The sequence below is a fragment of the Pseudomonas sp. LPB4.O genome (genome assembly GCF_038383825.1).
Classification (GTDB): domain Bacteria; phylum Pseudomonadota; class Gammaproteobacteria; order Pseudomonadales; family Pseudomonadaceae; genus Aquipseudomonas; species Aquipseudomonas putida.
Window position 1 is genome coordinate 3197012 of the sequence record NZ_CP151298.1, and the last position, 115343, is coordinate 3312354.

General features: G+C 62.8%; 97 protein-coding genes, 4 pseudogenes and 1 riboswitch (2 of these 102 running past the window's edge). Of the genes and pseudogenes, 57 read left to right on the forward strand and 44 right to left on the reverse strand.

All coding sequences use genetic code 11. The features are described 5' to 3' along the window. On the reverse strand, positions 1-65 hold the start of the coding sequence (locus MRBLPB4O_RS14345) for a DUF4440 domain-containing protein (RefSeq protein WP_341795613.1). The gene continues 313 nt to the left of window position 1, outside the view; the window shows 65 of its 378 coding nt (coding positions 1-65); it begins with the start codon at positions 63-65; its stop codon lies off the left edge, out of view. Further along, positions 37-1428, reverse strand: a complete 1392-nt coding sequence (locus tag MRBLPB4O_RS14350; RefSeq protein ID WP_341795614.1) for an MFS transporter — start codon at positions 1426-1428, stop codon at positions 37-39. Before MRBLPB4O_RS14350 ends, MRBLPB4O_RS14345 begins: the two co-directional genes overlap by 29 nt. 93 nt (positions 1429-1521) lie before the next feature. Between MRBLPB4O_RS14350 and MRBLPB4O_RS14355 the strand changes: the two genes are divergently transcribed. Further along, a complete protein-coding gene (locus tag MRBLPB4O_RS14355; protein WP_341795615.1) occupies positions 1522-2427 on the forward strand; it encodes a LysR substrate-binding domain-containing protein in 906 nt (301 codons plus the stop codon). An 8-nt stretch (positions 2428-2435) separates the two neighbouring features. Here the strand turns inward: MRBLPB4O_RS14355 and MRBLPB4O_RS14360 are convergent, their stop codons facing one another. The 3 genes from MRBLPB4O_RS14360 to MRBLPB4O_RS14370 form a co-directional block, all read right to left on the reverse strand. After that, positions 2436-3071, reverse strand: a complete 636-nt coding sequence (locus MRBLPB4O_RS14360) for a dTMP kinase (RefSeq protein ID WP_341795616.1) — start codon at positions 3069-3071, stop codon at positions 2436-2438. A gap of 76 nt (positions 3072-3147) precedes the next feature. Continuing rightward, entirely contained in the window at positions 3148-4251 is a 1104-nt protein-coding gene (locus MRBLPB4O_RS14365; protein WP_341795617.1) for a P1 family peptidase, read from the reverse strand. 12 nt (positions 4252-4263) lie between these two features. Next, positions 4264-5628, reverse strand: coding sequence for an APC family permease (locus MRBLPB4O_RS14370; protein WP_341795618.1), 1365 nt, complete (start codon positions 5626-5628; stop codon positions 4264-4266). A gap of 194 nt (positions 5629-5822) precedes the next feature. On the opposite strand from MRBLPB4O_RS14370, the gene MRBLPB4O_RS14375 reads away from it, so the two are divergent. Together MRBLPB4O_RS14375 and MRBLPB4O_RS14380 are read left to right on the forward strand one after the other, a co-directional pair. After that, positions 5823-6614: a helix-turn-helix transcriptional regulator gene (locus MRBLPB4O_RS14375; protein ID WP_341795620.1), complete on the forward strand. Its 792-nt coding sequence runs from the start codon at positions 5823-5825 to the stop codon at positions 6612-6614. Between the two features lie 100 nt (positions 6615-6714). After that, entirely contained in the window at positions 6715-9255 is a 2541-nt protein-coding gene (locus MRBLPB4O_RS14380) for an HWE histidine kinase domain-containing protein (RefSeq protein WP_341795621.1), read from the forward strand. A 65-nt stretch (positions 9256-9320) separates the two neighbouring features. Here MRBLPB4O_RS14380 and MRBLPB4O_RS14385 read toward each other — a convergent pair whose 3' ends face one another. Then, entirely contained in the window at positions 9321-10964 is a 1644-nt protein-coding gene (locus MRBLPB4O_RS14385) for an acetolactate synthase large subunit (RefSeq protein WP_132845798.1), read from the reverse strand. A 169-nt stretch (positions 10965-11133) separates the two neighbouring features. Between MRBLPB4O_RS14385 and MRBLPB4O_RS14390 the strand changes: the two genes are divergently transcribed. Then, positions 11134-12015 carry a LysR family transcriptional regulator gene (locus MRBLPB4O_RS14390; protein WP_019473596.1) on the forward strand — a complete coding sequence of 294 codons (882 nt, stop codon included), beginning with the start codon at positions 11134-11136 and terminating at the stop codon, positions 12013-12015. Between the two features lie 138 nt (positions 12016-12153). Here the strand turns inward: MRBLPB4O_RS14390 and MRBLPB4O_RS14395 are convergent, their stop codons facing one another. Further along, positions 12154-12804 carry an alpha/beta family hydrolase gene (locus MRBLPB4O_RS14395; protein ID WP_341795622.1) on the reverse strand — a complete coding sequence of 217 codons (651 nt, stop codon included), beginning with the start codon at positions 12802-12804 and terminating at the stop codon, positions 12154-12156. Between the two features lie 37 nt (positions 12805-12841). Further along, complete coding sequence (locus tag MRBLPB4O_RS14400) at positions 12842-13966, reverse strand: MFS transporter (RefSeq protein WP_243055441.1); 1125 nt, start codon at positions 13964-13966, stop codon at positions 12842-12844. Positions 13967-14325: 359 nt separating this feature from the next. Here MRBLPB4O_RS14400 and MRBLPB4O_RS14405 point away from each other — a divergent pair, with 359 nt between their 5' ends. From MRBLPB4O_RS14405 to MRBLPB4O_RS14415, 3 genes are all read left to right on the forward strand, one after another. Further along, on the forward strand, positions 14326-15510 hold the full coding sequence (locus MRBLPB4O_RS14405; RefSeq protein WP_341795623.1) for an MFS transporter: 1185 nt from the start codon (positions 14326-14328) through the stop codon (positions 15508-15510). A gap of 116 nt (positions 15511-15626) precedes the next feature. After that, complete coding sequence (locus MRBLPB4O_RS14410) at positions 15627-16478, forward strand: LysR family transcriptional regulator (RefSeq protein WP_341795624.1); 852 nt, start codon at positions 15627-15629, stop codon at positions 16476-16478. 96 nt (positions 16479-16574) lie between these two features. Beyond that, positions 16575-17570 (forward strand): aldo/keto reductase, encoded by a 996-nt coding sequence (locus MRBLPB4O_RS14415; protein ID WP_341795625.1) that lies wholly within the window; start codon positions 16575-16577, stop codon positions 17568-17570. On the opposite strand, the gene MRBLPB4O_RS14420 is transcribed toward MRBLPB4O_RS14415, so the two are convergent. Together MRBLPB4O_RS14420 and MRBLPB4O_RS14425 are read right to left on the reverse strand one after the other, a co-directional pair. Then, entirely contained in the window at positions 17563-18828 is a 1266-nt protein-coding gene (locus tag MRBLPB4O_RS14420; RefSeq protein ID WP_341795626.1) for a HAMP domain-containing sensor histidine kinase, read from the reverse strand. The two genes, MRBLPB4O_RS14415 and MRBLPB4O_RS14420, sit on opposite strands and share 8 nt — an antisense overlap. Further along, positions 18825-19517 carry a response regulator transcription factor gene (locus MRBLPB4O_RS14425; RefSeq protein WP_132845811.1) on the reverse strand — a complete coding sequence of 231 codons (693 nt, stop codon included), beginning with the start codon at positions 19515-19517 and terminating at the stop codon, positions 18825-18827. Before MRBLPB4O_RS14425 ends, MRBLPB4O_RS14420 begins: the two co-directional genes overlap by 4 nt. Positions 19518-19713: 196 nt before the next feature. On the opposite strand from MRBLPB4O_RS14425, the gene bamA reads away from it, so the two are divergent. From bamA to MRBLPB4O_RS14440, 3 genes are all read left to right on the forward strand, one after another. Further along, entirely contained in the window at positions 19714-22077 is a 2364-nt protein-coding gene (gene bamA / locus MRBLPB4O_RS14430; RefSeq protein WP_341795627.1) for an outer membrane protein assembly factor BamA, read from the forward strand. A gap of 251 nt (positions 22078-22328) precedes the next feature. Then, entirely contained in the window at positions 22329-22712 is a 384-nt protein-coding gene (locus tag MRBLPB4O_RS14435) for a hypothetical protein (RefSeq protein ID WP_341795628.1), read from the forward strand. A 14-nt stretch (positions 22713-22726) separates the two neighbouring features. Next, positions 22727-23692 carry an endonuclease gene (locus MRBLPB4O_RS14440; protein WP_341795629.1) on the forward strand — a complete coding sequence of 322 codons (966 nt, stop codon included), beginning with the start codon at positions 22727-22729 and terminating at the stop codon, positions 23690-23692. A 39-nt stretch (positions 23693-23731) separates the two neighbouring features. Here MRBLPB4O_RS14440 and MRBLPB4O_RS14445 read toward each other — a convergent pair whose 3' ends face one another. The 10 genes from MRBLPB4O_RS14445 to MRBLPB4O_RS14490 form a co-directional block, all read right to left on the reverse strand. Beyond that, positions 23732-24706 carry a D-glycerate dehydrogenase gene (locus MRBLPB4O_RS14445; protein WP_341795630.1) on the reverse strand — a complete coding sequence of 325 codons (975 nt, stop codon included), beginning with the start codon at positions 24704-24706 and terminating at the stop codon, positions 23732-23734. A gap of 10 nt (positions 24707-24716) precedes the next feature. Beyond that, the gene (locus MRBLPB4O_RS14450; protein ID WP_341795631.1) at positions 24717-25997 is read right to left on the reverse strand and encodes an MFS transporter; all 1281 of its coding nucleotides are present in this window, start codon (positions 25995-25997) and stop codon (positions 24717-24719) included. A 59-nt stretch (positions 25998-26056) separates the two neighbouring features. After that, positions 26057-27007, reverse strand: coding sequence for a sugar kinase (locus MRBLPB4O_RS14455; protein ID WP_341795632.1), 951 nt, complete (start codon positions 27005-27007; stop codon positions 26057-26059). Beyond that, on the reverse strand, positions 27000-27779 hold the full coding sequence (locus MRBLPB4O_RS14460) for an AP endonuclease (RefSeq protein ID WP_341795633.1): 780 nt from the start codon (positions 27777-27779) through the stop codon (positions 27000-27002). Before MRBLPB4O_RS14460 ends, MRBLPB4O_RS14455 begins: the two co-directional genes overlap by 8 nt. A 66-nt stretch (positions 27780-27845) precedes the next feature. Next, complete coding sequence (ptxS, locus tag MRBLPB4O_RS14465) at positions 27846-28865, reverse strand: transcriptional regulator PtxS (RefSeq protein WP_341795634.1); 1020 nt, start codon at positions 28863-28865, stop codon at positions 27846-27848. A gap of 264 nt (positions 28866-29129) precedes the next feature. Further along, the gene (locus MRBLPB4O_RS14470) at positions 29130-30377 is read right to left on the reverse strand and encodes a cytochrome c (protein ID WP_341795635.1); all 1248 of its coding nucleotides are present in this window, start codon (positions 30375-30377) and stop codon (positions 29130-29132) included. A gap of 12 nt (positions 30378-30389) precedes the next feature. Next, entirely contained in the window at positions 30390-32174 is a 1785-nt protein-coding gene (locus MRBLPB4O_RS14475) for a GMC family oxidoreductase (RefSeq protein ID WP_341795636.1), read from the reverse strand. A 3-nt stretch (positions 32175-32177) separates the two neighbouring features. Further along, positions 32178-32924, reverse strand: a complete 747-nt coding sequence (locus tag MRBLPB4O_RS14480; protein WP_341795637.1) for a gluconate 2-dehydrogenase subunit 3 family protein — start codon at positions 32922-32924, stop codon at positions 32178-32180. A 356-nt stretch (positions 32925-33280) separates the two neighbouring features. Next, positions 33281-33403, reverse strand: a complete 123-nt coding sequence (locus tag MRBLPB4O_RS14485; RefSeq protein WP_341795638.1) for a DUF1737 domain-containing protein — start codon at positions 33401-33403, stop codon at positions 33281-33283. A 3-nt stretch (positions 33404-33406) separates the two neighbouring features. Continuing rightward, entirely contained in the window at positions 33407-34267 is an 861-nt protein-coding gene (locus MRBLPB4O_RS14490) for a LysR family transcriptional regulator (protein WP_341795639.1), read from the reverse strand. Positions 34268-34358: 91 nt separating this feature from the next. On the opposite strand from MRBLPB4O_RS14490, the gene MRBLPB4O_RS14495 reads away from it, so the two are divergent. The 5 genes and pseudogenes from MRBLPB4O_RS14495 to MRBLPB4O_RS14515 all read left to right on the forward strand — a co-directional run bounded on the left by MRBLPB4O_RS14495 (position 34359) and on the right by MRBLPB4O_RS14515 (position 38835). After that, positions 34359-34772, forward strand: coding sequence for a VOC family protein (locus MRBLPB4O_RS14495; RefSeq protein ID WP_341795640.1), 414 nt, complete (start codon positions 34359-34361; stop codon positions 34770-34772). A gap of 32 nt (positions 34773-34804) precedes the next feature. After that, entirely contained in the window at positions 34805-36094 is a 1290-nt protein-coding gene (locus MRBLPB4O_RS14500) for a cation:dicarboxylase symporter family transporter (protein ID WP_341795641.1), read from the forward strand. A 393-nt stretch (positions 36095-36487) separates the two neighbouring features. After that, positions 36488-36721: pseudogene (locus MRBLPB4O_RS14505) on the forward strand (DotU family type IV/VI secretion system protein); the annotation flags it as partial. Beyond that, positions 36710-37693: pseudogene (locus MRBLPB4O_RS14510) on the forward strand (hypothetical protein); the annotation flags it as partial. The pseudogenes MRBLPB4O_RS14505 and MRBLPB4O_RS14510, both read left to right, overlap by 12 nt. After that, entirely contained in the window at positions 37693-38835 is a 1143-nt protein-coding gene (locus MRBLPB4O_RS14515) for a DUF6708 domain-containing protein (protein WP_341795642.1), read from the forward strand. The pseudogene MRBLPB4O_RS14510 and the gene MRBLPB4O_RS14515, both read left to right, overlap by 1 nt. A gap of 12 nt (positions 38836-38847) precedes the next feature. On the opposite strand, the gene MRBLPB4O_RS14520 is transcribed toward MRBLPB4O_RS14515, so the two are convergent. The 6 genes from MRBLPB4O_RS14520 to MRBLPB4O_RS14545 all read right to left on the reverse strand — a co-directional run bounded on the left by MRBLPB4O_RS14520 (position 38848) and on the right by MRBLPB4O_RS14545 (position 45246). After that, the gene (locus MRBLPB4O_RS14520; RefSeq protein ID WP_341795643.1) at positions 38848-40128 is read right to left on the reverse strand and encodes an OprD family porin; all 1281 of its coding nucleotides are present in this window, start codon (positions 40126-40128) and stop codon (positions 38848-38850) included. A gap of 43 nt (positions 40129-40171) precedes the next feature. Further along, on the reverse strand, positions 40172-41488 hold the full coding sequence (locus tag MRBLPB4O_RS14525) for an MFS transporter (RefSeq protein WP_341795644.1): 1317 nt from the start codon (positions 41486-41488) through the stop codon (positions 40172-40174). A gap of 66 nt (positions 41489-41554) precedes the next feature. Continuing rightward, entirely contained in the window at positions 41555-42079 is a 525-nt protein-coding gene (locus MRBLPB4O_RS14530; protein WP_341795645.1) for a gamma carbonic anhydrase family protein, read from the reverse strand. 12 nt (positions 42080-42091) lie between these two features. Then, the gene (locus MRBLPB4O_RS14535; RefSeq protein WP_341795646.1) at positions 42092-43282 is read right to left on the reverse strand and encodes a CaiB/BaiF CoA-transferase family protein; all 1191 of its coding nucleotides are present in this window, start codon (positions 43280-43282) and stop codon (positions 42092-42094) included. A 24-nt stretch (positions 43283-43306) separates the two neighbouring features. Next, positions 43307-44236, reverse strand: a complete 930-nt coding sequence (locus tag MRBLPB4O_RS14540; protein WP_341795647.1) for a hydroxymethylglutaryl-CoA lyase — start codon at positions 44234-44236, stop codon at positions 43307-43309. A 98-nt stretch (positions 44237-44334) separates the two neighbouring features. Next, positions 44335-45246 carry a LysR family transcriptional regulator gene (locus MRBLPB4O_RS14545; protein WP_341795648.1) on the reverse strand — a complete coding sequence of 304 codons (912 nt, stop codon included), beginning with the start codon at positions 45244-45246 and terminating at the stop codon, positions 44335-44337. 267 nt (positions 45247-45513) lie between these two features. On the opposite strand from MRBLPB4O_RS14545, the gene MRBLPB4O_RS14550 reads away from it, so the two are divergent. The 7 genes from MRBLPB4O_RS14550 (at position 45514) to MRBLPB4O_RS14580 (ending at position 53110) form a co-directional block, all read left to right on the forward strand. Then, positions 45514-46842: a hypothetical protein gene (locus MRBLPB4O_RS14550; RefSeq protein WP_341795649.1), complete on the forward strand. Its 1329-nt coding sequence runs from the start codon at positions 45514-45516 to the stop codon at positions 46840-46842. A gap of 32 nt (positions 46843-46874) precedes the next feature. Next, positions 46875-49106, forward strand: coding sequence for an Ig-like domain-containing protein (locus MRBLPB4O_RS14555; RefSeq protein ID WP_341795650.1), 2232 nt, complete (start codon positions 46875-46877; stop codon positions 49104-49106). 15 nt (positions 49107-49121) lie between these two features. After that, complete coding sequence (locus MRBLPB4O_RS14560; RefSeq protein WP_338747337.1) at positions 49122-49595, forward strand: curlin; 474 nt, start codon at positions 49122-49124, stop codon at positions 49593-49595. A 16-nt stretch (positions 49596-49611) separates the two neighbouring features. Continuing rightward, positions 49612-51057: a curlin gene (locus MRBLPB4O_RS14565; protein WP_341795651.1), complete on the forward strand. Its 1446-nt coding sequence runs from the start codon at positions 49612-49614 to the stop codon at positions 51055-51057. A 250-nt stretch (positions 51058-51307) separates the two neighbouring features. Next, positions 51308-51955, forward strand: coding sequence for a DNA oxidative demethylase AlkB (alkB, locus tag MRBLPB4O_RS14570; protein ID WP_341795652.1), 648 nt, complete (start codon positions 51308-51310; stop codon positions 51953-51955). Between the two features lie 166 nt (positions 51956-52121). Beyond that, positions 52122-52409 carry a hypothetical protein gene (locus MRBLPB4O_RS14575; protein WP_028612962.1) on the forward strand — a complete coding sequence of 96 codons (288 nt, stop codon included), beginning with the start codon at positions 52122-52124 and terminating at the stop codon, positions 52407-52409. A gap of 86 nt (positions 52410-52495) precedes the next feature. Further along, positions 52496-53110, forward strand: coding sequence for a Yip1 family protein (locus tag MRBLPB4O_RS14580; RefSeq protein WP_016499858.1), 615 nt, complete (start codon positions 52496-52498; stop codon positions 53108-53110). Between the two features lie 20 nt (positions 53111-53130). Here MRBLPB4O_RS14580 and MRBLPB4O_RS14585 read toward each other — a convergent pair whose 3' ends face one another. The 5 genes and pseudogenes from MRBLPB4O_RS14585 to MRBLPB4O_RS14605 form a co-directional block, all read right to left on the reverse strand. Beyond that, entirely contained in the window at positions 53131-53391 is a 261-nt protein-coding gene (locus MRBLPB4O_RS14585; RefSeq protein ID WP_041167745.1) for a DUF1652 domain-containing protein, read from the reverse strand. Positions 53392-53577: 186 nt separating this feature from the next. Then, positions 53578-53733, reverse strand: a pseudogene (locus MRBLPB4O_RS14590) (DNA-3-methyladenine glycosylase 2 family protein); the annotation flags it as partial. A gap of 153 nt (positions 53734-53886) precedes the next feature. Beyond that, positions 53887-54774: a pirin family protein gene (locus MRBLPB4O_RS14595; protein WP_341795653.1), complete on the reverse strand. Its 888-nt coding sequence runs from the start codon at positions 54772-54774 to the stop codon at positions 53887-53889. Between the two features lie 96 nt (positions 54775-54870). After that, the gene (locus MRBLPB4O_RS14600; RefSeq protein WP_341795654.1) at positions 54871-55743 is read right to left on the reverse strand and encodes an alpha/beta hydrolase; all 873 of its coding nucleotides are present in this window, start codon (positions 55741-55743) and stop codon (positions 54871-54873) included. A gap of 21 nt (positions 55744-55764) precedes the next feature. Beyond that, positions 55765-56394, reverse strand: a complete 630-nt coding sequence (locus tag MRBLPB4O_RS14605) for a LysE family translocator (RefSeq protein WP_341795655.1) — start codon at positions 56392-56394, stop codon at positions 55765-55767. A 124-nt stretch (positions 56395-56518) separates the two neighbouring features. On the opposite strand from MRBLPB4O_RS14605, the gene MRBLPB4O_RS14610 reads away from it, so the two are divergent. Next, positions 56519-56998, forward strand: coding sequence for a GNAT family N-acetyltransferase (locus MRBLPB4O_RS14610; RefSeq protein ID WP_016486745.1), 480 nt, complete (start codon positions 56519-56521; stop codon positions 56996-56998). A 165-nt stretch (positions 56999-57163) separates the two neighbouring features. Here MRBLPB4O_RS14610 and MRBLPB4O_RS14615 read toward each other — a convergent pair whose 3' ends face one another. From MRBLPB4O_RS14615 to MRBLPB4O_RS14630, 4 genes are all read right to left on the reverse strand, one after another. After that, complete coding sequence (locus tag MRBLPB4O_RS14615; RefSeq protein WP_341795656.1) at positions 57164-58093, reverse strand: aliphatic sulfonate ABC transporter substrate-binding protein; 930 nt, start codon at positions 58091-58093, stop codon at positions 57164-57166. A 3-nt stretch (positions 58094-58096) separates the two neighbouring features. Continuing rightward, positions 58097-59140, reverse strand: a complete 1044-nt coding sequence (mgrA, locus tag MRBLPB4O_RS14620) for an L-glyceraldehyde 3-phosphate reductase (protein ID WP_341795657.1) — start codon at positions 59138-59140, stop codon at positions 58097-58099. Next, a complete protein-coding gene (locus tag MRBLPB4O_RS14625; protein WP_341795658.1) occupies positions 59137-60471 on the reverse strand; it encodes an LLM class flavin-dependent oxidoreductase in 1335 nt (444 codons plus the stop codon). The genes mgrA and MRBLPB4O_RS14625 overlap by 4 nt, the downstream gene beginning before the upstream one ends. Before the next feature lie 162 nt (positions 60472-60633). Then, complete coding sequence (locus MRBLPB4O_RS14630; RefSeq protein WP_341795659.1) at positions 60634-62850, reverse strand: TonB-dependent receptor; 2217 nt, start codon at positions 62848-62850, stop codon at positions 60634-60636. Positions 62851-63110: 260 nt separating this feature from the next. Here MRBLPB4O_RS14630 and MRBLPB4O_RS14635 point away from each other — a divergent pair, with 260 nt between their 5' ends. The 20 genes from MRBLPB4O_RS14635 (at position 63111) to MRBLPB4O_RS14730 (ending at position 86944) form a co-directional block, all read left to right on the forward strand. Continuing rightward, positions 63111-64157 carry a LacI family DNA-binding transcriptional regulator gene (locus MRBLPB4O_RS14635; protein ID WP_341795660.1) on the forward strand — a complete coding sequence of 349 codons (1047 nt, stop codon included), beginning with the start codon at positions 63111-63113 and terminating at the stop codon, positions 64155-64157. A gap of 84 nt (positions 64158-64241) precedes the next feature. Beyond that, positions 64242-65132, forward strand: coding sequence for a LysR family transcriptional regulator (locus tag MRBLPB4O_RS14640; protein ID WP_049275362.1), 891 nt, complete (start codon positions 64242-64244; stop codon positions 65130-65132). 264 nt (positions 65133-65396) lie between these two features. Further along, the gene (locus MRBLPB4O_RS14645) at positions 65397-66533 is read left to right on the forward strand and encodes an acyl-CoA dehydrogenase family protein (RefSeq protein ID WP_341795661.1); all 1137 of its coding nucleotides are present in this window, start codon (positions 65397-65399) and stop codon (positions 66531-66533) included. Further along, a complete protein-coding gene (locus MRBLPB4O_RS14650; protein ID WP_341795662.1) occupies positions 66530-67474 on the forward strand; it encodes a D-isomer specific 2-hydroxyacid dehydrogenase family protein in 945 nt (314 codons plus the stop codon). Before MRBLPB4O_RS14645 ends, MRBLPB4O_RS14650 begins: the two co-directional genes overlap by 4 nt. Positions 67475-67497: 23 nt before the next feature. Further along, positions 67498-68292, forward strand: a complete 795-nt coding sequence (locus tag MRBLPB4O_RS14655) for a class II aldolase/adducin family protein (protein WP_063424780.1) — start codon at positions 67498-67500, stop codon at positions 68290-68292. Positions 68293-68444: 152 nt separating this feature from the next. After that, positions 68445-70073, forward strand: a complete 1629-nt coding sequence (locus MRBLPB4O_RS14660) for an ABC transporter substrate-binding protein (RefSeq protein ID WP_341795663.1) — start codon at positions 68445-68447, stop codon at positions 70071-70073. Next, positions 70070-71020: an ABC transporter permease gene (locus tag MRBLPB4O_RS14665; RefSeq protein WP_341795664.1), complete on the forward strand. Its 951-nt coding sequence runs from the start codon at positions 70070-70072 to the stop codon at positions 71018-71020. Before MRBLPB4O_RS14660 ends, MRBLPB4O_RS14665 begins: the two co-directional genes overlap by 4 nt. Positions 71021-71022: 2 nt before the next feature. Further along, positions 71023-71913, forward strand: a complete 891-nt coding sequence (locus tag MRBLPB4O_RS14670) for an ABC transporter permease (protein WP_341795665.1) — start codon at positions 71023-71025, stop codon at positions 71911-71913. Beyond that, positions 71910-73532: an ABC transporter ATP-binding protein gene (locus MRBLPB4O_RS14675; RefSeq protein ID WP_341795666.1), complete on the forward strand. Its 1623-nt coding sequence runs from the start codon at positions 71910-71912 to the stop codon at positions 73530-73532. Before MRBLPB4O_RS14670 ends, MRBLPB4O_RS14675 begins: the two co-directional genes overlap by 4 nt. 88 nt (positions 73533-73620) lie before the next feature. Beyond that, positions 73621-74553 (forward strand): RHS repeat-associated core domain-containing protein, encoded by a 933-nt coding sequence (locus MRBLPB4O_RS14680; RefSeq protein ID WP_341795667.1) that lies wholly within the window; start codon positions 73621-73623, stop codon positions 74551-74553. Positions 74554-74885: 332 nt separating this feature from the next. After that, complete coding sequence (locus MRBLPB4O_RS14685; protein ID WP_341795668.1) at positions 74886-76220, forward strand: LLM class flavin-dependent oxidoreductase; 1335 nt, start codon at positions 74886-74888, stop codon at positions 76218-76220. 27 nt (positions 76221-76247) lie between these two features. Further along, positions 76248-77348 carry an LLM class flavin-dependent oxidoreductase gene (locus MRBLPB4O_RS14690; protein ID WP_341795669.1) on the forward strand — a complete coding sequence of 367 codons (1101 nt, stop codon included), beginning with the start codon at positions 76248-76250 and terminating at the stop codon, positions 77346-77348. Positions 77349-77495: 147 nt separating this feature from the next. Continuing rightward, entirely contained in the window at positions 77496-79970 is a 2475-nt protein-coding gene (locus MRBLPB4O_RS14695) for a TonB-dependent receptor (protein ID WP_341795670.1), read from the forward strand. Between the two features lie 167 nt (positions 79971-80137). Continuing rightward, positions 80138-80362, forward strand: a riboswitch (cobalamin riboswitch). A 93-nt stretch (positions 80363-80455) separates the two neighbouring features. Then, positions 80456-80644 carry a CbtB domain-containing protein gene (locus MRBLPB4O_RS14700; protein ID WP_016499882.1) on the forward strand — a complete coding sequence of 63 codons (189 nt, stop codon included), beginning with the start codon at positions 80456-80458 and terminating at the stop codon, positions 80642-80644. 9 nt (positions 80645-80653) lie between these two features. Continuing rightward, positions 80654-81340 (forward strand): CbtA family protein, encoded by a 687-nt coding sequence (locus MRBLPB4O_RS14705; protein ID WP_341795671.1) that lies wholly within the window; start codon positions 80654-80656, stop codon positions 81338-81340. Then, entirely contained in the window at positions 81340-81729 is a 390-nt protein-coding gene (locus tag MRBLPB4O_RS14710) for a cobalamin biosynthesis protein (protein WP_341795672.1), read from the forward strand. The genes MRBLPB4O_RS14705 and MRBLPB4O_RS14710 overlap by 1 nt, the downstream gene beginning before the upstream one ends. A gap of 33 nt (positions 81730-81762) precedes the next feature. Then, positions 81763-82515, forward strand: a complete 753-nt coding sequence (gene cobM / locus MRBLPB4O_RS14715) for a precorrin-4 C(11)-methyltransferase (protein WP_341795673.1) — start codon at positions 81763-81765, stop codon at positions 82513-82515. A gap of 66 nt (positions 82516-82581) precedes the next feature. Beyond that, positions 82582-82824, forward strand: coding sequence for a DUF1272 domain-containing protein (locus MRBLPB4O_RS14720; RefSeq protein ID WP_341795674.1), 243 nt, complete (start codon positions 82582-82584; stop codon positions 82822-82824). A 222-nt stretch (positions 82825-83046) separates the two neighbouring features. Beyond that, entirely contained in the window at positions 83047-83661 is a 615-nt protein-coding gene (locus tag MRBLPB4O_RS14725; protein WP_016499887.1) for a response regulator transcription factor, read from the forward strand. A 13-nt stretch (positions 83662-83674) separates the two neighbouring features. Beyond that, complete coding sequence (locus tag MRBLPB4O_RS14730; RefSeq protein WP_341795675.1) at positions 83675-86944, forward strand: transporter substrate-binding domain-containing protein; 3270 nt, start codon at positions 83675-83677, stop codon at positions 86942-86944. Here the strand turns inward: MRBLPB4O_RS14730 and MRBLPB4O_RS14735 are convergent. After that, on the reverse strand, positions 86919-88238 hold the full coding sequence (locus tag MRBLPB4O_RS14735) for a PAS domain-containing methyl-accepting chemotaxis protein (protein ID WP_341795676.1): 1320 nt from the start codon (positions 88236-88238) through the stop codon (positions 86919-86921). The genes MRBLPB4O_RS14730 and MRBLPB4O_RS14735 overlap by 26 nt on opposite strands. A gap of 129 nt (positions 88239-88367) precedes the next feature. Beyond that, positions 88368-89387: a LacI family DNA-binding transcriptional regulator gene (locus tag MRBLPB4O_RS14740; protein ID WP_049274495.1), complete on the reverse strand. Its 1020-nt coding sequence runs from the start codon at positions 89385-89387 to the stop codon at positions 88368-88370. A gap of 207 nt (positions 89388-89594) precedes the next feature. Between MRBLPB4O_RS14740 and MRBLPB4O_RS14745 the strand changes: the two genes are divergently transcribed. The 3 genes from MRBLPB4O_RS14745 to MRBLPB4O_RS14755 all read left to right on the forward strand — a co-directional run bounded on the left by MRBLPB4O_RS14745 (position 89595) and on the right by MRBLPB4O_RS14755 (position 91985). Continuing rightward, entirely contained in the window at positions 89595-90134 is a 540-nt protein-coding gene (locus MRBLPB4O_RS14745) for a gluconokinase (protein ID WP_016499891.1), read from the forward strand. A gap of 111 nt (positions 90135-90245) precedes the next feature. Next, the gene (locus tag MRBLPB4O_RS14750) at positions 90246-91598 is read left to right on the forward strand and encodes a GntP family permease (protein ID WP_016499892.1); all 1353 of its coding nucleotides are present in this window, start codon (positions 90246-90248) and stop codon (positions 91596-91598) included. Positions 91599-91682: 84 nt separating this feature from the next. After that, complete coding sequence (locus tag MRBLPB4O_RS14755) at positions 91683-91985, forward strand: hypothetical protein (RefSeq protein WP_341795677.1); 303 nt, start codon at positions 91683-91685, stop codon at positions 91983-91985. A 94-nt stretch (positions 91986-92079) separates the two neighbouring features. Here the strand turns inward: MRBLPB4O_RS14755 and MRBLPB4O_RS14760 are convergent, their stop codons facing one another. The 4 genes from MRBLPB4O_RS14760 to MRBLPB4O_RS14775 form a co-directional block, all read right to left on the reverse strand. Further along, a complete protein-coding gene (locus MRBLPB4O_RS14760; protein WP_341795678.1) occupies positions 92080-93507 on the reverse strand; it encodes a sigma-54 dependent transcriptional regulator in 1428 nt (475 codons plus the stop codon). Then, the gene (locus tag MRBLPB4O_RS14765) at positions 93476-94969 is read right to left on the reverse strand and encodes a HAMP domain-containing sensor histidine kinase (RefSeq protein ID WP_341795679.1); all 1494 of its coding nucleotides are present in this window, start codon (positions 94967-94969) and stop codon (positions 93476-93478) included. The genes MRBLPB4O_RS14760 and MRBLPB4O_RS14765 overlap by 32 nt, the downstream gene beginning before the upstream one ends. A 298-nt stretch (positions 94970-95267) precedes the next feature. Then, complete coding sequence (locus MRBLPB4O_RS14770) at positions 95268-96728, reverse strand: HAMP domain-containing sensor histidine kinase (RefSeq protein ID WP_341795680.1); 1461 nt, start codon at positions 96726-96728, stop codon at positions 95268-95270. A 119-nt stretch (positions 96729-96847) separates the two neighbouring features. Then, positions 96848-97441, reverse strand: a complete 594-nt coding sequence (locus tag MRBLPB4O_RS14775; RefSeq protein WP_341795681.1) for a lytic transglycosylase domain-containing protein — start codon at positions 97439-97441, stop codon at positions 96848-96850. 185 nt (positions 97442-97626) lie between these two features. Here MRBLPB4O_RS14775 and gspG point away from each other — a divergent pair, with 185 nt between their 5' ends. Beyond that, positions 97627-98052, forward strand: coding sequence for a type II secretion system major pseudopilin GspG (gene gspG / locus MRBLPB4O_RS14780; RefSeq protein WP_341795682.1), 426 nt, complete (start codon positions 97627-97629; stop codon positions 98050-98052). 11 nt (positions 98053-98063) lie between these two features. Continuing rightward, positions 98064-99254: a type II secretion system F family protein gene (locus tag MRBLPB4O_RS14785; protein ID WP_016499899.1), complete on the forward strand. Its 1191-nt coding sequence runs from the start codon at positions 98064-98066 to the stop codon at positions 99252-99254. Here MRBLPB4O_RS14785 and MRBLPB4O_RS14790 read toward each other — a convergent pair. Continuing rightward, positions 99248-100555, reverse strand: a complete 1308-nt coding sequence (locus tag MRBLPB4O_RS14790; protein WP_341795683.1) for an LLM class flavin-dependent oxidoreductase — start codon at positions 100553-100555, stop codon at positions 99248-99250. The two genes, MRBLPB4O_RS14785 and MRBLPB4O_RS14790, sit on opposite strands and share 7 nt — an antisense overlap. Positions 100556-100692: 137 nt before the next feature. Beyond that, a complete protein-coding gene (locus MRBLPB4O_RS14795; RefSeq protein ID WP_341795684.1) occupies positions 100693-101628 on the reverse strand; it encodes an ABC transporter substrate-binding protein in 936 nt (311 codons plus the stop codon). Between the two features lie 301 nt (positions 101629-101929). On the opposite strand from MRBLPB4O_RS14795, the gene MRBLPB4O_RS14800 reads away from it, so the two are divergent. From MRBLPB4O_RS14800 to MRBLPB4O_RS14825, 6 genes and pseudogenes are all read left to right on the forward strand, one after another. Beyond that, entirely contained in the window at positions 101930-102538 is a 609-nt protein-coding gene (locus MRBLPB4O_RS14800) for a cysteine dioxygenase (protein ID WP_341795685.1), read from the forward strand. After that, on the forward strand, positions 102535-104121 hold the full coding sequence (locus MRBLPB4O_RS14805) for a rhodanese-related sulfurtransferase (protein WP_341795686.1): 1587 nt from the start codon (positions 102535-102537) through the stop codon (positions 104119-104121). Before MRBLPB4O_RS14800 ends, MRBLPB4O_RS14805 begins: the two co-directional genes overlap by 4 nt. Before the next feature lie 158 nt (positions 104122-104279). After that, positions 104280-105521, forward strand: coding sequence for an efflux RND transporter periplasmic adaptor subunit (locus MRBLPB4O_RS14810; protein WP_016499907.1), 1242 nt, complete (start codon positions 104280-104282; stop codon positions 105519-105521). A 12-nt stretch (positions 105522-105533) separates the two neighbouring features. Further along, positions 105534-108713 carry an efflux RND transporter permease subunit gene (locus MRBLPB4O_RS14815; protein WP_341795687.1) on the forward strand — a complete coding sequence of 1060 codons (3180 nt, stop codon included), beginning with the start codon at positions 105534-105536 and terminating at the stop codon, positions 108711-108713. Continuing rightward, a complete protein-coding gene (locus MRBLPB4O_RS14820; RefSeq protein ID WP_341795688.1) occupies positions 108710-110125 on the forward strand; it encodes a TolC family protein in 1416 nt (471 codons plus the stop codon). Before MRBLPB4O_RS14815 ends, MRBLPB4O_RS14820 begins: the two co-directional genes overlap by 4 nt. A 240-nt stretch (positions 110126-110365) precedes the next feature. Next, positions 110366-110798 (forward strand): annotated as a pseudogene (locus MRBLPB4O_RS14825) (integrase); the annotation flags it as partial. A gap of 102 nt (positions 110799-110900) precedes the next feature. On the opposite strand, the gene MRBLPB4O_RS14830 reads toward MRBLPB4O_RS14825, so the two are convergent. Then, positions 110901-112073: a multidrug effflux MFS transporter gene (locus tag MRBLPB4O_RS14830; RefSeq protein WP_341795689.1), complete on the reverse strand. Its 1173-nt coding sequence runs from the start codon at positions 112071-112073 to the stop codon at positions 110901-110903. A 145-nt stretch (positions 112074-112218) separates the two neighbouring features. On the opposite strand from MRBLPB4O_RS14830, the gene MRBLPB4O_RS14835 reads away from it, so the two are divergent. The 3 genes from MRBLPB4O_RS14835 to MRBLPB4O_RS14845 form a co-directional block, all read left to right on the forward strand. Then, positions 112219-113088: a LysR family transcriptional regulator gene (locus tag MRBLPB4O_RS14835; protein ID WP_341795690.1), complete on the forward strand. Its 870-nt coding sequence runs from the start codon at positions 112219-112221 to the stop codon at positions 113086-113088. 317 nt (positions 113089-113405) lie between these two features. Further along, positions 113406-114461: a HEAT repeat domain-containing protein gene (locus MRBLPB4O_RS14840; RefSeq protein ID WP_049276408.1), complete on the forward strand. Its 1056-nt coding sequence runs from the start codon at positions 113406-113408 to the stop codon at positions 114459-114461. A 79-nt stretch (positions 114462-114540) separates the two neighbouring features. Further along, on the forward strand, positions 114541-115343 hold the beginning of the coding sequence (locus MRBLPB4O_RS14845) for a response regulator (protein ID WP_341795691.1). It continues 811 nt past the right edge of the window; 803 of the gene's 1614 nt are visible here — the first part of the coding sequence; its start codon is at positions 114541-114543; the stop codon falls past the right edge of the window.

The following is a 115343-nucleotide window of genomic DNA, read 5'->3' on the forward strand; positions in this document are numbered from 1 at the left end:
CCCCTGGCGAAGCGCGCCTCGATCAATACGTGCAGATCAATGACTTCTTTCAGATACCGATTCATGGCGTTCCTTTCGGTTGACAAGTGAGCGTATCCGCAGACAGAACAGGACTGCCAGGCAGGTTGCCTGCACCCCTCCTGCCAGCATGAATGTGGCTTGATAGGCTTGCCGGGCCTCGAAGAGCATGGTCAGCAAGCTGAAAACCAGGCTGACGGCTGTCACGCCAAGGCAGAAGCTCAACTGCCGGTTCAGGGCCCACAGGGTACTGGCCTGGCCAAGTTCCGATGATGCCAATGCTGAGAAGGCAGCGCTTTGCGCGACGCTGGTGCATAAGCTCCCCCCGACACCGAGCAGCGCGTAGGCAATCATCAGTGAAGACGTGCTGGAAGCCAGCGCCAGCAGTGCATAACCCGGTATCTGCAGCGCCAGCCCCAGCAGCAGTAACGGGGTGGGCCCGAATGATCTGTAACACCAGGTGGTGCAAGCGATCGCCAGCGCTGCCCCCACGGTCCATGGCAACATCAGGCTGCCGGCTGCGCTTGCGGTCCATCCAAGGTCGGCCTGAAGGTAAAGCATGGCCAACAGGTTTACCCCGATGAACAGGCCCGGCACAGCCAGGTACAACATCATCGATCCGGCGAAAACGGGCTCGCGCATTACCGAAAAGTCCAACAGGGGTGCAGCGATACGCCGTGAGTGACGCAGGTAGCTGCCGAGCAAGATTGCAGCCAGTGCGGCCCAGGCCATAGCCATGCCACCCTGGCCACCACCCGCATCAGTCATACCCAGCAAGCCGCTGGCCACCCCTCCCCCAGCCAGTAGCAAGCCTTTGCCATCAAAGGGTTCATTGCGCGTGGCTGACGGCGGGCGTGGTAACCAGCAAGCACCCAGGATCAAAGCCAGCAGTGCCATGGGAAGACTGGCGAGCAGCACCCACTGCCAAGGCATCCGTTGCGACAACCAACCGCCTGCCAGGGGTGATACGGCTGGCGCTAGCAAGCCTATGGCCATAATCGCCATGGTCACCCTCGGCCGCTCATGCGCTGAATACAGGCGGTAGACGAGTGCCTGGCCCAGAGGAATGAACAGCCCGGCTGCAAAACCCTGCAGGCCGCGTAAAGGTAACAGCGTTGCCATCTGGCCCGACCAGGCGATCAGCAGTGTGGCGCCTGAGAAAAACACCAGTGAGCCGAGCAGTACTGAGCGCTCGCCCATGCGCTGCCCCAGCCATCGGCTGGGCAACATCCCCAGCATCAGCCCGAGTAGATAGGCCGTACTCACCCAAGCGAGCGTGGCGACATCAGCGTGCAGGGCTTCACCTATCTTCGGTGAAACCACGGCGGTGATGAAGGTATTGATCAGGTCTACGAAGAAACCCAGCAAGTAGAACAGCGTGATACGACGACGCAGGTTGAGTAAGGCCACGGTGAACTCCAGTCAGCGAGCGTGACTGTACCCCTGCACCGACAGCGACATAAGTGCTGTAATAGCGCCCACACTGTTAACTGATTTTTGACAATGATGCTCGACCTCAATCGCGTTGCCAGCTTTGTCGCCGTTGCAGATAGCGGCAGCTTTACCAAGGCTGCGCAGTTGCTGGGCCAGTCCAAGGCGCGGATCAGCTTCAATGTACGGCGTCTGGAAGCTGAACTGGGCGCCAGCCTGCTGGCCCGTAACACCCGCCGCACCGTGCTGACCGATTGCGGTGAACGGTTTCTGGTTGAAGCGCGTCAGCTGCTTGACCAGATGGAGCGCGCAACAGCCAGCGTGCAACAGTCATCCACGGGGCTTGGCGGGCGGTTACGCATCACCAGTACCTCCGCCTTTGCACAGCGTGCAGTGCTGCCGGTGCTGGCAGACATGGCAGAGGCTCATCCCGATCTGTCGATCGAGCACGTAGCGTCATCGCACCTCTGTGACCTGGTTGCTGAACGCTTCGACGTCGCAATACGGCTAGGCGAGTTGGCGGACTCCGATTACAAGGCCGCCAGGATTGGCGACTATGCCTTGCAGCTGGTCGCCAGCCCGGCGTATCTGCTACGGCACCCGGTTGGCTCGACAGAGGCGCTGGTCAACGTGCACTGGCTGGCTCATACGCACCTGAGCGATGCGCCCTGGCGCTTCTTCAACTCACAGTCCATGACCGAAAGCTGCCAGTTCGTGCGCCCGTCCCGCTTTCAGGCAGATAGCGCAGAGGCGTTGCTGGACATGGCCTTGCGCGGGCTCGGGGTTGCGCTTCTGCCAAGCTGGTTGGTAGACGACGCCATCGCGAAGGCTAAGCTCAGCGCCGTCCTTGACCCACAACACTTTGCACGGCAACCCATTCATGCGTTGTACCGCAACAGCATGTATGTACCTGCTGCAACACGCGTTTTCATTGACAAGCTGGCAGCCCGATGGGCCCTCGAGGACACCGGGCTGTAACAGCCATATCACGTTGCTGGCACAGCTCGCATGCGTGCAAGCACGCCCTGAATCTCCCCAACCACCTGCCGGGTTGCCTCGTCGATCGTCCCTTCATTGCGGCACAGCACCCAGCCGTGCGCTGCAACGGCACGCTCGAACGCCTCGGTACAGGCCACCTGTTCATCCAGGTTGTGGATCACCGTACTGCCCAGCCCACGCGTACGCGCCGCGGCCCGTGCCCATGAGGTTTCAGGAGCTGTGACAACCCCGACATGCAAATCGGGCACTTGCACCTTTCGTTCGAGGTTCAGGCGCAAGATCTGGTCAAACGGCACCGTGCGGCGAAACGCAGCATCGGAGGGGTACCAGCGATCAATCAGGATGATGCTGTCAGCTGGCTGCCTGGGCAGCACATGCCGGGAAATCCAGGCGCGGCTCTCGGCAAAGCGCTCGCACACCTTGAACTCCAGTTCCCGGCATGGGCTTCTGGCAAGCTGGTTGACCAGGGCCATGGTCTCGCCCCGGCAAGGGTCGTTCTTTCTTTCACAAAGGCGGATCACCTTGTTCCCGTCAAGCCGCAAGGCTTGAGTGACGGCCTCCAGCAGCGTGGTCTTGCCGGTACCCTTGGGCCCATCAATGGAAACAAACAGCGGGCGGTTCATCGTTCAATACCAGTTGGCTCAGGCGCGGGATGAGACCATTGATCGTGGCTCGTCTTCAAGCGATTCTCTTTCTACGTCAACCCTGAGCCTTCCAACCCACTTGTTCAAGGGCCGCCAGCAACCGCTTACCGTCCAGGCCCGGCACCTCTCGCCCATCCTCTGCCTGCATGGTCCTGCCTGCCAGGATCGCGTTGACAATAGCCTCTTCCACCGCCTCGGCCGCTGCCGCGAACAGCGGCGATATATGGTCATTGTTGACCATCGCCACTTGCGCTGTCCTCGGCAGATCGCGGCGATTGTAGTCGGCAGGCGCCAGCCCGGTATTCCCCGTCGAGAATGCCAGGAAGATATCGCCGCTGGAGTCATCGGTGCCGCCACCCGTGCGGGCAATACCCAGCGCAGCACGTTGGGCCAGCCGTTGGCACTGATGCGGCAGCAACGGTGCATCAGTGGCCAGTACCACCACGATCGAGCCCATTCCAGGAGTGTCCTGCTGATCAAATGGCGAGGGCAAATCGAGCAACACCCGCCCTACGGGATAGCCATCCACCCGCAGCTCGCGACGCTGGCCATGGTTGGCCTGGACAAAAGCACCCACCGTCCAGCTACCCTGCTCTGCCGGCAATACCCGCGACGCAGTACCAATCCCGCCCTTGAATTCATGGCAGATCATGCCGGTACCACCGCCTACCGCACCTTCGGTAACAGGCCCGCCACGGGCCGCCCCCAGCGCTTGCTGAACCAGGTCCGCATTCACATGCTGCCCCCAGATGTCGTTCAGCACGCCGTCGTAGGTCTCCATCACCACCGGCATGCACCAGTAGGTCGACGCGTCCGCCAGGGTCGCATGCTCATGGGCGATGAGTGCATCGCGCACAACGCCGACGCTGTGCGTGTTGGTGGTGGCAATGGCTGTCGTCAACAGGCCCGCCTCACGAATCCACTCCAGGCCTGTGGCGTCGCCATTGCCATTGAGCACGTGGCAGCCGGCAAAGCACGGTTGATGGCGCGCCGGGCCTTCGCGGGGCTCGATGACACTGACACCGGTGCGTACAGGCTTGCCGTTATGGTGCTTGTCCAGGGTGGCGTGGCCAACCCGTACACCCGGCACATCGGTAATAGCGTTGTGGGGGCCAGGCCGACCAAGGCCCAGCGTGATACCGAAATCGCGTGCTCGCATCTTGTCTCTCGCTCAAAGTTTCTGGAAGGCCGGGCTCAACTTGCCATACGTGCCGTACAGCAACACAGAGGTAAGCAGAATGCCAAGAATGATGAAAATGTCCCGGGCTGAAGCCGTACTCAACAGGGTCGTCAACAGGTACCCGGCCCCGGTCACCGCAACCAAGGCCGGCAGTGGCCACAGTGGCATCCGGTAAGGGTGCTCACGGTCGCGGCGCAGCACGCGGCTGAACAGCGCGCACAGCCCGACTACCAGGTACACGCACAGGATCAGCAGCACGGTGAAGGACGTGAGCTCCGACAGGTTGGAACTGAACGTCAAGGCAGCGGAAGGCACGGCGAGGAACAGCGTGGCCAGCCATGGCGACTCCCACTTGGGGTGAATGCGGGTGAAGGCGCGGTTCAGGGTCGGCATCCACAACGCATCCCGCCCGCTGCTGTAGATCACCCGCCCACTCTGGATGACCAGGGCAATGATGGCATTGAACACCGAAAGGAAAATCCCGGCGCTGACCAGGCGCGACAGCGTTTCGTTGCCATGGGCCGTCAGCAGGTAACCGATGGGGTCCGGGCTGGCCAGCATTGCCTCAAGCGAGGGTGCACCCACCAGCAGCGCAACCAGCGGGATCACTTCGATGGCCAGCACCAGCACCAGTGACCACAAAACTGCCTTGGCAATACCAAGCCCGCCACATTTCATGTCTTCGGCCAGCAACACGGCGCCGCCATAACCGTTGAAAGAGAACAGCGCAGTGCCCACCGCACCAATCACCAGCGCCCAGGGCGCCGCGTGCAGTATCCCGTTATCGAGTACCAGCGGGCTGACAAGGCTGCTGACCGGTTGCTGGGCGTGGCCAAAGCCCAACACCACGATCACCATCAGTGCCGCCACCTCAAGAAACAGGCAAATGCCGGTGACCCACGCGTTGAGCTTGATGTTGAGGATGCCAAGCAAATAGCCCAGTGCCACGATCACCAAGGCCACCGTCTGCCCGTCAAGCTGGGTGCCGAGCGCTGCATTCAGGTAAGTGGCTGCCCCCGTGGCCAAGACCGGTGGAATGAACACCAGCATCGCGAGCACGGTAAGGAAAGTGGCGTAACCGGCCATCCCGCCAAATACCCGCTTGGCAAACACGTATTCACCCCCTGCCGCACTGTGCGCGCGGCCCAGTTCGGCATAGCAAAGCGCAAACATCAGCGCCAGCACACCACCGAGCACGAAGGCCCAAATCACACCTGTACCTGCCTGGGCGATAGCAAAGGGCGCGATGACGAAGACGGAGCTTGCGGGTGTGACCGAAGACACGGTGATGGCGACTACATCTGCGACGCTCAGCGTCGGTTTGAGTTCTGGGGTGGGTGCACTACAGGACGTCATTTGTTCATCCTCACGTTGTTGTTAGTGTCAGAGGCAGAACCAGTAAGCGAAACGTGGCGAGCTCGACGGCCCGCTTGATAGTTAGGAAATCTATGCGGCGGCGCCCGGCAGGACAATTCCCACTAAGGGGTACCCCCGGTTGACAGCTGAGGCAAAGCGGGTGCCAATGCGCTACTTCTTTCAAGGACGCTGTCGTGGAAATTCTCTTTCATGAGGTTGCCGGCCACACCGCGCTGGCCAGAACGATCGAGCAGATTGGCAGCCCGCGCTTCTGGCGTCAGCTGATCCTGGTGCTGAGGCATTGGGTGCCGTTCGACAACGCGCTGGCGATGCACTTCCCTCCCCAAGGCGCCCCACAAGTGCTGGAGGAATACGATGCAGCGCCAGCGCCCGCAGCGGGTGAGCTGTACCTCGACGGGTTGTATCTGCTCGACCCCTTCTACCAGGCCGCCCGCGAAGGCTTGGCCAGTGGTTGCTACCACCTGGAAGAAGTGGCGCCAGACCATTTCTGGCAAACGGATTATTACCAGAACTACTTTCAGGACCATGTGCTGGTCGACGAAGTCCAGTTCCTGTTGCAGCTGCCCGATGGGGTATTGTCGCTGTCACTGGGCATGCGCCGCGCTTTCGACGCAACAGAGCTGGGCAAGCTCAACCTGATCAGTGCCTGGGTGCTGGCGCTGCTTGGGCAGCACTGGGCGCGTAGTGGCGTGCCGGTGCCCGTGCAGGCACCGGTTGGCGATGCGTTGGCCAGGTTTGCCCAAGGCCTGTTGTCCGAGCGGGAGCTGGAAATCGCCCGCCTTATCCTGCGCGGCTACTCGTCGAAAGCGATGGCGCAACGGCTGGGGATCTCGCCAGAAACCATAAAGGTGCACCGGCGCCACCTGTACGCGAAGCTGAACATCTCGTCTCACCCCGAATTGTTTTCGATGTTCATACGGGAGCTGGGGTTCGCAGATGAACGGGGAGAGATCCCATCAGCTTGAAAAGGCAACCACCCGGCGATGCCCAAGGCGGACAATGCCTGCTAGGCTGACGATGGCGGCCGTCCTGGCAGCCTACTCTTTACCCTTAGGCACGGGCCAAATGACCTTCGACCCACAAGTAAACCTGACCAACTGCGACCGCGAACCCATCCAGATCCCTGGCAGCATCCAGCCCCACGGCTGCCTGCTGGCCTGTGATGCATCCGCGACAGTGGTCCTGCGCCATTCGGTCAACGCTCCGCATATGCTGGGCCTGGCGGGCGATATCAACGGCCAGAAGCTGCACGCGGTGCTAGGGGACGAGGTAGCCCATGCCCTGCGCAACGCGCTGGCCCGTACCCGCGAAGCCTCGCGTCCTGTACTCAGCTTCAGCGTGATGCTGCCCAACGGCCAGGCGTTCGATATCGCCGCCCACCTGTTCAAAGGTACGGCCATCCTGGAGTTCGAACCGGCCGGCGCCAGCATCGCCGAGCCCATCGAGCTGGCCCGTACCCTGATTGCGCAGCTGCGCGAAATCGACCAGACCGGCAAATTGTTCCGCGACGCTGCCCGCTTTGTCCGGGCCGTACTGGGCTACGACCGGGTGATGATCTACCAGCTCGGCGCAGACGGTGCCGGCAAGGTGGTCGCCGAAGCCAAACGTGGCGACCTTGAAAGCTTCATGGGCCAGTACTTCCCCGCCTCCGACATCCCGCAGCAGGCCCGAGCGCTTTACCTGCGCAACCCGATCCGGGTGATTTCCGACGCCCAGTTCAAAACGGTCGCCATCGAGCCGGTCCTTGACCCGTCAGGCGAACCGCTCGACCTGTCCTACGCGCACCTGCGCAGCGTGTCGCCGGTCCATTGCGAGTACCTGTGCAACATGGGCGTGGGCGCCTCCATGTCGATATCGGTCATCGTCAACGGCGAGCTATGGGGGTTGATCGCCTGCCACCACTACGCACCGCGTACTCTGGCCATGGGGCAGCGGGTGGCCGCCGAAATGTTCGGCGAGTTCTTCGCGTTGCATATCGAGACCCTGCGCAGCCGGCAAAAACTCGAAGCCGCCGTACGGGTTCACAAAGCACTGGACACCATCGTGCGCAATGCCAACCAGTCAGCGGACATCGATGGGTTCTTCCACTCACGCCTGCCGCGGCTGATGTCGCTGATCCCCTGCGATGGCATCGGCATGTCGTTGCAAGGCCGCTGGGCATCGGCCGGGCTGGCAGTGCCCAAAGCTGCCGTGCCCGACCTGTTGCGCCTGGCGGATATGGTTACCGATGGCCGTACCTGGGCGTCCAACCGCCTGTCGATGGTGCTTCCCTCTGCCAAGGCGTACTTCAGCGACGTATCCGGCGTGCTGATCATCCCGATGTCGCAGCAGCCGAGGGATTACCTGATCTTCTTTCGCAAGGAGGTCATCGAGACGCTCGACTGGGCCGGGGACCCGAACAAAACTTACGACAGCGGCGCGCTGGGCGATCGCCTGACGCCGCGCAAAAGCTTCGCCATCTGGAAAGAAACCGTTCACCAGCAGTCGCTGCCCTGGACCGAACAGGACCGCCAATTTGGCGATGCCATCCGCACCGCCATCGTCGAAGTGGTGCTGCACAACAGCGAGCTGCTGGCCAGCGAGCGCTCGAAGGCTGAAGTGCGCCAGCGCATCCTTAACGAGGAGCTCAATCACAGGGTCAAGAACATCCTGTCACTGATTGGTGCGCTGGTTGCCCACCCGACTTCCGAGAGCCAGACCCTCCAGGACTATGTGGCCACCCTCAAAGGACGTATCCAGGCATTGTCACTGGCCCACGACCAAGTGGTGCGTGGTGATGGTGGCGGCCGCCTGGCAATGCTGCTGGAGGCCGAGCTTTCACCCTATCGCACGGCTGCCGGGGTGATCGAGCTGCAAGGCCCGAACGTCATCCTCGACGCGCGCGCCTACTCGGTGATGGCCCTGGTGCTGCACGAGCTGGCCACCAATGCGGCCAAGTATGGTGCACTGTCGCGGGCCGGCGGCAAGCTTGCGGTGAGCTGGGCGATCGACGCCGCCAGCGCCTGCGTCATCAGCTGGCGTGAAAGTGGCGGGCCAACGGTACGCCCGCCCAGCCGCACTGGCTTTGGCTCGGTACTGATCGACCGCAGTATCCCGTTCGACCTGGGCGGCACCAGCACGGTGGAATATTACCCCAAAGGCCTGCAAGGCGTTTTCAGGATCCCTGACAAGCACCTGACCGTCGCTGACACCTTCGAGCCAGCCATCCCGGCCTCGGTCCTGGCCCGCGTAGGCGATACCTTTGCAACACGGGCGGGCTTGTGCGTGCTGATCCTCGAAGACCAGTTGGTGATTGCAGTCGGCTTGGAGCAGATTCTCAACGATGCTCAAATCAAAGACGTGATCACCGCCAATTCCGAAGCCGAGGCAATGCAATTGCTCGCCCGCCGCACACCGGACGTTGCGATACTGGATGTCAACCTGGGCACCGGCACATCCATTTCCGTGGCCGATGAACTGGTGCGCCGTCAGGTTCCATTCCTGTTTGCCACAGGCTACGGCGATGGCATCAGCATTCCCGAGCACTTGAAGGGCGTCCCCGTAGCGCGCAAGCCTTACGACGCCAACAGCATCCTGGCCAGCCTGCGGGGCCTGCTGGATCGCTGAAAGGCGATACCAGGCCGCTCCTCAGGGAAAGGCGCCAGCCTTGCGCTGGCGCCGTACCTCAGGGCTTACACCGCCAGCGCGCGCTCACGCAGCTCGCTGTTGAGGATGCGGTCGTTCTCGCTGTAATCGACCGGGCAGTCGATAACATGCACGCCTGGGGTCTTGATGCAGTGTTCCAGCAGCGGCAGCAGGCCTTCGGCGCTTTCCACACGGTGACCATTGGCACCGTAGGCTTCGGCGTATTTGACGAAGTCCGGGTTGCCGTAGTCCAGGCCGAAATCGGTGAAGCCCATGTTGGCCTGCTTCCAGCGGATCATGCCGTAGCCATCGTCACGCAGGATCACCACGGTGATGTGCATGCCCAGGCGTACTGCGGTTTCCAGCTCCTGGCTGTTCATCATGAAGCCGCCGTCGCCGCACACCGAGATCACCGGGCGGTCCGGGTGCACCAGGTGCGCCGCCATGGCCGATGGCAGGCCGGCGCCCATGGTGGCCAGGGCGTTGTCCAGCAGCACGGTGTTCGGCTTGTGCGCCTTGTAGTTACGGGCGAACCAGATCTTATAGATGCCGTTGTCCAAGGCAACGATGCCTTCGGACGGCAGAACGCGACGGATGTCGGCAACCATGCGCTGCGGGTAGACCGGGAAGCGGTTGTCGTCAGCGCCTTCGGCGATCTGGGCTTCGTTGGCTTCACGAATCGCCATCAGGCGGGTGAAGTCCCAGTGCGAGGTGTCGTTCAGCGCTTCGCTGATCTGCCACACGGCGTTGGCGATGTCGCCGATCACTTCAACCTGCGGGAAGTAAACAGCATCGACTTCGGCAGAGCGGAAGTTGATGTGAATGACTTCGGTGCCACCACGGACCATGAAGAACGGCGGCTTCTCGATCACGTCGTGGCCGATGTTGATGATCAGGTCGGCGGCTTCGACGGCGCGGTGCACGAAGTCACCCGACGACAGCGCAGCGTTACCCAGGAAGCGCGGGTGGCGCTCATCGACCACACCTTTACCCATCTGGGTGGTGATGAACGGGATGCCGGTCTTGTCGATCAGCTGCTTGAGGACCTTGGCGGTCATCTTGCGGTTGGCGCCAGCGCCGATCACCAGGATCGGGTTGCGCGCGTTCTGCAATTTCTCGACGGCAGCTTCGATGGCGACGTGCTCGGCCAGCGGGCGGCGGTGCAGGCTGCGCGGGATCGGCAGTGCGTCGGTCTGCTCGGCGGCGATGTCTTCCGGCAGTTCCAGGTGTACCGCACCCGGCTTTTCTTCTTCAGCCAGGCGGAAGGCTTCGCGCATGCGGGCCGGGATGTTGTCGGCCGAGGCGAACTGGTGGGTGTACTTGGTGATGGGGTCCATCATGCCGCACACGTCAATGATCTGGAAGCGGCCCTGCTTGGACTTCTTGATCGGCTTCTGCCCGGTGATCATCATCATCGGCATGCCGCCCAGGTAGGCGTAGGCGCTGGCGGTAACCAGGTTGGTGGCGCCAGGGCCGAGGGTGGACAGGCTGACGCCAGTCTTGCCGGTCAGTCGGCCGTAGGTGGCAGCCATGAAACCTGCAGACTGCTCGTGACGGGTCAGTACCAGCTTGATCTTCGACTTGCGCAGGGATTCGAGCAGGTCGAGGTTTTCCTCACCAGGAATGCCGAACACATACTCGACACCTTCGTTTTCCAGACATTGCACAACGACATCGGCGGCCTTGGCCATTTGGGGTACTACCTCAAAATCTTTGTGGGATTGCAGCATTATTACGCTGCGTGACTGAGATATTGCAGGATGTCTCAGTGGCGCGCATCGTAGGCCCTCTGGTTAATAATAATAAATATATTGTTATGATGCTTAGCATCACAGTTCGTTATGAATGGTAGAACACCTAATGAACCTCAAGGCATTGCGCTGCTGCGTCGAGATCGTGCGCCAAGGCAGCTTCACCAAGGCTGCCCAGCATTTGCACATCGCCCAGCCTGCGCTGAGCATGGCCGTAACCCGTCTGGAAGAAGAACTGGGCGTGACCCTGTTCAACCGCACCACGCGCAAAGTCATCCTTACCGCCGAGGGCGAACAGTTCCTGCCACGCATTGCGTCGGCGCTGCGCGAGATGGATGTTGCCCGACAAGAGCTGCGCGACATGGCCGACCTGAAACGCGGTGAAGTGCGCCTGGGCATCCCGCCCATGTTCGGCCTGCACTATGTACCGGGATTGATGAACGCCTTCCGCCAGCTGTATCCAGGCATTGCCATGACCGTGTTCGAAGGCAGTGCCGAGGACATTGGCCATCGCCTGGAACAACGGGAAATCGACCTGGCCCTGCTGGAGTCCAGGCGAGTGCCGCCCGACAAGGAATCGATCCTGCTGGGCAGTGACGAGATGCTGGCGTGCATGCACCCTGACCACCCTTATGCCGGCAAAGCCTTTCTCACGGCGCAAGACCTGCGCAATACCGACATGGTCGTGTTCGACCGCACGTTCGTTCAACGTCACCTTCTGGACGCGTTCTTCGCCGAGCATGGCATTACTTACCAGGTGGCGTTGCAGAGCAACTTCGTCTCGCTGGTGGTGCAGGCCGCGCTGGACAACATGGGCGTGGCGACCCTGCTGCGCTCGGTCCAGCAGCGCACGCCGGGCATCGTCGGGGTGCCGTTCCGGCCCGCGCAGCAGATGAGCTTCAGATTGTGCTGGCGCTCCGGGGAATACCTGTCGCTGGCCAGCAAGCGGTTCATCGACTTTGCTGCGCAGACGCATTACCTGGAGCGGTGAGGCTAGCCTGTTCCGGCCCTTTCGCGGCTAAAGCCGCTCCCACAGGTACGGCGCATGCCTTGAAGCCAGTGCGATCAATTTGGGAGCGGCTCCAGCCGCGAACACCTGCAACGCCGGTGCCAGACCACCGCAGCCGTTCTAGGGTATTGCGGTTTTCAACGCCAGATGGGCGATCACCTGCTCAGCCGCCCGCCCCAGGCAGCCCTTGAAAAAGTGGTTGGCACCTGCATAAACCGACACCGCCCGTTGCCCCGGGCCTGCCCATTGCAACAGGTTGGCCAGCGGCGCCATTTCATCCTGTTCGCCATGCAGCAGCAGGCAATCCGCAGGCACCGGCAATGGCTCGTAATAGCGCCCGCCCGGTACATCACCCACCGGCAGCCCCAGCAACGCCACTGCCTGCAACTGCCCTTCAAGCGCACAGGCCACACGGGCGAACACATAGGCACCAAAAGAAAACCCTACCAAGGCTATTGGCAGCTCCGGCAACTCCCGGCTGAAGTGACGGATGACCGCGATGCAGTCTTGCGCTTCGCCGATGCCCTCGTCGTGCGCGCCTTGTGTCTGCCCTACCCCACGAAAACTCGGCCGCACCACCTGCCAACCGGCTGCGCACAGCTGACGCGCCAGGGTCAGCGGCACAATATGGCGCGGGCTCCCGCCCAGCAGCGGTTGTGGGTGACTGACCAGCACCACCCCCTTTGGCGGCCCGGCCGGGTGGTCGATCAGCAGTTCGATCTGGCCGGCCGGTCCATCGATAAGCAACTGGTTACGTAATGCATCTGACATCTTTATCGTCCTTGCTAGCCAAATGAGTAGCGCCTGATCACGCCGTTTGCCGCGGCAGGCCATGCATCACCAGCAACACCAGCACGACACTGGTCAATGCCAGCGCCGACAGCGTTGCCAGTACCCCCGTCGCGCCGAAGTGCTGGAACAGGTAGCCACCCACCAAAGGCGTCAGTGCCTGGCCAACCAACGAGGGGCGCGACATCTTGCCCATCAGCGCAACATACTGGGCTGGCGGCATCAGGGCCAGCGGCAGCAGCCCCCTGACAATGGCGCGCAGGCCATTGCCACAGCCATACAGCAGCAGGCCCAGCGCGGTCACGCCGGGCGCCACGGCCACCAGCGTCAGGCCGACGGCGACCAGCACCGATGACACCAGTGCAGTCCAGATCGGGTGGCGCTTGCCGGCGATGATCTGCAGCACCCGCGATGCCACCTGGCTCGGCCCGAGCAAGGCACTCAGGCCAATGGCAGCCGCCAGCGAATGCCCCTGGCCCTGCAGTACTGCGACCAGCTGCACCGAAACGGCAGTCATGATGATCGCGCCAATGGCAAAGATTGCAGTCAGCAGCCAATAGAGGCGGCGGTCCACAGGCAGATTGCTCGTCGCCGTCACGCCCTGGGCCTTGTGTGCGGGCTGGCCTGCCGGCAACACCCAGAGGTACAACGGCGCCACGGCAACGATCAGCACCAGCGCATAAGCCGTACACGCCGTGCGCCAGCCCAGTTGCTCGATGGCCAGGGCCACCACCGGCCAGGTGATGGTGGTGGCAAACCCCGAAATCAGGGTGATACCGGTAATCGCCCGCCCTGCCCGTTCCGCATACAAGGCACCGAGGGTGGCGAACAGCGCTTCATACAGCCCCATTGCCATCCCCGCGCCAATGATCACCCAGGCCAGCAGGAACACCAGCAGGCTGTGGCAGTTGGCAACCACCAGCAAGCCCAGCCCTACTACCACACCGCTGGCGGCCAGTTGCGAGCGCCCGCCATAACGCGCCACCAGGCGGCTGGACAGCGGCGCCAGCAGCGCCGAAACCATCAGGCCCAGCGACAGCGCCCCATACACCCAGCCGCTGTCCCAGCCAGTCTCGCGCAGGATTGGCTTGCCCATCACCGCCAGCAGGAAGAACGAACCACCCCACACCAGGATTTGCAGCAGGCCCAGCCAGAAAATACCCAAAGGCCCGGGAAAACGTACGCCAGCATTCACTAAAGCAACCTTATCGACCAAGCGGGCCGGATGTCGGCGCACGCAGGCGGCAGTCTAAAAGAGCAGGCGTACGGCTTGCCATAACATCCCGGCATTTCAGTTATGCGCTCGCTGTTGTGTGCCGGAAATCCAAGCAGAGTACTTTTGTACTCCACCCGGTAGCCCAGTGATGAAACCGTCGAGCGGCCATTCAAGACCGCACGCAGAAAGGGCCAAAAGCCCCAGCCGGTCAGCTTCCTCGACGTTATCGGCAAATATTGACTATGATCCCGCCTTGAACGTTTCAGCATGTTTCAAAAGGGATACAGATGTCAGTCCAGGAAATACCCCCTCTCCCCAGTAAAAGCACCGTCGCGAAGATGGAAGCCGCCATGGCGCTGGGCAGCTTTGCCATCGGCACCGGCGAATTCGCCATCATGGGCCTGATGCCCGACATCGCCAGCAACCTGCAATTGAGTGAGCCCCAGGTGGGCCATGCCATCAGTGCCTACGCACTGGGGGTGATGGTTGGCGCCCCGACGCTAGCGATTCTGGGCGCCCGGCTGCTGCGCAAGCACATGCTATTGCTGCTGATGGCCTTGTACGCCGTTGGCAACCTGGCGACTGCCTTCGCCCCCTCATTCAGCAGCCTGGTTGCCTTCCGCTTCATCAGCGGCCTGCCACACGGCGCGTACTTCGGCATTGCCGCAGTGGTGGCATCGAGCATGGTGGCCAAAGACCAGCGCGCGGGTGCGGTTGCCCGGGTGATGATGGGCCTGACCTTGGCCATGTTGCTCGGTAACCCGGTGGCAACCTACCTGGGCCAGTTTTTCGGCTGGCGTTCGGCGTTCGTGCTGGTTGGCGCCATCGCGCTGTGCACCATCGCCCTGGTGTGGCGCTTTGTGCCGCAGCGCCACGACGAAGTGCGCAGCGACCCACGCAAGGAATTGCAAGCCTTCACGCTGCCGCAGGTGTGGATGGCGCTGGCCATCGCCTCGATCGGCTTCGCCGGCATGTTCACGGTGTTCAGCTACCTGGCGCCGACCATGCTGCAAGTGACCCAGGTATCGCCACAGTGGATTCCGTTCGGCCTGGCGGCGTTCGGGGTGGGCGGCATCGTCGGCAACATTGCCGGCGGTAAACTGTTCGACCGCCTGCAGTTCCGCGCCGTGGGGCTGGTGCTGGTGTGGTCGATCGCAGTGCTGCTGTTCTTCACCTTCGCCGCCCAGGCGCTGTGGAGCCTGCTGTTGGGTATCGGCCTGGTGGGTACCATGATTGCCCTGGCCGCGCCGCTACAGATCCGCCTGATGGACATTGCCCATGAAGCGCCGAGCCTGGCTGCAGCGTCCAACCATGCCGCATTCAACCTGGCGAATGCTCTGGGGCCATGGTTGGGTGGCATGGCGATTACTGCGGGCATGGGCTGGACCAGTACTGGCTATATCGGCGCCGCGACTGCGCTGGTTGGCCTGGGCATCTATCTGATGGCGCGACGGATGAAAGGCGGCCACTGAGGCCAGCCATGTGGGGCTGCAGCGCAGCCCCAAAATCTCCAACCCGCCGCAATCCACAGTGCCCCCCAGAAAACGCTACCCTACCCCCTTCCGCACAAGCCACTGCCGAGCCCTTCATGTTCGATTGGGAAGACCTGCGTCATTTCTCTGCCTTCACCTCGGCCGGTTCGCTGTCCGCCGCCGCCAAGGCACTGGGCGTCGACCACGCCACCGTGGCCCGGCGCATCGCTTCGCTCGAAGCCTCGCTCAAGCTCAAGCTGGTCGACCGGCGTCCCCGCGCCTATGTGCTCACCGACGAAGGCCGACGCGTTGCCGAACTTGCCGAGCAAATGACCCTGTCCTCCTTCGCCCTTGAACATTTCGCCAGCGCCGGCCAACAGGCGGTAGAAGGCGAAGTGGTGCTGTCGGCACCACCGGCACTGCTCGGCAGCATCGTCGCCCGGCGCCTGGGCGAGCTGTACCAGCGCTACCCACAGTTGCGCCTGAAGCTGGTGGGCAGCAAATCAAAGGCATCCTTGGCCCGCCGCGAAGCCGACATCAGCATCGCCCTGGCCAGGCCCACAGAACCGACCCTGGTTGCCAGCCTTCTGGGCCACCTGGCCTACCGGCTGTACGCCTCGCCCGGCTACCTGGCCAGCGCGGCGGCCCGGCGCTACATCGGTTACGACGAGTCGCAGGCCAGTTCCCCTCAACAGCAATGGCTGAACCGGCAAGCCGGCCAGCAGCCCTTTGCGCTGCACAGCAATGACCTGCGCATCCAGGCTCAAGCCTGTGCCGGCGGCATCGGAATCGCCTGCCTGCCCGCGTTCATGGCGCAGGAGCACGGCCTGAAGGAAGCCGGCAGCGCCGAGCAGACCATGAGCATCGAAATCTGGCTCGCAGTGCATGAGGACGTGCGCGCCACCCCACGGATCAAGGCAGTTACCGACTTCCTCCAGCAACAAGTGCGGCCACTGCTGCGCTTGTGAATTTTTGCGGACTGGACCTGCATCAATATGGAATTTTCGCGCAAGGCTGCCCGCGTTAGGCTAACTCCATCACTAACGCCCTTGAAGGAGACGACGATGCAATACGTAAAGCTGGGTAACACCGGGCTGGACATCTCCAGGTTGTGCCTGGGCTGCATGACCTTCGGCGAACCCGACGCCGGCACTCATCCCTGGACCTTGGGCGAAGACGCCAGCCGCCCCATCATTCGCCATGCCGTCGAGCAAGGCATCAACTTCTTCGACACCGCCAACAGCTATTCGGCCGGCACTTCGGAAATCATCCTCGGCAAACTGCTTAAGGAGTTCACCCGTCGCGAAGAAACCGTGATCGCCACCAAGGTGTTCTTCCCGGCCAACATGTGGGAAGGCGCCAGCCGGCCCAATGAACAAGGCCTGTCGCGCAAGGCGATCATGGCCAACATCGACGCCAGCCTTACCCGCCTGGGCACCGACTACGTCGACCTTTACCAGATCCACCGCTGGGACTACCACACCCCCATCGAGGAGACCATGGAAGCCCTGCACGACGTGGTCAGGGCCGGCAAGGCGCGTTACATCGGTGCATCGTCGATGTACGCCTGGCAGTTCGCCAAGGCACAGCAGGTGGCGGCCAGTAACGGTTGGAGCCGTTTCGTGTCGATGCAGAACTACCTCAACCTGATCTACCGCGAAGAAGAACGCGAAATGATCCCGCTGTGCCTGGACCAGGGGGTCGGCCTGATGCCCTGGAGCCCGATGGCCCGCGGGCGCCTGACACGGCCGCACGGGCAGCAGACCGCACGCACGCGCAGCGATGTATCCGGCCAGTCGTTCTATGAAAAGACCGAGGTGGAAGACGGCCGGGTGATCGACGTGGTCGAGCAGATCGCCGGCGAACGGGGCGTGCCGATGGCCCAGGTTGCGCTGGCCTGGGTACTGGGTAAGGCCGGCGTCAGCGCCCCTATCGTCGGCGCCTCGAAGCCCGCCCACCTGGACGATGCACTGGGCGCGTTGTCACTGCAGCTGAGCGAGGCCGAGGTGGCGCGCTTGCAGGCCCCTTACGTCCCCCATGCGGTAACCGGCTTCAAGTAGGGCGGGCTTGCGGCAGCTCGATGCGCACCCGCAGCCCGCCGCTGGTTGCGGCCAGCGCGGTGATGCAGCCGCCATGCAGGGCGATGGCCCGCTGGGCAATCGCCAGGCCCAGGCCAAAGCCATCGTCGCTGCTGTCGGTACCTCGGTCGAACGGCTCGAAGATGCGCTTCAGCCGCGCCGGGTCTACGCCCGGACCGTGGTCGCTGACACTGACCTGGAACCATTGCCCGCCCGGTGCCAGCGCAGCCTGCACCAACACTTCTGTGCCGGCGGCGGTGTAGCGCACGGCGTTGCGGATGATGTTCTCGAACGCCCGGTACAGCAACTCTTCATGCCCATGGATAAGAAACGCGCCTTGGGCTTGCAGGGACACCTGACACTGCTTCATGCCTGCCTCGAAACGGGCGTCTTCAACGATCTGCGCCAGCACGTCTACCACATCCACACTGGCAAAGTCGCTGTCGCCCTGCCGAGCCTGGGCGCGGGCCAAGGTCAGTAGCTGCTCGATCAGGTCGTCCATGCGCCGTGACTCGCGCTCCACCCGCTCCAGCATGTCATGTCGGTCGGGTTGCTGACGCATCAGGCCGATGGCGGCATGCATGCGGGTCAGCGGTGAACGCAGTTCGTGGGAAATATCGTGCAGCAGGTTCTGCTGCGCCTGCACCAGGGCCTTTAGCTGGCCGGCCATGCGGTCGCAGTCCTCGGCCAGTTCAACAATCTCGTCGCGCCGCTTGCCCAGCCTGGGCTTCACGCGCACATCGAACCTACCCTGGGCCACCTGGGCCATGGCTTCGCGCAGCCAGGCCAACGGGCGAGTCAGGTAAAGGCTGCACAGGAAGGCAAACAGCGCACTCATCAGCGTGCCGGTGAACAGCGGGCCCATGCCCCGCGGGCGCGGCGGTTCGCCAAGCACCGTGGCCACCGACGCACGCAGCACCAGCGGGCGACCCTCGCGGTCGCTCAACGCCTGCTCGAAACGCGACACCGACACCGCCCTGCCCGCCAGCAGCTGGCCTTTACTGTCATAAAGGCCCACTTGCACATCCGGCGGCTGCGGTGACACCTCCAGCAGTTGCCGGCCTGCCTGCTCACCGTAACGCTGCAGTAGCTGCAGTTCGGTGGCCAGCAGCGAACGCAGCGCCGGGGTATCGCCGCGCCAGTCATTGAGCATGAAGGCACCCGCACCCACCAGGAAAGTCAGGCAGTTGGCCAGCCAGAACGCCAGGAACAGCTTCCAGAACAGGCGCCGGCGCATCATTCGACTATCAGCATGTAGCCCATGCCACGCACGCTCTGGATCCAGCTGCTGCCGTCGGCACGCGGGCCGAGCTTTTGCCGGATGCTGCTGACGTGCACGTCGATACGCCGGTCATAACGGGTCAACGGCCGACCCAAGGCATTGAGTGACAGGTCCTGCTTGCTGACCAGCTGGCCAGCCTGGCGGGCCAACGCTTCGAGCAGGCTGAACTCCGAGCCGGTCAGCTCCAGCGTGGCTTCGCCCCAGTGCGCTTCACGGCGGCCCGGCCACATTTTCAATGCGCCCGTGCGCACGTGTTCGGGCGCACTGCCCTCGCCCGTCGGGTGCGGCTGCACCCGGCGCAATATCGCCCGCAGGCGTGCCACCAGTTCACCCGGGGAACTGGGCTTGGGTACGTAGTCATCGGCGCCCAGCTCAAGGCCGGCAATACGGTCGATATTGTCGCCACGCGCGGTCAGCAGCAGCACCGGCACCTGGCTGCGCGCACGCACGCGCCGCAGCACTTCGATGCCAGAGATACCCGGCAGCATCACGTCCAGCACCACCACCTGGAAGTGACCGGACAACGCCTGGGTCTCGCCTTCTTCACCGGTAGCCACCGCCGTGGCCTGGAAGCCTTCGCGCGCCAGGTACAAAGAAAGCATTTCAGTCAGTTCGCGGTCGTCGTCGACCAGCAGCACAGGGATCATCGGGGCCAGATATCGCAATTGCAGGGGCTGTAATGATCGCCCCGGCGGCCGGGGCTGTCACCGCCGGCCGGTCGGACTTTACACATCTTTACCCTCGGCTAACCGCGCCGTACACAGCCCGCCCGTATCCTCATCGCCCGCTGCTAGCGGGTTGCCCGCGCTTGCCCCCTTCGAATCCGCTTGTCTGGAACCCCCGATGAACTACCCGCGCCTGTTGCTCTCCATCCTGTTGCTGAAAGCCACGCTGGCCCAGGCCTCCCCCTTCAGGATCGCCGACATCCGCGTCAACGGCCTGCAGCGGGTTTCCGCTGGCAGTGTCTTCGGTGCCTTGCCGCTGAACGTCGGCGATCAGGCCGATGACCGCCGCCTGGTGGACTCGACCCGTTCCCTGTTCAAGACCGGGTTCTTCCAGGACATCCAGCTGAACCGCGATGGCAATGTGCTGATCATCAACGTGGTCGAGCGCCCGTCGGTGTCGAGCATCGAGATCGAAGGCAACAAAGCGATCAGCACCGAAGACCTGATGAAGGGCTTGAAACAATCGGGCCTGGCCGAAGGCGAGATCTTCCAGCGTGCCACCCTTGAAGGTGTGCGTAACGAGCTGCAGCGCCAGTATGTGGCCCAGGGCCGCTATTCGGCCGAGGTCGACGCCGAAGTCGTGCCGCAGCCGCGCAACCGCGTGGCGCTGAAGATCAAGATCAACGAAGGCACCGTCGCTGCCATCCAGCACATCAACATCGTTGGCAACAACGTGTTCGATGATGACACCCTGGGCCAGCTGTTCGAGCTGAAGACCACCAACTGGCTGTCGTTCTTCAAGAACGACGACAAGTACGCCCGCGAAAAACTGTCCGGTGACCTGGAGCGGCTGCGTTCCTACTACCTCGACCGCGGCTACATCAACATGGACATCGCCTCCACCCAGGTGTCCATCACGCCAGACAAGAAACACGTCTACATCACCGTCAACATCAACGAAGGCGAGAAGTACACCGTTCGCGACGTGAAGCTGTCCGGTGACCTGAAAGTGCCGGAAGACCAGGTCAAGTCGCTGCTGCTGGTGCAGCCGGGCCAGGTGTTCTCGCGCAAGGTGATGACCACCACCTCCGAGCTGATCACCCGTCGTCTGGGCAACGAAGGCTACACCTTCGCCAACGTCAACGGCGTGCCACAGCCGAACGACCAGGACCACACGGTCGACATCATGTTCGTGGTCGATCCGGGCAAGCGTGCCTACGTCAACCGCATCAACTACCGCGGCAACACCAAGACCGAAGACGAAGTGCTGCGTCGCGAAATGCGCCAGATGGAAGGCGGCTGGGCTTCGACCTACCTGATCGATCAGTCCAAGACCCGTCTGGAGCGCCTGGGCTTCTTCAAGGAAATCAACGTCGAGACTCCGCCGGTGCCAGGCACTGACGACCAGGTCGACGTCAACTACAGCGTCGAAGAGCAAGCCTCCGGCTCGATCACCGCCAGCGTCGGTTTCGCCCAGAGCGCCGGCCTGATCCTCGGTGGTTCGATCAGCCAGAGCAACTTCCTCGGTACCGGTAACAAGGTGTCCATCGGCCTGACTCGCAGCGAATACCAGACCAAGTACAACTTCGGCTTCGTCGACCCCTACTTCACCGCCGACGGTGTCAGCCTGGGCTACAACCTGTTCTACAACACCACCGACTACAGCGACTACTACGACGATGGCGTTTCGTACTATGCGATCAACAGCTACGGCGCCGGGGTCAGCTTTGGCTACCCGATCAACGAAACCTCGCGCCTGACCTACGGCCTGACCCTGCAGCATGACGACATTTCGCCGGGTACCTATAGCGCCGACGAGATCTACGACTTCATCTCCCGTGAGGGCAAGAGTTTCAACAACCTGAAGGCGTCGATCGGTTGGTCGGAATCCACCCTCAACAAAGGCGTGTTGGCCACCCGTGGCCACTCGCAAAGCCTCACGCTGATGGCCACAACCCCTGGCAGCGACCTGTCGTTCTACAAACTGGACTACAACGGCCAGGCCTTCCTGCCGGTGACCAACAACACCTCGCTGCGCCTGCACACCGAGCTGGGCTATGGCAATGGCTACGGGTCCACCGACGGCTTGCCGTTCTATGAAAGCTACACCGCAGGGGGCCAGGGTTCGGTGCGCGGGTTCAAGGACGGCACCCTCGGCCCGCGCAATACCCCGGCCACCGGCACCTACGCCAGCGCCGGTCAGGCTTACTATTCCGACCGCGACACCGACGTGCTGGGGGGCAACATCCTGATTACCGGCGGCGCCGAATACATCTTCCCGTTGCCGTTCGTGAAGGACCAGAGCCAGCTGCGCAGCTCTCTGTTCGTCGACGCCGGCAACGTTTATGCCGACACCTGCTACCTCTCGACCACCCAGGGCTGCGGCAGCATCGACCTGGCGCAGATGGCCGTGTCGCTGGGGGTTGGTGTGACCTGGTACAGCCCGATGGGGCCACTGAGCTTCAGCCTGGCGGCGCCATTGAAAAAGCCGGACAACGCCGAGACGCAGATCTTCCAGTTCTCGCTGGGGCAGACGTTCTGATACACCAGCCATGCACGGCCCCTGTAGGAGCGGCCTTGTGCCGCGATGGGCTGCGCAGCAGCCCCATAAGTTGTTGCCATGACACTGAAATCCCGGGGCTGCTGCGCAGCCCATCGCGGCACAAGGCCGCTCCTACAGGGACCGCGTAGGGCCTGTTTGAGTATTACCCGCTTTTACCCCCGCTTAACCCAAGTTGACAGTCACCTTGCCTAAGCTGGGCAACACCCGAACCCGCCCAGCAGGACACCCTCATGCCTCCGTTCACACCCTGTTTCCCCACATCACTGCGCCACGATGAAGTACCGGTCGCACTGCTCGACCTGGTCCAGCAACGCCTGGCCGGCCTGCTGGGCCCACGCTTTACCGTGGTGCTGGGCGGCAGTGGCAATGGCGCCGGGGTCAGTCATTACCACTTGGCAATACAGCACAACCAGAGCGGCGTTTCACTTGAGGACTCTGGCGACGTCGGTGCCGGTTTCATCGAGCGGCTGCTGCGCATGGGCGCTCAGGTAAGGGATATGCTCGACTCAGCCACGTTCAACCGCATGGCCGGCGACGACCCGGGCCGACCGCTGGTATGGCTCAGCGAGCTGGCCAGCGACGGGGAAAGCATTACAATGCGCGCCCCAATCTGAAATATGTTTTTCCCATGAAATCACTGCTTTACGCCGTAACCTTAGTGTTTTCCTTCACCCTCCCTGCCTTGGCCAACCCGCCAGCGACGTTCACCGAGGCCAAGGTGGTGGCCAAGCAGAAGGTGTACCTGGACCAGGCCAGCAGTGCCATGGGCGACCTGTACTGCGGTTGCAAGTGGACCTGGGTGGGTAAGTCGGGTGGGCGCATCGATGCCGCATCGTGCGGCTACCAGACCCGCAAGCAACAGAACCGCGCCGAGCGCACCGAGTGGGAACACATCGTGCCCGCCTACACCTTCGGCAACCAGCGCCAGTGCTGGAAGAACGGCGGCCGCGAGCACTGCGTGGACAACGACCCGGTGTTCCGCGCCATGGAAGCCGACCTGTTCAACCTCTACCCGGCCGTGGGCGAGGTCAACGGCGACCGCAGCAACTTCAACTACGGCATGGTCGCGGGCAATGCCGGCGAGTATGGCCAGTGCACCACCAAGGTCGACTTCGTCCAGCGCGCCGCCGAACCGCGCGATGAAGTCAAAGGCCTGGTGGCCCGTACCACGTTCTACATGTTCGACCGTTACCAACTGAGCATGTCGCGCCAGCAGCAACAGCTGCTGATGGCCTGGGACAAACAGCACCCGGTGTCGGCCTGGGAGAAAGAGCGCGACCGGCGCATTGCCGCGATCATGGGGCACGCCAACCCGTTCGTGAGCGGGGAACGCAAGTGGACGGCTGACTACAAGCCAGTTGGCAGTGGCGTGGCGCAAGCGGTGCCGGTGAAAGCCAGCAAGGCAGAGGCCAAGCCGAGCCTGGCCACTGTCCAGTCAGTCGGGGCCGTGCTTGGCAACCGCAACAGCCACGTTTATCACCTGTCTGCTGGCTGCCCGGGCTATAACCAGGTTGCCGCCAAGAACCAGGTTACCTTCGCTAACGAGGGTGAGGCGCAGGCAGCGGGCTATCGCAAGGCAGGTAACTGCCGATAGACCTGTATTGTACGGGGGCTGCTGTGCAGCCCCTTGTTCTCAGGTCCTGCACTCCTCATTCACCAAATTCGCCGGCCGCTCGCCGGCCAGCGCGCTGAGCAGGTTGTCTACCGCGCAACGCGCCATGGCCTGGCGGGTTTCCTCGGTCGCGGAGCCGATATGCGGTGTCGCTACCACGTTATCGAGCTGCAACAGCGGCGAGTCTACTGATAGCGGCTCCTGCACAAACACATCCAGCCCCGCACCGCGTATGCGCCTGGCCCGCAACGCTTCGACTAGCGCCTGCTCATCCACCACGCGCCCGCGTGAGATGTTCACCAGGATCGCCTCAGGCTTCATCAACGCCAGCTCCCGTGCGCCGATCAGGCCTTCGGTGCTGGCGCTCAGCGGCACCGTCAGGCAAACGAAATCCGCCTGCTGCAACAACTCATCCAGGCTGCACTGGCGTGCCGCATGGCGCGCCTCCACCTCGGGCTTGGCGCGCTGGCTGTGGTACAGCACACGCATGCCAAAGCCAGCTGCCGCGCGCCGGGCCAAGGCTTCGCCGATGCGGCCCATGCCAACGATGCCCAAGGTCTTGCCATGCACGTCACAGCCAAAATGCGCCGGCCCCAGGTTGGCCTGCCAATGGCCGTCACGCACCCAGTTCGCCAGCTCCACCACCCGCCTGGCTGTAGCCAGAATCAAAGCAAAGCCGGTGTCGGCAGTGGTTTCGGTGAGCACGTCAGGTGTGTTGGTCAGCATCACCCCACGCCGGCTGAGTTCGGCAACATCGTAGTTGTCCACGCCCACCGAAACGCTGGACACCACTTCCAGCTGTGGCGCCAGGTCCAGCAGGCTGGCATCCAGGCGCAGGCTGGCCCCCAGCAACCCGTGAGCACCCGGCAACGCATCGCGCAGGCGGGCCAGGCCATCGGGCTGGGAGGTATCCACCCAGGTCACCTCGACGCGCTCTTGCAGGCGTGCCATCAAGTCGTCGGACAGGCGTTTGTACAGCACGATTCGCTTCTTCATTGCAGTTTTCCTATGAGTTCATGGCCAGCCGCGAGCTACCGCGCTTCGTCTGGGATGTATTGAGTGCGGCGGTAAGTGCCACTGCGGTCAGCAGCGCGCCGCACATAAACAGGTAAGAGGCCCCTGGCCCGCCCGTAGCGCCATTCAGGTAACCCACCAGCCACGAGCCGCCGAACGAGCCCAGCGCGCCCATGCTGTTGATCAGCGCCATGGCCCCGCCTGCGACGTTGGCCGGCAGGATCTCGGGCACGATCGCGAAGAACGGGCCATAGGGTGCGTACATGCAGGCACCGGCAACCACCAGCAACGCGTACGACAGCCAGAAATGCTCGCTGCCCAACGCGTACGAGCCATAGAACGCCACGGCGGCAATCAACAGTGGTGGCCAGACGAAGCGCTTGCGCTTTTGCAGGCGGTCGGACGCCCAGGACACACCGACCATCGCCAGCACCGCCGCCAGGTACGGCACCGAGGCCAGCCAGCCGGCCTGCACGATATCCACATTCGCGGCCTCCTTGAGAATCGACGGCAGCCACAGCACGAAGCCATACACGCCAATGCTCCAGCAGAAGTACTGCAGCGCCAGGATGATCACCTGCGGCGAGCGGAACGCCTCGCGGTAGTTCTTCACGGGCTTGATACCCTGTTGCTCGGCGGCCAGTGCCTGCGCCAGGGCCGCCTTCTCCTGATCGCTCAGCCACTTCACCTGGGCCGGGCGATCATCCACCAGGCGCCACCAGAAGAACGCCCAGATCACGGCAGGCAGGCCTTCGATGATAAACATCCAGCGCCAGTCGTAATGCTTGATCAGGTACCCCGAAACCACCGACATCCACAGGATGGTCACCGGGTTGCCGAGCATCAGGAAGGTATTGGCACGCGAGCGCTCGGCACGGGTGAACCAGTGGCACAGGTACACCAGCATGGCCGGCATGACGGCGGCCTCTACCACCCCGAGCAGAAAGCGGATACCTATCAGCATGTAGACGTTGCTGACCATGCCGGTGAGCGTGGCAAGGCCGCCCCACAGGATCAGGCAGACGAAGATCAGCTTCTTCACGCTGCGCTTTTCGGCGTAGATGGCGCCGGGCACCTGGAAGAAGAAATAACCGAGAAAGAACAGCGCACCCAACAGCGAAGACAGCACCGGGGTGATGTGCAGGTCTTCGGCCATGCCGGAGGCGGCGGCGAAGCCGTAATTGGCGCGGTCCAGGTACGCCAGGCTGTAAGTGACGAACACAATCGGGATGACGTACCACCAGCGGCGAGGTGCCAGGCTTTGGCTTTGCATGGTTTGGTTCTCCTGAGCTTGTTTTTTTTGTTGCAACAGGTGATTCGGGGTTGGCTGGCTCACGCGCTTCTGCGCAGGTAGTAGGCCTCCAGCTCGTGGCGCAACGGCAGCCCTTCCATGTCGCCGCGCGACTGCACGGCGCGGCTGCCGCACCAGTTGCCACGCGCCACTGCTGCGGGCACGGCGCGGCCCTCCAGCAACGCGCTGAGCACGCCGACGGCGAAGGCATCACCCGCACCGACGGTGTCCACCACTCGGCTGACCGGCACGGGTGCTACCTGCCCTTCGCCCTTGGCGCTGCGGAAGTAGGCGCCGGCATCGCCCAGCTTGATCACCACCAGTTCCACCCCTTGGTCGAGGTAGAACGCGGCGATGTCCGCCGGGGTATGCTGGCCGGTCAGCAACCGCCCCTCTTCCAGGCCCGGTAGCACCCAGTCGGCCTTGGCCGCCAGGGCATTGGTTTCGCGCACCATGCTGTTTTGATCCGGCCACAGCGAGGGGCGCAGGTTGGGGTCGAACGATATGCTGCGCCCGGCTACGCGCATGGCGTCCACCAGCGCGTGGGACAGCGCACGGCAGCTGTCGGACAGCGCCAGCGGGATGCCGGTGGCGTGCAGGTGGCGAGCCTGAAGGCAGGCAGGGCTCAGCAGTGCGGGCGACAGCCTGCTGGCTGCCGAACCGCGGCGAAAGTACTCCACTGCCGGGTCGCTGCCATCATCGCAACGTGCCTTGAGCTGAAAACCCGTCGGGTAACTGGCATCCACCTCGACACCGGAACAGTCAAGGCCTTCGCGGCGCAAGCTGTCGAGCACGAAACGGCCGAGCGAGTCGTCGCCTACCCGGCTCAGCCAGCGCACCTTGAAGCCCAGGCGTGCCAAGCCGATGGCCACGTTGCTGTCGGCGCCGGCTATGCGTTTGCCGAACTGACCGACACTGGCCAGGTCACCTGTTTGCTCGGCGACGAACATGGCCATGGTCTCGCCGAAGCACAGCACGTCATGCTCATGCATGGGCCACCTCCACCCTCGCGCCCAATGCAGACAGGCTGCGTACCTGGGCACGGGTAAGCGCCAGCAAGTCTTCGCCAACCAGGGGGTACTCGACGGCGCGCATCACGCCGGGGGCGAACTCGGTCATCAGCGCTGTCCACGCCTGCAGGTCCGCCGCTTGGGGCGGTATGGCAACCAGGCGACCATCGGCCCGGCGCTGCACAGCCTTGCAATGCACATAGCGCACCCAACGGCCCAGTTGCCGTGCGGCTTGCCGCGCAGGCTCGCCTTGCCACTGCCAGTTGCCGATGTCGAAGGTCATGCCCAGACGCAGCCCAAGCGTGTCGGCACGCTGGAAGAACTGCAGCAGCGGTTCGATCCTGCCACCGTGTGCGGTTTGATCGTTTTCCACCAGCAGCAGCGGCCCCTGCGCAGGCAGCAGCGCTGCCAGGGCGGTTACATCGCAGTGCGCATCGAAGTGCCCCAGGGAAACCTTCAGCGCTACAGCGCCAAGCGCCCGGGCAGTTTCCAGCTTGCGGACCAGTAGCGGGTCAGGCACGCCTTGCGCGGTCCACAGTTCAAGAGGTGTCGAGTACAGGCACTCCAGGCGCAGTGCGGCGATGACCGCACCGAGTGCAGCCGCGTCCGGTGCACTGGCGAACAACTCTTCGCGCAATTCCACTCGGCTGACGCCAGCGGCCGCCAGCATGTCCAGGAACTGCTCCTGGCCACGCTGCCGCACAAAGTCGGCACCGTAGCTTGAGAGGCTGATGGAAACGGGGTTCGGGTGCATTGTTTTTATCCTTATGAAACCGGTTTCATTTTAAGTCGGCAGCAGCAGGCGCGGGCCTGCCGTTGCTTACTGGGGTTGGGTTGAACTGCGGATGATGAGGTTGGCCTTGAAGTCGATGCGCCGGGCTGCCCCGTTGTCGCCGCGCAGGCGACCGAGCAGGCTTTCGAATGCCGCCACACCGATACGCTCGGTGGGTTGGGCCAGCGCAGTGATGCCTTTGCCGACCAAGGGGTACCAGTCGAGGTCGTCGAGGGCGATCAGCCCGACATCGGCGAACAGATTGCACCCGGCCTCGTGCAGGGCCCGGGTCACCGCCAAGGTGGCAACGCCGTTGAAGGTGAAGATGGCTTGCGGGCCATGGCCGCGGCTGGCAAGAAACGTAGCCAGTTGGCCCTGCAGCCCGGCGCTGATTTCCAGTACCTGCTGGCGCATGCCGGGCCGGCGGCTGACCGACGCGCCGAATGCCTGCACCCGCTCCAGCCGTGAGCTGGTGCCATCGAGGGGTTCGCCGACCGCCAGGATGTCGCGGTAGCCCTGGGCCTGCAGGTGGTCGAGGGCCTGCTCGACGGCGTCGGCATTGTCCAGGCCTACCAGGTCGACATTCAGCTCGGGCAATTGGCGGTCGACCAGCACCATGGGGATGTCACGCTGCAGGTTAAGCAGTTCGCCGGGGTGATGCCCGAGCGTGTTCACGATCAACCCTTCGACGTTGTAACTCTGCAGGGCCACCAGGTGGTGACGCTCCTGCTCGTCGTCGCGGTTGGTGTTGCACACCACAAGGCTGTAACCGTGCTGACGGCAGGCGGTTTCCACACCATGCATCACGGCCACTGAATAGGGGTTGAGAATATCGGCCACCAGCATGCCGATCAGTCGCGTCTGGCCGCGCTTGAGGCCGCGGGCCATCTGGTTGGGGCGGTAGCCGAGGCGTTCGATGACCTGTTCCAGACGCTTGGCCGTGGCTTCGGCCAGCAATTGGCGATCGCCCCCGATGTAACGGGAGACGGTGGCCTTGGAAACACCAGCGACACGCGCTACTTCGCTGATGGTGACCCGTTCGCGGGCATGGGCAGGCGCGTCGGTCATGGGCGGTCCTTATGATTATTGTGATAGCGATGAAACCGGTTTCAATACAGCAAAACTGCGGCAGTTCGTCAACCTGCCGTTGGTCGGCAATGTTGAAACAAAGATGATATTCAAGATTAGATAAGCAAATTAAATAATTGATGCAAATACAATTTCACCCAAAAACAATGTGGGAGCGGTTCACCCGCGAATGCGTCGGTAGATTCGACATCGCATTCGCGGGTAGGCCCGCTCCCGCAGTGGATCAGGGTGCAGCTGGAGAGGTCAGCGAAGCGACTTCACATCACCCGCCGTAACGGCGCTGCCCTGGTTACCCCAGCTGCTTCTGATGAAGTTCACCACCTCGGCAACCTCCTGGTCACTCAGGCGCCAGCCGAATGCCGGCATGGTGAAGTTCGAGGGCGCGGTGTGCGTCGCCGGCACCGTACCCCCCGCCAGCACCACGTGAATCAGCGATGTGGCATCTGCGGTCTGTACCACCGGGTTGCCAGCCAACGCGGGGAACACGCGGGTGTAGCCTTGGCCATCGGTCCGGTGGCAGGCCGCGCAGTTGTCGATGTACACCGCCGCCCCGGGTTTGCTGTCGTCGCCCTTCCACAGCGCATCCGCGACCTGCTTGTCGTAGACGTGCGGCTGGTCATTCGGATTGCTTGGCGGAAGGGTCTTCAGGTAACGGGCGATTGCGCTAAGGTCGGCGTCACTCATGTGCTGCATGCTGTGTTCGACCACATCGCTCATGCCGCCGAACACCGCGCTGCGATCGCTACGCCCGGTCTTCAAAAACTGAACCAGCTGCGCTTCGGTCCAGCTGCCCAGGCCGTCCTTGTGATCGCCACGCAGGTTTTTCGCAATCCAGCCTTCCAGCGGTGCGCTGCCGGCCAGGAACTGCTCGCCATCTGCAGGGCTCAGCGCCTTTTCCTGCATGGTCAGCGCACGCGGTGTATGGCAGGCGCCACAATGCCCAAGGCCTTCGACCAGGTAAGCACCACGGTTCACCACCGGGTCGGCTGCAGCCGATGCCTGCCAGGGCTTGGCCTCGGGCGCAAACAGACCACGCCAGATTGCCAGCGGCCAACGCATGCTCAGCGGCCAGGGAATGTCAGTGGCCTGGTTCGCCTGCTCGACCGGCTCCACACCCTTCATGAAGTAGGCGTACAGCGCCTGCATGTCCTGCTCGCTGACCCGCGCATACGACGGGTATGGCATGGCCGGGTACAAGGTGCTGCCATCCTTGCCAATGCCCTTGCGTACCGCCTGGTCGAAGTCTTCGAAGCTGTAATTGCCGATGCCGCTGGCCGCCGGGGTGATGTTGGTGGAGTACACCGTGCCGATTGGCGTTTCCATCGGCAGGCCGCCGGCAAAGGCCTTGCCGCCCTTGGCGGTATGGCAGGCCACACAATCACCGGCGCGGGCCAGGTACTCGCCATGGCGCACCTGCAGATCGTCATTCGCCACGGCCTGTACGGCCGTAGTGGCACCGAGCAGCAGGGTTGCGATCAACATTGTCTTCATGCTCATCGCTCCTCAGGCCTGGACCAGCGGGCCGGGGTTTTTCAGGTACTGCTCGCGGATCGCGCGTGCCGACCAATAGGTCAGCGCGGCCACCAGCCCGGTCGGGTTGTAACCCAAGCCCTGCGGGAACGCCGAAGCCCCCGGCACGAACACGTTATGCACGTCCCAGCTTTGCAGGTAGCGGTTCAGTGCACTGGTCTTGGGGTCGGTGCCCATGATCGCACCGCCGTTCAGGTGGGTAGTCTGGTAGCTGGCGGTGTTGAAGTGGTCCTTGACCTGCTTGCCCAGCACGGCAATGGCCTTGGGGTTCATCGCCTGAGCGATCTTGCTCAGCTTGTCGACCATGAACTGGTTCATCTTGATGTCGTTTTCCTGCCAGTCGAAGGTCATGCGCAACAGCGGCTGGCCGTAGGCGTCGCGGTAGGTGGGGTCCAGGTCCAGGTAATTGGCACGGTAGGACTGGTGGGCGCCATGGGCGTCCATCGACACCTGGTGGGTGTAGTAGTCGGCCGTGGCTTTCTTCCAGGCACTGCCCCAGGCCGGCGTACCCGGCGGGTTGGAGGTGCCGGCAATCGGCCGGCTACCGGCCTGGTTCACCCACATCGGCGAGCCCCCGACAAAGCCGTGGGGGCCATGGTCGAAGTTGTCGGCATTGAAATCATCGATGGCAATGCCGTTGCCACCTGCGCCGATGAAGTTGTTGGTGTAGGTGTTTTTGTCGAAGAACGCCTTGACCGTGCCCATGTTCTGGTAGGCGAAGTTACGCCCGACCACACCTTCGTTCTTGACTGGGTCATAGGGCTTGCCGATGCCGGAAAGCAGCATCAGGCGCACGTTGTTGAACTGGAACGCCGCCAGGATCACCAGCTCCGCCGGCTGCTCCACCTCGCGCCCCTGCGCATCGATGTAGGTCACGCCAGTGGCCTTGCGCTTGCTGTCGTCCAGGTTTACCCGCAGCACATGGGCATTGGGCCGCAACTCGAAGTTAGGCACCTGGCGCAGCGCCGGCAGAATGTTCACGTTGGGCGAGGCCTTGGAGTACATGTAGCACACGTAGCCGCTGCAGAAACCACAGAAGTTGCACGGCCCCATCTGCGCCCCGTACGGGTTGGTGTAAGGCCCGGAGGTGTTTGCCGATGGGAGGTTGTAGGGTTTGTAGCCCAGGCTGGTGGCGGCTTTTTCGAACAGCCTGGCCGACACCACGTTCTTCTGCGCGGGCAGCGGGAACGGGTTGGAACGGTCCGGCGCGTAGGGGTTGCCGCCCTTCCCTTCACCGACCACCTGGCCGTTGACGGTCCACGCCTGGCCAGAGGTGCCAAAGACCTTTTCGGCAAAGTCGAAATACGGTTCCAGTTCTTCGTAACTGACGCCAAAGTCCTGGATGGTCATGTCTTCGGGAATGAACTTACGCCCGTAGCGCTCTTCGTAGTGGCTGCGCAGGCGCAACTCCACCGGGTCGACCCGAAAGTGCACACCCGACCAGTGCAGGCCCGCACCGCCCACGCCCTTGCCCGGCAGGAACGCACCGAGCTGGCGATTGGGCAGTGCCACGTCATTCACGCTGTGGCGAATAGTGACGGTTTCTTTCGACACATCCACGAACAGCTTCTTGCGCACGCTGTAGGTCAGCTCATCGATCACTTGCGGGTAGCTGCCTTCCGGGTAGGTATCCTGCATCGGCCCCCGCTCCAGGGCCACCACGTGCAGCCCGGCCTCGGTCAGCTCCTTGGCCATGATCGCGCCAGCCCAACCGAAGCCGACGATGACCGCATCCACTTTGTTCAACACAGTCGCCATGCCTCAGGCCCTCTCGCCGCGGATCGATACAGCCGGGAACGGGTAAGGCTCGTTACGCTCGACCCAGTCCATGAAGTCGGCGCGGGCACCGGGGAAGCCAATCTGGGTCCAGCCGACCATGCCTTTGTTGCCGCCATGAATCGGGTCGCAGAAGAACCCCTCACGGGTGTTCTGCACCAACAGGCTGAAGAACACCTTCGCCGGGACGGCGTCGAACACCAGTTCTCCTGCTTCGACCTTGCTGAGAATACGGTCTCGGGTAGCGCTATCTTGCGCGGCAAAAACTTGCCCGCCGTTGGCTTTGCACCAGCCGTCCACGGCCGCGATGCCCAGGCGATAGATTTGTTGCGGGCTGAGCTGCAACTGGTAGCCAAGCTCGGGCGCGGCGTCGGCGTTGAACGGGCCTTGCATGTACCACTGCGCGCCAGTCGCGTAGGGGGTGTTCATCTGACGGTCGATGAACTCGGCGGCGCCGGCTTCGAGTGCGCCGGGGCCAAGCTCATCGGCCGGGATGATGCGCGATACCGCAGCTTGTACAAACGCCCACTCTTCGGCGCTGAAGAACGTCGGTTGATAGTTGCCCGCAGGCGGCGTGGCCGGCACGTTCGGTTGCTGATGCGGTTGCGGGGCCGCAAGCAGCTGGCTGGCGCCCACGCCAAGCCCTGTGCTGGCCACGGTAACCACGGGGATCAGGGTCAAGGTCTTGCGCAGAAAGTCCCTGCGCGGGTTGTCTGGGGCATGCTCAGGCATTGCGAATCCTCATCGGCTGTGCGGCGGCCTTGATAAGCGCCATCTGATTTTCTGTGGGAGGTGATCTTGATAGGCCATCAAGAAGACAGCCGAATAATCTAGCGCGTTCAGAAATGTTTTGAAACCGGTTTCATGCTTGACAATAACCCGCTGAGCCGCCCCGACACTGCCGGTCGGTCAAGGCCTTTTCCATCTGTCTCACTCTCTGCGGATATGCCGCTACCTACAGTGTCGTCGCGCGCGCCTCTCACAGGCGCTACTGGACCGAAACAAACGTAGGAGCAAGCGCAGCTCGCTATGCGCCGCGCGGGCGGCGCTCGATCCCGCAGGCACCGCAGACCCAAGGCTAACCTCTATCAGGCTGAAATCGCCTGTGCCCCCGGCCAGATGACAGCCTGGGCGACGATTACATTCTTGCCATTGAACGTGAGCGCAGGCCCACCATGGAGCTGATACCCTTGCTCCAAGGCATCACTCACTCCCTAAACGGCGGTGAGAAGCTCCCGAAGGCGCTGAAGGGCTGGCAAGTTACGATTTGACTCACTATAAGCCAATACGATGTTCCGGCTGTAACGGGAATCCTGACTTACGGGAATATAGTGAGAACTGAACGACCCTATCGTGAGCCACTGAGGTACCAGTGACACCCCCTGCCCACAGGACACCAGCAAATCAATGGCTTCCAGTGAATCGATATCGCAAGCCACCCTTACATCAATGTCACGATCATCAAGGTAACGTTGAGCCAATGACCCGCCCCATGAGTTGACGTCGTAGCGTATGAAGGCCTGAGATTGCAGGGCGGATAAAACTGCTTCTGCGGTGACCGGCGTACCGCTTAGCAGCCCAAGCGGCTCGGAGCGGAGCAAATATAGCCTTAAAGACTTAGGTAGTTTGAACGGTGGCTCAACGAGAATGGCCGCGTCCAGATCGCCACCGACAAGTTTATCGTACAGGAGCCTTGAATCGCCTGGGGTAATCTTCAGCTTCACGTCAGGTGCGCATACCGAAAACTGTTCGATGGCTGACGGTATGATCCCCGTTAACGCGGTGGATATAGCGCCAAGACTAAGGTCCCCTCGCAAGCCATCAAGTTGCAAATCGAATTTCAATTCATTGGCTTGTAGTATGATGTCACGAATTTTTTGTATCACTGCAATCAGCCTCTGGTTGGGCCTTATCGAATGGGCATCTCGATTGAAAAGCTCGCACTCCAGTTCTTTTTCGAGGCTTTGAATTCGCAAGCTGATGGCCGTCGATGACACACTCGACTTTTTTGCAGCACTCGCGATTGACCCGTGGTCAATGACAGATATAACTGCCTCAAGCGTTCTGATGTCCATACCGATTCCTTATGCTCAGACCAAGCATTGGTGGGTGTACATGAATCGCGCGTTCTGAAAAGCTTTCCTCCCCCTGCTGAGGAGAGTCGCCATGTTTAATCCTTTCCATATCGCCTACCATGTTACCAGCCTTGAAGAATCCCGAAAATTCTATAAAGAATACTTGGGATGTATCGAGGGGCGAAGTACTGACACCTGGGTAGATTTTGACTTTTTCGGGCATCAGATCTCCCTTCATCTTGGTGAACCATTCAAGACTACCCGTACAGGCAAAGTGGGCCAGCACATGGTGCTGATGCCCCATATTGGGGTGGTGCTGCCGCTTGATCGCTGGCTAGCGCTTGCTCAGCGGTTAGAGGCCAAAGGCATCGTGTTTGAGATCCCCCCAGTCGTTCGGTTCAGAGGGGAGCCCGGGGAGCAATGTACGATGTTCTTCCTGGATCCGAGTGGCAATCCAATTGAAGTCAAAGGCTTTAGGAATCTCCCCGCCGTCTTCGCTTCTTGATACATCTAAATAATAACAAGAGACTCAACACCATGACTGCGAAAAAAAAGATCAGCTTGATCACCCAGATTGCAATCGGCTTGTTTTCAGGAGTTATTGTCGGGCTACTGCTCAACTACTTTCCCGATCAAAAAGGCTGGTTGGTAGCGCAGGTCCTTCAGCCGGCGGGCGATGCCTTCATCAAGCTGATGAAAATGATCATCGTCCCGCTGGTTTTCTCCTGTATGGTAGTGGGGATTGCGGGATCTGGGGGCCGTTCTCTCGGGCGAGTGGGCACAAAGGCCTTGGTCTACTTTTTTTCGGTTACCGGCCTGGCAATTGTTTTCGGATTATTAGTGGGTAATATTTTCCAGCCTGGCATTGGTGCTGATTTTTCCAGCGCAGCTACCACCACAGTGCAAGCCCCTATGCAGGGTGCTTCACAGGGGTTAGGCAATGTGCTCCTGGGGATTATCCCTGATAACATCATCGCGGCGATGGCTGAAGCCAAGCTACTTTCCGTACTGTTTTTTGCGATAATTTTTGGGGTTGCGCTTTCTAATCTGGAACCGCAAAAGCGACTTCCCTTGGTAGGTGCATTACAAGCCGTTGCCGACACCATGTTCAAAGTAACGCACATGGTGATGGCGTATTCTCCGATCGGTATTTTTGCCCTGATTGCAGTAACAGTATCCAGCTTTGGTATTCACGCCCTGCTGCCGCTGGCGAAGCTGATCGGCGTGACATACCTGGCGGTTATAGTCTTTGCTATCGTGGTGCTCGGCTTCATTGCAAAGCTGGTCGGCGAAAATATTTTTGAAATCATCAAGGCTTTCAAGGATGAATTATTGCTGGCATTCAGTAGCGCCAGCTCCGCGACGGTCATGCCTCAACTGATGGCCAAGAGCGAAGTGAGAGGCGTGCCACGCAACATCACCACGCTTGTCATACCGCTGGGATATTCGTTCAACCTTGATGGTGCCTCTTTGTTTGCAGGGTTAGGGACACTCTTTATTGCCCAGGTTTACAATATTGAGCTCGCCCTGGCAGACCAGATCATGCTTGTTTTCATCATGGTCCTAACCTCCAAGGGCGCGGCGGGCGTACCGGGGTTCATGTTCGTCATCCTCACTGCCACGCTCACCGCCGCCGGGTTGCCGTTAGAGGGTGTTGCCTTGATCGCGGGCGTGTACAGGCTAATGGATATGCCGGTTACTGCACTGAATGTGCTAGGCAACGCGCTGGCCCCCTTGGTAGTGGCAAAATGGGAAAGTCGATCCCAGAACCGTGATGAATCTGTGAAAGGTGATGCTGAAACTAGAGCACTCCCTCAAGAACAGTGATTCGATCAGTATCGCTGCGTTTTGCGAAGCACGAGGAAGTGCAGTAGTCAGTCGATCAAGTTCACAGGTGGTTCTTCATATATACGCGTTGCGTTGGCACCTGAAAACAGCCTTGCACTACTGGCCGCTGCTGTGCCGTGGCCCTCGTAGCAGAGGCACCAGCAGCCACCAGAAACAACCGCAACATATACCAAAGCACCGACCCGTTGCCTGCGAATAATATTTTAAAAATAATCTGTAGCGAAACTTCCTACAGCTCTTTAGGAAGTTTCAATCTCCCATAGAAATTGATTCCTCGTTAGTCTTCAGGCTTTCGCAAATTGCTTGCGCCCGATCACATGGGGAGTCCGCGGCCATTGCGTGAGTTGCCCTGCTAATTGACGAGGATTAAGGATGTCCAGACTGTCCGATGGCACTGACAAACCGGTGCCGGTCAAGAAAAAGCCAGTCCTGCTTGAGGATATCGAGGAAACCCAACAGTTCCGTACAGGCGCTGATCCTCAACTCGCAACGGATCTATCCGGTTACCCCGCCGACCCGGAGTTCCAGCTGCGTGGCGGCTTCGAAAACCTGATGCTCGACGCGGCAAGCCCGCTGTTCGGACTGGTCATTCGGCGACAGGTACTGAGAACCGGGGCACCGAGCAGCGCAGACCGAGCGATGCACCACGGTCTACGCCTGGCGTTGTTTGCTTCGGTACATGAAACGGCTGTCGAAATACGCGTGAGTGAAGCTGCACGAAGTGGGCAGCCAATCAATCCGCAACGCAGCGGTGGCCAGATTGCACGGTACCTGGATCAGGCCTGGGCCGAAGGGCTAATGCAGGCTGATAACAAGCAAAGCGACTTCTATAAAGTTCGTGCTGCCGGCCTGATATGCCTCATCGAAGGCATGCTGATGGCTTTCAAGGCTCGCGAGCTGCGTGACAGTGACACACGTATCAAGACTGAACTCTTGGCTGCCGCAATGACCACGGCTGCGGCGGGCTTCGAGATTGGGGCAAGTTATGTGGACCAAGTGGTGACACGATACGGCGCTAACAGTGTGACCGGGAGAGGTGCAGCGGCCACCTTAGGAAGGTTAAAGCTCTGGGGGGCTGGATTGGCTGGCGTTGGAGGTTCGCTGCTGGCGTGGTGGGATTTCACAGATTGGCTTGAACATTTCAACGACAGTCACGCTGGACACACCAAACAGACTCAAAAAAAATCCAGGCTTTTGGCCACTACGTACCTTGTAAGAGGAATGGCGACAATAACCCTATCGCTGGCCGAAATAGGAACGGCCATTGCTGTTGCAAAACCTTTCTTCGACTACCTTTCTCAAAATGCCAAGACCAAGCTGGCCAGGACGCTATCCACGTCCTTTGGAGCACTTGCAACAAAGCTCGGAACGCAGGCCGCTCGGTTATTACTTGCCCGCCTTATTCTTGGCGCTTTCTGGATTGGCCTAGTCCTGACAGTGATAATTTACATATTTGAAGACGACGCTTTGGAGAAGTGGTGCAAACGCAGCAGCTTCCGCCTTGCAAAAAACTCAAAACCGTTTGAAGAACAAGAAGAACTGAAGACCCTGCACTCCGCATTCAGCGAGGTATTGTGATGTATCTGATCGAATGGGGTTTCTGGCAAATGGCTACTGAATCCGAAGCTGCGCGAAAAGCCTATGAAGCAGAGCTGACACCGAAAGAAAAACGTCAGGATTTGTATGAGGACGAGCTGGCTGAAGAAATGCACTTTCAACCTGTGAGTGAAAACCCGCGCACAAGAGGCCCTGTATTCGCTTTTAACGACATCTTCTTAGATATTCGCTGTGGTGGTTCAGAAGAAAAGCGCGGGCTGATTACGCTCGCAACGCTCGGCGCTATCGCCCCGGCCATTGCTGTTGGACTAATCACCACCACTGGATTTTTATGGATGGACATCACCGACCCTGAGGGTCGCTCCATAATCACGATTCTTACAACACTTATAATGCTCTCAGTCAGCTCGACCTTAGTGTATCTTTATTCAAAGTATGGAATTCACTTAACCCGACTAGAAATGCTGACTAGCCGTCACTTGCTCATTCGTTTCAATCGTGTAACCCAACAAGTTCACCTACATCGACCGAAATACTGCGGCGGCATCGTCACTTTCCCGTGGAAAACAACCGGAAGCACAGCCATCGACCCAGAAGATGACCCACTCAGCGTGGGCATGCGACTAGGGCTAGTCTGGCACCCCAGCCGCACCGGCCTCCCCCACATGGAAATGGCCCTACTCGGCAAACAAGGCCAAGGCGGCAGCGAACTCCGTGACGAGTGGGAGTTCATCCGCCGCTACATGGAAGAAGGCCCACACGCCGTCCCCCGCCCCCGCCTGAGCACACAACTACCATCACCCATCCAGGCCTTCAGCGCCCAGTTCGAGGGGCTTGGGCGTTTCTTCCGCAAAAGCAGCTGGTTGTTCAAAGTTATCCTGCTGTTCGTCTGGCCCGCTTTCGTCATTGTTGGCACCGGCCACTGGCTCAGCCTGCTGCTGTGCTGGCGACCGCGCTGGCCGAAAGTAATCCGCGAGGCCGGCTTGCCCGGCAAGCCCGTACCACCCGTGACCACCCTCAGCGACTACCCACCCGCAATCCAGGAGCGCCTGCTCGCCAATGCCTACCGCTGGCAGCTCAAACCCGGCAAACGGCCTGAGAAAAAACCACGAAAACCGCGCAGATCCAGGTCGAAAGAGGAACCGGCTGCACCCACAGAATGATTGTGTCTGCATTCAGAATTCGACCGTGTACCCCACGATCACGCGGTTCTCATCCGCTGCATCGGCAAAATTCGAGCGCATGCTCGCATTGCGCCAACGCAGCGACACATTCCGGAGCGCCCCCGACTGCACCACATAGGTGATGTCCGTGGTCCGCTCCCACTCCCGCCCTTCTCCGTCGCCAGCCGCCAGCGCCCTGCCCTTGGCGCTGGCGATGCGCTGCGGGTCCACATGGTCGCCCTTCACATAGCGCACATTGAACGTGAGCCCTGGGATACCCAGCGCAGCGAAGTTGTAGTCGTATCGCAGCATCCACGCCCGTTCATTGGCCAGGGCAAAGGTGCTGACCTGCTGTTCGCTGAACAGGTAGGTATCGGTGCCACCCACGTAGGCATATGCCGTATCGCCGCGCAATTTCTGGTAGCCACCGCTGAACGTATGGCCCTGAACGCTGTACCCGAAGTTGGTACTGAGGGTCTGGTTGTCGACTTCACCCAGCAAAGCCCGGCCCTGCTCGCGTGCGTTGAACCAGCGCCACTCGGTAAACACATCCCCGGGCCCTAGGCGCGTCTTGAACTTGAACCCGGCAAAATCACGCCGGAACAGGTCTTCGAGCGTGCTGGTGTGAAGGCTGAGGGTCAGGTTGTTCAGCGGCTGGTAGTCGACACCGCCGTAGTAAAGCCGGTCACTGGTTACCGTCGCCGAGTAGGCCCCTTGCTGCGCCATGGCGGTCAGGTCCTCATAGTTGGTGGAGTCGCGCAACGTGGTGGCATCCACCTGCAGCAGGGTGAACGTAAACCGGTCCAGGTCCTTGCTCACCAGTTGCGCACCGTTGAACCACTGGGGGAACAAGCGGCTGTTGTTGGACGCCAGCAAGGGCAGTTGCGGGCTCAGGCCGCCGAGTTTCAACTCGCTCTGCGCCAGCCTGGCCTTGAAGGTGGCCACCGCCTTGGCATAGTCGTCCGCGGCGCGTTTGTCGCTGCCACGTGGCAACAGGCCGGTGCCGCTACGGTCGGGTGAGGAATCCAGCTTGAGCCCCAGCATGCCGGCTGCATCCAGGCCAAAGCCGACCAGACCGTCGGTGTAGCCAGACTGCAGGCGCAGCATGAAGCCCTGGCCCCATTCACCGCGCCGCGATTGCGTGGCGCTGTCACCGTGAAAGTCGCGGTCGAAATAGAAATTGCGCAGTTCCATGCTGCCGCTGGCGTCATCGATGAAGCCGGCCTGCGCGTTTTGACAGGCGCAGCAAAGCGCCCCGAGCATCAGCGATGCTCGCCGGGAAAGATTGATCATGGGTGTGCCTGGTTCTTGTTGTTGTTTGAAGACTCAGCGCCAATCAGCTTCGGGGGTTGCGCACGTAGCGCATCACCACCAGGCAGGCGATCAGGATCAGCGGGGCGATGGACAGCATGCCCATGGAGTCGCTGCCGGTGAGGTCATTGATCTTGCCCACCATCACCGGTGCGACGATGCCGCTTAGCTGCCCGACCGAGTTGATCGCCGCAGTACCGGTGGCAATTGCCAGGCCCGAGAAGGTCGACTGTGGAATGGTCCAGAAGATCGGGATGGCGATGAACGTACCTGCGGTGGCCAGCACCAGCGCGGCCATCATCGCCAGCGACGAGTCGGAATACAGGCACGCCAGCAGGTAGCCCACAGCTGCCGCCAGCAGGCAGTACACCAGGTAGCGCTTGCGCTCGCCGGTACGGTCGGAGCGACGGGTCAGCAGCACCATGCCGATGCAGGCCACCGCGTACGGCAATGCCGACAGCACACCCACCCAGAGCATGTCCTGCACACCTGATGACTTGATCAGGTGCGGCATCCAGAAGTTAAGGCCATAGGACGCGGTTTTGATCACGTAGTAGATGAACGCCATGATCGCCACTTCACGGGTCAGCAACACCCGCCAGATCGAGCCGAGAACCGGCTTTTCGGCGCGTTTGTCCTGGGCCAGGTTTTCCGCCAGCAGGTCCTTCTCCTCACGGCTCAGCCATTTTGCCGCTTCGATGTCCCGGTCCAGCTTCCACAGCACTAGCAGGCCCAGCACCACGCAGGGCAAACCGGACATCAGGAACAGCCAGTGCCAACCGGCAAGGCCTAGCACACCATCCATGGTCCCCAACAAGACACCTGCTGCCGGGCCACCCACCGCACCGGCCAGCGGCACGGCCAGAAACCACAGGCCATTCATCTTCGCCAGGTGCTTGCGCGGGAACCAGCATGCGAGGTAGAAAAGAATCGCCGGGCCGAAGCCGGCCTCCATCACCCCGATCAGAAAGCGCAGGAAATACAGGGTGTACTGGGTATAGGCAAATACCAGCGTCGCCGTCGCCAGGCCCCACGACACCATGATCCGGCAGATCCAGGCCGGTGCCCCGTAGCGCTTCAGGCCCAGACTGCTAGGTACTTCGAACAGTACATATCCCACGAAGAACATGCTCGCGGCCAGGCCGTAGGCGGCGTCGCTGAGGCCCAGTTCCTGCTGCATCTGGGCTTTTGCGAAACTGATGTTGATGCGGTCGAAGTACGAAAACAGGAAGCAGATGATGGCCAGCGGCATAATGCGCCAGGCCACGCGGCGGTACAGCAGCAGTTCATTGATGTGGCTGTCGTTGCGCTCACGCGCCAGTTCGCCGGTCATGGCAACCATGGTGGATCTCCATTCTTGTAATTATTGGAGAGCAGCGACGCCTTCATGGGCGTCGCCAGCGGGTTTTCAGCGGATACGGATCAGTTTTTCCTTGAAGCTCTGGCCTTTTGCGACGTACTCGACGGCGTTGCGCTGCATGCTGGCGATGGCTTCGGCCGTCAGTTCGCGCACCAGCTTGGCAGGCGCACCCAGGATCAGCGAGTTATCGGGGAACACCTTGCCTTCGGTGACGATGGCGCCAGCCCCGACCAGGCAGTTGTTGCCGATGACCGCGCCGTTGAGCACCACCGCCTGGATGCCGATCAGCGCACCATCACCGATGGTGCAGCCGTGCAGCATGGCCTGGTGGCCGATGGTGACGCCCTGCCCCACCGTCAACGCAAAGCCGGGGTCGGCATGCAGCACTGCGCCTTCCTGCACATTGCTGCGCTGGCCGATGCGGATCGGTTCGTTGTCGCCCCTTAGCACGGCCTGCGGCCATACGCTGACGCCTTGTTCGAGGGTTACGTCGCCGATCACGGTGGCATCCTCTGCCACGTACGCTTCCGGGTGCAGGTTGGGGGCCAAGGTGTCGTATTGGTAAATCGCCATCTCAAACCCTCCTCAAGCTGCGTCGTCGGTTTTCAGCACGCCGGCCGCGCACAGCTCGGCAATGTGCGCATCGCTGTAACCCAGTTCACGCATCACCTGGCGGGTGTGCTCGCCAATCCGTGCTATCGCACGGCGCGGCTGTAGGCGCTGCCCGTCCAGTGACAGCGGCAGCAACGGCATGGGTGTGTGGCTGCCGTCTTCAAGTTGCAGGTCGGCCATACCGCCGCTCTGCTGCAGGTGGGGGTCGTCGAACAACTCTTCCGGGCGGCGGATCGGCGCAAACGGGATGCCGTTGGCCTCCAGCTGCAGCGCCAGTTGCCCCGCATCCAGTGGCGCGAACACCTCGGCCAGGTGCGCCAGCAGCCGTGGCCGTTGCAACACACGGTCGTTGTTGCTGGCCAGTGTCGGGTCATCGAGCAAGGCGGTCTGCCCCAGCACCTGGCACAGCGCATGCCACTGCCCTTCGCCGGTGGCGGCGACAAACATCTGCTCGCCACCGGCGAAGGTGAACACGTCATAGATCGCCCAGGCACTGATGCGGTTTGGCATCGGCGCTGCAGCCTCGCCGGTGACTACGTACTGCTGCATGTGCTGGGCGGCCAGCAACACGCAGTTCTCGTACAGGGCACTTTGCACCTCGCGGCCGCTGCCGGTGGTGTGACGGTCGTTGAGCGCCGCCAGTACGCCGATGGCGCCGAACATGCCGCCCATGATGTCGTTCACCGAGCTGCCCGCACGCAACGGGCGGCCCACCGGCCCGGTCATGTAGGCCAGGCCGGCCATCATCTGCACCACCTCGTCCAGCGCCAGGCGGTTGTCATAGGGGCCGCTGAGAAAGCCTTTGTGCGAGGCATAGATCAGCCGCGGGTTGCGCTGGCGCAGCGCGGCGTAGCCCAGGCCCAGCTTGTGCATCCGACCAGGTTTGAAGTTTTCGATAAACACGTCGGCAGTGTCGATCAGTTGCAGCACGGCCTCGCGGCCCTCGGCCGATTCGACATCCACCGCGATGCATTGCTTGTTACGGTTGAAGGTGCGGAAGAAGCCCGCCCCCGCGCCCAGCAGCCGGCGCGTGCCGTCGCCGCGCACAGGTTCGATCTTGATCACTTCGGCGCCAAGGTCGCCGAGGATCATCCCGCAGGTCGGGCCCATCACCATGTGGGAAATTTCGACGACACGGATGCCGTCCAAGGGAAGTCTGGACATCGTGGTATTCCTCGTTCAGGCAGGTCAGGCGTGGCCGGCAGCGTCGGCGAAGTTCAGCGGTAAACCGGCGCGGGCGATGCAGCCGTAAAGAGGCTCGCCCGGCAGCGCCTCGCTCAGCACCTGGCGCGACTCGATCAGGGCAGGCAGGTTGATACCGGTGGCGTAGCCCATGCTCTGCAGCATGAACACCAAGTCTTCGGTGACGGTATTGCCCGACGCGCCCGGGGCGAACGGGCAGCCCCCCAGGCCAGCCAGGGAGGCGTCCAGCTCGCGAATACCCTGCTGTACAGCGACCAGGCTGTTGGCCAGGGCGAGGCCACGGGTGTCATGGAAGTGCGCGGCCTTGAGGCGGTCACCGGCAATCGCCCGCACCGCCTGGAGCACCGTTGCCACCTGGCCCGGGTTGGCGTAGCCAGTGGTGTCACCCAGCGAGACAAGGTCGCAACCGGCTTCGATCACCTGGCGGGTCAGTGCGCAAAGGTCGGCCAGCGGCACCTCACCCTGGCGCGTGCAGCCAAAAGCGACCGACATGCCGGCAATGACCTGCACCTCATGCAGGCCCATTTCAGTACGCACTTGGCACATGCGCCCCAGTTCCTCGACCATTTCCATGGGCGTGCGGCGCACGTTGGCCAGGCTGTGCGCCATGCTGACCGATACCGGGGCGACGATGCGATGGGCGCCAGACTCAAGTGCGTCCCTGGCGCCGCGCAGGTTCGGGGCCAACACGGTTACCTGCAGGCCCGGGTATGTGAGGGCGTGGGCCACCACCTCGCGGGCATCGGCCATTTGCGGCAGCAAGCGTGGCGGTACGAACGAAGCAACCTCCATGTGGCGCACGCCAGCGGCGTAGGCGGCGTCGATCCAGCGGCGTTTGGCGGCGGTTGGCAGGGTTGTCTGCAGGCTCTGCAGGCCATCGCGCATGCCGACTTCGTTGATTGTTATTGTTGTCATCACGATCTCTCTGTCTGAAGCGTTGCGCCAGACTAAGAGCTGGATGACGGGCAGAAAAGACGTGTTTCACGGGCTGATCCATCGTCAGCCACGATGGATCAGCCGGCGACCTGCCAGGCCGGTGCACGCAGCAACAGGTGGTCCAGCAGGCGCCGTGCGGACAGCGACAGCGTGTGCCGGTCGCGCATGCAGATGACGAACTCGCCAAGCGCCCAGTCGTCCGTCAGCGGGATGACCCGCAGGTCGAACAATGCCGCATAGCGGGCCACGGCCTCTTGCGGGAACACCGCCAGGCCAAGCCCGAATTGCACCAGGCGGTATGCCGCGTCAAACGACGACACGTACGAACGAAAACGCAATTCTTTGCCGGCCTGTTCGGCGCTTTTACGCATGAAGGCGTTCAAGGTGGCGAAGGCCGACAGGCCCAGGTGGTCGTAACCCAGGGTTTCCTCGAAAGCAATCTGGCTGCGGCCGGCCAACGGGTGATCAGCAGCAACGACAACGGCCAGGTGATCCTGCCGGTACGCTACGAACTCCAGGTCACCCACCGCCATGGATTTGCGGCAGATGCCGAGGTCTGCATTGCCCTCGGCCACACCACGAACGACATCGGTGCTGAAGCGCTCCTCGATATCGGCCTGAATCAGTGGATTCTCCAGCATGAACGCCGTCAGTTCCTCGGGCAGGAACTCCATGATCGACGACACATTGGCCAGCACCCGCACATGGCCGCGCGCGCCTTCGGCGTATTCGCTCAGCTCGCTGTCCAGGCGTTCCATGGCACGGGTCATTTCCCGGGCATGGCGCAGCAGGGCCAGGCCCGCTGGGGTGGGCTCCACGCCACGCTTGCTGCGCTTGAGCAAGGCGGTGCCAAAGCGCGCCTCGATGTCTGAAATACGTTTGCTGACAGCGGAGGGCGCCATGAACGCGCGCTCGCCAGCGCGGGCGATGGTGCCTTCTTCGCAGACGACGATGAACAGGTTCAGGGAAAGGTGGTCGAGGGGTTGCATCGCTTGGCTCGGCAGGGAAATGGGACCGCCGATGCAATGTAGCAAAACCGCATTTGCTTCGAAAACCGGGTTTAAATTACCTGCCCCCAATCCCCAACCTTGGGGGAACGCAGCCCACTGCCAGCTGCTCGCAAAATGCTCCGCTGAAAGGCTCGCTCCCTTGCCGCACAAGGGCTGCAACGTTATTTCCAGATTGTGGCACAGCTCTTGCCGATCTCCTCCCAGACGCCCCAAGTCCATGGGCCCGTTTGCAGGAGGAATTGACTCATGCACCGACCGATACCCCACCCGCTGGCAGTGGCGATTTTCGCCGGCATGCTCCAGCTCCCGGCGCAGGCTGCCTTGAATGCTGTCGATCCGGGCGCCTACGTGCCCGCCAACGGCGGCTTCCCCGCCTGGTACCAGGACAGTCACGGTCGTACCCTCGACCTGTGCCTGACCAAGGCGGTCAGCTCCAGGGTTGCCGGCGCACCCGGCGCACCGTCTTACATGTGCACGCTGCTGCCCACGCCCGGCGTGTTCGACGATACCCAACCCATCGTCTTCCCCACCAACTTCCCTGACGAAGCGTTCTGGTTCACCGCCGACGCTGCCATCGTCGACGTCGCGCGTGGCATCGACCTCAGCTACGGCACCGCGATCGAAGCGGCATTCGCCGCCGAAGAACCGGTCGAGGGTGACCAGGTCAGCTTCGCCCGGGTACGTATCCGGGTCGATGTCCCCACCGCTGGCACCTACGTGGTCACCCACCCCTATGGCGTGGAAGTGTTCGATGTCCCCGCCGCAGGGCGTAGGGCGATCAACATGACCCGCGACATCGGCATTGCCGGGGCAGGCGATTTCACCGGTGCGCTGAAAGGCGATGTCGGGCCGTTCCTGCGCAGTGTCAACGGCCCTTATACCGAAGGCAACGAACGCTTCGTCGGCGACCCGAACCTTGAAGAGCGAGTAACCGGCAGCCCGTTCAACACCAATTTCGTGCGCATCGAAGGCCCTGGCGGCATCGACCTGCGCACCGAACTGTTCGCGATCTCGGGCAAGCTTTCCGAAGTGGCCCTGCCAACCCCGCTGATGCCTCAGCGCAGCACCTACTCACGCCACACCGAGAACGGCGACCTGCGTGCCCAGCAAGACATCTTCGTGATGGCCCCACCGCCACCGGCCAGCGTCACCCTGACCAGCCAGACGCCCAACCTGAGCCTGACCGAGGCCAACGCCACTGGCGCCTGGTACGCCCAGTCGGCCCTCAACCCGGCGGCCGGTACCATCGTGACCCTGACCGCCGACAACAGCGTGGCCATCCCGACCAGCAGCCTGACCACCCGCAACGTGCCGCTGACTGACCTGGTCACCATCACCCAGGCCCAGTACCGCCTGTCCACCGGCGAGCTGACCCTGGTGGCCAGCACCAGCGACGAAACCACCCCGCCAGTGCTCACCGCCCATACCGGCAACGGCACGTTGATCGGCAACCTGGGCGGCACCGGCGCCGTGAAGACGTTGAGCATGTCCTTCTCGCCCATCCCGCCGGCCAAGGTGCAGGTCACCAGTGCCAATGGCGGTAGCGACACCGAAGACGTGGTGCTGGTGCCATGAACAGACAAAGGCTCAGCCTTCAAGGAGGCCGCATGAACACTTGGTCGCGCCGTGCGCTGTTCGCCGCCGGTTTTTCCCTCACCGTTACCAGCGCCGCCTTTGCCGCGTTGTCTGATGTCGACCCGGGGCCCTACACCTTCGCCACGGGCGGCTACCCGATGTGGTACAAGGACAGCCTCAACCAGTCCCTGGAACTGTGCCAGTCACGTGCCACCAGCACCCGCGCGCCAGGCGCACCAGGGGCGCCGGCCTACATGTGCACCTTGCTGCCCGAGCCCGGTATCTATGACGACGCCCTGCCGCTGGTATTTCCAGATAACTGGCCACCAGAGATGTTCTGGTTCCTGGCCGAAACCTCGATACCACAAGTGGGCAACAGCGGTTATGAGCTGGAGGTCTACGTTGCGGGTATAGAGGCAGCCTTCGCTGCTGAAAACCCGGTAGACGGTGATCAGCAAAGTTTCGCCCGCATCCGTATCCGCGCTTCGGTTCCACGCACCGGTACCTACACCATCACGCATCCTTACGGGGTGGAAACGGTCAACGTGACCACGGCAGGTCGCCGGGCGATCAACATTACCCGGGACATAGGCATTGGCGCTCCGGGCAACTTCCAGGGGGCGCTGGCGGGTGCGATCGGCCCTTGGCTGAAGGGGGTTGGCGGGCCTTATACCGAGGTCAATCCTGACACTGGCTCCACCGAAACCTACATCGGTGACCCCAACATCACCGAAGCGGTAACCGGTAGCCCGTTCAATACCAACTTCGTACGCATTGATGGGCCCGCCGGCATCATCCAGACCAACGCATTCACAGTCTCTGGCAAGGTGCTGGACCAACGTGCGCAGACCCCGGTAACCCTGGAGCGCGCCACCTACTCACGCAATGCCACCGGCACCCGTACGGAAGTATTCGCCAAGGCGCCCATAGAGGCCAGCTTGTGCATGCGCAATGGCCTGGCATTGGTCGGCACCCCGCCTTCACCGTGCCAGTTCACACTCACCGCCGACAACAACGGGCTGTTCTTCCATCAACAGTTCGGCCAGGACGCACCACCTGCAATCGTGGTGGTGACCGCCAGCAACAATATTGGCGGCACCCAGCCAACCGCACTGTCGAGCAAGCTGACCGACGTGGTCAAGGTCAGCACCGCGCGCTACGACTGGGCCAACAAGCGCCTGCTGATCGAGGCCAGGTCCAGTGACGAAGTTGCTATCCCCGACATGCTCGCCCAGGGCTACGGCCGCCTGTCGAAATCCGGCACGCTGCAAAGCATCACAGTCAACGACGTGGCACAACCGCCAGCTACCGTCACGGTCAAGTCTGCCCATGGTGGTACTGACGTGGAACCCGTGATCGTGGTCGGCAACGCACCCGTCGAGGCGGCCAACCAGCCACCGCTGGCCCAGGCAGATGTCGGCAGCACCAGCGTTGGTGTGCCGATCACCCTCAACCTGCTGCAAAACGACAGCGACCCGGACGGCAATGTGCCGCTGACCCTCAGTGACCTCACCCAGCCGGGTACCGGCCTGGGCGGTGTGGTGCTCAACGGTACCACCTCGGTCACTTACACCCCGCCAGTCGGCGCTACGCAACCATTGGTGGCCACCTTCAGCTACCGGGCGGTGGATGCCAAGGGCCTGAAATCGGAACCGGCCACGGTCACCATCAATGTGGCGCCTAACCGGCCACCGGTCGCCAACCCGGAAACCGTCGCCACCCTGGGTGTGCCATTGACCATCAACGTGCTGGCCAACGACACCGATCCGGAAGGCAATGTGCCGCTGGCTGTTGCTGCCGTCACCCAACCGGCTGCCGGCCGCGGCACGGTCAGCACCGACGGCGCCACCGTGACCTATACCCCACCGGCCACGGTTACGGCGGCCTTCACCACCACCTTCACCTACCAGGCACGTGACTCGCTGGGGGCGTTGTCCACCCCGGGTACGGTCACCGTCAACGTGTCGCCACGGCCCGCCGCCGAAACTTTCGCGGTCACGGCAGCCACCGTCACGGCGCGCTCCAACAACCGTTACAACTGGGACATCAGCGGTACTTCGTCGGTAACCACGGGCAACGTTGTCACCGTCCGGGTCACCACCACCACCGGGGTGCAGACGTTGGGCACGGCCACGGTGCCAGTGACTGGGCGCTGGCGGCTGGCAGTGAGCAACAGCACCACGATCATCCCGACCGCCGCGCCGACGGCAACCATCACCACCAGCCCGGGTACCACCCGCACCGTCAATGTGGTTGTGCAGTAAAGGCGGGGAAACGCCATGAAACGCTTGTATCCACTGCTGTTCAGCCTGGCCCTGGCGGGCCAGGCCAGCTGGGCCGACGACCTGATGGACAATGCCGACCTCGCGCCCGGCAACGACCTCGGTGAACCGGTGATCATCCGCCTGCTGCCGGTCGGTGCCGGCCAGGCTGCGGTGATCGAGCAGCAGGGGTCAGGCAACCGCGCCGCGCTCGACCAGAACGGTCAGGCCCTGCTGGGCCGTATCGTCCAGTCTGGCGGTGCGCAGGAAGCTTACATCTTGCAGGAAGGCAGTGACCTGATGGCCAGCATCAGCCAACAGGGAAATGGCAACAGCGCGTCGATCCGCCAGAGCGGCAGCAGCAACAGCGCAGCCATCGAGCAGATCGGCAACGACAACAGCGCCAGCATCGTGCAGTCCGGCTCGGGCCTCAACAGCTCCGTGACCCAGACCGGCAATGGCCAGCATGTTCAGATCACCCAATATCGATAGACCTGGAGGCACCACCATGTACAAGCTCGCCCCTTTAAGTGCCGCTATCGTCCTGGCCCTCGTAGGTCAGGCCATGGCTGCTGACAGCACCTCGTCCCAGACCCAGGACGGCAAGGAAAACATCGCCGAAGTCTCGCAGACCCAAGCATCCTTCGCCTCGGCCACCCAGAACCAGACGGGCAAGGGCCACAACCATATGGCGGTGCAGACCGAGAGCACCAGCGATATCCAGCAGAGCGCCACCGGCCAGTACAACGCCGGCTACGCCGAGCAACTGTTCGAGAACGGCAGCAAGATCACCCAGCGTGCCGGGGGCAGCTACAACGATGCCTTCGCCAGCCAGTCGGTAGGGCTGAACAACGAATCGCTACAAACCCAGCAAGGTGTCGGCAACAAATCCACCGTGTGGCAGGACACCCAGGAAGGCAGCAAAGCCACCACCTGGCAATCCGGCCAGCGCAACGAAGCCTTCATTGAGCAGACCTTCGGTGGCACCAACAACCGCAGTACCGTCAACCAGACCGGCCAGGACAACTACGCCGCCGCCGAGCACTTGAACCACGTCGATGGCGACATCCAGGTGTACCAGGATGGCCACGACAACTGGGCCTACGGCGACCAGCGCGAAGGCACCGGTGGCACCATTGGCATTGGCCAGTACGGTGGCGGCAACTCGGTGGAAGTGTGGCAGGACACCCAGGTCGGTAGCCAGGCCTCCGTGGTGCAGACCGGCCAGACTAACGAAGGCTATATCGACCAGAGCTTCGGTGCCGCCAACAAGGTCAGCCTGTCGCAGCAAGGCAATGCCAACGCCAGCTGGTCGGACCAGTTCGAGACCAACAACGCCACCGCCACCATCACCCAGACCGGCAACAACAACCTGTTTTTCACCTATCAGAATGGTGAAAACCTCAACCTGACCATCAACACCAAGGGCAATGGCAACAGCATCACCGCCAGCAACTGGAAAGGCGCCAAGATGGGCGGCCAGTTCGGTACCAACCAGAACGCCACCATCAACCAGAACGGCAATGGCAACGGCGTCAACCTGACCCAGAAAGGCGCTGACCAAGTGGCCACGCTAAACCAGACCGGTAAAGGCAACCAGATGTCGACCAAGCAGGACGACGTCAACAACGAGCTGTATTTCGAGCAGAACGGCACCGACAACATCCTGATCGCCGACCAGCGCGGTACCGACAACTATGCCTACGGCAACAGCCAGGGCACCGGTAACTCCATCACCCTGGACCAGTCCGGCTACAGCAACCAGAGCTATACCAACCAGCTGTACGGTAGCGGCAACGAAGCCACCATCAAACAGACTGACAGCATCAACGTCGCCTACGTGACCCAGGGAGGCCAGGGCAACAAGGCGTTCGTCGACCAGAGCGGTATCGCCCAAACCGCCACCATCACCCAGCTGGGCAGCGCGAACCTGGCCACTGTGACCCAGAAGTAAACCTCTCCCCCCTTGAATCGCGGCACTCCTCTCCCTGGTGCCGCGGTTCCTTTTTCGCTCACACCCTATGCAACTTCTCATACTGCCGGGTATATGCATTCCCAGTAGGAGCAGCCTTGTGCTGCGAAAGGGCCTGCAGCACCGGCACATCTTTGGGAGGCATACCGGCCTCTTCGCAGCACAAGGCTGCTCCTACAGGGATTGCAATTGCAGGGATACAATATCCAATCCCTCGAACATGTGCGGTGCCATGATCCAGTCCGACCTAGACCTGTTCGGCCACCAGCCGCAGCGCCTGGCCAGCCACACCCTACTGCTGCCCGGTTTCGCCCTGGCAGAAACCGAGGCCCTGCTCGATGCCCTGCGCCCGGTGCTGCGTGCAGCACCCTTTCGGCACATGCACACGCCGGGTGGCCTGCGCATGGCTGTAGGCCTGACCAACTGCGGTACGCTGGGTTGGGTGAGTGACGAACACGGTTACCGCTACAGCCCCAGCGATCCGCTCAGCGGCAAGCCCTGGCCCGCGCTGCCCCCGGTGCTGCTCGCCCTCGCCACCCGCGCTGCGGCCCTGGCCGGCTTCGAGGGTTTCGTGCCGGATGCCTGCCTGGTCAACCATTACCTGCCAGGCACACGCCTAAGCCTGCACCAGGACCGCGACGAGCAAGACTTCGGCCAGCCGATCGTGTCGGTATCGCTGGGCCTCCCGGCGGTGTTCCTGTTCGGCGGCCTGCAGCGCGCCGACAAGGCCCGTCGCATCCCGCTGAGCCACGGCGATGTGTTGGTCTGGGGTGGTGAGGACCGCTTGCGCTTTCATGGCGTGCTGCCTATAAAACCTGGCGTGCATCCGCGCATGGGCGAGCGGCGGATCAACCTGACCTTGCGCAAGGCCGGCCCCTGAACAGGCCTGCCTTCTGCCACCCGGCGCGAACAAGATGAATGCACATGAAACACGTTGAACATCTTGGCCAGGCAAGCTTCAAACATTAAGCCGCCTTCTTTTGCCTGGAGCCTGCCATGCCGAACCCGCCCTGCCCTTCAAGCCGTTGCGATGGAGCCACGTACCGATGAAGATGCCTGGCCGCGCACCCAATGCCTCGCTGCAGCTCGATTACGTACGCGACACCCTGTTCGGCCCGGTGGCGCAAAGCGTGGAATGCCAGTGCCAGCTCGCCGCCCTCAACCTGCAGGGCAGACCGGGGCTGCGCCTGCACATCTGCCCGCCACTGCCTGACAAGGTCGACCGTGCTCATAGCGTGGCCTTTGTCTGGGATGGGCGCAGTTACCACGGCGTAGTCCGCGACAAGGGCAAGTGCGGCGATGGCGGCCTGAACCTGCTACTGGAACTGCAATAAGCCGATCAACGGCGGCCAAACCGGCTGAACCGGCCCGGCGCGGCGTATCTCCATAGCAAAAGGGCCCGTGCCTGCCGGAGAACGCCATGAACAGTCCATTACTCAAGCTCTTCACCCACCCCGCCGACGCCTGGCTGGATATCCGCCGGGCCGAAGAGGACCACCCACAGCAATACCTGCCGCGCCTGCTGGCCCTGGCATTGATACCCGCTGTGTGCCTGTTTGTCGGTACTACCACCTTCGGCTGGAGCCTCGCAGCCGAGGAGCGGGTACGCCTGAGCATGGGCAGCGCCGCGCAACTGGCAGGGCTGCTGTATGCCACTACCGTCGTGGGCGTGATGCTGATGGGGGTGATGATACGTTGGATGTCGCGAGGGTTCGATGCGCAGCCCAGCCTCAACCAATGCATTGGTTTTGCCGCCTACTGTGCCACGCCGTGGTTCTTTGCCGGCGTGGTCGGGCTGGTGCCGATCCGCTGGCTGGCCTTCGCCGCACTACTCGCCGCCTCGGCTTATGCCAGCGTATTGCTGTATGGCGGGTTGCAGACATTCCTGCGGTTGAAGAAGGAACAGGCGATGCTGTTTGCGACATGCGTCTGGGGTGTGGGGCTTCTACTCTTGGTGACCATGCTGGTGGCAATGATCCTGTTCTGGTTCAACGGCCTGATGCCGGAATACGTACGCCCGGCCAGCCTGGGCTGACCGGGGCACGACGGGCGCACTCAGGCAATCGACCTGATTCGCGCCGGGCGGCTGTCACGCAGCGCGTGCAGCTGCCCCACCAGGTGGACCAGATCACGGCAGCTGTTAAGGCTTTGCAGCGGGACCCCGTTCAGGGTCACGCCCTCGTCCAGACTCTGACCCTGACCCAGGCGGATGGTCAGGTTGGCGCCATCCAGGCAGCTGACTTCACAGCGATCAGGCAAGCAGGCCTGCTCGATCATCTGCCGCATTTCCAGCATCGAAACTCCTATCAACGACATGGTACGACCCTCTCTGTGCGATGGCCTGTTGTGAGTGAGTACGCCTTTATCGGGCGGGGCGCCAATTGATATTGCGCATGCCCGGGCAGGCGTCCATGCGCGGGGGCAATGATCATGCGGGGAATCCTCTAGCACCTTAGTGGAAGATTGCAGGCATGGGCCGAGTGTTCGGATGCATTGGCCGACTTAACGACGAGCGGTCCCTGCCGACCCCAGCGATGCCCACAGGTGCTGCGCCGCGTAGGCCCGCCACGGTCGCCAGGCCAGCGCCCGTTCGGCCAGTTTCGCGTCATCGCCCTCAAGCAGGCGCAATGCCTTGATCAACGCCACATCGCCCAACGGCCACAAGGTGTGTTGGCCGGGGGTGGGCAATGATCGGCGGACGGCGTGCTGGAGTGTGGGCTTGGGCATGGGCTGATCATGCCAAAACCCGGGGGGCTAATCCATGCTCAAGAAAGCCGGGGGCGCTTCGCACCCCAGCTTTTCAGCCAAGACTCAGTGCTGAGCACCTTCGCGCTCATCCTGCATCTGCCCGAACCGCCCGGCATGGAAATCGTCGAACGACTCGGCAATCTCCGCCTGGCTGTTCATCACGAAAGGGCCATAGCCGACAATCGGCTCATCGATCGGCTCGCCACTGAGCAGCAGCACACTGGCACCTTCCAACGCCTCGACGGTGACATCCTCACCCTGACGGTCCAGCAGGACCAGGCTGGACGGGCCCGCTTCACGCTCGCCGTTGATTCGCACGTTACCGCGCAGCACCACCAGCGCAGCGTTTCGACCGGCAGCAACTGGCAGCTGCAAGGACGCGCCGGCATTCAGCCGCAGGTCCCACACATCCATGGCGGTAAAGGTCCGGGCAGGCCCCTGGTGCCCACGGTAGTCACCGGCAATCACCCGCAAGCTACCGGCGTCTCCATCCAGCGCCACCACCGGGATATCGCTGCTCAGCAGCGTCTGATAACCGGCGGCTGCACGCTTGTCACGCGCTGGCAAATTGACCCACAGCTGGACCATTTCCAGCGTACCGCCACTGCGGGCAAAGGACGGGGAATGAAACTCTTCATGGATGATGCCGTTGGCGGCGGTCATCCACTGCACATCACCTGGCCCGATCAGGCCGCCAGCGCCCGTGGAGTCACGGTGCTCCAGCTCACCCTGGTAGACGATGGTCACGGTCTCGAAACCGCGGTGCGGGTGCTGTCCAACGCCGCGCCGCGCAGTGGTCGGGGTGAAGTCATGGGGGCCAGCGTAGTCCAGCAGCAGGAACGGGCTGATCCGGCTGGCCAGGTTGTCGTAAGTGAACAGGCTGCGAACGGGAAAGCCATCACCTACCCAATGGGCGTGTGGGCTGCGGTGGATACCCAGAATGTTTTTCATGAGAAGGCTCCTCTCTTGGCTGGGATAACCTTATCAATGATACCAATCAGGCGGTAGACGGGTTATTCGGCATGCATCGTTCCACCTATGGAACAGTCAACCCTGCAAGAAAGCGAGCACCTGCTCGGCCGCCATGGCCGGGTCCTCCTGCATGAAGCAGTGCCCACCGGCAACTTGCCGGGCGGTTACATGCCGGTTGAGCCCCGCCAGGCGGTTCACCGAATGTGGCACGAAGGGATAAGTCTGTTCGCCATACAGAATCCGTGTCGGCGTGCTGATCGCTGCAAGGCGCGCCCACATGCGTTTGGGGAATGAACTGAAGATTTCCACTTCCCGGCTGGGCCGGCACTTGAGCACCACTGCATCGCCACAATCGCCGATGGCGTGTTCGACATAAGCCTGCAGCGCCGCATCGGTCCAGCCCTTGAAGATGCCCCGCCCTTGCAGCGAGGCCAGCGCTGCCTCGCGATCAGGCCAATGGCTGCGGCGGCTGGCGGCCTTGCGCGCCAGAGCATGACGCCGGTGCAGGCCAACCAGTGCTGCCGCGCCCATCACACCCAGCATGCGACGGCTGAACAACACGGGGTCAAGCAACACCGCACGCTCGAACAGCGCAGGTTCAGCGGCCAGGATCAGGCCCGTAAGCACGCCGCCAAAGCTGTGTCCCACGGCAAACCGCGGCACATCGCCGTACTCGCCACGCCCGGCCTGAAAGGCTTCCACTGCCAGCTCGGCAGTGCGGTTCCACCCCCGAAACACGCCACCATGGTCAGTGTCGCCATGCCCCTGGACGTCGCAAAGCCACAGGTCGAAATGTTCGCCCAGGCGCATCAGCAGCGGTTGGTAGGCCAGGCAACAGAAGCCATTGCCGTGCAAAAAATGCAGCAACGGCTTGCCACTGGCCGGGGTTCGCCAACCCCGCAGGGTAAAACCTTCGGCGCATTCATGGGACCAGGGGATCAACTGCATCGGCTTGCTGTACTCGCGGGGCTAGGAAAACGCCGATTCTACAAACAGCAGCGGGTAGAGGGAAATCACCAGCAACAAGGCCATCAGGACATTGAACAGCATCAGCCAGCGCGGGTTTTGCAATATGTTGCGCAGGGCGCTGCCAAACATGACCCACACACCGACGCTGGGCAGGTTGACCAGGGCGAACAAGGCGGCGATCACGATCACGTTGGTCACATAGCCTTGCGCCGGTGTGTAGGTGGTAATCGCACCCACCGCCATCACCCAGGCCTTGGGGTTGACCCACTGGAACGCCGCCGCACCCCAGAAACCAAGGGGTTTACGGACGCTGGACGAGGCCGTGCCAACCGGCCCGGCAGTGGCGATCTTCCAGGCCAGATACAGCAGGTAGGCGGCCCCGGTGTAGCGCAGTACCGTGTACAGCAGTGGCCAGGCCTTGAATACCTCACCCAGGCCCAGGCCGACGGCCAGCACCATGACCATGAAACCGACACTGATGCCCAGGGCGTGAGGGATGGAGCGACGCACGCCGAAGTTCACCCCCGAGGCCAGCAGCATGGTGTTGTTGGGGCCGGGGGTGATGGAGGATACGAAGGCAAACAGCACGAAAGCGGTCAGCAGGTCGGCAGAGGCAAGCATGGCGGGCATTCCACTTTCGTTATAGGTGCTGTCACACTAACGGAGTCGCCCACTCCAGCGACCGATACAGTTATATTAAATTATTCAGATACACATCACTGTACCGCTAACCCGGACCAAGGAAGCCGTCACCATGAGCCTCACCATTCGCCCTGCCGTTCGCACCGATGCCGAGCAGATCCTGGCCTTCATCACCGAACTGGCCGAGTACGAGCGCGCCCGCCACGAGGTGGTCGCCACCCTTGCCGACATCGAGCACAGCCTGTTCGACGAGGGGAGCACGGTGCGTAGCCTGATGTGCGAACGCGATGGCCGGGCAGTCGGTTTTGCCGTGTATTTCTACAGCTACTCGACCTGGCTTGGGCGCAACGGTATTTACCTGGAAGACCTGTACGTCACGCCTGAACAGCGTGGCGACGGTGCTGGCCGGCAACTGCTGCGACATATTGCCCGTGAGGCAGTGGCGAACAATTGCGGGCGCCTGGAATGGAGCGTGCTGGACTGGAACGAGCCGGCGATCGGCTTCTATCAGAAGCTGGGGGCCGAGGCGCAGGATGAGTGGGTGCGCTACCGGCTGGATGGCGAGAAGCTGGCGGCATTCGCCCGCGGGTGACCGCCGGGTTTACGCGATCATTTGTAGGAGCGGCCTTGTGCCGCGAACGGGCTGCGAAGCGGCCCCAGGTTTCTGCGCATATGCACACATTGCCGGGGCTGCTATGCAGCCCGATCGCGGCACAAGGCCGATAGTACAGGGACCGATGTGAGCCCGAAGGTAAAGTTACTGCCGCCGCCACACTGCCCCGGCAATATCGACCCGCTTGGGCACTACCTTGTTGTCGAAGAACAGCTGCGCCGTACGCTGCTGCGCCGCCACGATCTCATCACTTACCGGCAGCACCGGTGACGCCGGCCGGTGGCTGAAACTGCGCTTTACCACTTCTTCTGGCAAGCCCATGAACTGTGCCAGCAAGCGGATGCTCCCAGCCTGGTCGCTGCGGGTAAGTGCCTCGGCCCGGCTGATTTCTTCCAGCAATTGCCCGACAAAGGCGCCATGGGCTTCGACATAGGTGCGTGAACCCAGCATGAATGGCCCGATCAGCCCCAGCCCTTGGCCGTCGGCCAGCAGCCGCGCCTTGCCCTCCAGGTCGATAGCCGAGTAGAACGGGTCCCAGATTGCCCAGGCGTCCACGCTGCCCCGCTCGAAAGCCGCCCGGGCATCGGCAGGTGCCAGGTACACCGGCTGAACATCGCCAATGCTCAGCCCGGCCTTGGCCAGGGCACGCAACAGCAGGTTGTGCGCGCTGGAGCCCTTCTGCAGGGCAATGCGCTTGCCCTTGAGTTCACCCACAGCGCTGATCGGGCTGTCTTTCGGCACCAGGATCACTTCAGCCTGGGGCTTGGCCGGCTCGGCACCGATGTACAACAGGTCGGCGCCGGCGGCCTGGGCAAAGATCGGCGGAATGTCACCGGTCGAGCCGATATCGAGGCTGCCGATGTTCAACGCTTCAAGCATCTGCGGGCCGGCGGGGAACTCGATCCATTGCACGCGCGTATTGGTAAAACGTTGCTCCAGCAGCTGATGCTGCTTGGCCAGGACCAGGCTGATCGAGCCCTTCTGGTAGCCAATACGCAAGGTAGCCGGGTCTGCGGCCTGGGCCGCGCTGGCCAGGGCCAGCAACACCAGCATGGCAAGGCGTAGCATGCGCATGGGTCACTCCTTCCAGTCGGTCGAGGGTTTTTCCCACAGGTTGATCCCCCCTTCCACGGCGTACTGGTCGATGGCGGCCAGCTCTTCGGCGGTAAAGGCCAGGTTGTCGAGCGCGGCCACATTCTCGGTGATCTGCTCGGGCCGGCTGGCGCCGATCAGGGCAGAGCTCACCCGTGGGTCGCGCAGGGTCCAGGCCAGCGCCAGTTGGGCCAGGCTCTGGCCACGCTGACGGGCAATCTCATTCAAGGCGCGTGCGCGGGCGATGTTGGCTTGCGACAAATGCTGGGGTAGCAGCGAGCAGCCACCTGCACGGTTCACACGGGCATCAGCCGGGATGCCATTGAGGTATTTATCGCTGAGCAGGCCCTGGGCCAGCGCAGTGAACACGATCACCCCGGCACCCAAGGCATCGGTGGTGTCGAGCAGGTCCCGTTCGATCCAACGGTTGAACAGGTTGTACGACGGCTGGTGGATCAGCAGCGGCACCTTCAATGCTTGCAGCAACGCCGCGATTTCTGCGGTCTTGCCGGCTGAATAGGACGAGATGCCGATGTACAGCGCCTTGCCCTGGCGCACGATGTCGGCCAGTGCGATGGCCGTTTCTTCCAGTGGGGTGTCGGCATCGAAACGGTGCGAATAGAAGATGTCGACGTAATCCAGACCCAGGCGCGCCAGGCTCTGGTCCAGGCTGGCGATGAGGTACTTGCGCGAGCTGCCGCCCTGCCCGTAAGGTCCCGGCCACATGTCCCAGCCGGCCTTGCTGGAAATGATCAGCTCGTCGCGGTAGCTGCGCAGGTCCTCGCGCAGCAGTCGGCCGAAGTTGGTCTCGGCACTGCCATAGGGCGGGCCGTAGTTGTTGGCCAGGTCAAAATGGTTGATACCGGCATCGAACGCCGTGTGCAGCAAGGCGCGCTGGGTGGTGATGGGCGTGGCATCGCCAAAGTTGTGCCACAGGCCCAGGGACAGGGCCGGCAGCACCAGGCCGCTGCGACCGACGCGACGGTAAGGCATGCGCGCATAGCGCTCGGGGTTGGCGGTGTAGCTCATGGTTGGCCTCGTTCGGCAAAGTATGGGTTGGCTGGGCGTTGCAGGCCCAGATGCTCGCGCAGGGTGTGGCCCTGGTACTGACGGCGGAACAGGCCGCGACGCTGCAGCTCGGGCACCACGTGCACAGCGAAGTCTTCCAGGCCCAGGGGCAGGTGCGGCACCAGCACGTTGAAGCCATCGGCGGCGCCGCCTTCGAACCAGGCTTGCAGCTCATCGGCGATCTGCGTCGGGGTACCCACCAGGCTGTAGTGCCCTCGCCCACCGGCGATGCGCCGCCCCAGCTGGGCCAGGGTCAGCTGTTCAGTGCCGGCCAGCTCGGTCAGCAGTTGCTGGCGGCTGCGCTGGCCATCCTCGGTGGGCGGCAACTCTGGCAGCGGGCCGTCCAGCGGGTAGCCGGAAAGGTCGAAGTTGCCGAGCATGCGCCCGAGCAAGCCAACGCCGACACGCGGGTCGACCAGCGCCTGAAACTGTTCGTACTTGTCCTCGGCCTGCGCCTGGCTTTGCCCCACCACCACGAACACGCCGGGCATGATCTTCAGCGAATCCTCATCTCGCCCGTGGCGGGCCAGGCGACCCTTGAGGTCGGTGTAAAAAGCCTGTGCGCGGGCCAGACTCGGCTGGGCGGTGAACACCACCTCGGCACTTTGTGCGGCCAGCTCGCGGCCGGTTTCGGACGAGCCGGCCTGCACCAGCACCGGTCGCCCCTGTGGCGAGCGCGCAACATTGAGCGGACCTTTGACGCGAAAGTGCTCGCCCACATGGTCGAGGGCACGCACGGCCTGCGGGTGGTGGAACAGGCCACTGGCCTTGTCGCGCAAGAACGCGTCATCGGCCCAGCTGTCCCAAAGCCCTTGCACCACCTGCTGGAATTCACGGGCGCGGGCGTAACGCTCGGCATGCGGGATATGCGCCTGGCGGCCAAAGTTGCCGGCCTCAGCGGCAGCGTCGGAGGTGACCAGGTTCCAGCCGGCACGGCCTGCGGACAGGTGATCCAGCGAGGCGAACTTGCGTGCCACATGGTAAGGCTCGTTGTAGCTGGTGGTGGCGGTGGCGATCAGGCCGATGCGGTCGGTGACTGCACTCAGCGCCGACAACAGGGTCAGTGGTTCGTAGTACACCGAGCGGGCACTGTGGCTGGCCAGGGGGTCGTTGGGGGCGGCGACGCTGTCGGCGACGAACAAGGCATCGAAGCACGCGGCTTCGGCGATTTGTGCGGTGCGCTTGTAGGTGGCGAAATCCAGCGGGTCGGCCGGTACCTCCGGGTGGCGCCAGGCGGCCACGTGGTGACCGGTCGCCATGAGGAAGGCGCCCAGATTCATTTGGCGGGGCATTGAGATCTCCTTTAAAACCAGGTCGCTTTTTGTAGGAGCGGCCTTGTGTCGCGATCGGGCCGCAAAGCGGCCCCGGCGATTTAAGTGGCGAAGCTGAAATCTGGGGCCGCTGTGCGGCCCGATCGCGACACAAGGCCGCTCCTACAGGGATCGTGCGCAGGCTTAGAAATCCTTGCGCAGTTGTACGCCGAAGTAGCGCCCGTCATCCCGCGGTACTGAGCGGTAGATGTAGTCGCCGCCACTGGCCAGCATCTGCGCATACGATTTGTCGCCCAGGTTCTTGCCCAACAGGGCTACGCGCCAGCCGTCGTTGTAGTCGGCCAGGGCAATGCTGGCGTTCCAGATGCCATAGGCGCCCTGCACGGTGTCCGGATTCTGGTCGAGGCTGAACTGCACGGCGTCCTGCCAGCTGTAGTCGCTACTCAGTTCCACATCCAGGCCGTTGTCCAGCGGGATCACGTAATCGGCGCGCAGGTAGGTCTTCCAGTCCGGCGTGAACGGCAGGCGGCCGCCATCGATGTTGCAGTTGGCCGCCGCACCCGCCGGGCAGTTGAAGTGATCGACACGGGCCTTGGTGTAGGCCACGGCCGTCGACAGCTTCAGCCGCGAGGTGGCCTGGAAGCTGGCATCCAGCTCCACACCCTGGGTCTTGACCTTGCCGGCATTCACCAGGCGGGTTACCACCTGGTTGGCCACGGTGTCGAAGAAGTTGGCCTGGTAGTTGTCGTAGTCGGTGTGGAACACAGCCAGGTTGGCGGTCAGGCGATTGTCCAGCGCCGTGCTTTTCAAGCCGATTTCGTAGGCATCCGAAGTTTCGGGCTTGAGTGCCCCGGTGTCGCGCGGCTGCATGTTGAAGAATACGTTGTAGGCCGGCCCTTTATAGCCGCGCGAATAGGTGACGTAGCCCGTCAGGTTGTCGTTGAAGTCGTATTGCAAGCCGGTCCGCCCGCTCCAGCCGTCCTCGTCCACCGAGCCGGAACTCGCAGTCGAGGGCTGGATACCGGTCACTGCGGTGGCCGAGGTGGAGACCCGGCGGTGGTCGTACTCAAGGTCGTCGTGGGTCCAGCGCAGGCCGAAAATGGCGCGCAAGTCATCGGTGAAGTTGAAGGTGTTCTCACCGAACAGCGCGACACTGTCGTTGGTGGTGGAATAGTCGGCGCGGCCAGTGTTGGCCACGCCGCCATTGACCGACAGGCGCTGGTAGGTCTCGCTGGACGTGCCATGCATGTAGAAGGCGCCCAGCACGTATTCGTTGAACTGCCCTTTGGGCGACGTCAGGCGAAACTCCTGGCTGTACTGGTCATAGTCCACCGTGCCCTTGTCATGGGACGCCGTCACCGGCAGCAAGGCGCGGCGGTCGCCGTCCTGGTACTGGGTATTGTCCCAACCCCGCCAGGCGCTGATCGATGTCAGGGTGTAGTCGCCCAGCTGCCAGTCCAGCTGGGCCGAGAGCCCTTGGTTCTCGTCTTCGACGTGGGTTTTGAAGTCGCTGTTGATGTCGCGGTTGTGGGCGCTTGGCGTCACCGGGCGCAACTGGCTGGCGAATGCGGCGCTGGCGCTGGTGATCACGCCGCTGGGCAAGGTGTCCTCGCCCTTCATGTAGTCGGCAATCAGGGTCAGGCGCACGTCTTCGTTGGGCTCGAACTCCAGCTTGCCGCGGGCGCCTTTGCGTTCGTAACCATTGACATCGTGGCCATTGGCAACGTTTTCGACATTGCCATCGTAGTCGCCCCACAAGGTGCTCAACGACCCCTTGAACTGCTCGCTCAGGCGCCCGCCAATACCAAAGCGCAGGCGGTTCTCGTCGCCACCGCCAAAGTGCGAATAGTCCACATAGCCCTGGGTCTGCTCGGGGATGGCCTTGCTGACCACGTTGAGTACACCCGCCGAGGCGTTCTTGCCAAACAGGGTGCCCTGCGGCCCGCGCAGTACCTCGATGCGTTCAAGGTCGAGCAGGTCGAGGGTGGACTGGCCCGGGCGGCCGAACACCACGCCGTCGACCACCGTCGCCACGGTTGGCTCGACGCCGGGCGAGGTCGAAATGGTGCCCACGCCGCGGATGAACAACGAAGTGTCCTTGTTCGAGGCGCCGGCGCGGTAATTGAGGGTAGGCACCTGCTGGACGATGCTGGCAACGTTGTTGCGGTTGTCTCGCTCCAACTGTTCGCCATCGATCACCGACACTGCCACCGGCACTTCCTGCAGCGTGGCTTCGCGGCGCGTGGCGGTCACGGTCACGGCGCCCAATGCAGTGGCCTGCGGAGCCGCTGCTTCGGCCGGCTCGGCTGCCTGGGCAGCTTGGCCAAAAGCGGCCAGCAGGATGGCTGCGGCCAGCGGCCGACGTTGCGTAGCGGGGAATGGTGTACGGCTTTTCTGCATGGTGCTCACTGCCTCGGGAAACCAGACCAGGCCCCTTCAGGCGGGGCCGACACGGAGTTGCTGTGGTTGTCTGGTCTCGCTCGTGCGAGTGGCAGGCGCTTGCCAACAGCTGCGCTTGTTAGCGCTAACATCCGCAAGTATCAGAGGGCTTCGCTTAGCACGTCAAATACTTAAAAGTCAGATTGATATGCAATAAAGCTATTTGCCAAGCGCCTTCCCGTTAGCGCTACCATCGCGCCATTTCCCCAGGAGGCAGCCCGGTGAGCCAGGCCAAGGATCCCCCCCGCAAGCGCCGCGGCGCAGGCCGTGTCACCCTTGCCGAGGTGGCTCGGGCCGCTGAGGTTTCGGCCATCAGCGTGTCGCGCTACTTCAACCAGCCAGATCAGGTGTCGACACCTTTGCGCGAGCGTATCGAAGCTGCCGTGCAGGCATTGGGCTATGTGCCTAACCTGGTGGCCGGGGGGCTGGCGTCGGCCCGGGGGCGCATCGTCGGCATGGTGATCCCTAATATCTCCGGGCCGATCTTCGCCCAGACTATCCAGGCGTTCAGCGATACCCTCAGCCGCCATGGCTACCAGTTGTTGCTGGCGTCCAGTTACTTCAGCGAAGCGCAGGAAGAAAGCGCGGTGCGGGCGTTTCTCGGCTGGTCGCCGGCAGCGTTGGTGGTGACCAGCCATTTCCACAGCCCGGCCACAGAAAAGATGCTGGCCAACGCAGACGTGCCAGTCGTGGAAATATGGGACTACCGCCCTGAGCGGTCGCCCTTGCAAGTGGGTTTCCTTCATCACCAGGTGGGCGTACAGGCCTGCCGCTATCTGCTGGACAAGGGCCACCGGCGCATCGCTTTCGTACAGAACAGCGCGGCCGGCGACCTGAGTGCGCTGGAGCGGCGCGATGGCTATATCGAGGCGTTGCGGGTAGCCGGGCTGGAGCCTTGGGTATTCGTGCCCTCGGCCGACTGCGCGCCGTTCGAGGCGGGCAAGCAGGCCATGGAAGCGTTGATCCGCCGCACCCCACGGCCCGAGGCGATCATCTTCGCCAATGACAACCTGGCGGCCGGTGCTCTGCTGGCCGGGCAACGCGCCGGTTTGCGCCTGCCGGAAGACATGGCCATCGTCGGCTTTGGCGACTATCCCTTCGCCAACATGCTGCTGCCCAGCCTCACCACCCTGCGCCCGCCCTCGCGGGAAATAGGCGAAGTGGCGGCGTTGCGGGTGTTGCAGCACCTGGGTGTGGTGGCGCGTGAGGGGGAAGTGCAGCGGCTGAACCTGTTGGCGTGTGAGTTGATTGCCCGCGAAAGCGCGTGAGGTGCACAGGTGCTGTGACAATCCGGCCATTGAGGATTATTCTCCTCTGGTATGTCCCACCGCCCCAATATGTGAGCGCCGAATATGAAAATCGATGACATGGACGCCTTCGTGGCGGTCATCCGTTGCCAGTCGACCAACCTGGCCGCCGAGGCCCTGCAACTGACCCAGCCGGCCATCACCCGCCGCGTGCAGAACTTCGAGGAAGACCTGGGCGCCACCCTGCTCGACCGCAATACCAAGCCGCTGAAACCGACGCCCATGGGCCTGCGGGTGTACGAGCAGTGCAAGGCGATCTTGCGTGAGATCGACTCGCTGCGCGAGCTGGTGGCGAACGACGGGGCCCCGTCCGGCACCCTGCGCCTGGGCGTGCCGCAAACCCTTGGCGATGTGGTGCTGCTCGATGCGTTGGCACAGATTCGTGAAACCTACCCCGACCTGCGCACCCAGGTCACCAGTGGCTGGGGCAGCAGCCTGATCGCACGCATGGAAAACGGCGAGCTGGATGCCGCCGCGGCACTGTTCCCGCCCGGCAAGATCTTCCCCGAGGGCATCGCCAGCCAGTCGATCGCCCGCATGCCGCTGCGGGTGGTAGCGGCCAAGGGCAGTACCGGCAAGCGCAGCCTAAAGCTCAAGGACTGCTACACCCGTGGCTGGGTGCTCAACCCCGATGGTTGCGGCTTTCGCGCAGGGTTGCAGCGCGCCCTGAGCGAACAGGGGCTGAGGCTGTCGATCAACCTGGAGACCTTTGGCACCGAGCTGCAACTGGGGCTGGTGGCCAATGGGCAGGGGCTCGGGCTGGTGCCCGAGCCCTTGTTGCAGAACAGCCGCCACCGCGATGCGCTGGACGTGGTCAGTGTGACGGACTTCAAGCCGCAGGTGGATTTGTGGCTGTTCCACCCACGCTACCTGGGCAACCTTCAGGAGCCGGTCGAGCTGTTTGGCCGGGTGGCCGGGCAGCAACTGTGCGGGTGAGCTGAAAGCGCAATCCCTTATGAGAGCAACTGCGTTGATCAAAATCCAAAAGTTTGCGCGGTCACTGTGGGAGCGACCTTGCGTCGCGATTGGGTTGCGTAGCAGCCCTATCATTCCATTGACAATAAAATAACCAACTCACATAACTACATACAGTTTTAATTCTTTAGGTTAATAATTAGCATAGAACAAAAAAGACTTTTACAGTGATCATCCATACGAATACGGTCTTAGAAACCCACCGTGTTCCAGGGATGAATACCCATGAGTCACCCTCCTTCCGCCAGCGCGCTCGCCGAACTCACCCAGGCCCTGGCCGCCAACGCCGAACGCTACGACCGCAGCGGCCAGTTCCCCGCCGACAACTTCGACCTGTTGCACCGCCACGGCCTGCTGGGTTTCACCGTGCCCCGCGCATTGGCCGGCGGTGGCGCCGACCTGGCCAGTGCGCGCCAGGTCATTGCCGCGGTCGGCAAAGGTTGCCCGTCCACCGCACTGATTCTCGTAATGCAGTACCTGCAGCACTTTCGCCTGCAGGACGAAGACCGCTGGCCCGAGCACCTGCGCCTGCAGGTGGCCCGCGACGCGGTGGCCGACGGCGCACTGATCAACGCGTTTCGCGTCGAACCCGAACTGGGCACACCCGCCCGCGGCGGCCTGCCGGCCACTGTCGCCCGGCGCACCGCCGAAGGCTGGCGGTTGTCCGGGCGCAAGATCTACTCCACCGGCAGCCATGGCCTGACCTGGTACCTGGTATGGGCCCGCAGCGACGACCAGGACCCACTGGTGGGCGGTTTCCTGGTGCACAAGGACACCCCGGGCATCCGTATCGTCGAAGACTGGGACCACCTGGGCATGCGCGCTACCTGCAGCCATGAAGTGCAGTTCGACGAGGTGCTGATCCCGCTCGATCATGCCGTCAGCGTCAGCCCGGCCAGCGCACCGCGCGCCGAGCTCGACAGCACGGGCCTGCTGTGGATGGCAGTGTTGCTGCCTGCGCTGTACGACGGGGTGGCCCAGGCCGCACGCGACTGGCTGGTGCAGTTCCTGAACCAGCGCGCGCCGTCCAACCTCGGTGCACCGCTGGCCAGCCTGCCACGTTTCCAGGACGTGGTCGGGCGTATCGACACGTTGCTGTTCGCTAACCAGAGCCTGTTGAACGCGGCCGTGACCGGGCAGGTCGATCCGCGCCACGCCGGGCAGCTCAAGCACCTGGTCAGCCGCAACGCCATCCAGGCCGTGGAACTGGCCATCGAGGCTGCCGGCAACCCAGGCCTGTCGCGGCGCAACCCGCTGGAGCGGCACTACCGTGATGTGCTGTGCAGCCGCATCCACACGCCCCAGGACGACGTGGTGCTCGGCCATGTCGGCCGTGCTGCCCTGGCGGAGGTGGCGGCATGAGCCACTCGATCATCGCCAGCCAGCTGGACGCACCGGCCAACCAATACCTGCGCGACCGATTGCCCGACCACGAGGTGATCGATATCGCCCCGGGCCAGTTGCACCTGGACGTCCCCGCCGACGTGTTCATCGTGCGCCCGATCAATGTACGCGGTAACCGCGTGGACAACCCGCCAGCGGGCTGGCCGTGGGCGTTGCGCTGGGTGCAGGTAGTGTCCTCGGGCATCGACTTCTACCCCGACTGGGTGTTTCAGGGCCCGCCGGTCACCAGTGGCCGCGGCGCCAATGCCGAGCAGGTGGCCGAATTCGCCCTGGCCCTGGTGTTTGCCGCGGCCAAACAGCTGCCGGGCTTGTGGGTCAAGGACGCCGACTGGCGCCTGACCCCGCTCGCCCCCGTGCGTGGCCGCACCTTGGGCATCTTCGGTTTCGGCAGCATCGGCCAGAGCCTGGCACGCAAGGCAAACGCCCTGGGCATGCCGGTACTGGCGCTGAACCGCCCAGGCCAACCCATTGCCGAGGTGCCGGGCGTGCAGCGCGTCGACAACCTGCAGCAGCTGTTTGCCGGCAGCGATCACCTGGTCATCGCCGCCCCGCTCACCCCCGCCACCCGTGGCCTGATCGACCGCCAGGTGCTGGCCCAGGCCAAACCCGGGCTGCACCTGATCAACATCGCTCGTGGCGGGCTGCTGGACCAGGGCGCCCTGCTCGAAGCCCTGGACAACGGGCTGATCGGCCGCGCCAGCCTCGATGTCACCGATCCGGAACCGCTACCAGCGGGCCACCCGCTCTACCAGCACCCTCGGGTGTTCCTGTCTCCGCACACCTCGGCCATTTCCGAGGACGGCTACCCGGCCCTGCTCGACGCGTTTCTCGACAACTTCGCCCGTTACCGCGAACAAGCACCGCTGCACAACCTGGTCGACACCCAGCGCGGCTACTGAACCCACACCTATTGGAGAACACCATGACTGCACTGTCTGTCGTCATCGCCCAGGAAAACACCGTACGCCAGCGGATCAGCGCAGAAGAATGGGAGGTGCGGGTCAAACTGGCCGCCGCCTACCGCCTGGCCGCGCTGTTCCGTTGGACCGACCACATCTACACACACTTCTCGGCACGCGTGCCGGGGCCTGACGAGCACTTTCTGATCAATGCCTTTGGCTTGCTGTTCGACGAGATCACCGCGTCCAACCTGGTGAAGGTGGACGTGGATGGCACCATCATCGACGACCCCCTGGGCCTGGGCATCAACCAGGCAGGCTATGTGATTCACAGCGCGATCCACCGCGCCCGGCATGACCTCAAGGCCGTGCTGCACACCCACACCCGCGATGGAGCGGCGGTGTCGGCGCAGCGCGATGGCCTGCTGCCGATCTCGCAGCACGCCCTGGCGTACTACAGCCGGGTGGCGTACCACGACTACGAAGGCGTCGCCCTGGACCTGGACGAGCAGCAGCGGCTGGTGGCCAACCTGGGCGACAGCAACATCCTCATCCTGCGCAACCATGGCCTGCTGACCGGGGGTGTCAGCGTGGAGCATGCCTTCCGTGAACTGCACGGGCTGGAGCGGGCCTGCAACATCCAGGTCGCAGCGCAGGCCGGGGGCAACGACCAGTTGCTGCATGCTGCGCCGGCGGCGATCGCCAAGGTGCATGAACAGTCCAAGCGGTTTTCCGACGGGTTGGGTGAAGGGATCCAGCGGCACTGGGATGCGCTGATCCGGCAGCTGGACCGGGAGGGGCTGGATTACCAGGACTGACAGGTTTTCTGTGGCCTCTACCGGCCCTGTCGCCGGCAAGCCAGCTCCCACAGGATTTCCATCGGATTCAGGCCTGTGGTGGTCCTGTGCGAGCTGGCTTGCTGGCGACAGGGCCCGGACAAACACCTCATATCCCATCGAAGGAACGCCCAATGCCTCCACTTCACCTGGCCAGAAGCCTGCTGGCCTGCGCCACCCTGGCCTTCACGCTCGCCGCCTGCTCCCCCTCCGGCGAAGATGCCACCAGCAAAACCCTGAACATCGCCTTCTGGGGCGACAACACCACGCTGGTCAGCGTCGACCCGTTCCAGGTCTACTGGCTGGAGCACCGCGTACTGCTGCGCAACGTTGCCGAATCACTCACCGACCAGGACCCGGCCACAGGCCGCATCATCCCCTGGCTGGCCAGCAGCTGGGAGGTCAGCGACGACGCCCTGCAGTACACCTTCCACCTGCGCCAGGACGTCACCTTCAGCAATGGCGAGCGCTTCGACGCCCAAGCCGTGAAAAACGCCTTCGACAGCAACAAGGCTTTCGCGGCACAACTGCCTGCCACGTTCGGCGCCACCTACCTGGCCGGTTTTGACCATGCCGAAGTGGTCGATCCGTTCACCGTCCGCCTGGTGCTTTCACGGCCCAACGCCGGCTTCCTGCAGGCCACGTCCACCACCAACCTGGCCATCCTCGCTCCGGCCTCCTACGCGCTCACTGCCCAGGAGCGTTCGCTGGGCAAGATCATCGGCACCGGCCCGTTCATCCTCGAACACTACACCCCGGAAGTAGGCGCACGCCTGGTCAAGCGAGCGGATTATGCCTGGGCCTCCGCCAACGTCAAAAACCCCGGCGCCGCCCACCTGGACCGCGTGGAAATCAGCTACATCCCCGAAGAAAGCGTGCGCAACGGCCTGTTCCTGCAAGGCAAGGCCGACATCCTCTGGCCACGCAACCCGTTCTCCGAAGTTGACCTGAAGCTGTTCCAGGCAAAAGGCGCGACCATCCAGAGCCGCTCGCTGCCAGGCCCGGCGCTCAACCTTTACCCCAACACTCGCAACGACCGCCTGCTGGGCGACCGCCAGGTGCGCCTGGCCCTGCAGAAGGCCATTGACCGCACCAGCTACGCCCACACCGTATACAACGCCGAGTTCCCGGTGGTGACCGGGGTGTATGACGTGACCACGCCGTACTTCAAGCCCCAGGCCGACAAGCTGGCCTACGACCCGCAGGGCGCCGAGCGCCTGCTGGACGCCGCCGGCTGGAGCAAGGGCGCTGACGGCTACCGGCACAAGGACGGCAAACGCCTGACCCTGCGCTACAACATCTCCCCCGCCGAAAGCGCCGGCGATGTACTGGTGCAAGACCAACTGCGCAAAGTTGGCATCGACCTCAAGCTGAACGTGCTGACCCGGGCCGAATGGGTGGCCGGCAATGCCTCGGGCAACTACGACCTCACCTCCACCTACATGACGCGCGCCGACCCGATCATCCTGCAGACCATCCTCGACCCGCGCGCCGCCAGCAGTGCCACCTTGGCCACAAACACTTACGAGCCACACACCCTGGCGCAGGCGCAAACCTTGTTCGACAGCGGCATTACCGCCACCCGCGACGAACAACGCGCCCAGGCCTATGGCCAGCTGCAAGACCTGCTGGTTGACGAAGCCTCGGCGTTCCCGCTGTACGAACGCGTGTGGCAAGCCGCCACCGCACCTCGGGTCAAGGACTTCCGCTGGACCGCCGAAGGCTTTGCCTTCCTCAGTGACATCCAGGTCGCGCAGCCATGAACCACTACCTGATCGGCCGCATCGGCCAGGCGCTGCTGGTGTTGTGGGGCGCCTACACCATCACCTACTTCATCCTCTATCTGCTGCCCGGGGACACCTTGGCGATCATGCTCAGTGCATCGGGCATGGAAGCCGATGGCCTGTCGCCCGAGGACCTGGCCAAGGCCCGTGCCTACTACGGGCTGGACAAGGGCATTTTCGAGCAGTACATCGACCTGTTATGGCGGGCCCTGCACGGCGACTTGGGCCAGTCGTTGTCACTGAACCGGCCAGTGACCGCGCTGCTGGCCGAGCGCCTGCCGCAAACCATGGCCCTGGCCGGCTTCGCCATCACGCTGTCGTTGCTTGGCGGCATCGGCCTGGCCTACCTCACCGCCTACCTGCAATGGCAACCGCTGAAAGTGGCGCTGTCACGCTTGCCGTCATTGGGCTTTTCCGTACCGGTGTTCTGGATGGGGCTGCTGCTGATCCAGGTGTTCGCCTTCGGCCTGGGCTGGTTCCCGGCCACCGGCAACCAGGGCTTTGCCAGCCTGGTGCTGCCGGCCGTGACCCTGGCCATCCCCAGTGCTGCGGTGTACGCCCAAGTATTGCAGCGCGGCTTCCAAAGCGTATGGCAGGAGCCGTACATCGCCACCGCATTCGCCAAGGGTCTGAGCCGTGCGCAGGTTCAAGCGCGGCACGGCCTGCGCAATGCGGCCCTGCCAATCCTTACCCTGGTCGGGTTGCAGGTGGGTAACACGGTGTCCGGGGCAGTGCTGGTCGAGACCATTTTCTCGCGCAATGGCGTTGGCCGCCTGGCCCAGGAAGCCGTACTGCGCCAAGACATCCCGGTGGTGCTGGCGATTGTCGCAGTGTCAGCGGCGGCCTTCGTGTTGGTGAACCTGATCGTCGACCTGCTGTACCCGTACCTTGACCCCCGCATCGCCCACGCCACGAAGGTGACCTGACCATGACCGCCGATACTCACCCCCTGCGTGCCGCCGCCCCGCCAGCCACCTGGAAGCGCCGCACACGCCTGCAGCGCCTGGGCCAGGCACTCGTCCCTTTGCTGGCCCGCCCGGGCTTCAGCCTGGCGCTGCTGGTGGTGCTGTTCGCCCTGCTGGCGGCACTGGCGCCGCACTGGCTGACCAGCTTCGACCCTTACTCCACGTCGCCTGCCGACAAGCTGCGGGCCCCTGGCGCCGCCCACTGGTTCGGCACCGACGAGCTGGGCCGCGACCTGTATACCCGCGTGGTTTATGGCGCCAGCCTGTCGGTGCAGGCCGCATTGCTGGCGGTTGGCATTGCCCTGGCCGGCGGGTTGAGCCTGGGCGTACTCGCCGGGTTTGCCGGCGGGCGCCTGGATGCCGCCCTCATGCGCCTGGTCGATGTGCTGCTGGCCCTGCCCGGCCTGCTGCTGGCCCTGGCCATTGTCACCGCCATCGGTTTTGGCACGGTGCCGGTGGCAATCGCCGTCGGCGTCGGCATCATCCCCGGCTTTGCCCGCACCACCCGCGGCGAAGTGCTGCGGGTCAAGACCCTGCCCTATGTCGAGGCCGCACGCCTGGGTGGCGCCAGCTGGCGCCGCACCTTGCTGCGGCATGTGCTGCCCAATGCCTGGGGGCCGGTGGCCGTGCTGGCCACGCTGGACTTCGGCGCCGCCATCCTGGCCACGGCCGGCCTGAGTTTCCTCGGTTTTGGCGCAGCACCACCAGCAGCCGAATGGGGCACCCTGATTGCCAACGGCCGGCATTTCCTGATTACCGCACCCTGGGTGTCGCTGCTGCCCGGCCTGTTCGTGGTCGCCGTGGTGTTCAGCCTCAACCACCTTGCCCGCACCTTCGAGGAGCACCCACGATGAACGACCAGCCATTGCTTGTGGTACGCGACCTCAGCATCAGCTATCACGCCTCCGGCCAGGCTACGCAGGCCGTCAAGCACCTTGCCTTCAGCCTGGCCCAGGGCGAGACCGTGGCCATTGTCGGCGAGTCAGGCTCGGGGAAGTCGACCTTGGCCAACGCCCTGCTCGGCCTGCTACCGGGCACGGCGCGCATCGACAGTGGCCAGCTGTGGGTCGACGGGCTGGATGTAGTGCGCGCCAGCGAACGGCAGAAACGCCAGCTGCGTGGGCGTACCGTCGGCCTGGTGCCACAAGACCCGATGGTCAGCCTCAACCCCACCCTGCGCATTGGCCAGCAGATCGGCGAGGCGCTAGTGCTGGCCCAAGGCGGCCGCTCGCGCAGCGTCGATGCCGATGTGCTGGAGTTACTTGCCCAGGTTGGCCTCGACAACCCGGCCGTGCGCGCCCGCCAGTACCCGCACGAGCTGTCTGGCGGCATGCGCCAGCGGGTGCTGATTGCCATCGCCCTGGCCGGCAACCCACGCCTGATCATCGCCGACGAACCCACCAGCGCGCTGGACGTGACCGTGCAACGCAAGATCCTCGATCACTTGCAGCGGCTGGTGGCCGAGCGTGGCATCTCGTTGCTGATCATCACCCACGACCTGGGCATGGCCACCGACCGCGCCGACCGCCTGCTGGTGATGAAGCAGGGCGAACTGGTGGAGCAAGGCCCACCCGCGCAGATCGTGCAGGCACCGCACCACCCGTACACCCGTGCCCTGCTCAATGCCGCACCGGCATTCAGCGCTCGTCGCCAGCCCCGCCAACTGGCGCCGGGCTCAAAGCCGATCCTCAGCCTGCAGGGTGTTGGCAAAACGTTCGAATTGCCCAAGGTAAAAGGCCAGGACAACCGCTTTGTCGCGTTGCAAGGCCTGGACTTGCAGGTTCACCCGGGGCAAACGCTGGCCATCGTCGGTGAATCCGGTTCGGGCAAGAGCACCGCCCTGCGCATTGCCCTGGGCCTGGAAACGCCCAGCCAAGGCCACGTGCTGTTCGACCAGCAGGATGTCACGGGCCACGGCTGGCGCCAGTTCCGCCCCTTGCGCCGACGCATGCAACTGGTGCAGCAAAACCCCTTCGCCGCCCTCGACCCGCGTTTCACGGTGTTCGACAGCATCGTCGAACCGCTGGTGTCGTTTGGCCTGCTCAAAGGAGCGGCACTGGAGCAACGCGCCCGCCAACTGATCGAACGCGTGCACCTGCCTCTGTATTACCTTGACCGCCTACCCCGCGAACTGTCCGGCGGCCAGCGCCAGCGCGTGGCGATTGCCCGGGCGCTGGCGCTACAGCCAGAACTGTTGCTGCTCGACGAGCCGGTGAGTGCGCTGGATGTATCGGTACAGGCACAGATTCTGGCACTGCTGGATGAGCTGCAACGAGAGTTGGGCATGGCTTATGTGCTGGTATCGCATGACCTGGCGGTAGTGGCGAGCATGGCCGACCAGGTGCTGGTATTGCGCAAGGGTCAAGTGGTGGAACACGGGGCGGTCGAGCAGGTTTTCGAGCGGCCGGCGAGCGAGTATACGCGGGAGTTGATTGCTGCCATTCCTGGGCGCCCAGCCTCTGCTGCGGCTTGAGTTCTAGCGCCCCACAGCCTGATATTTTTGCCAGTTGCAAGGCTGTGGGCATCCCATCAAGCTAGATTGAAATCAGGAGGTTCTATTCATGTTTATATTTTATCAGTCTGGCAAACCCACTGCCTTGGTTCAACCTTCCAGAACTACTCGAATATTCAATCAAAACCGACAGACGCTCGCCATTCAATACATATCACAACCCTCTATTAGTATAATTGCCTCAGACAAAATGCAATCCTCCGTCACGGAGGCTCGCGGCCACGTCCTGCACTCACTGTCTTACACCCCTTTTGGCTTCAACCAAGCGACCGGGGAACTGCCTGTAGGCTTTAACGGCGAGCACTGCGACGCTGTGACAGGCATGTACGGTTTGGGCGCAGGATACCGTTGGCTTTCAACAAAATGTATGCGTTTTTCGAGCCCTGACAACCTCAGTCCTTTTGCTAAAGGGGGCATCAATGCGTACACCTATGTTCGCAACGACCCGGTTAATCTGCTCGATCTAGACGGTCACGCGCCGTCGGCTCCGATACTCCATGGAACCAAGATGCGTCGGTTCCAATACGGTTTAAGAAAAATTCATGCATTCGATAAAAATTATGGGGTCTATGAATCCAAACCTGGTCTTTTTAAAAAGCCCAAGCTATTGATATACACTCATGGCAGAGAGAATAAAATACTAATAGACGACGTCGCCATGGGCCCATTTAAATTCGCCACATGGCTAACGAGCAAAAATATAAATCCTCAGAAATACAGGAAAGTCATTTTTGCCACTTGCCTAGGAGGCTACGGCGAATCGTTTGGGCAAAAATTCTCAAATCAGAACAATGTCAAGGTGAGCGCTATTCCCGGCATCAGCGACGGAGCGATGGTAAACGGCGTAGAACCTGGCACCTTCAGTTTCGGGCTTTTATCCGAACCTTATGAAGGCATGGCGCAGACAACACCACAACGCCCATGGGCTTACTCATTCGTAGATTTCACACCACAAGACGCTAAAAAATTTCGAAGCGCATGATTGAAGAGAGCATTAAGAACGCCCCCAATGAACGGGTTTATTCCATAGCATTTGACGCAACCTAAAATGCATATTATGCATCATCACATGGATTTTAATACCATTAAATAATATTAGCATAGAACCACAAAGCCTTTCACAACCCCACCCCACACCCGCTAAGGTCACTCCAGACCGACCCCATTCCTGGCGGAGGCCGTCCACTTCGACCCCGCCAGGAGCCTTGCGCGCATGCACCTCTCTTACCCACAACCCTGCTTCATCTTCGCCTATGGGCCAGGTGACGCATGGCTGTCCCCATTCCATTTGCAGCACAACCCACAGGTATTCCGATGAGCAAACGACAAATCCGCCTGGGCGCCATGATCCATGGCGTCGGCCACGGCTGGGGCGAATGGCGCCACCCTGATGCGCTGGCCGATGCCAGTGTCAATTTCGGCTTTTACAAACAGCAGGCAAAGCTGGCCGAGGCGGCAAAGTTCGACTTCGCCTTCATCGCCGACAGCCTGCACATTCACGCCCGCTCCAGCCCGCACTACCTCAACCGTTTCGAGCCGCTGACCATCCTTTCGGCGCTGGCGGCGGTGACAGAGCACATCGGCCTGGTAGCCACGGTCACGGTCAGCTACACCGAGCCGTTCCAGGTAGCACGCCAATTCGCTTCGCTGGACCTGATCAGCGGCGGGCGCGCAGGCTGGAACGTGGTGACCTCCTGGCTTTCCGGCACCGCTGACAACTTCGGCAAGGCTGAACACCCGCCACATGCCGTGCGTTACCGGATTGCCCGTGAGCACGTGGATGTGGTCAAGGGGCTGTGGGACTCGTGGGAAGACGACGCCTTTACCCGCGATAAGCAAAGCGGGCAGTTCTTCGACCCGGCCAAACTGCACACCCTCGGCCACCAGGGCGAGTACTTCAAGGTCAAGGGCCCGCTGAACATCCAGCGCTCACCCCAGGGCCAGCCGCTGATTTTCCAGGCTGGCGTGTCGGAAGACGGCCGCAACTTCGCGGCGCAAAACGCCGACGCCATCTTTGTCAGCCCCGAATCGTTCGACGATGCCCACGCCTATTACCAGGACCTCAAGCAGCGTGCCGCGCGCCATGGCCGCGCCCCGGACGCACTGTTCATCCTGCCCGGCATCCGCCCCATCGTCGGCCGCAACGCCGAGGAGGTTGAACAGCGCTACCAGCAGGCCGTCAACCTGGTGAGCATTGAGGATGCCCTGGTAGCCCTGGGTCGCCCCTTCAACGACTACGACTTCAGCCAGCATGACCTGGACGCGCCCTTCCCCGACCTCGGCACCTTGGGCAACGACAGCCACAAGGGCACCTCGGACCAGCTCAAGCAACTGGCCCGTGATGAAGGCCTGAGCCTGCGCGAACTGGCACTGCGCTTCTCGCGCCCACGCAGAGACTTCGTCGGCACCCCGGAGCAGGTTGCCGATGCCTTGCAGCACTGGTTCGAAAACGACGCTGCCGACGGTTTCATCATCAACTCGTTGCTACCGGATGGCCTGCAGTACTTCACCGAACACGTGGTGCCGCTGCTGCAAGCCCGTGGCCTGGTGCGCAGTGAGTACACCGGTAAAACCCTGCGCGGCAATTTCGGCCTCAGCGTGCCAGAAAACCGCAACACCCTGCGCCGCAGCCAGGCAGCGGTTGCCTGAGCCCACCCAGACAAGGAGTTTTGTTTCATGAGCCTCGAATTCATCGGCCTCATCGGCCCGCAGGAAAGCAGCGAATCCCAGGCGCCACGCGGCCCGCTGGTTGATCTGGAGTTCATCAAGGCCTTCTCCCAGGCCCAGGAATATGGCGGCTTCGACAAGGCATTGTTAGCAGTCAACACCAGTGCACCGGACTCGATGATCCTGGCCAGTTACGTGGCAGCGCTTACCGAGCGTATCGGCCTGCTGGTCGCCCACCGCCCGGGCTTCCAGGCGCCAACTTTCGCTGCCCGCCAGTTCGCCACCCTTGACCAGCTGAGCCGGGGGCGGGCCTCGATCAACGTCATCACCGGCGGCGACAGCGGCGACCTGCAGCGCGATGGCGACTTCCTCGAAAAGGATGCCCGTTATGCCCGCACCGATGAGTACCTGCAGGTACTGCGCAACACCTGGACCCGCCAGGAGCCGTTCGACCACCAGGGCACTCACTACCGCGTTGAAGACAACCTGACCTTGGTCAAACCGGTACAGCATCTGCCAATCTACTTCTCTGGCGCGTCAGACGCCGCAGTCGAGGTGGCCGCCAAGCACGCCGACGTCTACATGATGTGGGGCGAACCGCTGGAGCAGGTACGCGAGCGCATCGCCAAGGTGCGCAAGGCTGCCGCCCGCTACGGGCGCGAGAAGCACATCCGCTTCAGCTTGTCGTTGCGACCGATCCTGGGCGGCACCGAGGCCGAAGCCTGGGCCCGCGCCGAGCGTATTCTCGCCGATGCCCAGGAACGCATCGGCATCCGTCAGGGCAACCGCCGCGAGAAAAACTTCGGCAAGAGCAACACCGGCTCCGAACGCCTGGTGCAACTGGCCAGCCAGCGCAAAGTGCATGACACCCGGCTGTGGACCGAGATTGCGGCGCTGGGTGGCGGTGCAGGTAACTCCACCTCGCTGGTAGGCACTGCAGACCAGGTGGCCGAGGCCGCATTGGCCTACTACGAACTGGGGGTGACCACCTTCCTGTTCCGCGGCTTTGACCAGCTGCGCGATGCGGTGGAATACGGGCAGGACCTGATCCCGCGGATTCGTGCGCTGGTTGAACAGCGTGAGGCTGGGCGCAGCGCTCGCACGGCCTAGATCCCTACTCGCTGTACCGGCCTCGTCGAGGCGTCGAACCGCCGCAAAGAGGCCGGTGCAGGCAAACACTTCCCAAACACCCTACGCCAGCCCTGTCAGGGCCTGGCGCCTATTCGCCTGCGTGCTCCACCGTACTCCGAGGACATGATGTCTAGAACACCGCTTTTCGCCCTGCCCCTGGCCTGCCTGCTCACCCCGTTAGCCGATGCTGCTTCAACTACCGAAGAACAACGCCTGGAGACCGTCACGGTGATCTCCACCGGCCTGCGAGGCAACCAGCGCACCGTGGCCGACAGCCCGGCACCCATCGACGTGATCAGCAGCGAACAGCTGTTGCGCACCGGCCGCGCCGAGCTGTCCGAGGCGATTTCCAAACTGCTGCCCTCGTTCAACTTCGGCACCAACATCGCCGGCTTTCAGTCTGGCGTGCGGCCGCTGAGCAACCGCAGCTTGGGCCCGGCCTACACCCTGGTGCTGGTCAATGGCAAACGCCGCCACAACAGCGCCGTGCCGGCCAGCGGCTCGACCGACAACAGCGGTGCCAACGCCGTTGATATCGACATGATCCCGGTCAGCGCGGTGTCACACATCGAAGTCCTGAAAGACAGCGCCGCCGCCCAATACGGCTCGGATGCGGTGGCCGGGGTGATCAACATCATCCTCAAGAGCGCCAGCAGCGGCGGCCATTACGAAAGCAGCTACGGCCAGCTGTACAGTGGCCAGGGCGAAACCATCAAGCTGGCTGGCGACCAAGGCTTCAGCCTGGGTGACGGCGGTTTCCTGCACCTGTCGGGCGAGGCACGCAAGCGCGGCACCGCCAACTGGATCGACAAGGCCGCCCCCGATTACCGCGCCTACTTCGAAGACGACCGCCAGGCCGCCTGGGACCACCGGGCGGTGAAGAACGGCGACCCTGACCTGCGCGCCTTCAACCTCGGTTACAACGCCGAGCTGCCCATCAGCGACGATTTGAAGCTGTATTCGTTCGCCACTTATGCCGAGCGCAAGCTGGAGGCTTTCAACAACTACCGCCTGCCCAACAGCAACGCCTCGATCCCGGAGTTGTTCCCCGACGGGTATTTCCCGCTCAACAACATCAAGGACACCGACTACCAGTGGCTGCTCGGCGCCCGAGGCGCCGCCGGGGCCTGGGACTGGGACCTGTCCACCACCTATGGGCGCAACAAGAACCAGCAGGCCAGCGACCTGACCATCAACCCCACCTATGGCCCGGCCTCGCCAACCTCGTTCGATGACCTGGCGACCTTGCAGTTCGACCAGTGGGTGAACAACCTGGACATCACCCGCGCCTTCGATGGCCTGTTCGGCCTGGCGGTACCGACCCGCGTCTCGGCGGGCCTTGAGCACCGCTGGGAGCGCTTCCGGACCTTTGCCGGCGACCCCATCGCCTACAGCGTCGGGCCCTACACCTACCCGGTTACCCTGGCGGACGGGCGCCCCAACCCGCTCTATGCGCTGGCCAACGGCCAGACCGCAGTGGGCGCCCAGGCTGCGCTGACCATTCGCCCGGAAGACGAGGCCGATGTGAAGCGCAACAACTATGCCGCCTACATCGACCTCGGCCTGGACTTGAGCCCGCGCTGGTACCTTGGCGCCGCCGCGCGCGTCGAGCACTACGACGACGACTCGGGCAACACCGCCAGCTTCAAGCTCAATTCACGCTATGAACTGAGCGAAACCGTGGCGGTACGCGGCACCCTGGGCAGCGGTTTCCGCGCACCGTCGCTGACCCAGAGCGGCTACACCGTCAGCGACAACCGCACCGCGCTGGACGCCGACGGCAATGTGGTGCCGGCCTTGCGCCGCACCGTGGCGCCCGGCAGTGCCGCCGCGCTGGCATTCGGCGGCGGCAAGCTCGACCCGGAGAAATCGCGCAACGCCGGCCTTGGCCTGACCTGGCAACCGGCGCGCCGCACCAGCGTTACCCTGGACACCTACCTGATCGACATTGACGACCGCATCCTGCTCACCGAAAACCTCTACGACCGGCAGAACGGTGCCGGTGCCATTGGCGACATCCTCGAATCGCTGGGCCTGGCACGCACTACCTGGATCAACTACTACACCAACGCCTTCGACACCCGCACCCGCGGCCTCGACCTGGTGGGTGACCACACCAGCGAGTTCGGTGCCTGGGGCGATGTACGCTGGACCTTGGGCTTCAACTGGAACAAGACCACCGTACGCGGCACCCGCGGTACGCCCGCAGCGCTGGCCGCTGCCGGTATCGACGTGGTCGGCCATGGCCGCGAAGGCGACCTGGTGGCAGCCTCGCCGAGAACCAAATGGGTGCTGGGCAGCCAGTGGTTGCTGGGCAACTTCACCGGCACCTTGCAGACCACCCGCTACGGCAAGGTCGAAACCTGGCAGCAGAACCAGGCCCAGGACCGCACCTTCGGCGCCAAGTGGATCACCGACCTGGACCTGTCCTACCTGCTGTTCGACAGCCTGACCGTCAGTGTGGGTGGCACCAACATCTTCAATGTGCGGCCCGACAAGAACGGCGTGTACAACGCCAACGGCAACCAGGCGGCGTACGGCAACCCGCCGTTCCACCCAGGTGGCGGCTATTGGTACACCAAACTGGCCTATGACTTCTGAAGCATCTGCACATTTGCTCCTGGCCTGTGGGAGCGGGTTCACCCGCGAAGAATCCAACCCGGTGCATGGCACCGGCAAAGCCGGTGTTCGCGGGTAAACCCGCTCCCACAGGTGTGCGCTGCACCTTCGGTACTTGGCAATTGACGCAAACCCCGCCCCCATGCTCTCCTTGTGCCTCACGTTCAGGTGCCCCCACAGGGGGTGAAACGGGAAACCGGTGCGTCGCAGGCCCTCCAGCAGGGCCGGACAAGGCCGGTGCTGCCCCCGCAACGGTAAGCGAGTGAAGTGTCTGTACCACTGTGCCTTCTAGTCCGGCATGGGAAGGTGACGCTTTCCAGGAGCCCTGCTCCTCCTCGCAAGCCCGGAGACCGGCCTGACGTTCATGAACACCCCGCGGTGGGCGGGCGCTGTTGCATTCCCCTGGGCGGCCACGCATCGGGGATGCCGCGCTTGCCCGTTGCCCACAAAAAGCAGAGGAACGCGTCATGCCCGTCACCAGCACCAAACAACACAGCCTTGCCACACCCGTCACCCTCAGCCAGCGCGTCGTCATCGCCGTCGGCGCCAGCCTGCTGGGCCTGTGCCTGGTGTACTTCGCCGGTTTCTCGCACATCGAGGCCGTGCACAACGCCGCCCACGACACCCGCCACAGCGCCGCCTTCCCCTGCCACTGAGTACGCCTGATGATCACGCGCATTGCCCGTACCGCGGGCTTCAGCGGGCTGCTTGCGGCCCTGCTGCTGACCCTGCTGCAAAGCTTCTGGGTCGCCCCCCTGATTCTTGAGGCGGAAACCTACGAATCCTCGGCCCCGGCCGCACAGCACGAACATGGTGGCGAAGTGGCTGCCCATGAGCACAGCGCCGAAGCCTGGTCGCCGGAAGACGGTTGGCAGCGGGTGCTGTCCACCACCGGGGGCAACCTGGTGGTCGCAGTCGGCTTCGCCCTTATTCTCGCCGCCCTGTACAGCCTGCGCGAACCGCAGCGTGCCGGCACCGGTGCGCTGTGGGGCCTGGCCGGTTTTGCCGTGTTCTGCCTGGCCCCGACGTTGGGGCTGCCACCGGAGCTACCCGGCACTGCCGCCGCCGACCTGGGACAACGCCAGGCCTGGTGGATTGGCACAGCCAGCGCCACCGCCGTTGGCCTGGCCTTGCTGGTGTTCGCCCGCCACTGGCTGCTGAAGGCGCTGGGCGCCGTGCTGCTGGTAATCCCCCATGTGATCGGCGCTCCACAGCCTGAAGTACATGAAAGCCTGGCCCCCGAAGCACTGGAAACACAGTTCAAGATGGCCTCCTGGCTGACCAACGCTGCCTTCTGGCTAGCCTTGGGCCTGCTCAGTGCGTGGCTGTTCCGCCGCTCCAGTAAGGCCTGATGCCGGCGTTCTACGCCGGCTTCGGCTGCCGCCGGGGCTGCCCGGCGGATACCCTGCATACCCTGCTGCTCCACGCCCTGGCTAGCCAGGGCCTTGCGCTTGCCGACCTACACGGCATTGCCAGTATCAGCCTCAAGGCCGACGAAACCGGCTTGCAGCAACTGGCCGAACGCCTTGGCTTGCCGTTGGTGCTGTACCATAGCGCGCAACTGCAGGCCTTCGAGCCGCTGCTCAGCCACCGCTCTGCCACGGCCCATGCCCACAGCGGCTGCTGGGGGGTGGCCGAAAGCACGGCGCTGGCCCTGGCCAGCCAGCAGCCCGGGAGCACAGCCCGGTTGCTGCTGACCCGCCAGGTACTGGGCCCGGCGACCCTCGCCCTGGCCTGTTGACCATTTCGCTTCTCTTTCCTGCAAGGACTTTCCATGACGGTGTACTTCATCGGTGCCGGCCCCGGCGACCCGGAACTGATCACGGTCAAGGGCCAACGGCTGATTCGCCAGTGCCCGGTGATCATCTATGCCGGCTCGCTGGTACCCGCTGCCGTGCTCGAAGGCCACCAGGCCGAGACCGTGATCAACAGCGCCGAGTTGCACCTGGAGCAGATCATCGCCGCCATGCGCAGCGCGCACGAACAAGGCCAGGACGTGGCCCGGGTGCACAGCGGCGACCCCAGCCTGTACGGCGCCATCGGTGAGCAGATCCGCCACCTGCAGGCGCTGGGCATCGATTACCAGATCATACCCGGCGTCACGGCCACGGCGGCCAGCGCTGCTCTGCTTGGCTGCGAGCTGACCCTGCCACAGGTCGCGCAGACGGTGATCCTCACCCGCTATGGCGACAGTTCGCCAATGCCACCCGGCGAACAACTGAGCGACCTGGCGCACCATGGCAGCACCCTGGCGATTCACCTGGGGGTCAAGCACCTGTCGCGAATCGTCGAAGAACTGCTACCGCACTATGGCGCGCACTGCCCGGTGGCGGTGGTACATCGTGCCACATGGCCAGACCAGGACTGGGTGCGCGGCACCCTTGGCGATATCGTCGAACGGGTGGCAGCCAAGGACTTTCGCCGCACGGCGCTGATCCTGGTAGGCCACGTGCTCGGGGATACGCCATTCGCCGAGTCGGCCTTGTACCGTGCCGGGCACGCGCACCTGTACCGCCCTGGCGACTGAGCATTGCCAGCATTGCCACGGGCGTAGCAGACTCCGGGTTCCCGCCTGCGAACAGGAGTCACACCCATGCTGGAATTACGCCCCAACTGCGAGTGCTGCGATACCGACCTGCCGGGCGACAGCCCCGATGTGCTGATCTGCTCCTTCGAATGCACCTTCTGCCGCGCCTGCGCTGATATCCGCTTCAAGGGCCGCTGCCCCAACTGTGCCGGCCAGCTGGTGGCCCGCCCGACGCGGGTCGGCCAGGCGCTGGTCAATAACCCCGCTGCCACCCAACGCGTGAACAAAGCACACGCTGCTTGCGCCTGACTCCACACCTCAAACCAGGCATTGCCGCTTTGATAGGGTGATGCCTTTCCCATGACTTGTAGGATTTTTCAACAACAAGCTCACGGATTATCAACACTTCTATACTCGGCATTACCAAACCTCGGGATTGGTCGTATCTTGCAGCGCTTCCGATTAACCACCTTGCAGACGTATTCCTGAGTGTTCCAGGAAGCGGACCACATCTTGACAGGAGTTTTCCACATGACAACCGTGCTGATCGTCGACGACCACCCCATTGTCCGACTGTCTTTGCGCCTACTACTGGAGCGTGAACGTTTTCATGTCGTTGGTGAGGTGGGTAACGGCAGCGAAGTGGCGCAGGTAGCCCGCGACCTGCGCCCGGACGTGGTAGTGCTCGACATCGGCCTGCCCGGCCTGGACGGCATGGAAGTGATCAAACGCCTGCAGTGCCTGGAGCCAGTGCCCAAGATCATGGTGCTGACCGGCCAGGCCACCGATCTGTACGTGCGGCGCTGCCTGGATGCCGGCATCGGCGCTTTCGTCACCAAGGAAGAAGACCACGAAGCTCTGCTGTTTGCCCTCAAGGCCCTGGTCAAGGGCTATTCGACCTTCCCGCAAATGTCGGTCAACAGCAACTCGCTGGAGAGCGAACCGGTACGCCTGGCCAGCCTGTCGAACCGTGAAATGGAAGTGCTGCGGCGCCTTGCGCGCGGCGAAAACAACAAAAATATCGGCACCTGCATGAACCTGAGTGCCAAGACCATCAGCACCTACCGGGGCCGTATCATGGAAAAGCTCAAGACCGAATCGCTGGTTGAAATGGTCGACCTGGCCAAACGCAACAGCGTCTACTGAGCGCTCGGCCGCCATGAAGCGCCTGCTGGCGTGCATGCTCCTGGCCATCGGCCTGTCCGGCCCCGCCGCGCTGCTGGCCGACAGCGAACCTCGCCAACTGCTGGCGCGCTCGGTCAGCGCCGCTGCCCCGTTGCAACTGTCCAGGGAAGACCGGGATTGGCTGCAGCAACGCCAATACCTGGTGCTGGGCAGTTCGCGACCCGACTATCCGCCCTTCGAACTCAACGCCAGCCAGCAGGACTACGAAGGCATTAGCGCAGACTACGCCGGCATCATCGCCGAGCAGCTGGGCATAAACGTCGAAGTACGGCGGTTCGACAACCGCCACGAGGCCATCGCTGCGTTACGTGAGGGCAGTATCGACCTGCTGGGCAGCTCCAATGCCTTCGAGGCGGCAGATGCCCAGCTTGACCTGAGTACCCCGTATGCCGACGACATGCCCGTCATCGTCACCCGCGAAGGAACCAGCCTGAAGAACACACCCGACCTCGCCGGCCTGCGCCTGGCGATGGTCGATCACTACCTGCCGGCCAGCACCGTACGCAATCTGTACCCCAAGGCGCAGTTAAGCCTGTACCGCTCGACCCTGGCCGGGCTGGCCGCTGTCGATCTGGGCGAGGCCGACGCCTACCTGGGCGATGCCATCAGTACCGATTTCACGATTGGCAAGAGTTACCAGGGCGCGCTGAGAATCGACCACTTCTGCCCGGTCCCTGCTGGGGCATTTGCCTTTGCCCTGGCCAGCGACAACCCTCGCTTGCGTCGGTTGGTCGACATGGCGCTATCCCGCATCAAAGACAGCGAGCGGCTGAATATCCTGCGCCGCTGGAGCAGTGGCCACACCAGCCTGCTGCTGCAGCGCCACATCACCGCCTTGAGCAAGGAAGAGGAAGCCTGGATCGCGGCCCACCCCAACATCAATGTTTTGGTCAACACCTCGTTGGCGCCACTGACGTTCAACGACGCCGAACACCGCCCAACCGGCATCACCCTTGACCTGCTGAAACAGATTTCGCTGCGCACAGGGCTGCACTTCAGCGCGGTCGAAAGCGATTCGGCGCAGGCGATGGTCGAGCGCCTGGCCCGTGGCGATGCACAAATGATTGGCGCCTTGGGCTATGGTGCGGATCGCGCGAAACAACTGCGCTATACCCGTCCCTACCTGGTCAGCCCACGCGTTCTGGTTGCCCGTAGCGACAGTACTTTCCCGGTACAGGCCAAGGCGCTGGATGGCCAGCGCATCGCCGTGGTACGCGGCTCGCCGCAGCGGGCGCTGCTGCAACAACGCTACCCGCAGGCCCGGCTGGTGGAAGTGGACAACCCGCTCGGTCTCATGGAGGCCGTGGCCGGTGGGGCTGCCGACGTTGCCCTTAGCAGCCATATCAATGCCGCCTACTACATCAGCCATGTCTTCAAGGGCCGCTTGCGCATCGCCAGCGTGCTGGACGACGACCCGGCCATTGCCGCTTTCGCCGTGGCTGCCGACCAGCCGCAGCTACAGGCCATCCTCGACAAGGCACTGCTGAGCATTCCACCCGAAGAGCTCGACCAGCTGGCCAACCGCTGGCGCACCAGCACCTTGGTCAGCGACAGCCCCTGGCGCGACTACCGCACCCTGGCCTTGCAGGTACTGGTTCTGTCGGCCCTGCTGCTGGCGGGCGTGGTGTTCTGGAACAGCTACCTGCGCAAGCTGATCAACCAGCGCACCGAGGCCCAGCACGCGCTGCAGGCGCAGCTGGCCTTGAGCCGCGGCCTGCTCGAACAGCTGCGCCAGGCCAAGGACGACGCCGAACAGGCCAGCCAGACCAAAAGCACCTTCCTGGCCACCATGAGCCATGAAATCCGTACCCCGATGAATGCCGTGATCGGCCTGCTGGAGCTGGCCCTGGAAGACAGCCGCAAGGGTCGTTGCGACGCCCAGACCCTTCAGACTGCCCATGACTCGGCCATCGGCCTGCTTGAGCTGATTGGCGATATTCTCGACATTTCCCGCATCGAATCTGGGCACATTACCCTGCAACCGGTACCCACAAACCTGGTCGAGCTGGTACGCGCTACAGTACGGGTGTTCGAAGGCAACGCTCGGGCCAAAGGCTTGTATCTGCACGCAGCACTTCCTGCAGAGCCGGTCTGGGTGCTGGCAGACCCGCTGCGGCTCAAGCAGATCCTGTCCAACCTGATCAGCAACGCCATCAAGTTCACCGACCGCGGCGAGGTACAGGCCAGTTTGCTGATACCTCCAACTGGTGGGGACAGTAGCCAGTCAATCGACCTGTCTGTGCGTGACACCGGCATCGGCATCAGCACCGTTGATCAGGCCAGGCTGTTCAACACCTTCGTGCAGGCTGAGGGACCGCGGGCACGCCAAGGGGCAGGCTTGGGGCTGGTGATCAGCCGCACCTTTGCCGAACTCATGGGCGGTAACTTGAGCCTGCAAAGCGTCGAAGGTGTTGGGACAAAGGTGCAAGTCAGCCTGCAACTACCAGCCTGCCCGGCACCGCAACCTGTTCAGCAGCACAGCCCGGCAGCCGAAAGCAGCAGTGGCCCGCTGAATATCCTGGTGATCGACGACTACCCTGCCAACCTGCTGCTGCTGGAGCGACAACTGCACACCCTGGGCCATCACGTGACCCTGGCAGAAAATGGCCAGGTCGCGCTGGAGCGCTGGCAGGCAGCGCGTTTCGACCTGGTGATCACCGACTGCAGCATGCCGGTGATGGACGGCCACGAACTCACCCGCCGCATTCGCAGCCTTGAAGCCGAACGCGGCCTGCCGGCGTGCCAGATCCTCGGCGTGACTGCCAATGCCCAGGCCGAAGAGCGTGACCGATGCCTGGCCAGCGGCATGAACGAATGCCTGTTCAAACCGATCGGCCTGCGCACCCTCAAGGCTCACCTGCCCCAAGCCCGCAGCGCCCAAGAGCCGCCACTGCGCAGTAGCGGCTTCAACCTGGCTGAACTGCGCCACCTGACCCAGGACGACAGGCAACTGACGCGGCATCTGCTGGAACAGCTTTCAATAAGTGTCGGCGAAGATCTCGCCTCTTTGCGCGCGTTGGCACCCGAGGCCTCCGATGAGGCCGTCCGCACCCTGGCTCACCGCATCAAGGGCGGCGCGAAGATGATAAGGGTGCGCGGCGTGGTCAAGGATTGCGAGGCCATCGAAAACGCTCATGCGCGGGGCCTGCCAACGGTTGATCAACGTAAACAACTGCAAATCAGCCTGCAAGCCCTGCTGAACGAGCTGAGCGACGCACTCAATGCAGTTGAAGCGTCGAGCTGATCTGGCTGATGGCATCCACCACGTGCCGCGAACCCTGCTGGATTTCCATGATCACCGTACCGGCCTCATTGGCCAGTGCAACCCCATGACCGGTGCGGGTCAAACTCGACTGCATGCTGGCCACGGCCAGCAGTGACAGGTCGTGGTTCTGCCGCACGACATCGACGATTTCCAGGGTGGCCTTGCTGGTCCGCGCCGCCAGGTTGCGCACCTCGTCGGCCACCACGGCAAAACCGCGCCCGTGATCCCCGGCGCGGGCCGCCTCGATGGCCGCGTTAAGGGCCAGCAGGTTGGTCTGGTCGGCAATGCCCCGTATGGTCAGCACGATCTGGCCGATCACATCTGACTGCTTGCTCACGGCATCGATGCTGCGTGCAGCCTCGTTCAGCTCATGGGAAATCTGCTCGATCACCTGCACCGTCTGCTGCACCACCTCGGTGCCCTTGCGCGCACAGGCATCGGTCTGCATGGAACTGGCATGGGCGGCGTCGGCGGCGGTTTGCTGGGTGCTGACCTGACGGGTGATGTCACTGGCGAACTTCACCACTTTGTACAAGCGGCCCTTGCTGTCGAATATCGGGTTGTACGAGGCCTCCAGATAGACCATCTGGCCCTGCTTGTTGATGCGTTCGAAGCGGTGCGAATGGTACTCGCCGCGGTTGAGCGATGCCCAGAACTCACGGTACTCGGCCGATTCGCGCTCCTGCGGCAGGCAAAACAACCCGTGATGGCGGCCAACTACCTCGTCCAGGCGATAGCCCATGGTGTCGAGGAAGTTCTGGTTGGCCTTGATCACACGACCTTGCGGGGTGAACTCGATCACTGCCATGGAGCGACCGATGGCCTTGAGCAGGCTCTCGCTCTCGTGCTCCTGCACTACCCGTTGACTGATGTCGGCTGCCACCTTGATCACGCTGGTTACCTGGCGCTGTTCGTCCAGCACCGGCATGTAGCTGGCCTCCAGCCAAACCTCGCGGCCGGCCTTGTCGAGGCGTTCGAACGTACCGCTGATGGCCTTGCCCTGGCCCAGTTCACGCCACAGCTGCTGGTACTCGGCAGTTTGCGCATAGCCCGGTTCGCAGAATAGCCGATGGTGTTTGCCCCGCAGTTCGTCTGCGCTGTAGCCCATGGCCTGGCAAAAACGCTCGTTGGCATCGAGGATGGTGCCATCAGGGGCGAACTCGATCATCGCCATCGAACGGCTGATCGCCGCCAATTTGGCTTGCGTGCCGCTCAAGGCCTGGCGAGTGCGCTGGATCTCAACCAAATCGGATTTGCGATGGAAATCGAACATGACGCCGGGCTCCTTTATGCGCGGTGTCCTGAGCATAGATCGCCGTTGGCGCCGTGCAAGCACAGTGCTATCACTTTAGGATTACTACATTGATATGACAGAACGCGCCTGCACAGCCACGAGCGCTCGCTACGAACTCTCGCGCACCATCAGCTCAAAGCCCAGATCCTGTTGCGTATCCGCCACCCGCTTGCCATCGAGCAACGCCAGCAGCGCCTGCGCCGCGCCACGCCCAACGGCTGCCCGGGGCGTGCGAATCGAGGTCAGGCGCGGCACCATGTGTGCCGAAGCGGGCAAGTCGTTGAACCCCACCATGGCCACCTGACGTGGCACTTCCACCCCTTGGCGCAGTGCCTGCAGCACCGCCCCTTGGGCCAGGTCGTCGTTGCAGAAGAAGATACCGTCGACATCCGGCGACTGTTGCAGCAACTGGCTGAACAGCACACTGCCCAAGGCAATCGACGAAGGCTCCGGCGCCAGTACCTCCAGCTCGGCCGCCTGCAAACCGGCCTCGGCCAACGCCTGGCGGAAACCTTCGGCCCGCTGCATTACCCGTGGATCGAGCTGCGCGGCAATGAACGCCAGGCGTTTGCGACCACGCTCGATCAAGTGCCTGGCCGCAGCGCGCCCGGCCTGCTGCTGCGAAAAACCTACCGACAATGCCCCTGGCTCGCCATTGAGCTCCATCATGTGCACACACGGCACACCGCTGGCGGCCAGCATCTGCCGCGCCGCGTCGCTGCGCTCGAAACCGGTCAACAGCATGCCGCAGGGCTGGTAGGCCAAGTAATTGCGGATCAGGTTCTCTTCTTCGGCAAGGTCGTAGTGATAGTTGCCAATCAGCACTTCGAGGCCACGCGGGCGCATGACCTCGTGAATGGCTTCCAACGTGTCGATGAACAATTGGTTGGACAACGACGGGATCAACACCACCACCGACTGGCTGCGGGCCGAGGCCAGGGCGCGGGCCGCCGGGTTGGCCACGTAGCCCAGGCTCGCAGCTGCAGCGACGACCTTTTCGACCAGTTCAGGCGCAACCGTGCTGACCCCGCGCAGGGCGCGCGAGGCGGTAATCGGGGAAACCCCGGAAAGCCTGGCAACTTCGGCCAGGGTGGGACGACCTGTAGTACGGGAGCCGGTGCGGGACATGGATGTTGTAATTTTACTACTTGCAAGGATAGGGAACGGCCACTAAGGTAGCGCTGTCTCAGGACGCAGGCAATGTAATCTTTGGCAGCAGCCCGCACGCGCTCGCTACCAGGCGTCCATACTGCGTAAGGACAAGACCAATAACACCGGGGAGGTGGCTGTTCGTCGGCGACGAGACAGCGCTATCTCACCCCGCAGGAGGTACTGATGAATTCTCCCCTGTCCGCCATCGTGGTGATGGGCGTGGCCGGTTGCGGCAAAAGCTGCATCGGCGCTGCCATTGCTGCCAGAAGCGGCGGCCGCCTGATCGAAGGCGACGCTTTCCACCCTGCCGAAAACATCCGCAAGATGAGCGATGGCATCCCGCTGGACGACAGTGACCGCGCCGGCTGGCTGGTGCGCCTTGGCCAGGAGTTGCAGGCCACCACCCAGGCTGGGGAGCGCCCGATCCTGACCTGCTCGGCACTCAAGCGACGCTACCGCGACACCCTGCGCGATGCCATGCCAGGGCTGGTGTTCGTGTTCCTCGAACTGTCGCCCGCCGAGGCGGAAAAACGCGTACTGGCCCGGCCCGGGCACTTCATGCCGGCTAGCCTGATCGACAGCCAGTTTGCTGCCCTGGAATCGCCACGCGGCGAGCCACTGACGCTGGCGCTGGACGCTACCCAGCCCATAGAAGCACTCGCCGAAGCGGTGGACCGCTGGCTAAAGCGCTGTGGTGAGCAGGGGCTGGCGCAAACCGCCTGACTCCGGCGGCTTTCCCGGCTCACCAAAGACAGCGCTACCTTGACCCGTGAGTGCGGGCAAAGTTCCAAAACGCTACGCCAAAAACAACGATAAGATCGAGGCCTTCAAACCATGTTCGGACTGGCTACTGACACCTTCCTGCTGCTCGATGCGCTGGTTACCATCGTTGGGCTGATCCTGCTGATCACCCACTTCAAAGTGCACCCCTTCGTCGCCCTCACCCTTGCGGCCGGCTTCCTTGGCCTTACCTCCGGCATGCCGGTGGCCAAGGTAATGAAGTCGTTCCAGGATGGTTTTGGCGGTGTGCTCGGCTTCGTCGGCATCGTGCTCGCCCTGGGCACCATGCTGGGCAAGCTGATGGCCGACTCTGGGGGTGCCGACCAGATTGCACAAACCCTCATCCGCGCCTTCGGCAAAAAGAACGTGCATTGGGCGATGATGTTCGCCGCCTTCCTGGTGGGCATTCCGCTGTTCTTCGAAATCGGCTTCGTGCTGCTGATTCCGCTGGTGTTCATCGTGGCGCGGCGCTCCGGCGTATCGCTGGTCAAGATCGGCATTCCGCTGCTGGCCGGCCTGTCGGTGGTGCACGGCCTGGTGCCGCCACACCCGGGCCCATTGCTGGCGATCGGTATTTTCCACGCTGATATCGGCAAGACCATCTTCTACGGCCTGATCGTCGCACTGCCCACCGCGATCATCGCCGGGCCGCTGTTCGGCAACTTCATTTCCCGCTACATCCCGGGCAACCCGTCCCAGGAGCTGATGGACCAGATCGCCAAGGAGTCCGACCAGGGCAACCTGCCAAGCTTCAGCATCACCCTGATTACCGTGCTGCTACCCGTAGCGTTGATGTTGCTGAAAACCTTCGCCGACGTGGTACTGCCGGCCGAGCACATCGTGCGCCAGTGGATGGACCTGATCGGCCACCCCATTACCGCTCTGCTCGCGGCCCTGCTGCTGGCCTTCTACACCTTTGGTTCGGCCCGCGGCTTCAACCGTCAGCAGATCATGAAGATGCTTGACCAGAGCCTGGCCCCCACGGCCGCCATCGTGCTGATCGTGGGTGCTGGCGGTGGCTTCAAGCAGATGCTGGTGGACACCGGCGTGGGCAACGTGATCGGGCAGATGGCCGTGCAGGCAGAGATTTCGCCGATCATGCTGGCCTGGCTGGTGGCAGCGGTAATCCGCATCGCGACCGGCTCTGCCACGGTCGCTACCATTACCGGTGCAGGTATTGTGGCACCGGTAATCGAACTGGTACCGGGTGTGAACCGTGAGTTGCTGGTGCTCGCCACCGGTGCTGGCTCGTTGATCCTGTCGCACGTGAACGATGCCGGCTTCTGGCTGGTGAAGCAGTATTTCAACATGACGGTAGCGGAAACCTTCAAGACCTGGAGCATGATGGAAACCATCCTCTCGGTGGTTGGCATCATCTTCATCATGTTGTTGGCGCAGGTGGTGTAACCGTTTATCGGGGTAATGGCACCTTGATGCTTTGGGTAGGGCCAAAGGGAATTATGAGACCTACCTGAAGCAAAGGAGCCTGCCATGCCCCGCTCAAGCATTCTGCTGATTGCCCTGCTCGCCTCGCCACTGGCCCTGGCCGCCGGCACTGGCCCCACCTACCCTGACGACCCACATAACCCGGCACCACGGCCGGGCGTGGACAGCACCCTCAACCCCATCGAAAAGCCCATGCCGCGGAACACTGACCCGCGCATTCAAGGTAACGACCCAGAAAGCCCTCCGGCCAAGCAGAATGACAACCGCGATCTGCCGGGGCTGGGTGACAGTGGTTCGGAGGGTAGCGGACATCAAGGAAACAGCGGTACCAATACAGGCAACCCCTGAGTACGCTTCTCAGTGGTCCACCTTAAAAAATCGCAGGGGTTGGTTTATGCCCATGCCCGCGAAAAGGCCGGCATGGGCAGTAAAGATTGATGAACTACCACTGGCGCTTGTCTGGGCGTGTCAACCCCAGCTTCTCGATCCTGTAACGCAACATGTCCCGCGACAGCCCGAGCATCCGCGCCGATTTGGTCACATTCCAGTCCGTACGGTCCAGGGTCTTGCACACCAGGTCGCGTTCCATGTCCGGCAGGCTGGTGCCTGGCTCCGGGTCGTGCCGTGGCATTTCGAACATCGCTGGGGCCGGTTGCTGCAGCAATGGCTCGTCAATCAAGGTCATGCACAGGTTCAACTGGTGCGCTTGCACCACCTCGTTCGGCGCCAGCAGCACGGTCTGCTCCAGCATGTTGCGCAGTTCGCGCACGTTTCCAGGCCAGCTATAGCCCAGCATCAGGCTCTCGGCCTCGGCGGAAAACCGCAGGTTTGGCTTGCCATAACGCCGGCCATGGTGGGCCAGGAAATGCCTTGCCAGTAACAGGATGTCCTGGCCACGGGCATACAGGCGCGGCACCTTTATGGCGATTATGCGCAGGCGGAAGAACAGGTCGCGGCGGAACTTGCCCTGCTGCACCATCTGCTCCAGGTTGCAGTTGGTGGCACTGATCACTCGCAGGTCTACCTTGCGCTCCTTCACCGCACCAATCCGGCGGATACTGCGATCCTCTAGCAGCTTGAGCAGTTTGGCCTGCAGCACAAGGTCCATTTCGCCGATCTCGTCGAGGAACAAGGTACCGCCGTCGGCGGCCTCTACCAGGCCCAGCCGTCGCTCCTTGGCATCGGTGAATGCCCCCTTCTCGTGGCCAAACAGTTCGGCTTCCAGCAGGTTGGCAGGGATTGAGGCGCAGTTGAACTCGATGAACGGGCCTTTGGCGCGAGATCCATCAAAATGCAGGGCACGCGCCACCAGCTCCTTACCAGTCCCGGTCTCACCTTCGACCAGCACCGGTGGCAAATCGTCGCTGGCCATACGCCGCTCGGCATCCAGCACCTGGCGCAGGGTGTGCTTGAGGGTGAGCATCACCGACGACTCGCCGATCAACGCCTGCAACCCGGACTTCTGCGCCTCGCGTTCCTGGTAGAACGACAGCGTGCGCTCCATGCGCTCGGCAGCCAGGGCCTTGTCCAGGGTCAATTTGAGCTCGGCAAGCACTACCGGCTTGGTCAGATAATGGAAGGCGCCCTCCTTCATCGCCTGCACGGCATCTTCGACATTACCGTAGCCGGTCATCATGATCACTTTCAAGCCCGGCACCTGCACCACCAGGCTGCGCAGCAGGTCGTGCCCGCTCATGCCTGGCAATGAGTTGTCGGTCAGCACCGCGTCGGGCTGGGCCCGCTTGACCTGCTCCAGCGCAAGCTCGGCGCTGTGGCACACGGTGACCTCGAAGCCCTTGAGGCTGAGGTAGGTGCGAATGTTGTCAGCGAGGATTTCATCATCCTCGACTACCAGGATGCTGTGCTCCATGGTCCCCTCCCGCTGCGATATTGAAAGTAAGGCTGACGCGGGTTCCTTCCTCTTCGCGGCTGCTCAGGCTGACCGAGCCGCCAAAACGTTCCATGATGCGCTTGACCAGGGCCAGGCCTACACCGAGGCCGCCCTGCTTGGTCGTGAAGAACGGCTTGAACACCATCCGCTCCTGCTGTTGGCTCATGCCTTTACCGGTGTCGGTGAGCACAAACTCGGCACGCTGGCCGTCCTTAACATTGACCTGGGCGGTCAGCATGCCGCCTGCCGGCATGGCCTCCAGGGCATTGGAGAACAAGCTGTTGAGAATCTGCGTGAGCTGCAGCGGCTGGCTGGCCACCCACTGCTCATCAGGCCCTTCGAAATGAAAGCGCACCCCGTTGCGCTCGATCTGCTGGACGAACGCCAGGTGGGTGTCCTCGATGGCCGCCACCAGGTCCACCGCCTCGGCCTCGTCGCTGAGCGGGCGCAAGGACACCAGCAGGTCGCGTACCCAGCGCGACATGCGGTCCACCTGGCTGATGATGTCGGTAATGCTCTTCTGCGCTGCGGGGTTGGCGATTTCCTGGGCCAGTTCGGCGCTGGAACGGATATTGGCCAGCGGGTTGCGCAGGCTGTGCGCCACTGCAGACGACATCTCGCCCAGTGCCACGTAGGTTTCACTGGCCACCAGCCGGTCCTGTTGCAGGTTCAGCATCTGCGCCGCCCGACGTACGATCCAGAACAGCCCGAAGTAGATCAACGCCCCGCCTACCAGGGTCGAAGCCCAGATCAGCACGTAGCCGCGCTGGATGCGCCGTATCAGGTCTTGCGGCTCCTTGTAGATCTCCACCATGGCCATTACCTGTTCGCCCTGGCTGTCGAACAGCGGAATGTAGTTCTCGATGAACAGGTAGCGCGGTTGACGCAGAAACTTCTGCTCTTCGCGGTCATCCTCGGCCTTGTGGTAGCTGGCCGACACCGCCTTGCGCGAGCGGAAGGCGCGATCCAGATCGCCATCGGCTTCTATCCGCTTGCCGATCAGCTCGACGTTGGTGGACCACACGATGGTGCGGTCGCGGGCGTAGACATTGGCCAGCAAGGTATCAGGCAGGTGCTCGACATGGTCGAGAAATTCGACCCGGGTCGATTCGGCCAGCGCCGGGGTGAACTGCAAGTGCTGCTGGTCCAGGCGCGGGTCGAGCAGTTCACCCATGGTGGTGCCCGGTGGCAACTGCGAATGCCGTACCTCGGCCTGGGCCATGGCCTGAATGAACTGCGCGGTCAGCATCGCATCACGCTGCACGCTATCGCGGACCACAAAGCGCGTGGACACATAACCCAGCCCCCCCGCCACCGCCGTGATGATCAACAGGCTGATGACCGAAAACCAGCGCAACAGGTTGAATTCACGCAATGGCACAGCCAGACCGCTGGCAGTCGCACTGGCCTTGTCGCGAACGTCGTTTTCCAGCATCTGCATCGGGTGGTTCCCGCACAAGGCGTCCGTTCAGAAATGCATCAAGGCCAACCAACAGCAGCCAGCTGATAGCACCCCGCCTGGGCAGCCATAAGCTGCCATGTGTCACGTGTCGCGCTTCGCCTATCACGCTGCAAGAACTTGGCCAGCGCACAGTACAAAGTAAAAATGCATATCTTTCAGTACCTTAGTAGTCCCTTTTAAAAACTATCTAAAGATCAGGCCCCACATTTGGGTACTAATAACCCAAAAACAATTAATCGATTTAAATCAATAGGCTACGTTGGATTTTCAAAGCCATTTAACAAGTTCTCGCCAAGCGGAAATTCAACGACACTCGCGTACCATGGCCTTCACTGCTGCTGAGCCTGACCGTGCCGCCGAAGCGTTCCATGATGCGTTTCACCAGCACCAGCCCCACCCCCAACCCACCCTGTTTGGTGGTAAAGAACGGCCGGAAGGCCATGCGCTGCTGCTGTTCGTTCATACCCTTGCCGTTGTCGGACAGGCGCAGGGTCAGGCTGCGCCGGTCATGGCGCACCACCTCGATACGCAGCCGTCCGCCCTGCTCCATCGATTCCAGCGCATTGGCGATCAGGCTGCTGAAAATCTGCCGCAGTAACGCCGGATGCCCCAATACCTGTACCGCCGGTAACGGTTGCAGGTCCAGGCTCACCCCGCCACGCGCCAACTGCACGGCGTAGCTCTGCAGGCTCTCCTGCAAGGCCAGCGGCAAGTCCACCGCCACCGCCTCATCGTTCAGTGGGCGCAGCGACTGCAGCATCTGGCGGATCCACTGCGACATGCGGTCAACCTGGCTGATGATGTCGTTGATATTGCGCTGTGCCGGCCCTTCGTCGAACGCCTGGGCCAGCTCGGCACTGGAGCGGATACTGGCCAGCGGGTTGCGCAGGCTGTGGGCCACCGCCGAGGACACCTCGCCCAGTGCCACATAGGTTTCGTTGTTGATCAGCCGCTTCTGCTGCACTGCCAGCAACCGCGCAGCGCGGTGCATGATGCCGTACAGGCCAACGTAGACCAGTGCGGCGCCCACGGTGATCGCCAGCCAGATCAGTATCAGGCCATGCTCGATGCGCACGATCAGGTCATGGGGCTCTTTATAGATCTCGACCATCGCCGTGACGTGCTCGCCATCCGCAGCGAACAGCGGAATGTAGTTTTCGATGAACAGCTGCTCGGGCGGGGTGACAAACTTCTGCTCGGCGCGGGCCTTTTCGAAGTTGTGGTAGCTGGCCGAGACTCGCATCTTGTACTCGAAAGCCCGCTCCAGGTCGTCGTCGCTGTCAATCAGCTTGCCAATCAGCGCCGGGTTGGTGGACCAGATCACCATACGGTCGGGGGCATAGATATTGGCCAGCAGCATGTCTGGCAGGTGGGCGATATGGTCAAGAAACTCGCCGCGGGCCTTGCGCCGGGCATCCGGGTCGACGTCCGGCAGGTTGCTGCGGTCGGTGCGCGGGTCCAGCAGCTCGCCCATTGTACGCACGTTGGGGATCGACACATGGCGCACTTCGGCGTCGGCGATGGAGGTGATGAATTGTGCCGTGAGCAAAGCATCGCGCTCAACGCTCTCATCGATGATGAATCGGCTGGAAATCAGCCCCAGGCCGACAGCCACCGAAAGGATGATGGCCAGGCTGACCCAGGCATACCAGCGCAACAGGTTGAACGGCTTGCGTGGGGCTGTCAGCTCGTTACCGGCAGGCACTTCGATGGCGTCGGAACGGGGGGCGATGTCCATGGCGGGCTCCACAGCTGGGCACCTTCAGAAGGTTATAGCCCAGACCTGGGGAAACCGTAGTGCTAAATTGATGGCAACCGCCGAAGGGTACAGGGACCGCGTAACCTCTGACAGGCAAATTACAGTGGCGAATCATTCGCCAACCCCTGCAGCTTGCGGTATTCGCGCAGCACCGTGGGCACATAGCGCCGGGTCTCGGCAAACGGCGGCACGGCGCCGCGCCGCATCACGGCGTCCGGCCCAGCGTTATAAGCTGCCACGGCCAGCGTGATGTCGTTGTCGAAGAGGGTAAGCATCTGCTTGAGGTATCGTGCCCCGCCCTTCACGTTGTCCTCAGGGTCCAGGCGGTCTTCCACGCCCATTTCGCGGGCGGTATCCGGCATCAGTTGCATCAACCCTACTGCCCCCGCCCGCGAACGGGCCTTCGGGTTGTAGCCGGACTCGGCCTTGATCAGCGCATGCAGCAGGGCCGGTGGCACGTTGTGGATGCGCGCTGCCGTGGCGACCACCTCGGCATAAGGGCGGCCGGTGATCATCTGCGCATTAGCCGGGCCAGCCTGGGCCACCTGTTCGCTGATCACCTTTTCATAGTGGCGCCCGGGTCGATGGACGTTGGTCAGTACGTAGCCGCCCTTGGCATCGATGGAGATGTACACATCGGCCTGGGCGGCACCTGCCGCCAGCCAGATCAAACCGAGGATGAGTCCACGCATGACGGTTGCCTCTTCGTCGTGGCCCCCGAAGTGGGGGAAATGCCCCGGAAAACCCGAGGTCGATGACCACGACGCAAGCACTGTGCCGCTTCCTGTACCGCATGGCGCAAGGCCCCGAGGCAGACGTGCACGGCTGTTGCATGGTGCCTGGCAACCCGTGTCCCCATGCAGTGGAGGGCTTCACCATGCAGTGCAGAACCAAACCGCAACGTGGCTTCACCCTGCTCGAACTCCTGGTAGTGCTGGTGGTGCTCGGCCTGTTGGCCGGCATCGTCGCGCCCAAGTACTTCAGCCAGCTCGGTCGCTCCGAAGCCAAGGTGGCGCGGGCGCAGATAGAAGGGCTGAGCAAGGCGCTGGATTTGTATCGCCTGGAGGTCGGCCACTACCCCAACAGCGAGCAAGGCCTGCAGGCCCTGGTAACCGCCCCCAGTGGCGAAGCACGCTGGACCGGCCCGTATCTGCAGAAGGCCGTGCCGCAGGACCCATGGGGCCGCGCTTACATCTACCGGCAACCTGGCGAAAACGGTGGTGAATACGACCTGCTGTCGATGGGCAAGGACGGCCAGCCCGGCGGTGATGGGGAAAACGCCGAAATTACCAGCTGGCAGTAAGGAGAGTGGCCATGCGCTACAGCCTCAAGGCCCTGGGCAGACAGGGCGTGGTGCAGTTGCAGATCGACGCCGAGGACGCCGACCAGGCCCGCCGCCAGGCCGAGGACCAAGGCTTGCGCGTGCTCAGCCTGCGCAGCAACGGCGGCGCCTTGCGCGGTATGGCCTGGCGACGCGAAGCGGCATTCGACCTGGTGCTGTTCAGCCAGGAACTGTCGACCCTGCTCAATGCCGGCCTGCCGCTGATCGACGCACTGGAGAGCCTGGCAGAAAAGGCCCCTGCATCCGCCACACGCAAGGTGCTGGCCGAGTTGGTACGCCAGCTGTACGAAGGCCGTTCGCTGTCCCAGGCCCTGGGCCAGCAACCGCGGATATTTCCGCCGCTGTACGTGGCGCTGGTGCAGTCCAGCGAACGCACCGGTGCGCTGGGCGACGCCCTCACGCGCTACATCAGTTATCGCCAGCGCCTGGACCTGGTACGGCAGAAGCTGGTGGGGGCCTCGGTCTACCCGTTGCTGCTGTTGCTGGTGGGTGGCGGCGTGGTGCTGTTCCTGCTCGGCTATGTGGTACCGCGTTTCAGCCAGGTGTTCGAGGGCATGGGTACCGAATTGCCCTGGCTGTCACGGGTGTTGATGCAGATCGGGCTATTTTTGCATGCCCAGCAACTGCCGCTGGCGCTGGGCACGGTCGTTGGGGGCACGGCGTTGTGGCTGCTACGCCGCCACCCACGGGTACGGCGCTGGGCATCCTGCCAGTTGCGCCGCCTGCCGGCGCTGCATCAACGCTTGATGATGTACGAGCTGGCGCGCTTCTATCGCTCGTTGGGCATCCTGCTGCAAGGCGGTATTCCCATCCTCACCGCCATGGGCATGGCCCGCGGCCTGCTCGGCAGCGCAGCAGCCCAGGGCTTGGGCCAGGCCAGCCAACGGGTGGGCGAAGGGCTGCCATTGTCCGATGCGCTGGAGGCCGGGCACCTGGTTACACCCGTGTCGCTGCGCCTGCTGCGGGCCGGAGAGCAATCCGGCAACCTGGGCGAGATGCTGGAACGCTGCGCCGACTTCCATGACCAGGAAATCGGCCGCTGGGTGGAATGGTTCGTGAAACTCTTCGAACCGCTGCTGATGACGTTCATTGGCCTGCTGATCGGCCTGATCGTGATCCTGATGTACATGCCGATCTTCGAACTGGCCTCAAGCATTCACTGAATAGCCAGGCCCAGGCTCTCGCGCAGAGTGCTGCCTTCGTAGGCCGTACGGTACACCCCGCGCTCTTGCAGCAACGGCACCACCTGCTGGGTAAACCGGCGGAACTGCCCGGGGTGGCCGATGTAGATGTTGAAGCCATCCAGCGCCCGCGCCTCGAACCACTCGGTCATTTTTGCCGCTACCGTTTCAGCCGAGCCAACGAAGGCCCCTGGGCGCAGCTTGCGCCCGAATTCCACCGCCTGGCGCAGGCTGAACCCCTGCTCCCGGGCCTGGTCGGCGATGCGCTTGGCGTTGGTGAAGAAACTGCTGCGTGCGTGCTCCAGGCTTTCCTGGGGGAACGGAGCATCAAGGTCATACTGGCTGAAGTCATGCCAGCCGAAATTGCGTCCGAACTCCTTGAGGGCCAGCTCGAAACTATGGTCCTGCTGGTGGTAATGGCGTTCGATCTCGCGGGCGTGTTCGTCGGTGTCGCCCACATAGATCTCGGCACCAGGCAACACCAGCAGCTGCTCGGGGTCGCGCCTCAGCCGCACCGCGCGGCCTTTCACATCGCGGTAGAACGCCTGGCCCTGCTCGATGCTGGCGGCATGGGTAAAGATGACATCTGCCGTGGCTGCCCCAAGCTCGCGCCCTTGCTGCGAGTCCCCGGCCTGGAAAATCACCGGCTGGCCCTGGGGGGAACGCTGGATATTCAATGGTCCTACGACCGAGAAGTGCTCGCCCTTGTGGTGCAGCGCATGCATCCGGCTCGGATCGAGGAACTGCCCGGTGGCGCGGTTGCGTGGGAACGCGCCGTCTTCATAGGATTGCCAGAGGCCCTGCACCACCGCCACGTGCTCCTGGGCGCGGGCGTAACGGGTGTCGTAGTCGTAGTGCTCGTCACGGCCATAGTTGCCGGCAGTGCCAGCGTCGCCGCTGGTGACCACGTTCCAGCCAGCGCGGCCCTTGCTGATCAGGTCCAGCGAGGCCAGGCGGCGGGCGACGTTGAAGGGTTCGTTGTAGGAGGTGGTCAGGGTACCGACCAGACCGATGTTGCGGGTAGTCACTGCCAGTGCCGAGAGCAGGGTCAGCGGCTCCAGACGGTTGAGATAGTGCGACGGTGAGCCGGGGGTGATGTACTGGCTGTCGACGATGAACATGAGGTCGAACAACGCGGCTTCGGCCTGGCGGGCGATGTCGATGTACCAGTCGATGTTCACGCTGGCATCGGCGGGCAGCTCCGGGTCGAGCCACAGGTTATGCCGGCCAGGGCCGCCGCAGCCCATGGTCAGGGCGCCAAGCTTGATTTTGCGAGTAGTCATGGTCATTCCTCAAAAAGGTTCTGCCTGTAACGGCCCTATCGCCGGCAAGCCAGCTCCCACCGGAGCCCCTAAGGCCGAAGCCCAACGGTGTACCTGTGGGAGCTGGCTTGCCGGCGATAGGGCCATTACAGAAGTGCTTAGTGGTCGAGCGCTGCCGCGAACGAGGTATCGAACAGGCTCGACGCCGGGTAGTTCTTGATCAGCCCCAGCCCGGCAAAGAAGTCCACGGTCTTCTGCGCATCCACGATCACCTGCGGGTTCAGCGGCGCGACATCGGTACGGGCGCGGGCAAACCAGATGCGGGCAATGTCGCGGTCGGCACGGGTGCGTTTGGCCCAGGCATCGGCATAAGCCTCGGTATGGGCCGGGTCGCTCAGAGTCCAGTCACGGGCCTTTTTCAGGCGCTGCAGAAAATCACTGATCTGCGCCCGCTTGGCCTCCACCGCCTTGGCATTGGCCACCACGAAACTCTGCGCCGGTATCAATCCTTCGGCCGTGGCCAGTACCCGCGCCCCTTGGCGCTCCTGCTGGGTGACATAGGGCTCCCAGGTCGCGATCACATCCACCGAACCGCCATCCAGGGCATGCGAGGCATCCAGGGCGCTGAGGTAGCGCAGCTCCAGGGCATCACGCGGCACGGCGGCCTTGTCCAGCGCGCTGAACAGCAACTGCTGGCTCCAGGAGCCCTTCCAGATCGCCGCACGTTTGCCGCGCAGGTCTTCGAGGCTGTGAATGTTCGAGTCCTTGCGCGCCAGGATCGCCACGCCATCGAGGTTCTGCCGGCTGACCGCAATCACCTTGATCGGGGCGCCCAGGGCGCCTAGGAACAACGGCGGCGCATCGCCCAGCAGGCCGATGTCCAGGCTGCCCACGTTCAACGCCTCGGCTACCGGCGAGCCGGCCGTGAACTGCTTCCATTCCAGGGTATACGGCAGGTCGTCGAGCACGCCGGCCGCTTCCATCACCGCTCGAGCATTGAAGCTCTGGTCACCGACCACCAGGGTCTGCGCGGCAGCGGCCAGGCTGAGGGAGCTGGCCAGCACACCAGCGGCCAATTGTTTGAGGTATCGCACGTTCGTCTCCAGGTACCGTCGGGTACATCAGGCCGATCCGCGCGTGCGGTCTCGTGGGGGCATGGGGCTCGTATATTCAATTTAAATATAACCAGCGCATTGCTTATACGTTATCGATTAAGCGCAGCGCCGTGAAATTCGTTTTGGGCATAACCTAATGCTTTGCTCACGTCCCCATTTCAAAACAGATCCGTCAATCTGTAAATGCGTTATTTGCATATTAGCTTATTCATATTTTTACTTTTGAGAATATTCAGTGTGTTTGCTAGGGTTTACCCAAACCGTCAGCCGAGCCTGAACCATGAGCCAACCCCTGCGCCTTGAGCGCCTGCGCAATTTCATCGACGCGCTTGCGCAACTGGTGGACCAAGAAACCGACGAAGCCACCCTCCTCGACCACGGCCAGGGCCTGCTGCGCAGCCTGGTCGCCCATGACGACTGGTTGCCCGAGGCACTGGCGCAGCCAGACCCGGGCCGCTATCAGCAATATTTGCTGCATTGCGATTCGCGCCAGCGCTTTTCCATCGTCAGCTTCGTCTGGGGGCCAGGCCAGCAGACACCGATCCACGACCATCGGGTCTGGGGCTTGATCGGCATGCTACGCGGCGCCGAATACTCGCAAGGCTTTGCCCGTAGCGAAGATGGCGCCTTGCTGCCAGCGGGCGAGCCTGTGCGCCTTGACCCCGGCCATGTAGAGGCCGTTTCGCCGCGCATCGGCGATGTCCATCAGGTCAGCAACGCGTTCGACGACCGGGTGTCGATCAGCATCCACGTGTATGGCGCCAACATCGGCGCCGTCAGCCGCGCGGTGTACCTACCCGACGGCAGCGAAAAACCGTTCATTTCCGGCTATTCCAACAGCCTTCTGCCCAACATCTGGGACTTGTCCAAAGAGAACCCTGCCCCATGAGTACCGTTGCTACCCGGTCCTATCAAGACATTCGCCGGGCCTTGCTGGCCCATGAAGAACTGGCGCTGATCGATGTGCGCGAGGAAGACCCGTTCGCCCAGGCACACCCCCTGTTCACTGCCAACATCCCCTTGTCCAAACTGGAACTGGAGATTTTCGCCCGCGTGCCACGGCGCGACACCGCCATTACGGTGTATGACGACGGCGAAGGCCTGGCCCGTCAGGCCGCCGAACGCCTGCTGGCCTTGGGGTACAGCGATGTCGCATTGCTCGAAGGCGGGCTGGCCGGCTGGCGCGCTGCCGGTGGCGAGCTGTTCCGCGACGTAAACGTGCCGAGCAAGGCGTTTGGCGAGCTGGTTGAAAGCGTGCGCCACACCCCTTCGTTGGCGGCTGAACAGGTGCAGGCGCTACTGGAGGCCAAGGCCGATGTGGTGGTACTCGATGCTCGCCGTTTCGACGAATACCAGACCATGAGTATCCCGGGGGGTATCAGTGTGCCGGGTGCCGAGCTGGTACTGCGGGTTGCCGAGCTGGCGCCCAGCCCCGCCACCCAGGTCATTGTCAACTGCGCAGGGCGCACCCGCAGCATCATCGGCACCCAGTCGCTGGTCAACGCCGGCATCCCCAACCCCGTGGCCGCCCTGCGCAACGGCACCATCGGCTGGACCCTGGCCGGGCAAACGCTGGCGCACGGCCAAGAGCGCCGCTTCGCCGATGTCAGCGACAACACCCGCGCCGACGCCGCCCAACGCGCGCGCAATGTAGCCGACCGTGCCGGTGTGCTGCGCCTGGAGCAGCAAGCCCTGGCCGCCTGGCGGGCCGATACGCGCCGCACCACCTACCTGTTCGACGTACGTACGCCCGAGGAATATGCCCACGGCCACCTGCCGGGCAGCCGCAGTGTCCCGGGCGGGCAACTGGTGCAGGAAACCGACCACGTCGCCAGCGTGCGCGGGGCGCGCATCGTGCTGGTGGATGACGACGGCGTGCGGGCCAACATGAGTGCTTCATGGCTGGCGCAAATGGGCTGGGAGGTAGCCGTACTCGATGGGCTGTCGGCGCAAGATTTCAGCGAGACCGGCGATTGGCAGGCCCCCCAGCCTGCACTGCCTGCAGTCACCGAGATCGGCGTCGAGCAGCTGGACGACTGGCTGCAAACGCCAGGCACCGTGCTGCTGGACTTCACCAGCAGTGCCAACTACGTGAAACGCCACATTCCAGGTGCCCACTGGGCAATCCGCGCGCAGTTGCCGCAGGTACTGGAACAACTGCCGGTAGCCGAGCGCTATGTACTGACCTGCGGCAGCAGCCTGCTGGCGCGCTTTGCGGCGGTAGACTTGCAGGCGCTTACGCAAACCCCGGTGTACGTGCTGGACGGCGGTACAGCCCGCTGGATTGCGGCGGGCAAGCCGCTGGAAAGTGGCGAAACGCAGCTGGCGGTGGCGCGCACCGACCGTTACCTCCGGCCTTATGAAGGGACGGATAACCCACGTGAAGCCATGCAGGGGTATCTGGACTGGGAGTTCGGGCTGATTGCCCAGCTGGAGCGGGATGGGACCCATGGGTTCAACGTGTTGAGCTGAGGTTGCCGGGGCTGCCAGGCAGCCCCATCATGCCCGCCATCGATGAGTGATCCACACATATCATTCAGCGTGATATTAACCTTCGTCCCGTTCGATTCGTGCCTCACGCGCAACACACTCACACTCCGCCCACTACTAATACATTGGCGGAGTTCTCCATGGAACAATCTCTCAAACCCTTGCGCTTCCCCCTCGCTGCCTTGGCAGTGGTGGTGATCAGCGCTTGCGGTCGAACCCCAGACGCCGTGCAGGCTCCCGCCGCGCCGAAGGTCACTGTGGCCAAGGTGATCGAGCAACCGATCAACGAATGGGACGAATTCACCGGCCGCCTTGAAGCCCCGGAAACCGTTGAAGTTCGCCCGCGGGTAGCCGGCCAGATCGACCAGGTCGCCTTCACCGAAGGCGCCCAGGTGAAAAAAGGCGACCTGCTGTTCCAGATCGACCCACGCCCGTTCCAGGCTGAAGTCCGCCGCCTTGAAGCCCAACTGCAACAGGCCAAGGCCACCGCCATTCGCAGCGCCAACGAAGCGCGCCGTGGCGAACGCCTGCGCGACAGCAACGCCATCTCCGCCGAACTTGCAGAATCGCGTAGCAGCGCTGCCGCCGAAGCCCGCGCCGGGGTCGACGCGATCCAGGCACAGCTCGACCTGGCGCGCCTGAACCTCAGCTTCACCCGCGTCACCGCGCCCATCAGTGGCCGCGTCAGCCGTGCCCAGTTCACTGCCGGCAACATCGTCACGGCCGATGTCACCCCGCTGACCAGCGTGGTGTCCACCGACAAGGTCTACGCCTACTTCGACGCCGACGAGCGCGTGTACCTCAAGTACACCCAGCTGGCGCGCGAAGGCCAGCGTGGCCAGAGCACCCCGGTGTACCTGGGCCTCACCAATGAAACCGGCAACCCGCACCAGGGCCAGATGAACTTCGTCGACAACCAGGTCAACCCGCGCACCGGCACCATCCGTGGTCGTGCGGTGTTCGACAACCGCGACGGCCAGTTCACCCCGGGCCTGTACGCACGCCTGAAGCTGGTCGGCAGCGCCCAGTACGACGCCATGCTGATCAACGACGAGGCCGTCGGCACCGACCTTGGCAAGAAGTTCGTGCTGGTCATGGACAAGGACAACAAGGCCACTTACCGCGCCGTGGAACTGGGGCCGAAGCTGGAAGGCCTGCGCATCGTGCGTAGCGGCCTGGCCAAGGATGACCGCATCGTGGTCAAGGGCCTGCAGCGCGTGCGCCCAGGCTCGCCGGTCACCCCGGAAGAAACGCCGATGGCCAGCGAACAGACGCTCGCCGCCCTGGCCCAGCAGCGCCAGGCACTGGAGGCCAGCAACCCGGCGCCGAAGGTGGCGGGCAACAACGTGAAAGTCGCCAGCGCCCAGGCGCCACGCGGTTAAGGGAACATACCGATGAACTTCTCGAAATTCTTCATTACCCGGCCGATTTTCGCTGCGGTGCTGTCGCTGGTGCTGCTGATTGCAGGGTCGATCTCGCTGTTCCAGCTGCCGATCAGCGAATATCCCGAAGTGGTGCCGCCCACCGTGGTGGTGCGTGCCAACTTCCCCGGCGCCAACCCCAAGGTTATCGGCGAAACCGTCGCCGCGCCGCTGGAGCAGGCCATCACTGGTGTGGAGAACATGCTGTACATGTCTTCCCAGTCCACCGCTGACGGCAAGCTGACGCTGACCATCACGTTCGCCTTGGGCACCGACCTGGACAACGCCCAGGTGCAGGTGCAGAACCGCGTCACCCGTACCCAGCCCAAGCTACCTGAGGAAGTTACGCGTATCGGTATCACCGTCGACAAGGCCTCGCCCGACCTGACCATGGTCGTGCACCTGACGTCGCCGGACAACCGCTACGACATGCTCTACCTGTCCAACTACGCCATCCTCAATATCAAGGACGAGCTGGCGCGTCTGGGCGGCGTAGGCGACGTGCAGCTGTTCGGGATGGGCGACTACTCGCTGCGCGTGTGGCTGGACCCGAACAAGACCGCTTCGCGCAACCTCACCGCCAGCGATGTGGTCGCGGCCATCCGCGAGCAGAACCGCCAGGTGGCCGCCGGCCAGCTGGGCGCACCGCCTGCCCCCGGTTCCACCAGCTTCCAGCTGTCGATCAACACCCAAGGCCGTCTGGTCAACGAGGAAGAGTTCGAGAACATCATCATCCGTGCCGGTGCCGATGGCGAAATCACGCGCCTGAAGGACATCGCCCGGGTCGAACTCGGCTCCAGCCAGTACGCCTTGCGCTCGCTGCTGAACAACCAGCCAGCAGTGGCACTCCCGATCTTCCAGCGCCCAGGCTCCAACGCCATCGAGATCTCCGACGAAGTGCGGGCGAAAATGGCCGAGCTGAAGAAAGACTTCCCTGAAGGGATGGACTACAGCATCGTCTATGACCCGACCATCTTCGTGCGCGGGTCCATCGAAGCAGTCGTGCACACCCTGTTCGAAGCACTGGTGCTGGTGGTACTGGTCGTCATCCTGTTCCTGCAGACCTGGCGCGCCTCGATCATCCCGCTGCTGGCCGTGCCGGTATCGTTGATCGGTACCTTTGCAGTGATGCACCTGTTCGGCTTCTCGCTCAACGCCTTGTCGCTGTTCGGCTTGGTGCTGGCCATCGGCATCGTGGTGGACGACGCCATCGTCGTGGTGGAAAACGTCGAGCGCAATATCGGGCTGGGGCTGAAACCGCTAGAAGCCACGCAAAAGGCCATGAGCGAAGTGACGGGGCCAATCATCGCCACCGCCCTGGTGCTGTGCGCCGTGTTCGTACCTGCGGCGTTCATTTCCGGCCTTACCGGGCAGTTCTACAAGCAGTTCGCCCTGACCATCGCCATTTCCACCGTGATCTCGGCGTTCAACTCGCTGACCCTGTCGCCGGCCCTGGCTGCCGTGCTGCTGAAGGAACACCATGCGCCCAAGGACCGTTTCTCGCGGTACCTCGACAAGCTGCTGGGCAGCTGGCTGTTCTCGCCGTTCAACCGTTTCTTCGACCGCGCCAGTCACCGCTACGTGGGTGGCGTGCGCCGTGTCATTCGCTCCAGCGGCATCGCCCTGTTCGTCTATGCCGGCTTGATGGGCCTGACCTACCTCGGCTTCTCCTCCACGCCGACCGGCTTCGTGCCGGCCCAGGACAAGCAGTACCTGGTGGCCTTCGCCCAACTGCCGGACGCGGCCAGCCTCGACCGTACCGAGACGGTGATCAAAAGAATGAGCGAGGCGGCCCTCAAGCAACCCGGTGTTGCCGACTCCATCGCCTTCCCTGGCCTGTCGATCAACGGTTTCACCAACAGCCCGAACAGCGGCATTGTGTTCGTCTCGCTCAAGTCGTTCGATGAGCGCAAGGACCCTAGCCAGTCGGCGGCCGCTATTGCCGCCACGCTGAATGCCCAGTTCGCTGACATCCAGGAAGCCTACATCGCAATCTTCCCACCGCCGCCAGTACAGGGGCTGGGCACAATCGGCGGCTTCCGCCTGCAAATCGAAGACCGGGGCAATCTGGGTTACGAAGCGCTGTACAAAGAAACCCAGAACATCATCGCCAAGAGCCACAACGTGCCAGCGCTGGCAGGCCTGTTTACCAGCTACCAGGTCAATGTGCCGCAGGTCGATGCCGCCATCGACCGGGAAAAGGCCAAGACCCACGGCGTGGCGATCAACGATATCTTCGACACCTTGCAGGTTTACCTGGGCTCGCTGTACACCAACGACTTCAACCGCTTTGGCCGCACCTACCAGGTCAACGTCCAGGCTGAGCAGCAGTTCCGCCTCGATGCCGAGCAGATCGGCCAGTTGAAGGTGCGCAACAACCTGGGCGAGATGATCCCGCTGGCGACCTTTCTGAAGGTAAGCGACACCTCCGGGCCGGACCGCGTGATGCACTACAACGGCTTCATCACCGCAGAAATCAACGGTGCAGCAGCCCCGGGCTACAGCTCTGGCCAGGCCGAAGCGGCTATCGAGAAGCTGCTGAAAGAGGAACTGCCCAACGGCATGACCTTCGAGTGGACCGACCTGACCTACCAGCAGATCCTCTCGGGTAACACCGCGCTGCTGGTGTTCCCGCTGTGCGTGCTGCTGGCGTTCCTGGTGCTGGCCGCCCAGTACGAAAGCTGGAGCCTGCCGCTGGCGGTGATCCTGATCGTACCGATGACCCTGCTGTCGGCCATCACCGGTGTGATCGTGTCGGGTGGCGACAACAACATCTTCACCCAGATCGGCCTGATCGTACTGGTGGGCCTGGCGTGCAAGAACGCGATCCTGATCGTCGAGTTCGCCAAGGATGAACAGGCCAAAGGCCTGGATCCGCTGGCTGCGGTGCTGGAAGCCTGCCGCCTGCGCCTGCGGCCGATCCTGATGACTTCGATTGCCTTCATCATGGGTGTGGTTCCGCTGGTGTTCAGCTCTGGTGCAGGTTCGGAAATGCGCCATGCCATGGGTGTGGCGGTGTTCTCGGGCATGATCGGCGTAACGGTGTTCGGCCTGTTCCTCACCCCCGTGTTCTTCTTCCTGATCCGCCGTTTCGTCGAGCGTCGCCAAGCCCGCAAGGCCGAACACGCTCAAGTGCTGGAGAACCATGCATGAACCTGCTTAAACCCCTGACCCCAAGCCTGCTGGCACTGGCCCTGGCGGCCTGTGCGGTAGGCCCGGACTACCAGGCCCCGGCCACCGAACCTGCGCAGTTGAGCAGCGATGTGCAGGCCAAGGCCTACGACCGTAGCCGCTTCGAAAGCCTGTGGTGGAAGCAGTTCGACGACCCGGTGCTTAATCAGCTGGTGCTGGCTTCGCTGGACGGCAACCGTGATTTGCGCGTGGCCTTTGCCCGTCTGAAGTCCGCCCGTTCCATCCGCGAAGACGCCGAGAACGACCCGTTCCCGGTGGTCACCAGCCGCGCCAGCAGCGAGATCGGCAAGGGCCAGATCCCTGGCCAGACCACGCAGCGGGTGAACAGCGAGCGCTATGACCTGGGCCTGGACATGGCCTGGGAGCTTGACCTGTTCGGGCGCATCCAGCGCCAGATCGAGGCCAGCGAAGCCCAGGAAGCGGTAGCCGCCGCCGACCTGCAACAGTTGCAGGTCAGCCTGATCGCCGAACTGGTCGATGCCTATGGGCAACTGCGCGGTGCGCAACTGCGCGAGAAGATCGCCTTGGCCAACCTCAAGACCCAGCAGGAATCGCGGACCATTACCGAAACCCTGCGCGATGCCGGCGTGGGCAACGACCTCGACGTGGTACGTGCCGATGCACGCCTGGCCGGGGTTGAAGCCACCGTGCCGCAACTGCAGGCCGAACAGGCGCGGGCACGGCACCGCATCGCCACCCTGCTCGGCCAGCGCCCGGACGCGCTCAGCGTAGACCTGTCACCCAAGGACCTGCCGGCCATCGCCAAGGCGTTGCCGGTGGGTGACCCGGGTGAACTGCTGCGCCGTCGCCCGGACATCCGCAGTGCCGAGCGCCAGCTGGCTGCCGCCACCGCCAACGTCGGCGTGGCCACCGCAGACCTGTTCCCCCGTGTCAGCCTCAGCGGCTTCCTTGGCTTTACCGCCGCACGCGGCTCGCAGATCGGCTCCTCGGCAGCCAATGCGTGGGCGCTGGGCCCAAGCATTACCTGGGCAGCCTTCGACCTGGGCAGCGTGCGGGCCCGCCTGCGCGGCGCCAAGGCCGATGCCGAAGGGGCGCTGGCCAACTACGAGCAGCAGGTATTGCTGGCCCTGGAAGAATCGGCCAACGCCTTCAGCGATTACGACAAGACCCAGCAGCGGCTGCTGTCGCTGATGCGCCAGAGCGACGCCAGCCGCAAGGCAGCGGAGCTGGCCTCGATTCGATATCGCGAAGGTACGGTGGACTACCTGGTACTGCTCGACGCCGAGCGCGAGCGGCTGAGCGCTGAGGATGCGCAGGCCCAGGGTGAGGTCGATCTGTACCGCGGTATCGTCTCCATCTACAAGGCCCTGGGCGGCGGCTGGCAACCGGAGACCGTGGCCAGCGCACGCTGACACCCCCGTTTCAACGACTCCTTTGGTTGGCTCCTCCCCCAACCGTTTGCCCCGCTGGCCTTGGTCCGCGGGGCTTTTTTATTTCAGGAGGACTCCAGCACCGCGCTTTGCTGGACTACGCCACAGCCGTATACAGCAGGTTTATCAACGACTTAGGCGAGTTCAACATATGCCGGTGCTTTCTGAAACTTGACCCGGCTTCCCTTCTGCTGACTCCTACGAGGCTCCTGGGAATCGGGAGGCGGGGATCCGGCAGCGGACAAGGCCGTGGCACGCCAGGCGCCCAGCGTTGCGGAGTTGTGCAAGAAGTTCATGGAGGACTACTCCAAGAAGCGCAACAAACCCAGCACCCGAGTCGGCTATCAAGGCGTCATCGACCGCTGCATCATCCCGCTGCTGGGTCGCAAGAAGGTTCACGATGTGAAGCTGGGGCTATCGGCCAGACGGCACCAATCCTTGCCGCCACGTCCCGAAGTTCCCTGCCGGCAAGTCCACCCACCTCATCAGCGACGAGGACGTGGGCAAGCTGTTCCGGCAGCTCGACAAGATCGAAGCCGCAGGGCTTGAGAACTACGTCATCCCGCTTGCGATTCGCCTGCAATTCGAGTTCGCTGCCCGCCGCTCCGAAACCGTCACGCTCGAATGGGAATGGGTCGATCTAGAGCATCGGCGTTGTGGCCGTACCAGCCGCTTTTCTTCAACAGGGGAACTTCACGATGACGATGCGCAAGCTGCGGCTGGGGACCGGGGATTCACGAGGCGTACCTGAAGGTACTCAGACCTCACTCGTTCGGCGGTTAGGACGCGGGAGACAGGTGGATAGCGCGATCAGGCCGAGCACCAGTACTGCGCCCCCAAGCACGCCCAGGCCGGTGCCGAACGCCGCACTGACACCCATTGCCACCAGCGCGGCGCTGCCAATCTGACAGAACCCTACCAGTCCCGACGCGGTGGCCGCATGCCCGTGCTCGCTGGCAATGGCTCCGGAGACGGCCAACGACAGTGATGAACCATTGGCGAGACTGACCAGGCACATCGGCAGCACCACTGTGACTGCGCCATGCAGCCCCAATGCCATCACGGCCAGAAACCCTACGCCACCAAGCACGAAGCACATGATGCCAACGGCGAGGATACGATCGTAGGGCCAGCGATCCAGCAAGCGCTTGGCCAGCAGATTGGCACCGATGATGCCGGCCGTCAGCGGCAGATACAGCCAACCGCTTTGTTCCTCACTCAAGCCCAGGCGCGCGAACAGAAACGGCGATTGCGTCAAGTAGACAAACCAGGCGCAATAGATCGTGCTGACCACCAAGGTGTAGCGGCGAAAAGTTCGGTCGCGCAAGACCTGGCTGAAGCCGGCAAAGGGAGAGGTACGGGTGCGGGCAGCGATGGGGAGCGTTTCCGGTAGTAGCGTCACCACCATCAGCAGTGCCACGACACCGAATGCGGCGACGAACAGGAAGTCAGACCGCCAGCCGAAAGTCGCAGCCAAGTGCCCGCCTATGGCCGGCGCCAGGGCTGGCGACAGCGACACCAACGGGTAGATCACCGCATAGACTTTGGCAGAAATGCGCTTGTCGCAGGTGTCGGCAATCAGTGCACGGCCAACGACAAGGCCCGCAGCCGCGCCAACGGCTTCCAGCATGCGCCACGCCAGGAACCCATTGTAGCTGGCGGAGATAGCGCAGCCCACCGAGCCGACGATGTAGAGGGCGATGCCAGCCAGCAGTACGGGCTTGCGGCCATTGCGATCCGATAGTGGCCCGTAGGCCAACTGGGCAATTGCCAGTGCCAGCAGGTAAAACGAGATCGTCTGCGGCATCTGCCAGTCGGCAACGCCGAACTCCGTGGCCATGTTTGGCATGGCGGGCAGATACACGTCCGAAGCAATCAGGCCGAAGGCACTCAGCATGGCGACGGTGAGAATGAAGGACAAGCGAGGCATGGCAGTTCCCGGCAGCCAGGCGTGCGGGCTGCGCGTTATAGGTTCAGAAGGGATGAGCCACATGCTACGGATATGCGTTCTATGTGAAAATGCACAAAACAGCTACATAGGGCTGCAAATTTGCAGCATGAACACTGAGGCAGTGATGAATTGGGACGACGTACGCATATTTCTGGCAGTCCAGCGCGCCGGTACCTTGCGCGGAGCGGCGCAGCAACTAGTCATTGACCAGACCACGGTGAGCCGGCGTCTGACCGGATTAGAGCGGGCGCTGGGCAGTCGGCTGTTCCTGCGCACCACGGGCGGCTTGATGTTGACCGACACCGGCCTGGAAGTGCTACGCATGGCCGAGGATATGGAGCGCATGGCCGTCTCCTTCGAGCGCCGTGGCGAAGGTGCCGATGCGCGCGCGGCCGGTGAGGTTCGCGTGACCACCACCGACGCGCTGGCGGTGGACTTCGTGGTTCCTGCCATTGAACAACTGCGCGCCATCCATCCTGAGGTGCGGGTGATCCTGAGCACTACGACGCGGCTGCTCGATCTTGCGCGGAGGGAGGCTGACATTGCTGTACGTACCTTGCGGCCAGAGCAGCCGGATTTGATCGTTCGCCAACTCGGCTGCTGGGAAGTCGGCCTGTATGCTACCCAAGGCTATCTGGCAAAACATGGCGAACCGCAGCCCGGACAAGGCCTTGCGAATCACGATATTGCGCTTTACCAGCAGGGTGTGACCGGGCGGCAGGACGACACGCTGGCGGGCGAATCCAGGGCACAGGGTCGCGTGGTTGCCGAACTGGATTCGAGCCTGATGCTCGCGACCTTCGTACGCGCCGGCCTGGCCATAGGCGAGTTACCCGAGTACCTGACCCGGCGCGATCCCGCGCTGGTGCGGCTATGGCCGGAGCGCCGTCGGGCCAAGCCCTACGAGGCGTGGTTGGTGCTGCACCAAGACTTGGCGCGCACGGCCAGAGTGCGTGTCGTCGTGGAGGCGATCACATCGGCTTTCGCCGATTGAATGTCGGGCTTGGCATGCCACGTAGTTGCTATGAGGAGCGACGGCCAAGAGACTACGATACTGAGACAAGTGTGCCATTTGCAGGCATTAGTCCCAGATGCAGTGCGACCAGGCCATTTTTTATGTCGTTAAATCTTCAGCGCCTGCGAAATCGAGCGCCGCCCGCGCGGCGCATCGCGAGCTGCGCTCGCTCCTACGTTTGTTTCGGGCCATCGAACCTGCGAGATACGCTTGCGACCGCCTTGGTGCCTGCACTCGGTTGCATTTACCCCCCGGCTGGCCCAAGCTCTGCCCTTCCCGCCGCCACGGACCGTCCGATGCACAGACGCAACCGCTACCTGATCGCCCTGCTGCTGTTGATCCTGGTATCGGCCCTGTTCGGTTACCTGTGGCGCGATGAGCAGCCAGCCCCGCCCACCTTGCCTGCACACAGCTATGCCAAGGCGCTGCGCCAGGCCCATGACGGCCAACCCGGCGCTGCGCGCGTGCTGTACCAGCAATTGCAACGCGACGACCTGCCCCCTATCCGCCGCGCTGCACTTTATGCCGAGTTACCCAACTACCCCTCCCCCCAGGCATTGAAACTCGCCCGCCAGGACCTGGAGCATGCCGACCCGCTGGTGCGCCGTGCGGCCATTGCCGGTATCCGCCGCCTGCTGCCGGCGGCGCAGCGCAGCCTGGTGCTCGGCCCATTGCTGGACGACGACGAACAAAGCGTGCGCTTTGCTGCCGTGGATGCCCTACTGGGCCTCGATCCCGATGCCATCGGCCTGTATTTCGGCCCGTTGCAGGCAGCCCTGGAACAATACCAGCAGGCGCTCGAGCAACAACCCGAGGATGCCGACGCCCAGGTACACCTGGCGCGCCTGTACCTGCACGAAAACGACTACACCCAGGCAGCCACGGCCTTACAGCGAGCGCTGGAGGTTGCACCCGGCAACCTCGACGCCCTGGCCACCCAGGTGCGCCTGCTGGAGCGTCAGGGCCACCACGATGCCTCGCGCCAGGTCTTGGGCAAAGCCTTGGCGCTAAGCCCCGACTCAGCCTTCCTGCAGTACGAGCTGGGGCTCTGGCTGAACCGCCACGAGCAGCGCGAGTACGCCTTGCTGGCTTTGTCCCGCGCCGTCGAACTGGACCCGGACAACGCCGACTACCGCTATACGCTGGCAGTCACGCTGCACGAACTGGAACAACTCGACGCCGCGCAAAAGCAGCTGGAAACCGTGCTCAGCAGGCAACCGGCCAACCGCCGGGCGCGGGTGCTACTGATCCAGTACTCGAAAGAGACCGGGCAATTGCAGAACGTACAAGTGCTGCTGGCCGAGCTGGAGCGTCAGAACCCGGACGACCCCGTATTACAACAGGGCCTGTAGGCAACACCTGAATATTGTTGAACCCTGAGCGTGTGCCCAGGGTCCAGTGGGTATCAGGCCGCCCTACAGGAGAGTCGTTTTGGCCCATTCACTGGCGCTGGATGAACGTGCCTTGATTCTGGCACCTCCGCCATTAGCGGCGGATACCTCGCGCCTGCTCGCCTCCGCCGGCATCGATAGCCTGTGCGCCGTCGACCTGGCCAACCTGCACAGCTGCCTGGCTGAAGGCGCAGGCCTGGCAATCATTGCCGAGCAAGTGTTCAGCCAGGGCCCAAGCGCGTTGCTCCAAGCATTCCTCGACCAGCAACAAAGCTGGTCGGACCTGCCCATCGTGCTGCTGATCCAGGGTGCCTGGTCGGCCACGGGCGCGAGTAACCACCCGGTGGGCAATCTTCTGCTGATGGTCGCCCCGTTCGACAATGCCCAACTGCTGCACATGACCCAATCTGCCCTGCGTAACCGGCGCCGACAATACCTGACACGCGACCAGTTGCAGGACCTGCAGCAGCGTCTGAACACCCCGGTCGCATCGTCAGACCCGGAGCAGGAACGCAACGAGTTCGCCCACTACCAGGCACGCAAGATGGAAGCCATTGGCCAACTGGCCGGAGGAGTTGCTCATGACTTCAACAACCTGCTCACCAGCATTGGCGGCAGCTTCGAGCTGATTGAACGGCGACTGCATCAAGGCCGCTGCGATGGCTTGGACAGCGTGCTGCGCATGGGCCGTGAGGCAGTTGCACGGGCTGCCCGCCTGACCCACCGGTTGCTGGCGTTCTCCTCCCGCCAATCGCTGCACAGCCAGCGCGTCGACCTGCACAGCCTGCTTGAGGTGAAACGCCTGAAGGCCTGCCTGAACCCTGCCGTAACCTTGCACGTGCA

Bases quoted from the DNA above. Each gene is read 5' to 3' on its own strand.
- MRBLPB4O_RS14605 (WP_341795655.1), bottom strand. From the start codon at position 56,394: ATGCCCGCCATGCTTGCCTCTGCCGACCTGCTGACCGCTTTCGTGCTG.
- MRBLPB4O_RS14565 (WP_341795651.1), top strand. From the start codon at position 49,612: ATGTACAAGCTCGCCCCTTTAAGTGCCGCTATCGTCCTGGCCCTCGTA.
- MRBLPB4O_RS14600 (WP_341795654.1), bottom strand. From the start codon at position 55,743: ATGCAGTTGATCCCCTGGTCCCATGAATGCGCCGAAGGTTTTACCCTG.
- MRBLPB4O_RS14455 (WP_341795632.1), bottom strand. From the start codon at position 27,007: ATGCATGAGCATGACGTGCTGTGCTTCGGCGAGACCATGGCCATGTTC.
- MRBLPB4O_RS14580 (WP_016499858.1), top strand. From the start codon at position 52,496: ATGAACAGTCCATTACTCAAGCTCTTCACCCACCCCGCCGACGCCTGG.
- MRBLPB4O_RS14685 (WP_341795668.1), top strand. From the start codon at position 74,886: ATGAGCAAACGACAAATCCGCCTGGGCGCCATGATCCATGGCGTCGGC.
- MRBLPB4O_RS14480 (WP_341795637.1), bottom strand. From the start codon at position 32,924: ATGCCTGAGCATGCCCCAGACAACCCGCGCAGGGACTTTCTGCGCAAG.
- MRBLPB4O_RS14645 (WP_341795661.1), top strand. From the start codon at position 65,397: ATGAGTCACCCTCCTTCCGCCAGCGCGCTCGCCGAACTCACCCAGGCC.
- MRBLPB4O_RS14355 (WP_341795615.1), top strand. From the start codon at position 1,522: ATGATGCTCGACCTCAATCGCGTTGCCAGCTTTGTCGCCGTTGCAGAT.
- MRBLPB4O_RS14515 (WP_341795642.1), top strand. From the start codon at position 37,693: ATGTATCTGATCGAATGGGGTTTCTGGCAAATGGCTACTGAATCCGAA.
- MRBLPB4O_RS14820 (WP_341795688.1), top strand. From the start codon at position 108,710: ATGAACCTGCTTAAACCCCTGACCCCAAGCCTGCTGGCACTGGCCCTG.
- MRBLPB4O_RS14735 (WP_341795676.1), bottom strand. From the start codon at position 88,238: ATGTTCGATTTCCATCGCAAATCCGATTTGGTTGAGATCCAGCGCACT.
- MRBLPB4O_RS14390 (WP_019473596.1), top strand. From the start codon at position 11,134: ATGAACCTCAAGGCATTGCGCTGCTGCGTCGAGATCGTGCGCCAAGGC.
- MRBLPB4O_RS14700 (WP_016499882.1), top strand. From the start codon at position 80,456: ATGCCCGTCACCAGCACCAAACAACACAGCCTTGCCACACCCGTCACC.
- MRBLPB4O_RS14425 (WP_132845811.1), bottom strand. From the start codon at position 19,517: ATGATCCCTGTGCTGCTGGTCGACGACGACCGCGAACTGACTGAAATG.
- MRBLPB4O_RS14595 (WP_341795653.1), bottom strand. From the start codon at position 54,774: ATGAAAAACATTCTGGGTATCCACCGCAGCCCACACGCCCATTGGGTA.
- MRBLPB4O_RS14705 (WP_341795671.1), top strand. From the start codon at position 80,654: ATGATCACGCGCATTGCCCGTACCGCGGGCTTCAGCGGGCTGCTTGCG.
- MRBLPB4O_RS14750 (WP_016499892.1), top strand. From the start codon at position 90,246: ATGTTCGGACTGGCTACTGACACCTTCCTGCTGCTCGATGCGCTGGTT.
- MRBLPB4O_RS14720 (WP_341795674.1), top strand. From the start codon at position 82,582: ATGCTGGAATTACGCCCCAACTGCGAGTGCTGCGATACCGACCTGCCG.
- MRBLPB4O_RS14500 (WP_341795641.1), top strand. From the start codon at position 34,805: ATGACTGCGAAAAAAAAGATCAGCTTGATCACCCAGATTGCAATCGGC.
- MRBLPB4O_RS14805 (WP_341795686.1), top strand. From the start codon at position 102,535: ATGAGTACCGTTGCTACCCGGTCCTATCAAGACATTCGCCGGGCCTTG.
- MRBLPB4O_RS14530 (WP_341795645.1), bottom strand. From the start codon at position 42,079: ATGGCGATTTACCAATACGACACCTTGGCCCCCAACCTGCACCCGGAA.
- MRBLPB4O_RS14800 (WP_341795685.1), top strand. From the start codon at position 101,930: ATGAGCCAACCCCTGCGCCTTGAGCGCCTGCGCAATTTCATCGACGCG.
- MRBLPB4O_RS14575 (WP_028612962.1), top strand. From the start codon at position 52,122: ATGAAGATGCCTGGCCGCGCACCCAATGCCTCGCTGCAGCTCGATTAC.
- MRBLPB4O_RS14760 (WP_341795678.1), bottom strand. From the start codon at position 93,507: ATGGAGCACAGCATCCTGGTAGTCGAGGATGATGAAATCCTCGCTGAC.
- MRBLPB4O_RS14475 (WP_341795636.1), bottom strand. From the start codon at position 32,174: ATGGCGACTGTGTTGAACAAAGTGGATGCGGTCATCGTCGGCTTCGGT.
- MRBLPB4O_RS14490 (WP_341795639.1), bottom strand. From the start codon at position 34,267: ATGGACATCAGAACGCTTGAGGCAGTTATATCTGTCATTGACCACGGG.
- MRBLPB4O_RS14435 (WP_341795628.1), top strand. From the start codon at position 22,329: ATGCCTCCGTTCACACCCTGTTTCCCCACATCACTGCGCCACGATGAA.
- MRBLPB4O_RS14415 (WP_341795625.1), top strand. From the start codon at position 16,575: ATGCAATACGTAAAGCTGGGTAACACCGGGCTGGACATCTCCAGGTTG.
- MRBLPB4O_RS14630 (WP_341795659.1), bottom strand. From the start codon at position 62,850: ATGCAGAAAAGCCGTACACCATTCCCCGCTACGCAACGTCGGCCGCTG.
- MRBLPB4O_RS14420 (WP_341795626.1), bottom strand. From the start codon at position 18,828: ATGATGCGCCGGCGCCTGTTCTGGAAGCTGTTCCTGGCGTTCTGGCTG.
- MRBLPB4O_RS14730 (WP_341795675.1), top strand. From the start codon at position 83,675: ATGAAGCGCCTGCTGGCGTGCATGCTCCTGGCCATCGGCCTGTCCGGC.
- MRBLPB4O_RS14520 (WP_341795643.1), bottom strand. From the start codon at position 40,128: ATGATCAATCTTTCCCGGCGAGCATCGCTGATGCTCGGGGCGCTTTGC.
- MRBLPB4O_RS14775 (WP_341795681.1), bottom strand. From the start codon at position 97,441: ATGCGTGGACTCATCCTCGGTTTGATCTGGCTGGCGGCAGGTGCCGCC.
- MRBLPB4O_RS14815 (WP_341795687.1), top strand. From the start codon at position 105,534: ATGAACTTCTCGAAATTCTTCATTACCCGGCCGATTTTCGCTGCGGTG.
- MRBLPB4O_RS14380 (WP_341795621.1), top strand. From the start codon at position 6,715: ATGACCTTCGACCCACAAGTAAACCTGACCAACTGCGACCGCGAACCC.
- MRBLPB4O_RS14470 (WP_341795635.1), bottom strand. From the start codon at position 30,377: ATGAAGACAATGTTGATCGCAACCCTGCTGCTCGGTGCCACTACGGCC.
- MRBLPB4O_RS14615 (WP_341795656.1), bottom strand. From the start codon at position 58,093: ATGCGCATGCTACGCCTTGCCATGCTGGTGTTGCTGGCCCTGGCCAGC.
- MRBLPB4O_RS14560 (WP_338747337.1), top strand. From the start codon at position 49,122: ATGAAACGCTTGTATCCACTGCTGTTCAGCCTGGCCCTGGCGGGCCAG.
- MRBLPB4O_RS14675 (WP_341795666.1), top strand. From the start codon at position 71,910: ATGAACGACCAGCCATTGCTTGTGGTACGCGACCTCAGCATCAGCTAT.
- MRBLPB4O_RS14410 (WP_341795624.1), top strand. From the start codon at position 15,627: ATGTTCGATTGGGAAGACCTGCGTCATTTCTCTGCCTTCACCTCGGCC.
- MRBLPB4O_RS14585 (WP_041167745.1), bottom strand. From the start codon at position 53,391: ATGTCGTTGATAGGAGTTTCGATGCTGGAAATGCGGCAGATGATCGAG.
- MRBLPB4O_RS14405 (WP_341795623.1), top strand. From the start codon at position 14,326: ATGTCAGTCCAGGAAATACCCCCTCTCCCCAGTAAAAGCACCGTCGCG.
- MRBLPB4O_RS14545 (WP_341795648.1), bottom strand. From the start codon at position 45,246: ATGCAACCCCTCGACCACCTTTCCCTGAACCTGTTCATCGTCGTCTGC.
- MRBLPB4O_RS14495 (WP_341795640.1), top strand. From the start codon at position 34,359: ATGTTTAATCCTTTCCATATCGCCTACCATGTTACCAGCCTTGAAGAA.
- MRBLPB4O_RS14555 (WP_341795650.1), top strand. From the start codon at position 46,875: ATGAACACTTGGTCGCGCCGTGCGCTGTTCGCCGCCGGTTTTTCCCTC.
- MRBLPB4O_RS14650 (WP_341795662.1), top strand. From the start codon at position 66,530: ATGAGCCACTCGATCATCGCCAGCCAGCTGGACGCACCGGCCAACCAA.
- MRBLPB4O_RS14770 (WP_341795680.1), bottom strand. From the start codon at position 96,728: ATGGACATCGCCCCCCGTTCCGACGCCATCGAAGTGCCTGCCGGTAAC.
- MRBLPB4O_RS14610 (WP_016486745.1), top strand. From the start codon at position 56,519: ATGAGCCTCACCATTCGCCCTGCCGTTCGCACCGATGCCGAGCAGATC.
- MRBLPB4O_RS14665 (WP_341795664.1), top strand. From the start codon at position 70,070: ATGAACCACTACCTGATCGGCCGCATCGGCCAGGCGCTGCTGGTGTTG.
- MRBLPB4O_RS14540 (WP_341795647.1), bottom strand. From the start codon at position 44,236: ATGACAACAATAACAATCAACGAAGTCGGCATGCGCGATGGCCTGCAG.
- MRBLPB4O_RS14360 (WP_341795616.1), bottom strand. From the start codon at position 3,071: ATGAACCGCCCGCTGTTTGTTTCCATTGATGGGCCCAAGGGTACCGGC.
- mgrA (WP_341795657.1), bottom strand. From the start codon at position 59,140: ATGAGCTACACCGCCAACCCCGAGCGCTATGCGCGCATGCCTTACCGT.
- MRBLPB4O_RS14670 (WP_341795665.1), top strand. From the start codon at position 71,023: ATGACCGCCGATACTCACCCCCTGCGTGCCGCCGCCCCGCCAGCCACC.
- MRBLPB4O_RS14810 (WP_016499907.1), top strand. From the start codon at position 104,280: ATGGAACAATCTCTCAAACCCTTGCGCTTCCCCCTCGCTGCCTTGGCA.
- MRBLPB4O_RS14535 (WP_341795646.1), bottom strand. From the start codon at position 43,282: ATGTCCAGACTTCCCTTGGACGGCATCCGTGTCGTCGAAATTTCCCAC.
- MRBLPB4O_RS14690 (WP_341795669.1), top strand. From the start codon at position 76,248: ATGAGCCTCGAATTCATCGGCCTCATCGGCCCGCAGGAAAGCAGCGAA.
- MRBLPB4O_RS14450 (WP_341795631.1), bottom strand. From the start codon at position 25,997: ATGCAAAGCCAAAGCCTGGCACCTCGCCGCTGGTGGTACGTCATCCCG.
- MRBLPB4O_RS14365 (WP_341795617.1), bottom strand. From the start codon at position 4,251: ATGCGAGCACGCGATTTCGGTATCACGCTGGGCCTTGGTCGGCCTGGC.
- MRBLPB4O_RS14445 (WP_341795630.1), bottom strand. From the start codon at position 24,706: ATGAAGAAGCGAATCGTGCTGTACAAACGCCTGTCCGACGACTTGATG.
- gspG (WP_341795682.1), top strand. From the start codon at position 97,627: ATGCAGTGCAGAACCAAACCGCAACGTGGCTTCACCCTGCTCGAACTC.
- MRBLPB4O_RS14840 (WP_049276408.1), top strand. From the start codon at position 113,406: ATGCACAGACGCAACCGCTACCTGATCGCCCTGCTGCTGTTGATCCTG.
- MRBLPB4O_RS14640 (WP_049275362.1), top strand. From the start codon at position 64,242: ATGAAAATCGATGACATGGACGCCTTCGTGGCGGTCATCCGTTGCCAG.
- MRBLPB4O_RS14660 (WP_341795663.1), top strand. From the start codon at position 68,445: ATGCCTCCACTTCACCTGGCCAGAAGCCTGCTGGCCTGCGCCACCCTG.
- MRBLPB4O_RS14440 (WP_341795629.1), top strand. From the start codon at position 22,727: ATGAAATCACTGCTTTACGCCGTAACCTTAGTGTTTTCCTTCACCCTC.
- MRBLPB4O_RS14385 (WP_132845798.1), bottom strand. From the start codon at position 10,964: ATGGCCAAGGCCGCCGATGTCGTTGTGCAATGTCTGGAAAACGAAGGT.
- MRBLPB4O_RS14790 (WP_341795683.1), bottom strand. From the start codon at position 100,555: ATGACTACTCGCAAAATCAAGCTTGGCGCCCTGACCATGGGCTGCGGC.
- MRBLPB4O_RS14755 (WP_341795677.1), top strand. From the start codon at position 91,683: ATGCCCCGCTCAAGCATTCTGCTGATTGCCCTGCTCGCCTCGCCACTG.
- MRBLPB4O_RS14785 (WP_016499899.1), top strand. From the start codon at position 98,064: ATGCGCTACAGCCTCAAGGCCCTGGGCAGACAGGGCGTGGTGCAGTTG.
- MRBLPB4O_RS14460 (WP_341795633.1), bottom strand. From the start codon at position 27,779: ATGCACCCGAACCCCGTTTCCATCAGCCTCTCAAGCTACGGTGCCGAC.
- bamA (WP_341795627.1), top strand. From the start codon at position 19,714: ATGAACTACCCGCGCCTGTTGCTCTCCATCCTGTTGCTGAAAGCCACG.
- cobM (WP_341795673.1), top strand. From the start codon at position 81,763: ATGACGGTGTACTTCATCGGTGCCGGCCCCGGCGACCCGGAACTGATC.
- MRBLPB4O_RS14765 (WP_341795679.1), bottom strand. From the start codon at position 94,969: ATGCAGATGCTGGAAAACGACGTTCGCGACAAGGCCAGTGCGACTGCC.
- MRBLPB4O_RS14745 (WP_016499891.1), top strand. From the start codon at position 89,595: ATGAATTCTCCCCTGTCCGCCATCGTGGTGATGGGCGTGGCCGGTTGC.
- MRBLPB4O_RS14655 (WP_063424780.1), top strand. From the start codon at position 67,498: ATGACTGCACTGTCTGTCGTCATCGCCCAGGAAAACACCGTACGCCAG.
- MRBLPB4O_RS14550 (WP_341795649.1), top strand. From the start codon at position 45,514: ATGCACCGACCGATACCCCACCCGCTGGCAGTGGCGATTTTCGCCGGC.
- MRBLPB4O_RS14695 (WP_341795670.1), top strand. From the start codon at position 77,496: ATGTCTAGAACACCGCTTTTCGCCCTGCCCCTGGCCTGCCTGCTCACC.
- MRBLPB4O_RS14370 (WP_341795618.1), bottom strand. From the start codon at position 5,628: ATGACGTCCTGTAGTGCACCCACCCCAGAACTCAAACCGACGCTGAGC.
- MRBLPB4O_RS14725 (WP_016499887.1), top strand. From the start codon at position 83,047: ATGACAACCGTGCTGATCGTCGACGACCACCCCATTGTCCGACTGTCT.
- MRBLPB4O_RS14395 (WP_341795622.1), bottom strand. From the start codon at position 12,804: ATGTCAGATGCATTACGTAACCAGTTGCTTATCGATGGACCGGCCGGC.
- MRBLPB4O_RS14625 (WP_341795658.1), bottom strand. From the start codon at position 60,471: ATGCCCCGCCAAATGAATCTGGGCGCCTTCCTCATGGCGACCGGTCAC.
- MRBLPB4O_RS14680 (WP_341795667.1), top strand. From the start codon at position 73,621: ATGTTTATATTTTATCAGTCTGGCAAACCCACTGCCTTGGTTCAACCT.
- ptxS (WP_341795634.1), bottom strand. From the start codon at position 28,865: ATGACCGACGCGCCTGCCCATGCCCGCGAACGGGTCACCATCAGCGAA.
- MRBLPB4O_RS14525 (WP_341795644.1), bottom strand. From the start codon at position 41,488: ATGGTTGCCATGACCGGCGAACTGGCGCGTGAGCGCAACGACAGCCAC.
- MRBLPB4O_RS14710 (WP_341795672.1), top strand. From the start codon at position 81,340: ATGCCGGCGTTCTACGCCGGCTTCGGCTGCCGCCGGGGCTGCCCGGCG.
- MRBLPB4O_RS14830 (WP_341795689.1), bottom strand. From the start codon at position 112,073: ATGCCTCGCTTGTCCTTCATTCTCACCGTCGCCATGCTGAGTGCCTTC.
- MRBLPB4O_RS14740 (WP_049274495.1), bottom strand. From the start codon at position 89,387: ATGTCCCGCACCGGCTCCCGTACTACAGGTCGTCCCACCCTGGCCGAA.
- alkB (WP_341795652.1), top strand. From the start codon at position 51,308: ATGATCCAGTCCGACCTAGACCTGTTCGGCCACCAGCCGCAGCGCCTG.
- MRBLPB4O_RS14835 (WP_341795690.1), top strand. From the start codon at position 112,219: ATGAATTGGGACGACGTACGCATATTTCTGGCAGTCCAGCGCGCCGGT.